Genomic DNA, 115343 nt, shown 5'->3' with positions numbered 1-115343 from the left:
TTCCCTGGACACGCTTTTCTCACAGGAGTCTCGCGCCTTACGTTCCAATCAACTTTGTAATAAAATTTAGATAGAAACCATACCTAATACAGGGCAACAGCCCTACATACCTTTTATTTACGCCTGAATTTTGAAAAAGAGTTGCTCGCGCGAGTTCGTTATAGGCGGACTTTCAAAAGCATGTTAAACATACGAAGAATGATGAGCAGGACGTACAGCTTGTATCTCTTTCGTCTTACCTTTAAAATAGGGACAGAAGCAAACAGGAGGAATTAATAAGTGAAGTCTACCCCAGTTGAACAATTATTTTATGAATTTGATGAAACAGCCCAAATATTGCAAAGTGAACTATCATGTACGTATCTGGATGCCCTGGGTGAAACGGGCGAGAATTTCTTCCAAGGCAAAGTCCTGCAGGAGGAAATCAGTGAAGTATCGAAGAAAAGGTTAACGAAGCATTATGCAGATTTTTCACCAGAGAAATATGAGAAGGAAGCAATCCGTAAAGCGTATCAGCTTGCAATTTTAAAAGGCATGCAGCAGAGCGTCCAGCCGAATCATCATATGACCCCTGATGCAGTCGGCATGTTCGTCAGCTATTTAGTCGGTAAATTCACCAAGGACCAAAAAGAGATAGTCATGCTCGATCCAGCCATTGGGACGGGGAACTTACTATTTGCGATCATGAATCAACTTACTGATAAAAACATCGCTTCATATGGTGTCGAGATTGATGAAACATTGATCAGGCTAGCTTATGCAGGTGCCAACCTGCAAGAACATCCGCTGGAATTTTTCAATCAGGACAGCTTGGAGCCGCTTTTCATCGATCCTTCAGATGTCGTGGTCAGTGATTTGCCGATTGGTTATTACCCGAATGATGTGCGTGCAGCTGAATATGAATTGAAGGCCGATAAGGGCCATTCATATGCACATCATTTGTTCATTGAACAAGGTGTTAAACACGCGAAGGATGGCGGACACCTATTCTTCATTGTCCCGAATAACCTGTTCGTCTCGGAGGAAGCTCCGAAACTCAATGATTTCCTGAAGAAGCATACACATATCCAAGGGATGGTGCAACTGCCGCTTTCCATGTTCAAGAGTGAAGCGGCTGCCAAAAGCATCCTGATCCTTCAAAAGAAAAAAGAGGGTATCGAAGCTCCGAAGAAGGCATTGCTCGTACAGCTTCCGAAGTTGTCGGATTTCGAAGCGACAAGGTCTGTCATGCAACAGATGGATGATTGGTTTAAAGAGGAAAAATAGTCAATGAAAGCTGATGCTGCAGGCATTGGCTTTCTTTTTTTTGTTGAAAAAGTGATAATTTGCAATTTTTCATTATTATTTGGTTGAAACTGCTTGCCATGATAAGATTGTACAATACACTGCACGTTTCATTGAGATGAACATTGAAGAACTAACTTAGAGTAAAGGAGCGGGATCGATGTCAAAAGTCATGGCTATTAATGCGGGCAGCTCTTCATTGAAGTTTCAGCTTTTTGAGATGCCTTGTGAAAAAGTAATTACAAAAGGTATTGTAGAAAGAATCGGCTTGAAAAATTCCGCATTCACTTTAAGCGTCGAAGGCGAACAGGTTTCTGAAACGATGGATATACCCAATCATGAAGTGGCTGTAGGGCTTTTATTGAAAAAGCTGATTGACCATCGCATCATTGACTCCTTTGAAGAGATAGATGGTGTAGGGCATCGGGTGGTGCATGGCGGTGAGGTATTCAGTGACTCGTTCTTGATCACGGAGGACGTAATAGAGCAAATCGAAAAGCTTTCCGAGTTGGCGCCCCTTCATAATCCTGCCAATATCACCGGGATCCGAGCCTTCAGGCGAATACTTGATGATGTCCCAGCGGTTGCGGTGTTCGATACTGCCTTCCATCAAACGATGGCAGCAGGTTCCTATTTGTACAGTTTACCTCTTGAATATTATGAAAATTACGGAATAAGGAAGTATGGGTTTCATGGTACTTCACATAAATATGTATCGCAGCGTGCCGCCGAAATGATTGGCCGCCCAATTGAACAGCTTCGACTGATATCCTGCCATTTAGGGAATGGTGCAAGCATTACGGCCATAAAGGGCGGCAAATCAATTGATACATCAATGGGATTTACACCATTGGCCGGTGTTACCATGGGAACGCGTTCGGGGAACATCGACCCTGCACTGATTCCTTTTATCATGGAGAAGACGGGAAAAACAGCAGATGAAGTGCTTGATGTCCTGAATAAGAAAAGCGGCATGCTAGCCCTTTCCGGATTTTCCAGCGACCTGCGCGATATTCAAGTTGAAGCGGATAAAGGAAATGAGCGGGCAGAACTCGCACTTAAAGTATTTGCAGACCGGATTCACAAGTACATAGGCTCCTATTCAGCTAAAATGGGAGGTGTGGACGGCATCATTTTTACAGCGGGCATCGGTGAAAACAGTCAAACGATTAGGGGGCGAATCTTGGAAGGACTTGAATTCATGGGGGTATATTGGGATAAGGATCTCAATCGAACCAAGGGCAAGGAAGCGTTCATCAATGCACCTTATTCCCCTGTGAAAGTCATGGTCATCCCAACTAATGAAGAAATCATGATTGTCAGGGATACCGTGAAAATAGCTTTGAACGAAACTTGGAAAACATGACTTCCTGTTTTTTGATCTCCTTATCTCTCTGGTAAGGGGTATTTCCAGTGAATGCAGTATATCAAATTTCATCATCGGAATCCGCCTGCTCATGGATTTTATGTCCGCGCAATCCATAGCTGGATCGCCATCATCTATTCTCTGAAAAGCTTCCTTCTATGGTATACTTAAGGGAGAATCCACCAATTCTGTACATAGGAGGCTTGATGCATGGAATTCACGAACCGGGAAATGAAAGTTTGGAATGAAATAAGTGAATGGCAGGAAAAACTTTATCAATATGAGCCAACGGATCTTGCTGCATTGTATGATAAATGGTTGGAGCAGGGGTTTGCCCTGCTTCCGGAAAACGTCCAACAACAGTTTTTTGAAAAGCTTGATACTTGGCTTTTTCATTTGCATGCAATGGTTCAGAGCTCACAAGTTCAAATAGATGCAAGAGAGCGGATTTTAGCATCTGCGCGCGTGTTTAATGAAGAAATCGAAACGTTGAGTGATTTGAATCACTTATCGATCGATCAGTTGAATTACATAGCCAATCAGCATATCGCTAAGCATCGCTTATATTCATTTGCACAAGGCGGGATGAGCGGATCAGGAGGCCTGCTTCTGCTGGGGAGCGATATTCCGGCCATGACGGTCATCAATGTCAGGATCGTACAGCTGATTGCAATGTCTTATGGTGTCGAGGTGAATACACCGTTTGAAATGATGCTGGCCCTTAAGGTATTCAATGCAGGAGCGATGCCAAAGAGGCTCCAAGGAATAGCCTGGGAAGAATTGATCCGCGAGGTCCAGACCGCAGAAGATGATTATTTTTATTTAGGAATCGAAGAACTGACAAACCCTACCTGGATGGAACAGCCGCTCAAGCAGCTGTTGAAAGCATTATCCATTACTGTTTTCCGGAAAAAACAGGTTCGGGGCATACCGTTCATCAGCATGGCCATCGGGGCTGGATCCAATTATCAAATGACCCGGAATGTAAGTGAATTTGCCCAGAAATTCTATCAATATCGTTATTTACTGAATAAGAAGGCTGATGGAGAATGAGTGTCAAAAATCATAAAAAAGCCGTCACGGAGGCAGTTCGCTGCATGGTGATAACCGTCAGCGATACGCGTGATGAAGAAACGGATAAAAGCGGAGCACTGATGAAGGAATTATTGAAATCGAGTGGTCATGAAGTGACGGAATATGTAATCGTTAAAGATGAGCGGAAAGCGATTCAGGATGCGATCACTTCTGGCAGCCAAAGCGGCACGGTCGATGTCATATTAACAAATGGAGGCACTGGCATCGCCAAAAGGGATGTAACGATCGAGGCGGTCAAAGAATTGATGACCAAGGAAATTCCCGGTTTTGGCGAGATTTTCCGTATGCTCAGCTATCAAGAGGATATCGGTTCGGCTGCCATCCTATCCAGGGCGATTGCCGGAGTCGTGAACAACAAAGCAGTTTTTTCCACCCCAGGTTCATCAGGGGCGGTTCGGCTTGCGATGAATAAATTGATTCTTCCGGAATTGGGACATGTCGTCGGTGAACTTCGCAAGGATTTATAAGAAGGATGCAAAAAAGCCACAGTTTTAAACTGTGGCTTTTTTTGCATGGAATAGGCCTTAATTATGCATCTTTTCCGTCACGGCTTGATTGGCACGATACCAAAGCCATAAATCATTGATGATGGAAGCAAGTTCCGCAATTTCGGAATTGAGCTGGCATGATTTGGCGAAATTACTCTCATCGGAGAGCCGAAACTGCTTACGGTTAATCGTGGATTCCAGTTCCTTGATGCGGTCCGGGATACTTCCGCGGATATTCTCCCAATGTACGAGTATTTGCTGTTGCTCGCCTTTTGTATATTCATCCCACTCCAGATTCAAATCGGGAATTGAGATGCCGAGCCTTTCATCATAGATAAATAGTTCTTTCATATGCCCTCCGTTTTTCGATTTATCATACTCCTAGTTTACTATATTCCCGCGGAACCAGCCAATGTGTAAATTCCTTGAAAATATTAGCGGATTATTTAGCAAAATCTTTAAAATACCCCTTGTATTCCATTAATAAAGATGATAAAGTACTAATCATAGATTGAATAAAAATAACAAACGATGAATTTTTATTCACACGAAAGGACGATGGAAATGGAAAATCAAAAAGTTGTTTTAGCATATTCCGGAGGTTTGGATACTTCCGTTGCAATTAAATGGTTACAAGATCAAGGGTACGAGGTTGTTGCATGCTGCCTGGATGTCGGAGAAGGAAAAGATTTGGACTTCATTAAAGAAAAAGCGATCACTGTTGGTGCGGTAAGTTCATATGTCATTGATGCGAAGGACGAATTCGCTGATGAATTCGCATTGACGGCTCTTCAGGCGCATACTTTGTATGAAGGGAAATATCCATTGGTATCGGCTTTATCACGTCCGCTGATCGCGAAGAAATTAGTGGAAGTGGCTGAAGCGGAAAACGCGGTAGCCGTTGCGCACGGTTGTACGGGAAAAGGAAATGACCAAGTGCGTTTCGAAGTATCCATCTCTGCCTTGAACCCTAATTTGCAAGTTCTAGCACCTGTTCGTGACTGGAAATGGTCTCGTGAAGAGGAGATTGAATATGCAGCGAAAAATGGCATTCCAGTTCCGATTGGCATGGCGAGCCCGTTCTCGATTGACCAAAACCTTTGGGGAAGAAGTAATGAATGCGGGATCCTGGAAGATCCTTGGGCAGCTCCGCCGGAAGAGGCATATGATTTGACTGCAAGCCTTGAATGTACGCCAGATACTGCCGATATCATCGAGATTGGTTTTGAACAAGGTGTGCCGGTTACATTGAATGATAAAAACTATAAATTGGCTGACCTGATCGTCGAGTTGAATCAAATTGCCGGCAAACACGGAGTTGGACGTATCGATCACGTTGAAAATAGATTAGTAGGAATCAAATCACGTGAAGTCTATGAAGCTCCTGGTGCGATGACATTGATAGCTGCACACAAAGAACTTGAAGATATCACGCTTGTAAAAGAACTGGCTCACTTCAAACCGGTGATCGAGAAGAAAATGACTGAATTGATTTATGAGGGACTTTGGTTCTCTCCGCTTCAAAAAGCTTTGGCTGCATTCCTGAAAGAAACACAAGTGAATGTAACGGGTACAGTCCGTGTGAAACTATTCAAAGGTCATGCGATTGTTGAAGGAAGAAAATCCGAGTACTCCCTATATGACGAAAAATTGGCTACCTATACAAAAGCAGACGAATTCGATCATGATGCAGCAGTTGGATTCATTAAGTTATGGGGACTTCCAACGAAAGTGAACAGCATGGTCAATAACAAGAAGGTGACAGTGTGAGCAGCAAGCTTTGGGGAGGAAGATTCACGAAATCTGCCGAAGAATGGGTAGATGAATTTGGAGCTTCCATTTCCTTTGACCAGGAACTTGTCCTTGAAGATATTCAAGGCAGTTTAGCTCATGTAACCATGTTAAAGCAATGCAGCATTTTACCTGAAGAAGATGCGGATCAGATCATTGCGGGGCTGAAAAGTTTACAGGAAAAAGCTGAGAAGGGTAAATTAACTTTTAAGGTTGAGATGGAAGATATCCACCTCAACCTGGAAAGTATGCTAATAAGCGAAATCGGTCCGGTTGGCGGAAAGCTTCATACAGGAAGAAGCCGTAATGACCAAGTTGCAACCGACCTTCATCTGTATATGCGGAACCAAACGAAAGTGATTCTGGAACTCATCAATGATTTGCAAAAAGCGATTTTGGGACAATCCAAGAAAAATGTGGAAACACTAATTCCGGGTTATACACATTTGCAGCGTGCACAGCCCATTTCATTTGCCCACCACTTAATGGCTTATTTTTGGATGCTTGAGCGTGATAAGCAGCGCTTCACCGAGAGTTTCAAAAGGATCAACATTTCCCCATTGGGTGCTGGGGCATTAGCTGGGACGACTTTCCCGATTGATCGTGCCCTCAGTGCGGAGCTATTGGGGTTTGAGGGAATTTACGAAAACAGCCTTGATGCGGTGAGTGATCGTGATTTTGCCATTGAATTCATGAGCAACAGTGCGACAATGATGATGCATTTATCCCGTTTCAGCGAAGAAATCATTCTCTGGTCAAGCCAGGAATTCCAATTCATTGAATTGGATGATGCGTTTTCCACGGGAAGCAGCATCATGCCGCAAAAGAAAAACCCTGACATGGCGGAATTGATCCGTGGTAAAACAGGACGGGTTTATGGGAACCTAACAGGGTTATTGACTGTTTTGAAAGGACTGCCGCTTGCTTATAACAAAGATATGCAAGAAGATAAAGAAGGCGTTTTTGATACGGTTAAGACCATTGTTGGTTCACTTAAAATATTTGCCGGCATGATTTCAACGATGAAAGTGAAAACGGAAGTAATGGAAAAAGCAACAAAAAATGACTTCTCGAATGCGACGGAATTAGCTGATTACCTGGCTTCAAAGGGTATGCCTTTCCGTGAGGCGCATGAAGTGGTCGGGAAGCTTGTATTGTTCTGTGTCCAGAATGGCTGCTATTTAGTGGACCTGAGCATTGAACAATTCCAGGAAGCTTCCGAGTTGTTTGATCAAGATATTTATGATGCATTAAATCCTTATGAGGCAGTTAAACGCCGTAACAGTGCGGGCGGTACAGGCTTTGCCCAAGTCTTGCTGGCGATTGAAAAAGCGGAAAAACTGGTAAGTGAATTATAGGAAAAAGCTCGTTCACCAATTTGGCGAACGAGCTTTTTATATATCATTTTCTTTTATCAGTTCGTACGCACGACCATTACATCACAGTTAGAATGGCGAACGATGCCTTCCGACACGCTCCCGATAAGGAAACGTTCGACTGCGTTAAGGCCCGTTGCACCGCATACAATTAAATCGATCGAATGCTTTTTCGCTAAATCCCTTGGAATTTGAACTTTGGGAGAACCATAGGCAACTTCTGTTTGGACCTTTACAATCCCGGATGCAATGGCTTCCGTTTTATACTTGTCCAATAGCTCATTGGCAAAGGTTTCAGAGTGATCACGGATAGTCATATCATAAGCTTCGACAGTAGGGAAATTCCTTGTATCCACGATATGCGTGAGCACAAGGGTAGCGTCACTGAGTTTTGCTAAATAGATTGCCTTTTTTAGAGCCCACTCTGCTTCTTCCGAACCATCCACTGCTACAAGAATATTTTTATAATCTATACTATTCAAGTGAATCTCCTCCTTCTATTTCATTCCTATTATACAATGATTTACCTAATCTAACTGATTTCAATTGTAACAAATTAGCGAATGTTTTTGCCAATGATCTGGAAATCGACAAATGAAACAATATGATTCCAACTTCATTATGATGTAATGAATCATGGCAGGAAGTAACACTTGAGTTTTTTTCTATGAGTGTTTCAAGAATCGTAAACTGCATTATCTTTATACGTGCTTTTGTATGCATTGATCTATTTCATTTATATTTTTTACATCAATTTTGTACATGCTTCAATCAGTTTAATGAGTAAATCAGCACTACTGCTTCCATTTGTTCTTTTACTATTTTTTCAATGGATTTCATGGAAATATACCGATAAGGAAAATAAAAGAAAAATCAAAAATAGATTTATGCTCATATCAAGGCTTTTCTCTTCTATATTTATTTTGCTTTTAGGTTAGGGGTAAATGAATATGAATCAAGGTTCACCACTGAAAGATGGTTAAATGATGATGAAGGAAGAGTGTACCTGGTAGATGACTTAATCAATGAACATGAATTGATAGGCAAGACAAAAGAAGAAGTGATCACGCATTTAGGGTCACCAACAGAAACGGAATATTTATGGTTTATTATCTCGGTGCCGAGAGGGAATCATAAGAATAGATAGTGAATGGCTGGTCATTTGGGTTGACGGCAGTGATCTAGCAATGAAGTATGAACTTCGAACCAATTAGTTAATATGTTGAATAAATACCCCCACCTTAAATGAAGGCTGGGGTATCCGGGTTTCGTTATATTAAATGGTTAATTCATTATCACTTTATGATTTGCAGGCTCTTCGGGAATTTGGTCAAAACCTCACAGCCGGTATCGGTGATCAGTAGATCATCTTCAATCCTGACGCCTGCAACATTCGGAACATATATGCCAGGTTCGATGGTATAAACCATTCCGGATTGAAGTTCGAGGGAATTCGTTTCAGTCAAGGATGGATACTCATGGACGCTGATTCCAAGTCCGTGGCCGAGCCTGTGCGGGAAGAATTCACCGTATCCTTTATTCCTGATGATGTTTCTGGCAGTCAAGTCTATCTCGGAACAGGATACACCAGGTTTACTGGCTGCAACGGCAGCTTCTTGTGCTTTAAGTACAGTTTCATATATTTCTGCCTGTTTATCATTGATGTCTCCGTAAGCAACCGTTCTAGTGATATCAGAGCAATACCCTTCATGAACGACGCCCAGGTCAAAGAGGACAAGGTCGCCGCGCTGAACTTTCGTATTCCCTGGTGTGCCATGCGGAGAAGCGCCATTTTTACCAGTCAGGACCATGGTGGAAAAAGACATTTGGCTGACTCCGGCCTTTTTCAATTCGTATTCTATCGCTGCAAGGATTTCCATTTCCGTTTTACCTTCATGAATTTCGCTGACACCCACTTCAATCGCAAAGTCGGCTAGGCGGCATGCTTCACGGATTTTGACCATTTCATCTTCCGACTTGATCATTCGCATCCTTTGAAGTTTTTCTTCTGCTGAAACGAGCTTCGGTGCTCCGAAGTGTTGTTGGACCTTTTCATAACGTTCCACATTCATATGCTCTTTTTCAATGGCCATTGTATGAATGGTTAAACCGCGATCCTCGACTGCTTTCTTAACTTTTTCCCAAGGATCTTGAATGTCGGTGTAACCGATGATATCTCCATCCCATCCAGCCTGTTTAGCATCCGGAACTTCCATCTGCGGGCAGACAAGGAATGGTTCGGCATTTGCAAAAATGGCAAGTGCCAGCAGTCTTTCATGAGGATCACTAAAAAACCCGCTCAAATAGAAAATGCTCTCTGTAGATGTAAGTAAAGCGGCTTCAGCCTCATTCGCCTGTAGCCAATTTTGTAGTTCTGTCAAACGTTCATTCATGACGATACCTCCATTAATAAGATATAATTACCTTAGCAATATTTAAAAGTATAGTAAATGGGAAAGGCCTAAGAAAGCTACTTAAATAAAATTAGTGGGTATGGGAAGGGAGCATCAAAAATGAAAGTATCTTTTCATGGACATGCAGTTGTAAAAGTTGAAACGAATGGTAAAACGATTTTAATCGATCCATTCATTACTGGAAACGAATTGACCGATTTGAAGGTCGAAGATGTGAAACCGGATGTGATCATCTTAACACATGGCCATAATGACCACGTCGGTGATACGGTTGAATTGGCCAAAAGGCATGATGCGCTTGTCATCGGCATTGCAGAGATTGCCGACTACCTGGGTGCCCAAGGAGTCAGGACCCATGGGATGAGCATCGGCGGAGCTTTCGAGTTCGACTTTGGAAAAGTGAAACTGACGCCAGCGTTCCATGGAACGGGATTCAATAACGGAGAGGGGCAAATCATTTATTTAGGAATGCCTGCTGGCGTATTGCTTACGATAGAAGGGAAAACGATCTATCATGCAGGGGATACAGCGGTATTTTCCGATATGAAACTGATAGGCGAACGACATCCGATTGACTTGGCATTCTTGCCAATCGGCGACAATTACACCATGGGCCCGGAAGATGCAGCACTTGCAGCGAAATTCCTTCAAGCCAAACAAGTCGTGCCGATTCATTACAATACTTTCCCTGTCATTAAACAGGATCCTGAAAAATTCATCGACTTGCTTGAAGATGGAAATGGACTGATCATGGAAGCCGGGGATGAAATAGACTTTTAAAAGGAACGGAAGCCTGCATGGCTTCCGTTTTTTATGTGGATTGAGGGGGGGGAGCCGACCGAAATGAAAGATTTCCCTGCAGTATTGCCTTTAACAAATGATTCCGGCAATAGGAAAGTAAAGTCACGTTCAGCAGCCAAGTCTTTTTTCCTTTTACAGGCATAAAATGAATAGATGAAAAAAGGGGGGATTGGATGAAACAGAGGTTATTACTGTGTTTGCTTTTATGCGGTGTGATGCTGTATTATGCCGTGCCGCGTTTGTCGTTGGAAAGTGGCGGTCTGGAGAGTCTGTTTGCCGGATCCTGGCTGTTGTTTGCATTGTTGGCGGTAGCTGGAAACTTGACGGGCATATTATATTCTCCTAAGAAACAAAAGGTAAAACGCCAGCTGGAATACAAAAGGTTGCGCCAATACTAGTAGTTGTTTGATAAACTGGGCTCTTTGACCTTATAATGGAGAATAGGAATACCGTGAAAAGGGTGAAGCGCTTGGCTACAAAGCATGAACAAATATTAAAACATATCGATGGGCTCCCTGTCGGCGAGAAGATTTCCGTCCGTCAAATTGCGAAGGCATTGAATGTTAGTGAAGGTACAGCATACCGGGCAATTAAAGAGGCGGAGAATCAGGGATACGTGAGCTCGATTGAGCGGGTAGGCACGATCCGTATAGAGAAAAAGAAAAAAGAGAATATTGAAAAGCTCACTTTCGCAGAGGTAGTCAATATTGTTGACGGACAAGTTCTTGGCGGGAAAACGGGACTTCATAAGACATTAAATAAATTCGTCATCGGGGCGATGAAGCTGGATGCCATGATGAGATATACAGGGGCAGGAAACCTGCTGATCGTCGGGAACCGTACACAGGCCCATGAGCACGCGTTAAAAGCGGGTGCAGCGGTACTGATCACCGGGGGATTCGATACCGAAGAGCCCGTTAAAAGGTTAGCCGATGAATTGGAGATGCCAGTGATCTCAACGAGTTACGATACGTTTACCGTCGCAACGATGATCAATCGGGCTATTTATGACCAATTGATCAAAAAGGAAATCTTGCTGGTGGAGGATATTTTGACACCCGTACAGGAAACGACCTTTTTGACCGTGGGTGACCGGGTTCAGACCTGGCATGAACTGAATCAGGAATCAGGGCATAGCCGTTTCCCTGTTGTCGATGACAATATGAAGGTTCAAGGAATGGTCACATCAAAAGATATCATCGGACAGGAAGAGATGACCCTCATTGATAAGGTGATGACGAAAAACCCGATGACCGTAGGCGACAAAATGAGTGTGGCATCTTCTGCACATATGATGGTTTGGGAAGGGATTGAGTTAATCCCGGTCGTGAATGACAGTCATATCCTAAAGGGAATCGTGAGCAGGCAGGATGTGCTGAAGGCATTGCAAATGAGTCAAAGGCAGCCCCAGGTCGGCGAAACGATCGACGATACGATCACCAGCCAGCTTGTGATGACTTCGAATCGTGGCAAGGGCGAGGAAGTGTATAACTATGGCGTCACCCCACAGATGACCAATTACCTTGGTACCATTTCAAGCGGTGTGTTCACGACATTGGTCACCGACTCGGCAAATCGTGCACTTCGAAGCTATAAGCGCGGTGACTTGGTCGTGGAAAACATGACGATCTACTTCATCAAGCCAGTCCAAATCGACAGTACGCTTGAAATCCATCCGCGTGTCCTTGATGTAGGACGTAAATTCGGAAAAGTCGATGTCGAGGTGTTTAACCAAGGCAAACTTGTCGGCAAGGCGATGTTGACTTGCCAATTGCTGGACCGATCATGAAAAATAAAAAGGATAATCGAAATTCGATTATCCTTTTTGATTTGCAGCTTCTTCGATTGCATGCGGCAAATAAAATTTATACATTTTATAGCCGCCCCAAATACTGAATATGCCAACGAAAATGAAAACGGCGGCAATGATATAAGTGATGGTCGTGTGGAATAGAAAAAGCTGATTGATTCCGAATAGTGCGACAAACGCACCAAGGGCAATGGAAGACTTCCCTGAAATCCACTTTTTCTCCATCGGCATTTTGGTTCGGACCGATTTGAGTTTATAAAACAGATAGACCCCTAGTGAAAGAACGATCAAGGTGACAAGAATAGGCATCGTTTGAAATTCCCCCAATTTAACATATGTACCTTTTTATTGTAGCGGGAAATGAAAGAGAATGCCACAGTAAACAAGATGAGTCTTCCTATTTCCGCAATTTTTTGATTAAATGAAATATATCATCTTTATAAGGCTCGATAATACATATGTTAAGGGGAGATCTATATGAAAGCTGAAATATTAGCAGATATAAAGCGTTATGATACTATCATTCTGCATCGTCATGTCCGTCCAGATCCGGACGCTTATGGTTCACAGGGGGGATTGGCGGAAATCCTGAAAGCATCTTTCCCCGAAAAGCGAATTTATACGGTCGGGAAAGAGGAACCGTCATTGAATTACTTAAGAAGGCTCGATGTGATTTTGGATGAAACATATCAAGGTGCTTTGGTCATCGTTTGTGATACCGCAAATACGGACCGGATTTGTGATGCACGGTACACGACGGGGGATAAGCTGATTAAGATCGATCATCACCCTAATGAAGATCCATATGGGGATATGCGTTGGGTCGATACATCGGCAAGTTCCACAAGTGAAATGATTTACGAGTTTTACCAGTTCGGTAAAGAACAGGGCTTGAAGATGAGTGATGAAGCGGCACGCCTCCTATATGCAGGCATTGTTGGCGATACAGGTCGTTTCCTATTCCAAAGCACGACTGAAAAGACATTTGCCTATGCCAGTGAATTGATTCACTATTCGTTCTCCCGCCCGCAGTTATATCAGGAGATGTATGACGTCGAGGAAAGCATAGTCCGGTTGAATGGATATGTGCTGCAGCATTTTGAAATCCTTCCATATGGAACGGGGAAAATGATCATCACGAAAGATATACTTGAAAAATTCCATGCTTCTGCATCCGAGGCATCTCAGCTCGTTTCCTCGCTCGGTTCGATTAAAAATGTTAAGTCATGGGTCTTTTTCATTGAAGAAGAACAAGAAATCAGAGTCCGTTTCCGTTCTAAAGGACCAATCATCAATACGATTGCCCGTAAATATAACGGAGGAGGCCACCCGTTTGCAGCAGGGGCTTCGATCTATTCTTGGGATGAAGTGGATAATATCCTTGCCGACATGGAAGAGTTGAATAAAGCGGAAGCTGAATGAAAAAAACTTAAAGACCAAATCGCAAATGATTTGGTCTTTAAATTTGGTGGGTATTCACACATTAAGTTCAACATTCACGAAGTAGTCCTTTTTAGTTTGATTTCTATATTCATTTTCGTATAAAACATGATTTCAACGACTTCAAGTCGATAGCGCTTTTTATTGATGGTCACGATCTTATTTTCTATGGATTTTTTCAAAAGCACCTTTCCGTCATAGACACTGGCGACATCTTTGGCGAGAAGAGAGGATAGGTCGTCCTCAATCACATCCTCCGCTTCTGCAATGCTCAGCTGGTCCAGACTGTATTTTTCATTCGTGATCGTTACTTCCACTTCCTGAATCGTCAGGATTTCCTCGTTTTTCTCGTTCAATTTTTTATAATCCTGCTCCCAAATTGCGATTTTTCCGTTTAAATCCTTGATCTCTTCTCTTTGTTCGTGAAGGGTTCGGATCTGCTTCTCCTGCTGGACACCATGCATATAAAAGAAAATCACCCAGCTGATCAATCCGCCAAGTGCGGCTCCTGCAAAAAAGCGCTGCCAGGTTGGAGACCGGTGATAGGGAGGGATCCTCATGGTGAAATATGCTCCTGCGTGAACCAGTTTATGATCAGTGCCCCTGTCTGTGCCCCTCCAAGTGCAGATAGTATCAATAGGACCTGCTTGACTATATCCTTCGTTTCCCCGTGGAAAATACCGCGTTCGAAATTATAGACCATATCAAAAGTACCCCCGATCGCAGCGACAATCGCCCAAATACGAAGGCTGTCCGACAGTCGGAATACAGTTGTCATCGGGGCTTGTCCAGTAAAAAAAGCGGCGAGGCCCCCGATTATAGAGCCGCCAAGCAATACGCCAAGCGATATGAAAAAGCTGTTGAGGAAGGCTGGAACAAAGGCTTCATTCATATATCATCATCCTTTTTTGCTTGATATTCTTCTATTCCATTTATATGGGATGTTCAGAGGTAATATGATAGTCGCAGGAAATCAGGACGTTAAATTGTATTGGTAATGAGAACATATTTTCTTTTTTTGAAATAAACACTATAATGAAAAGAAACATGCCTTACAAAGGTGGGAGAAAAAACGTGTATACTCATCTCCATATTCAGAGCGGATACAGCCTGCTGACAAGTACGGTGAAGATCACTGAACTTGTGGCCAAAGCGAAAGCGGACGGCTGTACAAGTCTTGCCTTAACCGATCGAAATGTTATGTACGGTTCGGTCTATTTTTATAAAGAATGCAAGAGACAGGGTATAAAGCCGATCATCGGCATACTTGCGGATGTCCTTGATGAACGGGAAACGCCACATGGACTTCTTTTATTGGCAAAGAGTCTGCAAGGATATCAAAACCTGCTTAAAATAAGCAGTGCCATAAAAACGAAATCCCCGTCAGGCATTCCAATGAATTGGCTTAAAGCCTATTCCCGGGGCTTGATTGCAATCACACCGGGTGCAGAGGGGCAAATAGAAACGCTATTGAGAGAAGAAAATCCTGAAGAAGCCGAACAGGCAGCCGGGCGATTTCTGCAAATTTTTGGTCATGATAACTTTTATGTGTCCATACAGAGACTTTCGATTGCGGATGAGGAAAAAGGTAACGAAGCCATAAGTCAGTTGGCGAGAGATTTAGAGATAAAGATTGTCGCGACGAATCCAGTCTATTATTTGAACGAGAGCGATGCACTCGCTCATGAAGTTTTATTGGCAATTGGAAATGGCGACAAGCTTGCGGATGAGACGCATACGGTTCTTGAATCCGATCAATTTTATTTGAAAAGCCGGGCTCAGATGGCAGAACTATTCCATGACAGACCGGATGCACTCGAAAATACACTGCATATTGCCGCGCAATGCAATCTGGAAATTCCATTTCATCGTTCACTGCTGCCTAAGTACCCTACTGAAGATGGAGCCACAGCCGAGGAAATGCTCGAGGCCATCTGTTTCCAAGGGCTGAAGAAAAGAGTGCCGGAGCCATCCATTCAATATGAAGAACGCCTGCGATATGAATTGGATATCATCACCAAGATGAAATTCAGCGATTACTTTTTAATCGTTTGGGACTTCATGAAATTCGCTAAGGACCATCAAATCCTGACTGGTCCTGGAAGGGGATCGGCCGCTGGATCGATGGTCGCTTATGTGCTGTCGATCACGGATGTCGATCCAATCGAACATTTCTTGCTGTTCGAGCGTTTCCTGAATCCGGAACGTGTCTCGATGCCGGATATCGACATTGACTTTCCGGATAACCGCCGTGAAGAAGTGATTGCCTATGTCGCGAAGAAGTACGGGGAACTTCATGTAGCACAGATCATTACTTTCGGAACATTGGCTGCCAAGGCTGCGATAAGGGACACAGGACGTGTTTTCGGCCTGAATTCAAAGGAACAGGAAGCGGTATCGAAAATGATTCCAGGCCGTCTGGGCATCACGCTTCCCGAGGCTTTCAAGGAATCGAAAAGGCTCAGGGAATTCGTTAATGAGAGTGACCTGAATCAAAAACTTTTTCAAACCGCGTTATTGCTTGAAGGGCTGCCTCGCCATGCTTCGACACATGCCGCCGGCGTCGTCATCAGTGACCAGGCACTGACCGAGCATATCCCGATTCAGGGAGGGCATGACGGCATCCATCTGACTCAATATCCAATGGACCTTCTCGAAGAACTGGGACTTCTTAAAATGGATTTTCTTGGACTCCGCAATTTAACGCTCATTGATAATATTTTAAATAACATCAAAAAGGGAACGGGGAAAAAGCTCGACTTGTCCCATATTCCGATGGATGACCCCGAGACGCTGGCCCTTTTAGGGAGAGGCGAAACAACCGGAGTGTTCCAATTTGAATCGGATGGCATACGAAAGGTATTGATCAAGCTGAAACCGAACCGATTCGAGGATATCGTCGCGGTCAATGCCCTGTATCGTCCAGGTCCGATGGAAAATATACCGCTGTTCATCGAGCGAAAACATGGACTTGCCCCGATTGATTACCTGCACGAGGATTTGAAGGATATCCTCGAGCCTACATACGGGGTCATCGTTTATCAAGAACAAATCATGCAAATCGCCTCCCGCTTAGCCGGGTTTTCATTAGGGGAGGCTGACCTGCTCCGTCGTGCCGTTTCGAAGAAGAAGAAGGATGTTCTGGATCAAGAGCGGCAGCATTTCGTGAGCGGTGCATTGAAACAAGGATACTCCGAAAAAACGGCAGATGAGATTTATTCCTTGATTGTCCGCTTCGCTAACTATGGATTCAACCGAAGCCATGCGGTGGCATATAGTTTCATCGCTTATCAGCTGGGTTACTTGAAAACCCACCATCCGGAATATTTCATGGCAGCACTTCTGACCTCGGTCGTCGGGAATGATGATAAGATTTCGCAATATATCCGTGAAGCAAAAAAGAAAGGGATAGCGGTTCTGCCTCCCTCGATTAACCGGAGCGGTTACCCGTTCTTACCGGAAAAGGAAGGGATCCGTTATAGCCTTGGAGCCATAAAAGGGATAGGCGGGACTGTATTAAAAGATATCTTCGCTGCAAGGCGTCAGAAGAAGTTCGCTGATTTATTCGATTTCTGTTTGCGTGTTTCGGGGAAAATCGTAAATAGGAAAGTGTTGGAGGCACTTGTCCATTCAGGTGCATTTGATGAATTCGGTGAAGACCGGGCAACGTTGTTGGCGAGCTTGGACGTAGCGATCGATCATACGGAATTGGTTAATCCGGATGATGACCTATTCGATATGTTTTCGGATGGCGAGTTTTCACTCAAACCGAAATACAACCGGGTCGAGCCTATCCCAATCGAGCACAAACTCTCATTGGAAAAAAGCGCATTGGGGCTTTATCTATCGAATCATCCGGTGACAAGCTACAGAGAACTTTTTCAGCACTTCGGCTGTTTGACCATAGATGAAGCTACCAATAAAAAGGAATCAAAAGTCTTACTTGGCGCATACATTACGTCGGTTAAAACCATAAGGACAAAAAAGGGCGATGTGATGGCTTTCTTGAGCGTTAGTGATGAAGAGGGGGATATTGAAGCGGTCGTTTTTCCAAATGTTTATAAAAACCACTCTGCTGACTTGAATCATGGACAACTGGTTATGCTGCAAGGGACATTGGAAGAACGGGATGGAAAAACACAGCTCCTGATCAGGAACGTATACCCTCTTGAAAAAGTGAAGCAGATGAAAGAGGAAAAAAACGGGACGATATTCCTGAAAATTGAGGCTGACAAGCAAACGAAGGATACACTGCAAAAAATAAAAAAAATTTTAATGCAGCATAGCGGTGAAACCAAGGTCATGCTTTTTTACGAGAGGGAAAACCGCTATGTACAGCTATCTTATTGGGATTGGGTCAATCCTACAGATAGATTGATGCAGGCATTATTTGACTTGGTCGGAAAAGGGAATGTGGTTTACAAGAAAGAATAACTGTTTTACAACTTTAATAGTTATGTTATATTGAAAACAGGCCGCTGTGGTCTGACCACTAGATTTCAGCATAATTTCTGCATATAAGATATGGGTTACCCAATTTGTTTTAGGAGTGAAACTATGACATTAAGAGAAGAAGCATTACATATGCACCGCTTGAATCAAGGAAAATTAGAAACAGTTTCGAAAGTACCGGTTAGGAATGCAGTAGATTTGAGCCTGGCTTATTCTCCTGGTGTCGCAGAACCGTGTAAAGATATTTATGATAAGCCGGAAACAGTTTATGACTATACAATGAAGGGGAATACTGTTGCCGTCATTTCTGATGGAACGGCTGTTTTGGGACTTGGAAACATCGGTCCGGAAGCTGCTATGCCGGTCATGGAAGGAAAAGCCGTTTTATTTAAAAGTTTCGCCGGAGTGGACGCTTTCCCAATCTGTTTAAAAACCACGGATGTGGACAAAATTGTAGAGACCGTTAAATTACTCGAACCGACTTTCGGTGGAGTGAACTTAGAGGACATAGCCGCACCAAATTGTTTTGAAATTGAAGAACGACTCAAGAAAGAAATGAATATTCCTGTTTTCCATGATGATCAGCACGGTACAGCCATTGTTACTGTTGCGGGCCTTGTGAACGCTTTACGACTTGTGAATAAATCAATGTCAGAAATTAAAGTGGTAGCGAATGGAGCAGGCGCTGCGGGCATTGCCATCATTAAATTGCTTTATAACTATGGAGTTCGCGACATCATCATGTGTGATACGAAGGGTGCCATTTATGAGGGCCGTTCGACAGGTATGAATGATACAAAAGAACAAGTGGCGAAAGTGACCAATCGAAATAAGGTTTCAGGACCTTTGGAATCTGTCATTGAAAACGCTGATGTATTTATAGGTGTTTCTGCCGCAGGTGCATTGACAAAAGAAATGGTTTCTTCGATGAACCGGGATGCGATCATTTTCGCGATGGCTAATCCAGATCCGGAAATCATGCCGGAAGATGCAAAAGCAGCGGGTGCCAAGGTTGTTGGAACTGGCCGTTCGGATTTCCCGAATCAGGTCAATAACGTCCTTGCTTTCCCAGGGATTTTCCGTGGTGCCTTGGATGTACGTGCGACTCATATCAATGAAAAAATGAAGGTTGCTGCAGTACAAGCCATTGCGGGTTTAATACAGGAAGATGAGTTGAACGAAGACTACGTTATCCCAGCTCCATTTGATGCGAGGGTAGCTCCAGCCGTAGCAGCTGCTGTTGCCAAGGCAGCGATGGAAACGGGAGTGGCTAGAATTAATGTGGATCCCGAGGGAATTAAAGAAAAAACAAGGAAATTAGCGATCATTGGAAAAAGTGAGGAATAATTAATTTGGCAGGTCGTACTTCTTCATCCAAAATTTATCTCGATGTCGTTGAGAGCCTACGTAGCATGATTGAAGCGGACAGCCTCCTGCCGGGAGATAAAATCCCATCAGAACGGGAGTTATCGGATCGTTTTAATGTTGGCCGTTCCTCTGTCCGTGAAGCATTGCGAGCCTTAGAGCTATTAGGATTAATAGAAACAAGGCGTGGTGAAGGGACGTTTATCAGGGATTTCCAGGAGCATAGGCTAGTCGAGCTTCTGGGAACCTTTTTTTTGCAAGATAAAAAAGTACAAGAAGATTTGGCTGAGACGAAAAGGCTGATTGAAATTGACTGTTTGCGGATCGTCGCCTTTTTCGCTACGGCTGAGGACATCAAAAGATTGATGGCCTGGGTCAAAGCGGATAAGTTTCATGATGATGATTTCTTCTTAAGAATTGCCATTTTGAATCGCAATCGATTGCTGGAAAGAATTTGGCGCATTGTCAACAGCTATGCTAGAACATCAGAGATGGTACAGGGTAATGTGAAAAAAGAAGATTATCTGGCACTTCTTACATATTTGCTCGAACGTGATGAAGAAAAAGCCATCGAAACGTATCTTATTAGAATTAGAAATATGTCGAAGGACGAGTGACACCTTTTTACACGACACTAATTTTATTTCTGATATAGTTTGTACCAAGTATCATAAAATAGATAATTGGTGGTAAAGGGAGGATTAAGCTTGCTTAAAGAGCTATTTGCGAAGTCTAAGAAGAAATATGCAACGGTTCCTTTAGATCGGGAGAAACAAGATGTACCAGAAGGAATCATGACAAAGTGCACCGGCTGTAAAAAAATCATGTATACAAAAGAATTGGTGAAAAACAAGAAAGTCTGTCTGCATTGCGGGTACCATCATCCGATGTCTTCCCATGAGCGCATCGAATTTTTATTCGACGCAGGCACTTTTAATGAATTTGATAAAGAAATGATTTCCGTTAACCCGCTTGATTTTCCGGATTATCTAGATAAATTGGAAAAAGATAGAAAGAAAGCCAAGATTAATGAGGCGGTTGTCACAGGAGTCGGAAGCATCAATGGGTACCAAGTTTCAACAGCCATCATGGATTCGAATTTCCGGATGGGAAGCATGGGATCCGTTGTTGGCGAAAAAATTACCCGTGCCATTGAACGTGCTGGTGAATTGAAGATTCCGTTCATCATATTTACGGCATCAGGCGGCGCCCGGATGCAGGAGGGTGTTTTAAGCTTGATGCAGATGGCAAAGACAAGTGCAGCACTCAAGATATTCAGCAATGAAGGCGGACTGATCATATCAATGATGACCCATCCTACCACAGGCGGGGTTTCGGCCAGTTTCGCGTCACTTGGCGATATTAATCTAGCCGAACCTGGAGCTCTTATTGGTTTTGCGGGACGAAGAATCATTGAGCAGACGATTCGTGAAGAGCTTCCTGAAGATTTCCAAACGGCTGAATTCTTGTTGAAGCACGGTCAATTGGATGCGGTCGTCAAGCGTACGGAAATGAAGGAAACCTTGACGACGATCCTTAAAATCCATGCCCCGGGCGGTGAGTGGTTATGATTTACGAATTAGAGTTCGAGCGTCCCATTACGGACCTGAGAAATAAAATTAAAGAGCTAAAGGCAATTTCGAAGGATGCTGATGTCGACCTTACAGCAGAAATCGAAACATTGGAAAAGCGTTTAGAGAAGCTGGAAGTGGATATCTACAACCATCTTAAACCGTGGGATCGTGTTCAGATTGCCCGGCATCCAGCCCGTCCGACGACGCTTGATTACATTCCGCTGTTATTCAATGACTTCATCGAGTTTCATGGAGATCGTTATTATGGGGATGATGAAGCGATTGTCTCTGGAATCGCAGAATTTGATGGACTTGCCGTGACAGTCATCGGTCATCAACGCGGGAAGGATACGAAGGAAAACATACGTCGTAACTTTGGCATGCCCCATCCTGAAGGCTATCGAAAAGCTTTGCGTCTGATGAAACAGGCTGAAAAGTTCAACAGGCCGATTATTTGTTTCATTGATACGAAGGGAGCTTTCCCTGGTAAAGCTGCTGAAGAGCGCGGGCAAAGTGAAGCCATTGCGAAAAACCTTTTCGAAATGGCAGGGCTGAAGGTGCCGGTCATCAGTATTGTCATTGGTGAAGGCGGAAGCGGCGGTGCATTGGCGCTTGGCGTCGGAGACCGAATTTTCATGCTTGAAAACTCAACATATTCCGTGATTTCCCCAGAAGGGGCTGCAGCCTTGCTGTGGAAGGATGCCTCTCAGGCTAAGAGGGCTGCGGAAACGATGAAAATCACGGCTCCCGACTTAAACCGCTTAGGAGTCATCGATGAGATCATTCCTGAAGTGAGGGGCGGCGCCCATCGGGATACGAATTCACAGGCAGAAGCCATCAAGGAAATCCTGAAACGTTCATTCAATGAACTGTTGCCATTGAATAGTGATGATCTTATCAACCAGCGTTATATGAAATTCAAGAAAATCGGTGAATATGAATTTGCAAAACAACAACCTGAGGGCGAACCTAAGGAAGTTGAACAGCATTCATAAACACATTTTGCAAAAGGAAAAACGTGCTGCCTGGGGCAACACGTTTTTTCATCCTTTCATGGGCGCATATGTATTCATTACCGAAACGAGAAAGAATATGGTTTGTGTGTAGAATGTAAAGTTTTACACCATTTTACTTCAATTTCTGATGAGAATCGGTTAGGCTTATAACATCAAGTATGCATAAGTGAAACAGTTACTGCTTATTGAAGCTTGAAAAAGGGTACAATGATATAAGAAGCTTAAAATTGATTAGTGCTGTAGAGAGGTGACATTTATGAAAAGAATAGGTGTATTGACAAGTGGAGGAGATTCTCCAGGCATGAATGCGGCAGTCCGAGCAGTTGTCCGGAAAGCAATTTTTCATGAAATGGAGGTCTTCGGTATTTATCATGGGTATCAGGGTCTGATAAATGGAAATATAAAGAAGCTTGAACTTGGGTCGGTCGGGGATATCATTCATAGAGGCGGCACGATGTTACATACGGCTCGCTGTCCGGAATTTAAGACGGAGGAAGGCCAGCTGAAAGCGATTGAACAATTGAATAAACATGGTATCGAGGGCATTGTCATAATTGGTGGCGATGGTTCTTACCGCGGGGCGAGAGCTTTAACGGAAAGGGGCTTCCCTTGTATCGGGGTTCCTGGCACGATTGATAATGACATACCGGGTACGGACTTTACGATAGGTTTCGATACGGCCCTGAATACAGTCATCGATGCCATCGATAAAATTCGGGATACGGCCACGTCCCATGAAAGGACTTATGTGGTTGAAGTGATGGGAAGAGATGCCGGCGATATTGCGCTTTGGGCTGGATTGGCTGGCGGAGCTGAAACGATTCTTTGTCCTGAATATGAATATGATATAGAAGATCTGATTGGGAAGCTGAACCGCGGACATGACCGTGGGAAAAAGCACAGTATCATCATTGTAGCTGAAGGTGTTGGAAGTGCCGTTGATATTTCCAGGAAAATTGAGGCCAAAGCAGGGTTTGAAACTCGTGTAACGGTCCTGGGCCATGTTCAGCGCGGCGGATCTCCCTCGGCAAATGACCGCGTATTGGCTAGCCGGCTTGGGGCAAGAGCCGTTGAATTGCTTCTTGAAGGAAAAGGAGGCAGGGCAGTCGGAATAGAACAAAATCAACTTGTTGATTATGATATCATCGAAGCCCTTGCTAAACCGCATACCATTGACAAGAAAATGTATGAATTATCCGCTGAGCTATCCATTTAATCATTATTGACCGATTGGAATCCCTTTTTATTAATGGGTATTAAAAAGAAGACTAAAACACTGCGCCCCCTGCCTTCAAAAGATGGACAGGCGGCGAGTTTCCCTTAAGGAGGATGACACTATGCGTAAAACCAAGATTGTTTGTACGATTGGCCCCGCAAGTGAAAGTATCGAAAAGCTGGTTCAATTAATAGAGGCTGGGATGAATGTAGCACGGCTTAACTTTTCTCATGGAAATCATGAAGAACATGCAGCCAGAATCCGCAATATCAGAGAAGCGAGCGAAAAAACGGGTAAACAGGTTGCCATCCTTTTGGATACAAAAGGACCTGAAATACGGACAAATAATATGGAAAATGATTCCATGGAGCTTGTAGCCGGCAATGAAGTCATCATTTCCATGAATGAAGTCCTGGGAACACCTGAAAAATTCTCCATTACCTATGAAGGGCTTCTGCACGATGTCCACCCAGGATCTAAAATCCTTTTGGATGATGGATTGATCGGGCTTGAAGTGTTGAAGATAGATGAGGTAAGAAAGGAAATCCATACGAAGATCTTGAATAGCGGTACTCTTAAGAACAAAAAAGGCGTGAATGTTCCAGGAGTTTCGGTAAACCTGCCTGGTATAACGGAGAAAGACGAACAGGATATCCTTTTTGGGATCGAACAGGGTATCGACTTCATTGCTGCTTCATTTGTACGCAGGGCTTCCGACGTGCTTGAAGTAAGTGAATTATTGCAGCAAAATGGAGCGGAACATATTCAAATCATCCCTAAAATCGAAAATCAAGAGGGCGTGGACCGTCTTGATGAGATCTTGGAAGTTTCAGATGGCTTGATGGTAGCACGTGGAGACTTGGGAGTGGAAATTCCTGCAGAAGAAGTGCCATTGGTCCAAAAACAAATGATCAAAAAATGTAATAATGCCGGGAAACCAGTCATAACGGCTACACAAATGCTCGATTCGATGCAGCGTAATCCAAGGCCGACCCGTGCAGAAGCAAGTGACGTGGCCAATGCCATATTTGATGGAACGGATGCAATCATGCTTTCTGGCGAAACGGCTGCTGGAACCTATCCTGTCGAAGCGGTGCAAACGATGCATAACATTGCTTCACGTGCTGAAACTGCCCTAGATTATCGGGATATATTATCAGTCAGAAGCAAAGTGAACCGCCATAATGTCACTGATGCTATTGGTCAATCCGTTGCCCACACCGCGCTTAATCTGAATGCCGGGGCAATCATCACCCCTACAGAAAGCGGTCATACGGCAAGGATGATTTCTAAATACCGGCCTAAAGCACCGATCATTGCTGTTACATCCAATGATCATGTTTCAAGAAGGCTTGCATTGGCATGGGGAGTCTATCCGCAGATTGGCCCAAAAGCGACGACTACCGATGAAATGCTTCAAACCGCAATAGATGAAAGCTTGCATTCTGGCTTAGTTTCCCATGGGGATTTAGTCGTCATTACAGCCGGTGTGCCTGTAGGTGAAACAGGTACGACTAACTTGATGAAAATTCATGTTTTAGGAGAGGTTCTTTTGAAGGCTCAAGGAATCGGCAGGAAATCGGCGAAAGGTGAAGTGGTAATAGCTAAGAATGCCAAGGAAGCTTTGGAAAAAGTGAAGGAAGGCTCTGTATTGGTTACGATCGGTTCGGACCGCGAAATGATGCCGGCGATTGAAAAGTGTGCGGCGTTGATTACGGAAGAAGGCGGTTTGACAAGCCATGCAGCTGTTGTAGGAGTTACATTGGGCATACCGGTCATCGTTGGGGCGGAGGACGCGACCAAGGTTTTCACGGAGGGTCAAAGAATAACGGTCGATGCAGGTCGTGGAGTCATTTATGATGGACATGCAAACGTTTTGTAAAACGAAATTTTGGCTGATTCCGTGCCAATGAGGTAAGATGGATGTACCGCACCAGAAATGGGCTGTGCAGGAGGAATGTAGATGAAATATTTTTTAATGTTTATCATTGCGATGCCGGTCGTTGAAATTATTGTCCTTTTGCTGTCAGGCAATCTGATTGGTTTTTGGCCAACGCTGTTCCTGATTGTAGCCACAGGTTTGATCGGAGCCTATTTGGCTAAACGGCAAGGGATGGAAACTTGGAAAAAGGCACAGGAACAGATTCATTACGGAATGATGCCAGGAAATGAAATCATTGATGGAATCTGTATCTTTATCGGAGCTGCACTGTTGCTGTCCCCTGGGCTCATCTCGGATATCATGGGATTGATCCTTGTGTTTCCGCCAACCCGGAATCTCCTCAAACCGATTGTTATCCGGTTTATCATGAACAGGATGAATAAAGGGAAAGTTACCATCATTCGGCATAAATAATATAAGGCTGTCTAAAGGCTCAAGCTTTTAGGCGGCCTTTTTGGTCTGGAAAAAAGGTCCGCAAGAGCATCCAATTTTTTTGGGGGGTGCTTTTTTGCTTTACATTGAAATGGGAGTTTCAATGTAAAGCGGATTTTGCCTGTTACACCATTGAATGATGATTTCCACGAGAATGAAATGTGTATGATTAACCATTGGAAACATTGGTAAATCAGGCTTTTCCATGCTAAAAAATCTTTTTTTAGATTTTTTAGAAAAAACTGGTGACAAATTTATGCAACGTGTTATATAATACAAACAGGAAATAAAACATCTGTATTATAACATAGAAGAGTTGGAAAGGATGTGGAGAGGCAACATGATTACGGAAGCAAAAGGCTTACAAATTACAGGCAACATTAAGCCAGGATATGAACAAATACTTACAACGGAAGCTCTTCAATTCATCGAAAGAATTGAACGGCATTTCAGTGGGAGAAGGGCAGAACTTCTAGAACGGCGGAAAAGCGTTCAGGAAGAACTGAATCAAGGCAAGCTTCCTGATTTCCTTGAAGAAACGAAGCATATTCGTGAAAGTGATTGGACGATTGCGCCCCTCCCGAATGATTTGCAGGACCGCAGGGTTGAAATCACTGGACCTGTTGATCGTAAAATGATCATAAATGCCCTGAACTCAGGTGCCAATGTATTCATGGCGGACTTTGAAGATGCTAATTCACCCACTTGGGAGAATTGCATTGATGGCCAATTGAATCTGCGCGATGCAATCCGCGGAACCATTTCTTTTAAAAATCCAAATGGCAAAGTGTATGAATTAAATGAAAGAACAGCTGTCCTAAAGGTAAGGCCACGAGGCTGGCATTTGGAGGAAAAACATGTCCTATTGGATGGACAGCCTATATCGGCCAGCATTTTTGACTTTGGACTGTACTTTTACCACAACGCAAAAGCATTGGTCGAAAAACAAAGCGGTCCATACTTTTACTTACCAAAAATGGAAAGCCATCTCGAAGCAAGATTATGGAATGAAATATTCGTATATGCACAGAACGATTTGAGAATTCCGCAAGGAACCATCAAGGCAACGGTCTTGATAGAAACGATTCTAGCTGCATTCGAAATGGACGAAATTCTGTACGAGCTGAAAGAGCATTCGGCAGGCCTGAACTGCGGCCGCTGGGATTATATCTTTAGTTTCCTGAAAAAATTCCGTCACTCGGATGATGTTATCTTCCCAGATCGGCAGCAGGTCACGATGACTGTCCCGAACATGAGGGCGTATTCCTTACTGGCAATCAAAACATGTCACACTCGTAATGCTCCTGCAATTGGCGGGATGGCCGCGCAAATTCCTGTTAAAAATGACCCGGTTAAGAACGATGAGGCTTTTGCGAAAGTAAAGGCAGATAAAGAACGCGAAGCAAGAGATGGTCATGATGGAACATGGGTCGCCCACCCAGGTATGGTTAGCACGGCAAAAGAGGTTTTTGACCTCCTCGTCCCAAAACCGAATCAAATTTTCCGGAAACGGGAAGATGTCCATGTAACAGCTCAAGAGTTGCTGACTGTACCGGAAGGAACGATCACAGAGGCAGGGTTAAGGACGAATATTAATGTCGGCATCCAATATATCGCCTCATGGTTAAGCGGCAGAGGTGCGGCACCTATCAATAACTTAATGGAAGATGCTGCAACCGCTGAAATTTCAAGAGCTCAAGTCTGGCAATGGATTCGTCATCCAAAAGGCATTCTCGAAGATGGCAGGAAAATAACCGAGGAATTATTCCATCAAATCAAAGAAGAAGAATTGGCGGTCATTAAATCGGAAGTAGGGGAAGAAACTTTCAAATCAGGAAAGTTTGAAGAGTCTACTAAACTATTTGAACAATTGATTGAAGCGGATGACTTTGCAGATTTCTTAACTAACGCGGCATACGGAAAATTATCTTAATATTCAAAATATATAATATGAATTAGGAGGAAAAAATGATGATGAATGAGAGAGCGCAAAAATTACAACAAAGCTGGGAAAATGACTCACGGTGGACTGGTATTAAACGTCCTTATACGGCCGAAGAAGTAATTAAACTAAGAGGTTCCATCGATATTGAACAAACATTGGCACGCCGTGGTTCCGAAAAGCTATGGAATCTATTAAATACAGAGGATTTCATCAATGCATTAGGAGCATTGACTGGTAACCAAGCAATGCAGCAGGTGAAAGCTGGTTTAAAAGCAATCTACTTAAGCGGCTGGCAAGTGGCGGCAGATGCTAACATCGCAGGGCAAATGTACCCTGACCAAAGTTTATATCCAGCCAACTCCGTGCCGCAAGTTGTTAAACGCATTAATCAGACACTTCAGCGTGCAGACCAAATCAGCTTTGCTGAAGGTAAAGATGATATCGATTGGTTCGCTCCAATCGTGGCGGATGCTGAAGCAGGTTTTGGCGGTTCCCTTAACGTCTTCGAATTAATGAAAGGCATGATCGAGGCTGGAGCGGCTGGCGTTCATTTTGAAGACCAGCTTTCTTCCGAGAAAAAGTGCGGTCACCTAGGCGGTAAAGTCCTTCTTCCAACCCAAACGGCAGTACGTAATTTAGTTTCCGCCCGATTGGCAGCCGATGTAATGGGTACACCGACCATCTTGATTGCCCGTACGGATGCTGATGCTGCAGATTTGATCACCGATAATATTGATCCGGTCGATGCACCATTCATCACTGGTGAAAGGACTCCAGAAGGATTCTACCGCACGAATGCAGGTCTTGACCAAGCCATTGCAAGAGGCCTTGCTTATGCGCCATATGCCGACCTTATCTGGTGTGAGACTTCTGAACCTAATCTAGCGGATGCTCGCCGCTTTGCCGAGGCTATCCATGCAGAGTTCCCGGGCAAATTGCTTGCTTACAATTGTTCCCCATCATTTAACTGGAAAGCGAAATTAAGTGATGAGGAGATTGCCAATTATCAAGTGGAATTGGGTAAATTGGGTTATAAATTCCAATTCGTTACACTTGCAGGCTTCCACTCATTGAATCATAGCATGTTCAACCTTGCTCTTGGTTATAAAGATCGCGGCATGGCTGCATACTCAGAACTTCAACAAGCGGAGTTCGCTAGTGAGCCGGACGGCTATACAGCAACACGTCATCAGCGTGAAGTGGGAACTGGTTACTTTGATGAAGTGGCACAAGTCGTTTCCGGTGGAACATCATCCACAACAGCACTTGCAGGTTCTACTGAAACAGAACAATTCGAGACGTCAAAATAATTTTAGCGTAAAACCAAAGATCCGCCTTGTAGCCGAGGCGGATTTTTAAATGGAAATGAGTGAATGCTAATAGATGTCTGGATTATCTTAATTGGTTTTTTTTGTATCCCCGATGATGAAAGTCCATATGGCCTTGAAGACATTGGCACGCAAAAGTGTATTGAATATGACAAGTACGACAGGTCCTGCAATCAGACCTAGGAAACCGATCAATTTGAAGCCGATGAACAAGGCGATGAGAGTGGCAAGCGGATCCAAACCAATACTGGAAGAAAGTACTTTTGGCTCAATTAGCTGACGCTGGACAACGACGATTATGTATAGGACGGACAAACCGATTGCGAGACTTGTATTCCCGGCGATGAATTCAAAGATGATCCAAGGAATGAAAATCGTACCTGTCCCTAAATAGGGAATGATATCGACAAGTCCGCATATCAGGGCAATGGTAATTGAATAATTCACCCCCAAAATGAGGAATCCGATTAAAATCGTGACAGTCGTCAATGAAACAAGAGTGAATTGTGCCCGGATAAACCCGAATAAAGCCCGTTTTAGGTCCCAGAATAAACGCTTTGCACCCGCAAATATCTTATCAGGCAACACTTTTCCGGTCATGCGGCCAAAGGTATCCCAATCCTTGCTGATGAAGAACGTGCCAAGCAGGGTAAAAAGGAGTGCCGTTGCTGTAGTTGGAAACCACCCGATGATTGTGGGGATGTTCTTCAAGAAAGCTTGAATGAAGCCGCTTACTCCCGTGGTGATGGATTCACCGATATTTTGGATATTCTTGAGGATCGTGTCTTGCTGTTCGGTATCCAAATTATTGAACATGGCAGCTATTTGATTATATAAAGGGATGACGGTGGTAGCGATGTATGTTTCTATATAATCCACGATGGTTTCAATGTGTTTCGGGATGACTCCGGCAAGGTAATTGGTCCCTGAAATGATTTCGGTAACCAGTAAGGTGATAAGACCCGCAAATAAAAGGAAAATGAGCAAAAGGGAAACGAATACAGCCAACCCCCGCGGCAGCCGCCCTTTCCTTTCGAAAAAAATGACCAGGGGATTCATCAAGAAAGCGATTATCATGGCAATGATGAATGGATATGTATATTTAGATAAATAAAACAAGGCAATTCCACCTAAAATTATCCCTCCGACGACCAGTAAAGAGCGAATGAAACGATACATATATACCGGATTCAAGTCATATCCTCCTTCAACCATTAAGTTTGTATTATAATTGTAACGATGATGGAAAAGAAAGGAAAGATTCTTTCATCTTTCGGCTTGGATTTTTTCCGCAGATGCATCGTTCCCTTAAATCATTTTTCTCCCAGGAACAAGGGAGTTTGTTATGTTAAAATAACAAAAAACAGAAGGAAGAAGGTGAAGGGATAATGATCAACGGTCCTGTCGTATTTTTAATTCTGCTTGCTGCAATCGGTTGGTTCGGGAAAAATACCTCACTGATCATGGCTGCGGGTTTTCTTTTAAGCATGAAACTGATTGGCCTTGACGCTAAAGTGTTTCCATACCTGGAAGCGAAAGGAATCAACTTGGGCGTCACGATCATCACGATCTCCGTACTCATTCCCATAGCAAACGGGGCGATAGGTTTCAAGGAACTCGGAGACGCGATAAAATCTCCTTATGCCTGGATTGCACTAGCATCTGGAATAGCTGTTGCGCTCATAGCAAAAAATGGGATTACACTCCTGTCGCACGATCCGCACATTACCACTGCCCTTGTATTTGGGACGATTCTTGCGGTCGCCTTATTCAAAGGAGTGGCTGTCGGCCCGTTAATCGGGGCGGGAATTGCTTATTTATGCATGCAGATCTTCAATTTTTTTAAATGAAGCGAGTGGCTAAGGGGAGAAAAGTCCGTCAATGCCGGGGTTGTAAATTTTCTATTTAATGTTTCGTTTATTCTGCTTTGGGTCATTTTTTTTAAAAAAAACGTTTTGAATCGCATTAAAAAAGCAAGAGAATATGTAGCTAATTTTTCTAATAAAATAATAATTTTTTCACATTTTAAGTGCTTTTCATTCCCAAAAAAGTGTTTATTGTTTATAATAATCATGTAACTGCTCTGATTTATTAAAAATGGGATTCAGAATATCATTGATATTTTTGAGGAATCTTAAAAAAAAGATGTAGTTATTGAGCAAGCGCTCACTAGGAATAGCTACAAGCATTATTTTTAGAATTTCGTATTAAAGATTATCGTACATTTTACTATTGTTGGGGTCATATTCTGTGAACGCTTCCAATACAAGATGTATGTCTTCTGCTAAAAAATAGATGGTTGTTAACAAAGCTAATTTCTTGGAAGCGCTATATTTATACGCTAATAGCAAGGGCATAGGGGAATATCTAGGAAAAGGAGAGATTTAGTATGACAGCAACAAAAGGTCTTGAAGGTGTGGTAGCAACAACTTCATCAGTAAGCTCCATTATCGATGACACATTAACGTATGTAGGTTATGACATCGATGATTTGGCTTCGAACGCAACATTCGAGGAAGTAATCTATCTTTTATGGCACGGAGCTCTTCCGAACAAAAGCCAACTAGAAGAATTAACTAAACAACTTGCTGAAAATGCTGAAATTCCAGCTGAAGTGGTTAATCACTTCAAAACATACCCAATTGATAAAGTACATCCAATGGGAGCTCTTCGCACTGCAGTATCTCTTCTTGGTCTCTATGATGAAGAAGCAGATGTAATGAGTGAAGACGCTAACTATCGTAAAGCAATCCGCATCCAAGCAAAAATCCCTACATTGGTAACAACTTTCGCTCGCATCCGTCAAGGGAAAGAAGCTGTTGCTCCACGTACAGATTTAAGCTTTGCTGCTAACTTCTTATATATGTTAAGCGGTAACGAACCAACGGCAATCGAAGAAGAAGCATTCAACAAAGCATTGGTTCTTCATGCTGACCATGAATTAAACGCTTCTACATTCACTGCACGCGTTTGTGTGGCTACATTATCTGATATCTATTCTGGCGTAACTTCTGCCATCGGTGCTTTAAAAGGGCCACTTCATGGCGGAGCCAACGAACAAGTCATGAAAATGCTTACAGATATTGGTTCAGTTGAAAACGTTGAGCCATATATCAACGAAAAATTAGCCAATAAAGAAAAAATCATGGGCTTTGGTCACCGTGTATACCGTAAAGGTGATCCTCGTGCTAAACACCTTAAAGAAATGTCACAAAAACTGACTGAACTTACTGGACAACCTCAATATTATGATATGTCCATCAAAATTCATGAAATCGTAACCGGTCAAAAAAATCTTCCGCCGAACGTGGATTTCTATTCTGCTTCCGTATACCACAGTTTAGGTATCGAGCATGACCTATTTACACCAATCTTTGCTGTAAGCCGTGCTTCAGGCTGGATCGCTCATATCCTTGAGCAATATTCAAACAACCGCCTTATCCGTCCGCGTGCAGAGTACGTTGGACCAGGTATGCAAAAATATGTACCGATTGAAAAACGCTAATTAAAAGTTTTTTCGAAAAATCATTTTTTATTTCATCGAATTTGTAGTAAATTAATAGATGTGAGTAAAAAAGGTTAGTGGTTCTGCCTCATTAAAATGGCAGGCCATCTAACCTTTGAATTTGAATCGGAGGTAAGAGACATGACACAAAGCCAAAAAATCACAGTTACTAACGGTGTTCTTAACGTACCAAACAACCCAATCGTTCCTTATATTGAGGGAGACGGAATCGGTCCTGATATCTGGGCTGCAGCATCCCGCGTTTTAGACGCAGCAGTTGAAAAAGCTTACAATGGCGAAAAGAAAATCGAATGGAAAGAAGTTTTAGCTGGACAAAAAGCATTTGACCAAACGGGCGAATGGCTTCCACAAGAAACTCTTGATGTCATTAACGAATATCTAATCGCTATTAAAGGACCTCTTACAACTCCAATCGGTGGCGGTATCCGCTCATTGAACGTTGCATTGCGTCAAGTATTGGACTTATTCGTATGTCTTCGTCCAGTACGTTACTTTGAAGGTGTACCTTCACCAGTTAAACGTCCAGAAGACACTGACATGGTCATCTTCCGTGAAAACACTGAAGACATCTATGCTGGTATCGAATATGCAAAAGGTTCTGACGAAGCCAAGAAATTAATCGAATTCCTACAAAATGAATTCGGTGTTCAAAAAATTCGTTTCCCTGAAACTTCAGGTATCGGAATTAAACCGATTTCCGAAGAAGGAACAAAACGTCTTGTTCGCTCTGCACTTAACTATGCGATCAAAGAAGGCCGTAAGTCATTAACGCTTGTTCATAAAGGTAACATCATGAAATTCACTGAAGGTGCATTCAAAACTTGGGGTTATGAAGTTGCAGAACAAGAATTCGCCGATAAAGTGTTCACATGGAACCAATATGACAAAATTAAAGATGCTGAAGGCACTGAAGCTGCTAACAAAGCACAATCTGCTGCTGAAGCTGAAGGCAAAATCATCGTTAAAGATTCCATTGCTGATATCTTCTTACAACAAATCCTGACTCGTCCTAAAGAGTTTGATGTTGTTGCAACAATGAACTTGAACGGAGATTACATTTCTGATGCATTAGCTGCACAAGTTGGCGGAATCGGTATCGCTCCAGGAGCAAACATCAACTACGAAACTGGACATGCCATCTTCGAAGCAACTCACGGAACGGCTCCTAAATATGCTGGTCTTGATAAAGTTAACCCATCTTCAGTTCTTCTTTCAGGCGTTCTTTTACTTGAGCACCTTGGTTGGAACGAAGCTGCAAACAGCATCACTAAATCAGTGGAACAAACAATCGCTTCTAAAGTTGTTACATACGACTTTGCCCGCCTAATGGAAGGTGCAACGGAAGTTAAATGTTCTGAGTTCGCAGACGAGCTTATCAAAAACCTTAAATAATTCATTATATGCTTTCTGGAAAAGTGCCTGAACGGGCTGCTTTTCCAGGAGGCTTATATATATTTTCAAGCGGATGTTAGAAGTATTCCAAAAGTATTTATATATTTTAAGGAGGAAATAACATGTCTAAACGTAAAAAAATCACAGTGGTAGGTGCTGGATTCACTGGTGCTACAGCAGCATTCCTTGCAGCTCAAAAAGAGCTTGGTGATATCGTTTTAGTTGATATTCCGCAAGCGGAAAACCCTACAAAAGGTAAAGCTCTTGATATGGCGGAAGCAGGACCTGTTCTAGGTTTCGATGCTAACATCATCGGTACATCCGACTATGCAGAAACAGCTGACTCCGACGTAGTGATCATCACTGCCGGAATTGCCCGTAAGCCCGGCATGAGCCGTGACGACTTAGTTCAAACTAACCAAAAAGTTATGAAATCAGTAACTAAAGAAGTGGTTAAACATTCCCCTAATACAACCATCATCGTTTTAACTAACCCTGTAGATGCAATGACTTACACTGTATACAAAGAATCTGGTTTCCCTAAAGAACGCGTTATCGGACAATCAGGCGTTCTTGATACAGCTCGTTTCCGCACTTTCGTAGCTCAAGAATTAAACTTATCCGTTAAAGATGTAACTGGTTTCGTACTTGGCGGACACGGAGACGATATGGTTCCTCTAGTGCGTTACTCTTATGCAGGCGGAATTCCTTTGGAAAAATTGATCCCTCAAGATCGTTTAGAAGCAATAGTGGCTCGTACCCGCACTGGCGGCGGGGAAATCGTAAACCTTCTTGGAAACGGAAGCGCCTATTATGCACCGGCTGCTTCCCTAGTGGAAATGGCTGAAGCAATCCTTAAAGATCAACGTCGCGTTCTTCCATCAATCGCTTATCTTGAAGGTGAATACGGATTTGAAGGCATCTACCTTGGAGTACCGACTGTACTTGGTGCAAACGGTATTGAACAAATCATCGAACTTGATTTGACTGAAGGCGAAAAAGCGGCACTTTCAAAATCAGTTGAATCAGTTAAAGCAGTAATGCAAGTCCTTCAATAAGAGATCATGATCAGACTGCCCGGATAATGGAAGAAAAGGCCAAGGCCTTTTTCCAACTCCGGGCAGTTTTTTAATCCGCTTCAAAAGAAGCCTTGAACTTATAATCTCCTTGCTGAAGATAGGGATAACTTTATTTCCGTTTTTTTTATGTGTAAATTTCATATAATATTCTTTATAATGGAATTGGATGAGTAGACCAAGAAATTGGTCTTTTGGGTAATACATAATTCAGGAGGATCTAATGTCAAAGAAAATTCTCGTAGTGGATGATGAGCAATCAATAGTTACCTTACTTCAGTACAATTTAGAACAATCAGGCTATACGGTGATCACAGCTTTGGATGGAGAACAAGGGCTGGAGGCTGCCGTGGATATGCGCCCCGATTTAGTGGTATTGGATTTGATGCTGCCTAAAATGGACGGGCTTGAAGTATGTAAGCAGCTTCGCCAGCAAAAAATCAATATACCGATCTTGATGCTGACAGCTAAGGACGATGAATTTGACAAGGTGCTGGGACTGGAACTAGGGGCGGATGATTACTTGACCAAGCCATTTAGTCCCAGGGAGGTAGTGGCCCGGATTAAAGCCATTTTAAGAAGATCCCAGTTGCAATCGAACGGAAGTGAGTCAAGTCAGGATCAGGAAGATGGTCTCTTGAAATTAGGGGAATTGAAAGTGTTCCCGGAACGATACGAAGCATTCTTTGATGAACAGCAATTAGAATTGACTCCAAAGGAATTTGAATTACTTTTATATTTGGCGAAGAATAAAGGAAGAGTGCTGACAAGGGATCAACTGCTCAGTGCGGTATGGAATTATGATTTCGCGGGAGACTCAAGGATCGTCGATGTCCATATTAGCCATCTTCGTGAAAAAATAGAGAAGGATACAAAAAAACCTCTTTATATTAAAACGATAAGGGGCTTGGGGTATAAGCTTGAGGAGCCTAAAAAAGAATGACGACCTATCGTAAAAAGCTCTTATATACCCTCATCACATTGGTGATGGTCGTCCTGATGGCCGTGGGCTTTTTATTAGGACACTTGTTCAAAAGTTATTATATTAAAACGTTCAATGAGCGTATACAGAACGAAACATTTTTCATTTCTACATATATTCAGGAGCATGGCGGGATCGAGTCCTTTTTGGAAAAAGGGAAGACGGCAAAACTGACACCGCTTTTAGATTCGAATTTAACCATTCTCTCCACGAGAGGGGAAATATTATACGATTCGACATCATCCAATGAAATACTTAAAAGCCATGCCAATGTCCTTCGCAAGATAACTTTGGAAAAAGGGCTTAAGCATGGGGAAGGGTATGAAGTGGTCGAAGGGGAATCGGACCTCCATTATTATTGGAAGACGGTTGAAAAGGACGGCGAGATTGAAGGATTTGTCGTCCATAGCAATGAAATAGAGGCCATCCATCAAGTGAATAAACAAATGTGGCAAATATTGATCATTTGTTTAGGGGTTGCCTTGATCATCATTCTCATGCTTGCGAGTAAAATCACCTCATATTATACCCGTCCGATCGAAGAGGCGACGACAGCAGCCATTGAACTGGCAAAAGGGAATTACGGAACCAGGACATTCGGGCGGCATTCCGATGAAACGGGAATGCTGACAACTTCTTTGAACATATTGGCGAGGAATCTTCAGGAAACAGAGGTAGCGAGGGAAATGAATCAGGATCGTTTGGAAGCACTTGTTGAAAATATCGGCAGCGGGGTCTTGCTGATAGACAGTAAAGGGTATACGACCTTAATCAACCGGGAATTCAAGAAAAGCTTTCATGTGAACGCCGCTACGTTTTTGTTTCAGGAATATTACTCGGTCATTAAAGATCAGGAAGTGATAGCCATCATCGAAGAGATCTTTCGAACGGAAAAAACGATAAAACGACAGGTGAAGATACCGCTTGCCATAGAACGTAAGCATTTTGAGATTTACGGGGCTCCCATTATCGGGAATCATGATGAATGGAAGGGGATCCTCCTCATTTTCCATGATATCACCGAATTGAAAAGGCTCGAGCAGATGCGGAAGGATTTCGTGGCTAATGTGTCCCATGAATTGAGGACTCCGATCACTTCCATTAAAGGCTTTTCTGAAACATTGTTAGATGGCGCTCTAAAAGACGAAAAGACCTTAAAGCACTTTTTATCGATTATCTTGAAAGAAAGTGACCGGCTGCAAGAACTCATTCAGGAGCTTCTGAATTTATCCAAGATGGAGCAACAGGAATTCGTTCTACACGCAGGGGTCGTGGATATTACGAAAGTACTTGGCGAAATACAAGAGATGCTTATAGGCAAGCTGAAGGAAAAAGAAGTATCCCTTGAAATTAAAACATCACCGGAACCAGTATTCATTGAGGGGGAATCTGACAGGATCAAACAGGTTTTCATCAATTTGATTACGAACGCATTGACCTATACACCAAATGGCGGCAGGGTCACCGTTGATATCATAGAAAATGAACAGACCGTCGATATTGCAGTTCAAGACAACGGGATCGGCATCGAAGAAAAAGAACTGCCAAGGATCTTTGAACGGTTTTACCGGATTGATAAGGCGAGGAGCCGTGATTCAGGAGGAACTGGCATTGGATTGGCAATCGTCAAGCACATAATTGAAGTCCATAAAGGTAAAATCAACGTGGAAAGCACACCTGGAACAGGGACGACCTTTACAGTCACTTTAAATAAAAGCTTAAAAGGGAAAATGTAGCGGGTTTCGTATTTACATGTCCTTTACAATTCCTTAAAACGGACTTCATAATGCAGGGGTACAATGGTTGTACAACCCCTCATCCAAGGAGTTAAACATTGACAGAGACATAGTCTCTGTTTGATTTTGTAGAAGTTCAATCTAAACTTTAAAGCATAGATGATTGGAACAGGTGAGCGAAACTCCCCGTAGGAATAGCCATTCCAAGGAGACCCCACAAGCACAAAGGGCGGACCGCCCGCGGAAAGCGACTACCCTGCGTTCCGTTCCGATCAACATTCAATATTGTATAAAACCCTTAAAAAACTGTAGGCAGAGACATAGTCTCTGTCTTTTAATTTTTGGCCATATTCCCCGGGAACCATTCCTCTATCCTATTTTCCTAGGAAAATATTTGATTTTCATGAAACTTTAGGCCCTTTCTTGCGTAAATAAGATATAACTGCAAAAGAAGGGGTGATACATATCGTTAGCTTAAAAAGGATATATACGATAACAGGACTTGTCTTTCTTATTTTAATTTTAGGTGTAGTTGCGATATCGACCTGGTACACGGTTGATGAATCCGATCAAGCTGTCATAATGACGTTTGGTAAAGTGGAACAAACGATAACGGAACCAGGACTTCACTTTAAACTGCCTTGGCCGATTCAATCGGTCGAGAAACTATCCAAAGAAACATTCAGTCTTAAATTTGGATATAAGGAAGAGGATGGAGAGGTGACGGATTACCCGAGTGAGACCAAAATGATCACGGGTGATGAAAATATTGTGCTGGCCGACCTAGTGGTTCAGTGGAAGATTACCGACCCTCCAAAATATCTATACAATGCAGATGATCCAGAAAAAATATTATACGATACGACTTCAGCTGCATTACGTAGCATTATCGGCAGTACGAAAATCGATGATGCCCTTACATCCGGTAAAGCGCAAATCGAAGCGGATGTACGCGATTTATTGTCGCAGCTAATGGAGAAATATGATGTCGGGATTTCCATATCTGCGGTTAAACTCCAGGATGTGGAGCTGCCGAATGAAGAAGTGCGGAAAGCATTTACAAATGTAACGGATGCCCGGGAAACGGCGAATACGAAAATCAACGAAGCGGATAAATATGAAAATAAGCGGATGAATGAAGCGGAAGGGGAAAAAGATGCCCTCATTTCACAGGCTAATGGGGATAAAGCTGCCCGTACGGAAGCTGCCCGCGGAGATGTAGCGGTCTTTGAAAAATTACTAAGTGAGTATAAAGGCAATAAGGGGATTACGAAGGACCGTCTTATTATTGAGACCCTTGAGGAAGTATTGCCGAATGCAGAGATTTATATCATGAATGATGATGGAAACACAATGAAGTACTTGCCGCTTCGCTCGCTTGAAAAGGAGGAAACGAAAAAAACTCCTGCCCCTGATGAAGCCGCTATACCTGAAGAAGAAACGAAAAAAGGGAATGCATCGGAAGAAAAAGCTACAGGGGAAGGGGGCACTAAACAATGAGCGGAAAAATAATAGATTTCTCTGAGCTGAAAAAAGGGGATTTTCATTGGCGGGGGTATGTGAGAATCGGCATTTTCCTGATTATTTTCATCGCGCTGCTGCTAATCATCTTCACCAATGTCTATATCGTCAAAGAGGGCGAATACAAAGTCGTCCGTCAATTCGGTGAGGTGGTAAGGATCGATAAGACCCCGGGATTGAAGGCGAAGGTGCCTTTCATTCAGAGTATCGAGACCTTGCCGAAGTACCAGATGACTTCTGATGTTTCCGAAGCGGAAATCAATACGAAAGATAAAAAGCGGATGCTAATCGATAACTATGCAGTTTGGAGAATAGAAGATCCGAAGAAATTGATTACAAATGCAAGGACACTTGAGAATGCCGAAACGAAAATGGAAGAGTTCATCTATTCGGCAGTTCGTTCAGAGCTGGGCCAGCTGAATTATGATGAGATCATCAATGATGAAAAGTCATCCAGGGGAAGTTTAAACGACCGCATAACCGAAAAAGTCAACGATCTGCTGCAAAAGGACAGTTATGGAATCAGCTTGACGGATGTCCGGATAAAGCGTACTGACCTGCCCGCCGAAAACGAAGCATCCGTCTTCAAGAGGATGATTTCCGAGCGGGAATCGAAAGCGCAGGAATACCTATCCAAAGGTGATGCGAAGAAAAACCGTATCATTGCGGATACTGATCGGAAAGTGAAAGAATTGCTCTCTACTGCAGAGGCTGATGCAGAAGTGATCAGGGCAGAAGGAGAAGGGGAAGCAGCGAAAATCTATAATAAATCTTTTTCCAAAGATCCCGAATTCTATAAACTATACCGGACTCTTGAATCCTACAAGAAAACGATTGGAGATCAAACGGTCATCGTTCTTCCTTCTGATTCCCCTTATGCCAGCTTGTTAATGGGAAATAATAAATAACCTTGAAGCCGTCATTTTTCTTTCCGCTTCTACTCATGGTAGAATAGAGAAAGAAAATGAACGGCTTTTTGCGTTTTTTAATAGAAGCTATAACTACATAAACATGTATGACTGGAGGAAGACGGATTTGGATAAAAAGTTAGTACTCATAGATGGAAACAGCATTGCATACCGTGCGTTTTTTGCGCTTCCGCTCTTGAATAATGATAAGGGGGTCCATACGAATTCCGTGTACGGATTCACAATGATGCTCAACCGCATTCTTGAAGAAGAAAAGCCAACACACATACTTGTGGCATTCGATGCGGGTAAAACGACGTTCAGACATGCATCATTTAAAGAATATAAGGGTGGGCGCCAAAAAACGCCGCCAGAATTATCCGAGCAATTCCCTTTCATTCGGGAGCTGCTTGATTGTTTTCAAATAAAAAGGTATGAACTGGAGAACTACGAAGCCGATGATATTATCGGTACGCTGTCTTTACAAGCGGAAAAAGATGGTTTTGAAGTGAAGGTCATTTCCGGTGATAAGGATTTAACGCAATTATCCTCCCCTAGTACGACGGTTTCCATCACGAAAAAGGGGATAACAGAAATTGAGGAATACACTCCAAAGCATATACATGAAAAATACGGTCTATCCCCTTTGCAAATCATTGATTTAAAAGGGCTGATGGGAGATGCCTCCGACAATATCCCCGGTATTCCGGGTGTTGGTGAAAAGACTGCACTTAAATTATTGCATCAATTTGAAACGGTTGAAAACCTGCTGCAGTCGATTGATGAGGTAAGCGGACAAAAATTGAAAGAGAAAATTGAAGAACATAAAGACCTGGCATTATTAAGCAAAGAGCTGGCTACGATAACGAGGGAAGCGCCGCTTGAAGTTTCAGTTAACGAGACCGAGTACACTGGAATGGATCAGGATCGAGTCATCTCATTCTATAAGGAGCTTGGCTTTTCGACTTTGCTCGATAAATTGGATGTAACGGAAAGCGCACCGCTTGAACAGGAGAAGATAGAGGTGCACACTGCTGAAATGACAGAGGAAATGTTTGCAGATGAAAGTGCCTTGTATGTTGAAATTTTAGAAGATAATTATCATCGTGCCGATATAATAGGGATCGCCATCAGTAATGAAAAAGGTCATTTTTACTTCCATGGAAATGATGCTCTGGGTTCCGATGCATTTAAATCCTGGGCTGAGGATGAAACAAAAAAGAAAACGGTTTTCGATGCGAAGCGTACGGTCGTGGCACTGCGTCATCGAGGAGTCGAAATAAAAGGCATCGATTTTGATGTGTTTTTGGCATCCTATATCCTGGATCCGGCAGAGTCAGTGGACGAAGTCGCAGAAATCACGAAAACTCAAGGTACTATCCGGCTTGAAACAGATGATGTTTTTTATGGAAAAGGTGCAAAACGCAAAATACCCGAGGAAGCGGAATTGAGGGAGCATATCGCCAGAAAATCGAAGGCGATCTTTTCTCTGAAAGAACCGATGATTGATAAGCTGCAAGAGTTCGAGCAGTTCCACCTATTTACGGAACTGGAGCTGCCACTGTCGATCATCCTGGCAAATATGGAATGGCAGGGAATCAAGGTGGATATAGGCCGACTGAAAAACATGGGACAGGAATTAGCCATTCGCTTAAGAAATATCGAAGCACGAATTTTTGAATTGGCTGGAGAGGCGTTCAATATCAATTCACCTAAACAGCTTGGGGCCATCCTGTTTGAAAAGTTGGAGCTTCCGGTCATGAAGAAAACCAAAACAGGTTATTCGACTTCAGCCGATGTGCTGGAGAAACTGGAGAGCAAGCATGATATCGTTAAGGAGATCCTGCTGTATCGCCAGCTTGGTAAATTGCAATCCACTTATATTGAAGGGTTGCTTAAAGTGGTCAATGGCAAAACGGACAAGGTGCATACCCGTTTCAACCAAGCGTTGACCCAGACCGGCCGGTTAAGTTCTACAGATCCCAATCTCCAGAATATCCCGATCAGACTGGAAGAAGGAAGGAAAATCAGGCAGGCCTTCATTCCTTCCGAAAAGGATTGGATCATTTTTGCTGCCGACTACTCCCAGATCGAGTTACGCGTCCTGGCGCATATTGCCAATGACAGCGGATTGGTGGAAGCATTCCAGGCCGGGATGGACATCCATACAAAGACAGCCATGGATGTATTCCATGTATCGGCAGATCAAGTCACTTCAAACATGAGGCGCCATGCCAAAGCGGTCAATTTCGGAATCGTTTATGGTATAAGTGATTACGGACTATCGCAAAGTCTTGGAATCACGAGAAAAGAAGCTGGAGAGTTCATCGAGAAGTATTTAAGAAGCTTTCCAGGTGTTCAGGAATATATGGAAGAAAGCATACATGAGGCACGTCAAAAAGGATATAGCACGACTTTGATGCAAAGAAGGCGATATATACCTGAGATAACAAGCAGGAATTTCAACATCAGGAGTTTTGCCGAACGGACAGCGATGAACACGCCGATTCAAGGCAGTGCCGCTGATATCATCAAGCTTGCCATGATAAACATGAATAAACGCCTGAAAAGGGAAGGGCTCAAAACGAGAATGCTTCTACAGGTGCATGATGAATTGATTTTTGAAACTCCTCCTGAGGAACTCGAAATCCTTAAAGTGATCGTTCCGGAGGAAATGGAAAATGCCATTGAATTGAACGTGCCACTTAAAGTGGATTATGCTTTCGGGCCAACATGGTTTGATGCCAAATAATAAAAGATAGGTGATTGCAATGCCAGAACTTCCAGAAGTGGAAACAGTCAGAAGAACATTAGAGCAGCTCGTACTCGGAAAAGAGATCAAGGAAGTGTCCGTCTTCTGGCCAAAGATCATTAAAGCACCTGAGCCTGTCGAACAGTTTCAGGATGCTTTAAGGGGGCAGACGATTTCTGCAATAGGCCGTCGGGGCAAGTTCCTCATTTTCACCTTGGATGATTATTCGATGGTTTCGCATTTAAGAATGGAGGGGAAATACGGCGTCCATCCAAAAGAAGAGCCGTATGATAAGCATACCCATGTGATCTTCACTTTCACGGATGGCAGTGAACTTCGGTACAGGGATGTCCGGAAATTCGGAACGATGCACCTATTTGCCAAAGGGGAAGAATTTGAACGGTTGCCTCTGTTGCATTTAGGGCCTGAACCGTTGTCTGAAGATTTTACTGTCGAGGGGCTAAGTAAGAAGTTGGCAAGAACCAACAGGAAAATCAAGCCCGTTCTCCTTGATCAAACGGTTGTCGTCGGGATTGGGAATATATATGTGGATGAGTCTTTATTCCGTTCCGGTATCCATCCGGAGAGAATGGCATCTTCACTCTCGTTGCAGGAAATCAAAACATTGCATGCTGAAATCATTGCGACATTAGGTGAAGCTGTGGAAAAAGGCGGAAGTACGATTCGTTCATACATTAATTCCCAAGGGCAAATCGGCATGTTTCAGTTGGAACTGAATGTTTATGGACGAAAAGGCGAGAACTGCAAACAATGCGGCACGCCACTTGAAAAACTGGTTGTTGCAGGACGCGGCACACATATTTGCCCGTCATGCCAGCCGCTAAAATAGGTAATGTTTTTTCAAACACATCGGATGGGCTCCTTCCATATACTAGGGTAGCAACGAGTAGGGAAGGAGTAATATTCCGATGTGGCTACAAATTATTTTTCTCGCTTTTGCAGTTAGTATTGACGGATTTGGCGTAGGTTTGACATTCGGTATGCGGAAGATGAAAATCCCCTTAAGGTCAATAGCGGTCATCTCATTTTGTTCTGCGTTGAGTTTAGGCATGGCGATGATCATCGGGCAATTCATCAGTCAGCTCATATCCATCGGGGCGGCTGAAAAAACAGGCGGCATCATCCTCATTTTTCTTGGTGCCTGGATGGTATACCAGTATTTTAAGCCTGAAAAAGATTTGAAAGATGATAGATATCATGAAAAAATCATCTTTAATTTTGAAATTAAATCACTTGGGGTAGTCATTAATATTTTACAAAAACCATTGAATGCTGATTTTGATAAATCAGGTACGATTACAGGTGTTGAAGCGCTTGTTCTGGGGTTTGCACTTTCGCTGGATGCGTTCGGGGCCGGAGTTGGAGCGGCTATGATCGGGATTTCACCGATTATCCTCGCAGGGTGCATCGCTGTTATGAGTTCGATTTTCATTTGGAGCGGAATTCAAAGCGGGAAATTGCTTTCAAATAATAAAGTTGTCCAGCATTTGACCTTTCTTCCAGGTGCACTATTGATTATTATCGGTTTATTCAAGTTATGATAAGTATAAAAGGGGGAGCTTATGGGACAAATCATCGGAATCACCGGAGGCATTGCCAGTGGGAAAAGCACCGTCAGCCTCTATTTACAGGAACTCGGATTCACGATTGTCGATGCAGATCTGGCTTCCCGTGCTGTCGTTGAGCCTGGTGAAGAAGCCTATCATCAAGTTGTGAAGGCATTTGGTGAAGATATCTTATTGACGGATGGGAATATAGATCGCGTAAAGCTCGGGTCGATTATATTTAATGATCAAGAAAAGAGATTGCTATTGAATGGCATCGTGCATCCTGCCGTCAGGAATTGGATGCGGCTGAAAACGGAAGCGGCACTATCATCAGGGGAAGAAACGGTGTTCATGGATATTCCGCTCCTATTCGAAAGCAAGCTGACATTCATGGTGGATAAGACGATTTTGATCTATGTGGATGAGCAAGTTCAATTGCAGCGATTAATGAACAGGAATGGTCTTTCGGAGACGGAGGCACTTGCCAGGATCAATTCGCAAATGCCCTTGGCCGATAAAAAGGCTTTAGCGGATGCCGTCATCGATAATAATGGTGACATTAATGAAACGAAGCGGCAAGTGAAGTCCATACTTAGCGAATGGTATGTCATATAATCATGATAAAAAGAAGAAACCACCCGGTTTCTTCTTTTTATGTTGAAAAAATAAGAACAATCCGCATTTTTATTAGCACAATTCCTCTGAATTATGTTATACTAATTACATGTGAAAGGTAATAAGTATAACACTAATATTTCTGGAGGGTCCGAACAATGAATTCAAGAATAGCGATTAACGGATTTGGGAGAATTGGAAGAATGGTTTTCCGAAAAGCCATATTAGATGAGAGTTTGGACATTGTTGCCATTAATGCAAGCTATCCAGCTGAAACTTTAGCTCACTTACTAAAATATGATACGATACATGGTAAATTCGACGGTATCATTATAGCTGAAGATGATTCACTAGTAGTGAATGGCCGCCGAGTTAAACTAATAAATAACCGCGATCCAAAGCTATTGCCTTGGAAAGAGATGAACATAGATATTGTAATTGAAGCCACTGGCAAATTCAATGAACGTTCTAAAGCGGCTCTTCATTTAGACGCAGGAGCTAAAAGAGTTATATTATCAGCCCCGGGTAAAAATGAAGACGTTACCATTGTAATGGGAGTAAATCAGGAAGTGCTGGAAATTGACAAGCATTTCGTCATATCCAATGCATCTTGTACAACGAACTGCCTTGGACCGGTTGCAAAAGTGCTTGATGAAAAATTCGGCATAAACAACGGTTTAATGACAACGATACATTCTTATACTAATGATCAAAATAACATCGATAACCCGCACAAAGACTTGAGACGTGCCCGTGCCGCTGCGGAAAGCATGATTCCTACGACTACAGGAGCTGCAAAAGCCATCTCACTAGTGTTGCCGCAATTAAAAGGCAAGCTTCATGGAATGGCGATACGCGTACCGACACCTAACGTATCTTTAGTCGATCTTGTAGTGGATTTAAACCGTGATGTCACGATTGATGAAGTGAACCAAGCCTTCATCGATGCTTCAGAAAATGAACTCAAAGGAATCATGGAATTCACGATGGAACCTTTAGTTTCCAGTGATTTCAAAACGAATCCACACTCTGCAATCATCGATGGGTTGACGACGATGATGATCGGGGACAGGAAAGTGAAAGTCCTTGCATGGTATGATAATGAGTGGGGTTACTCCAACCGTGTAGTGGACCTTGTAAAATTAGTTGGTTCCGAGTTGAAAAAAACTTCCGAAGTCGAATTATCAGTAAAATAAAATGAAAAAACCGGGCCTGCTAAAATTTTTTAGCAGGCCATTTTGGATTTGGAAGTAGTTATAGAGAATAGTGACCTAACTCATACCATACTTTTCTTTTGCATCTGCAGCAACTGCAACTTTCCCAATCGCTTGTTCAACCAGAGGCTCTAAGATATGGCCATCATGTGTATTTCAAGGTGTTACTATCGTCCCCAACACAAATCCATTGCGGTCTGATACCGCATGAAACGAACGGGCGTACTTGCTTTGTCCGTTCACATAGTAGCCACTCTCAGGGTCAGTTGAACTGTCTTTAATCGCCTTGGGTTTTTTACTTAAATAGACTGAAGGCAAAAGGAGTTTCTATCTTAATGTTAAAACAAAGTTGATTGGAGCGAGTGCCCTTCGTTCCAATCAACCTCCAAATTTTAAAATCCTAAAAAATTGTAGACAAACTCAATTACGAGATGGTCCGCATTTTAAGCCCACTAAAATTTTTTTATCGGGCTATTTTTAATGCAGTGATCAATCAGTTCCTGGCTGCTTTATGGCGCTGAATAAACCGAAGACAGAATTTGCACCACATTGGAACCTTCGCTATATCCCAATTACATATAAAGTTTATCTTTCCAAAAATTCAATTTGGAGTTGCAAAAAAAATTCAAACCATATATACTATGAATCGTGAACTTCTTCAAAAGCAGTTTGCATGATGGCTACTTAAAGGGTTAGGACCTCTTTGGACTAACTTTCCCCCGTGGTAGTTATCAGAACTTATTTTTAAATCATGGTAAGGGGGAAGCTTAATATGGAAACAGCTTACACTATGGAAACAATGGGTAGACATGTCATTTCTGAACTTTGGGGTTGTGACTTTGAAAAACTGAACAATATCGATTTAATTGAAAAGATTTTTGTTGATGCTGCTTTGAAATCAGGTGCAGAGGTACGAGAAGTTGCCTTTCACAAATTTGCTCCACAAGGAGTCAGCGGGGTTGTCATCATTTCTGAATCACACTTAACGATTCACAGTTTTCCAGAACACGGCTATGCGAGCATTGATGTCTATACATGCGGTAACTTGGATCCGAATATTGCGGCAGATTATATTGCAGAAGCTTTGAATGCGCAAACACGTGAAAACATAGAATTACCACGTGGATTAGGTCCTGTACAAATGAAAAAAGCCAATATAAGTGCCCTATAAAAAAATGTATACACAGAGATGCCATGGGTGCATCTCTTTTTTAATGCAATGAATCGGCAGTCTGCTTCACTTTATTGGAGAGGATTGCCTTGTAGCGCAATGCTCTTGACAACGGTGCCTAAACGGCAGGACAAAAAGTGCCTGCTGCCGGAAGTTACACTTTTTACTTGTACTGGCCGTTCCTTTTAATATAAGATTAAGATAGAGAAGTAATTCCTTGGGGAACATTAGATAGGGGAGTCCTACATAAAATACGGAGCTGATAATGATGAAATGCCCATCATGTCAATATAACGGAACAAGAGTGCTCGATTCCAGGCCAGTCGATGAAAGTAAATCGATTCGACGACGCCGTGAATGTGAGGCATGTGGTTTTCGATTCACGACATTTGAAAAGGTGGAGGAAACACCGCTTATTGTAGTGAAAAAGGGCGGGACACGTGAAGAGTTCAGTCGTGATAAAATCTTGCGTGGCTTAATCAGGGCTTGCGAAAAACGTCCGGTTCCCTTGAAAGAACTAGAGCAAATTACCAGTTATGTAGAAAAAGAACTACGCAACCAGGGCATATCGGAAGTGAAAAGCGACAGTGTCGGCGAAATGGTAATGGACAAGCTGGCGGAAGTCGATGAGGTTGCCTACGTAAGGTTCGCATCCGTCTATCGACAATTTAAAGATATCAATGTCTTTATCGATGAATTGAAAGATTTAATAAATAAAGAAAGAAAGTAGAGCTGAAGATTCACTTTGGCTCTTTTTTCACTACATCTTTTGAAAGGTTTGAATGGAGATGTCAATGCATTGGCAAGAATTGCTCCCAGCGGATTCATATTTGGTCTCATCTGCGGGGCTGCTTCATGATTATGATCGGAAAATACTTACCCGACTATATCAACCTCTTATTGGACCTATCTGCATTAGCCTATATATGACATTATGGAGTGAGTTGGAGGAAAACAGGCTATGGTCGGAAACCTCCTCGCATTATCAATTAATGAATACGATCGGCCTTAAGTTAGGTGATATTTACGAAGCACGGCTTTTACTTGAAGGAATCGGTCTGTTGAATGTATATAGGAAATCGAAAAATGATACGAAGGAATTCATCTATGAGTTAAACCCGCCGCTTTCACCCCAGCAGTTTTTCACGGATGGAATGCTGAATATTTACTTATACAAAAAAATCGGTAAAGCGCAATTCAACCGGTTAAAGAGATTCTTTTGTGATGACCATATCTTAAAAGATCAATATGAAGGAGTGACTAAATCTTTTGCGGAAGTATTCTCATCAGATCATTTGGACTCTTTATATGTAACGGATGAAGCGAAAAACGAATGGAAACCGCTGCCTGAACAGCAATTCATCGATCGGTCGGAAGGCGTCGAGCCATCGGGGTTTGATGACTTATTTGATTTTGACCTTTTATTTGCCGGGATGAAATCCTCTATCGTGCCGAAAAAGGCGTTTACTCCGAAAATAAAAAGTACGATTGCCAAACTTGCTTTCTTATATGGCATTGATCCGCTGGAAATGCAAAAACTAGTCATGGATGCCGTTTCATTGGATGATGAGATTGATGAGGAAATGCTTAGAAAGGCGGCAAGGGACTGGTACCAGATCGAACGGCAGGCCGATATGCCTTCCCTTGTCAATCGGGTGCAGCCAATTCGTGAACGGACACAAAAAGAAGAACCGAAAACAAAGGAACAAGAGTTAATCCGTCATTTGGAGACGATTTCTCCAAGGGAGCGGCTGATGCAATTGTCTGGCGGTGCAGAGCCGTCAAGCGGTGATTTGAAAGTGGTTGAGGGCGTGATGATCAATCAAAAGCTGAATCCGGGTGTCGTCAATGTCTTGATTGAATATGTCATGCTAAAAACGGATATGAAGTTCACGAAGGGTTATGTGGAAAAGCTGGCGGGACATTGGGCACGGCTGAAGGTGTCCACGGTCGTCGAGGCGATGGAACTGGCTAAAAATGAACATAGGAAATATCAGGACTGGGCTCAAGGAAGCAGGAATGCTGCGAAGGGCAGCCGGAAAAAGGCGATACGGGAAGAAGTGGTTCCGGAGTGGCTTGAGAAAAAAGAAGAAGCACAGCAGGAGCAGAATGCAGATCAGCCTGAATTGAATGCCCAGAAACGCGAGCTTCAGGAAATATGGAAGCAGTGGAAAGCAGGAGGTGAAATGAACGATGGAAAAGATAAATAGATCCCTTAATAAATTGGCCAATACAAACCAATTCCAACAGCGTTATGAAAAGCTGAAACAGGAGATTTTTGAAGACGAACAAGTGCGGTTATTTTTGAATGCCAACAGTTCGACGGTCACGAAGGAAATGATCGATAAAAATTTGGGGAAGCTTTATGAGTTCACTTCACAGAGCAATAAATGTGATAAATGTCCAAGCCTGAATGGCTGCATCAATATGATGCAAGGGTATTATCCTAAATTGGTGGTTCAAGGGAAGGCTTTGAACCTGCATTATGAAATATGCCCCCGGAAATTGGCAGAGGATGAAAAGCGAAAACGGGAAAAATTGATCCGCAGCCTATATGTACCGAAGGATATTTTAAAGGCGACCATTGAGGACTTTACCCAAACGGATAATGAAAACAAACGCTTGGGTGTTTTAAGTAAAGCGATGTCGTTCATTATGGAATATGAGCCAGGTAAAAGGCAAAAAGGTTTATATATTTATGGCAAATTCGGTGTTGGGAAAACGTACTTATTAGGTGCGATTGCCAATGAACTTGCAGAAAGGCAAATTTCCTCCCTTATTGTTTATGTACCTGACTACTTGAGGGAACTTAAGGGATCGATAGGTGATAATACGGTCAATGAAAAAATAGAGATGGTGAAAACGGCACCTGTCCTCATGCTGGATGATATTGGAGCGGAGTCCATGACGAGCTGGGGACGCGATGAGGTTTTTGGTCCGATTTTGCAATTTAGGATGCTGGAAAACCTGCCGACGTTTTTCACTTCGAATTTTGACTTGAATGGCTTGGAGAACCACCTGACCTTTTCACAGCGTGGTGAGAAGGAAGAAGTGAAGGCGGCCAGGGTACTGGAAAGAATTCAATATTTAGCTGAGCCGGTCAAGCTTGATGGCGTGAATCGGAGAAGATGAAGAAAAGTGGTCTCTTAATGGAGGTCACTTTTTTCTTCTTACAAGGCCCATCCTACTTCTAAACACGTCCCCATCCCCATATACATGAAAAAAGAAGCAAGGGGGAAGGGGGGATGTCGTAGTGCAAATTTCGTTTCAAAACGATTCAGAGGCATTGAAATTACTGAATTTCGTTTCTGTCCATCCATTGGGGGCAGAATTTCAAGCATATATTCGATTTCTTCCGCAACAAGGCATGCATGTGGATATGACTGAGTCTTCAGGTGATGAATGGCTAATTCTGCTTCGAGATGCATTTCATTCTTTTTTATTGGAAGAAAAGACGCTACCTGTTCTGGAGCAAATAATAGTCAGTAAATTTTTTTATAGGGAACGGGAAGAAATTGAAGCCATCATTGAAATTGCATCATCGATCATCGAGGCGGAAAGAGCCAGGAATCAAGATGAAGCATTCAGTACGGAGAAACGATTGATAGAGGAAGGACTTCAAAGCATATTGGCTGGAAAGGTATCTTTTTCATTCGATTCTTTTACGACCTTCCGGTTGAAATCGTTTCAGCACACTTTGGAGAAGTATGTCGTCAAGGCGATTGATGAATATAAGCTGGAACAGGATTATCAAAATTTCATTGCTACGCTCCGTGATTGCCTTCATGGGCAGGAGTCGAAATTAAGGAAGCTCCACCTGGTCAACCAGGATGGTTTTCACTTCTATGATCAGAAATTCAGCAAACTCGACCGTCCAAAAATCAATAGTATGATCGACAGGAGGCTTCTTGCCAAAAGTTCACTTTTTCTCGATACGGTGATACTTGCCCCACTTTTATCGATTGCTCCTGAAAACTTGTGCATCTATACCGATGACAAGGAAGAGGGGCTGATCCAGACCATTTCAAGGATTTTCGAAGAACGGGCGACTATCTTGCCACTTTCGTCATTTACTATGCATTTGAATGATCTTTCGTGGAAAAAAGAAAATTAACCTTGATTTTCACCGTATAACAAATTATAATTTCCTACATACTATTAAAAAACTAAAAGTTATGATGAGGACAAGGGTATTCTAGTCGCCGATTATCAGAGAGGGGAGCCAACAGGCTGTAAGCTTCCTATTCGCATGGAACACTTACCACCTTTAAACTTCGGCTCGGAAAGCAGGCATTCTGCGAATATGAGCTGACGGGAAGCTGCCGTTACCAAGTTACAAGTGCCATTTTGCCGTGAGAAGCAAGATGGAACGAGGGTGGAACCGCGGGTTAATGATATTTATTACTAAGCTCGTCCCTGTTTTATACAGGGGCGGGCTTTTTTGTGTTGTAATGGAATCAAAAACCTGTAATTTGTTCGAACAAATAAGAAGGAGTGAAACTGAATGTCAGAATTACTGAAAATATCTTTTCCTGACGGAGCGGTTAAGGAGTTTGCTAAAGGCACAACAACTGAAGACATCGCTGCATCCATCAGTCCTGGTTTAAGGAAAAAATCCATTGCCGGAAAATTCAATGGTGAATTATATGATTTGAAACGTCCGATTGAACAGGATGGTACAATCGAAATCGTCACACAGGACGCAGCGGATGCTCTTGAAGTATTGCGTCACAGTACAGCGCACTTGATGGCACAAGCGATCAAACGTTTGTACAAAAACGCTAAATTCGGCGTAGGGCCAGTCATCGAGGGCGGCTTTTACTATGATATGGATCTGGAGGAATCATTGACTCCCGAAGACCTTCCATTGATTGAAAAAGAAATGAAGAAAATTGTCAACGAAAACCTGGAAATTTCCCGCATCGAAGTGAGTCGTGATGAAGCGATTTCCCGTTTTAAAGAAATCGGCGACGAGTATAAATTGGAGTTGATCGATGCGATTCCTGCCGATCAGCAGGTAACGCTTTATGAGCAAGGGGAATTCTTTGACCTTTGTCGCGGAATTCATGTTCCATCAACGGGGAAAATCAAAGAATTCAAGCTATTGAGCATCGCTGGAGCATACTGGAGAGGCGATAGCAAAAATAAAATGCTTCAACGCATTTACGGTACGGCTTTCTATAAAAAAGAAGATTTAGCCGAACACCTGCGTCTCCTTGAAGAAGCCAAGGAACGTGACCATCGTAAAATCGGCAAAGAATTGGACTTGTTCATGAGCTCACAGAAAGTAGGGCAAGGGCTGCCGATGTGGTTGCCAAAAGGCGCGACAATTCGCCGTACAATCGAAAGATACATTGTGGACAAGGAAGAACGTTTGGGTTATGACCATGTCTACACACCTGTAATGGGAAGCGTGGACCTTTATAAAACATCTGGACATTGGGATCATTACCAGGACGGCATGTTCCCGGTCATGGAGATGGAAAACGAACAGCTTGTCCTGCGTCCGATGAACTGTCCGCATCACATGATGGTCTATAAAAACAGCATCCACAGCTACCGCGAACTGCCAATCCGGATTGCCGAGCTAGGCTTGATGCACCGCTATGAAATGTCAGGTGCCCTTTCAGGCCTTCAGCGTGTGCGCGGGATGACATTGAATGATGCGCATATTTTCGTCCGTCCCGACCAAATCAAAGAAGAGTTCAAGCGTGTTGTGAACCTTGTTCTGGAAGTATATAAAGATTTCGATATCAAGGATTATTCATTCCGTCTGTCTTATCGCGATCCTCAGGATACAGAAAAATACTTCGATGATGATGACATGTGGGAAAAAGCGCAAAGCATGTTAAAAGGCGCCATGGATGAACTTGGTCTGGATTACTTTGAAGCGGAAGGTGAAGCGGCATTCTACGGTCCTAAGCTTGATGTTCAGGTGCGTACTGCCTTAGGGAAAGATGAAACGCTTTCCACTGTTCAGCTTGATTTCTTGCTTCCTGAACGTTTCGATCTTAATTACGTAGGTGAGGACGGCAAGCAGCACCGTCCGGTTGTTATCCACCGCGGCGTCGTTTCCACAATGGAACGTTTTGTCGCTTACTTGATAGAAGAATACAAGGGGGCATTCCCGACTTGGCTTGCACCTATTCAAGCACAAGTGATCCCGGTCTCACCTGAAGTGCACTTGGATTATGCGAAAGAAGTACAGGAAAAACTTAAAGCGCAAGGCATTCGTGTCGACCTGGATACACGTGACGAGAAAATCGGTTACAAAATCCGTGAAGCACAAATGCAAAAAATCCCGTACATGCTGGTCGTTGGAGATAATGAAGCCAAAGAAGGCAGCGTGAATGTACGTAAATACGGTGAACAAAAATCCGAAACGATCGCTTTTGAAGATTTCGTTTCAGCGATTAAGGCGGAAGTGAGCCGTTAACAGCAAAAAGAGGGGCACATATAGTTGTGTCCCTCTTTTTAATTATGGCATGATAAAATGAAACCATCATGTGAAAATATGTACAGCGATGAAAGGGAGGGGCAGCATGAAAAAGAAATTTACTTATCTATTCGGACCGACATTCCTTGTCATCATCATCTTATTGTTATTGGATGGTTATCGACAATATGCCATCGTCCCGGTCCTGTTTTTTTGGATAGCGCTATTTTCTTGGGACGCCATTGAGAAAAAGAAAAAGGCGAAAGAAGACTCTTAAAATTTGATCGCTTCTGTCAGTATGGACTGTAACCAAAGGGGGAGTGGGATAAATGGAGATTAGAAAAGCTTCAAGGAAAGACGCGGGTAACTTGGCTTATCTGTTCAATCATGTTGAAGATTCCGGGTATATGCTGTTTAACCCTGGGGAAAGAAAAGCTACGGGGAAACAAATGGAAAAGCAATTGGAGCAAATCGAAAAAAATCCCCCTTCCATTCTCCTTGTTGCTGCTAGTGGCGATGAGTTGAATGGTTACCTAATTTTATTGGGCAATCGAATGGGCCGAACGAGGCATTCCGCTAAAATCGTCATCGGCATCAATGAACAGGATAGAGGACAAGGCATCGGTACGAAGTTATTTCTTAAAATGGAGGAGCATGCACGGACAAACGAAATTAGGCGCCTGGAATTGTCCGTGATTGCAAACAACGCCCCTGCGCTTTCCTTATATCGAAAGATGGGTTTTGAAAAGGAAGGAATAAAGCGGGAATCATTGTTTTTTGATGGAAAGTATCATGATGAATATTTTTTGTCCAAATTACTTTAAAAAACGTATTGTCAAATAACTGAATGTCTGATAATATTAATTTTGTTGTGAAAAACGAATAAATTAGCATTTGACAAGTCATCAGTGTTTATGATATATTTCTAAAGTGAATTGAATACGTGTTTGAGGAAAAGAAGAAGCACCCGCTTCTCACCTGGTTGACGCAAACAATGCAGTTAACAGGTCATGATTTGATTATTTGGATCTTTCTGAATGAGTCTATCAGTGTGGGTGCAACATGCATCCACACTTTTTTATTATGATTATATCCTGTAAGCGAGTTGTGAGCGTGACCGAATTTATTCAAATATTCGTATTCGCCAATATCTTTGGAGGTGGCTAACTATTAGTAAAGACGCGATGGTAAACGAGGGCATCCGAGCCCGTGAAGTTCGTCTTATTGACCAAAACGGAGAACAACTTGGAATTAAAACGAAATTCGAAGCATTGGAAATTGCCGCTCGTGTAAATCTTGATCTAGTTTTAGTTGCTGCAAATGCAAAGCCTCCGGTAGCCCGGATCATGGACTACGGAAAACACCGCTTCGAGCAGCAAAAGAAAGACAAGGAAGCACGTAAAAATCAAAAAGTCATCAGTCTGAAAGAGGTTCGTTTGAGCCCGACGATTGAAGAACATGATTTCAATACGAAGCTTCGCAACGGTATTAAATTCCTTGAAAAAGGCGATAAAGTAAAAGCTTCTATCCGATTCAAAGGACGTGCCATTACGCATAAGGAAATTGGTCAACGTGTACTCGTTCGTTTTTCTGAAGCATGTAAAGAAGTGGCTACAATCGAGCAACACCCAAAAATGGACGGGCGCAGCATGTTCATTATATTAGCACCGAAAAACGAAAAGTAATTGTAAAGTAATTTGTAATGAGGAGGAATACCTTATGCCTAAAATGAAAACTCACCGCGGATCTGCTAAACGTTTCAAAAAGACTGGATCCGGCAAACTTAAGCGTTCTAACGCTTACACAAGCCATTTATTTGCTAACAAATCTACTAAGCAAAAGCGTAAGCTTCGCAAAGCTAGCCTTGTAAGCAAAGGTGACTTCAAACGTATTCGTCATATGCTAGACAACATTAAATAAGTTCGATTTATCGAGTTAAATAGGAGGGAAATAACATGCCACGTGTAAAAGGCGGTACTGTTACTCGCAAACGTCGTAAAAAGGTAATAAAATTAGCTAAAGGTTACTATGGCGCGAAACATATTCTTTTCAAAGTAGCTAACCAACAAGTAATGAAGTCAGGAAACTATGCTTTCCGTGACCGTCGTCAAAAGAAACGTGATTTCCGCAAACTTTGGATCACTCGTATCAACGCTGCAGCACGCATCAACGGTCTTTCATACAGCCGTTTAATGCATGGTCTAAAGCTTGCTGGTATCGAAGTGAACCGCAAAATGCTTGCTGATCTTGCTGTTGCTGACGAACAAGCTTTTGCTCAATTAGCAACTGCTGCTAAACAACAATTAGACAAATAAGTCTTACTGATACAGCCACTCTCTTTTCAAGAGGGTGGCTTTTTACATATTTTAAGGAGGGAATGAGAATGCAAGGAGTATGGTTCATAGCTGCTTATGTGATCATCACAAACATCATCGGGTTTGCCTTGATGGGAATCGACAAAAGGAAAGCGCGTAATGGGGAGTACCGGATCAGCGAAAAGACACTTTGGTTTTGGGCAGTCATAGGCGGGGGGACCGGGTCCTTTTTGGGGATGAAGCAATTCCGCCATAAGACGAAGCATGCCGCTTTTAAGTGGGGCCTGCCTATATTGATGATTCTTCAGATAGGCTTATTGATTAAGTTATTCATTCAATTGTAATATGTAGCCCGTATAATGTATATGCTTGTAGAAGCAGCAAAGAGTAGCTGGAGGGAGAGCATGAATGATAAACTGACACTTGTGATGAGCTACGTTCAATCTGGAAGCGTGTTTGCACCGTTGATTTTTATCACTTTTCATTTATTAAGGCAATTTTTATTCATTCCTGTCATTGTGGTTTGCATGTCCGGCGGAGTATTATTCGGGGCAGCTTTTGGAACCATCTATTCGGTAATCGGTTTGACGCTGTCCAGTATGGCCTTTTATTTCGTGATAGGCAAATTTCCGAAAACAAAGGATAGGCTGCTGCGTCTTAAGAATAAGCTGTTTGGAAACCGAAAGCTAAACAGCCGGCAAATTGCAGTACTGAGGCTAATACCATTCATACACTTTTACTTACTGTCGCTTTGCTTATTGGAATCCAATAAAGGGCTGAAAAATTATTTTTACCTATCCTTCATGACCAATCTCCCTGTAGCATTCGTATACACGGTTTTTGGCCACTATATTGCAGATTTCAGTCCAACGCTTATCGTCATCATTTTATTATCCTTAACCTTATTGATCTATTTATTGAGAGAGAAGCAGACGGTCGTCCCCTGGAAGGAATTTTTTCGTTCAGATGATTAATATAGAGCCTTGAGTCCATTTTTCTCAAGGCTCTTCATTACGCATGATTTTTTTCATTTTTGTAAAAACTCCTTAACCGGGCTCTTCCAATCAATAACGGCATCCGGATATTGTTTTTTTATGGCTGCCTCGATTTTTAAGAAGTCATTTCGCTTCAAGCCTTTCAGGCCGGCCACTTTTTTAGGCCATATGAAGATGGAGATGACCTCGAAGGAGCGTTCCGTCGTCCCTAAATACTTTTCCCCTTCAAACATCACCCCGTTGTACGTCAATAAAAAATTCTTTCGTATATTGGCTGTATCGTCGAGCAGAAAGAATTTTTTCTGTTCATGTGCCAGCTCTAATTTTCTTTTCGGATTAAATAGGTATTTGATGACTGAATATATTAAGAAAATGATGAGAGCCAAAAGAATGGACCGCATGATCAATACCATGGAGCTACCTCCTTAAACAGAGTGATTCCCTTAATTTACGTATGGGTTTTTAATAAGTTTCATTTATTTGATATAATTTAGGGGAAGACGATGGAAAGAAGTGATGAAAATGAACATAGGTAAATTAATGGAAATGCAGGCAGCTTTGGACGAGCATATACAATCAAAGCATGATTTGGGTGCTGAAGACTTGGTGGAACGGAAGATACTTGCTCTTTTAGTGGAGCTTGGAGAGCTTGCCAATGAAACAAGATGTTTTAAATTCTGGAGTCTTAAAGGACCCTCTGATAAAGAAACGATTTTGGCAGAATACGTGGATGGCATTCATTTCATTTTGTCACTCGGGATCGAACGGGGATTTGTGCCGGAAGTTCCATCTGCCCTCAAGATGCATCGGGAGGATTTGACGGTTCAATTTACTGCTATTTACGGCTACATCAGTGAATTTCGCACACAGTTGACAGAGTCATCTTTCCAAAAGGTTTTTACTGCGTATTTACATTTAGGGGAGTCGCTTGGATTTTCGGCAGTGGATGTGGAAAAAGCATATGTAAGCAAAAATGAAGTGAATTACGAAAGGCAAAAGCAAGGCTACTGATTGTTTATGTAATCGATTGTCTGTATAATTATTCTTGTAATGTAAGTTATAGGGAGGTAAGGGAATGGCTCAATTGGATGAAACGTTAAGGATGCTTCGGGACTTAACTGATGCTAAAGGCATTGCAGGAAATGAAAGTGAAGTAAGAAAAGTGATGACCGAATACATAACACCATTTGCTGATGAAATATCGACAGATGGCCTGGGCAGTTTGATTGCAAAGAAAACGGGAGATGAAAACGGACCGAAAATCGTCGTTACCGGGCATATGGACGAAGTCGGTTTCATGATCACCCAAATTGATGATAAAGGATTTTTGCGTTTTCAGCCGGTTGGGGGCTGGTGGTCACAGGTAATGCTGGCCCAACGCGTGACAATCGTTACAGGTAAAGGTGATATAACTGGCGTTATTGGTTCCAAGCCGCCACATATCCTGTCAGCGGAGGCGCGGAAGAAGCCGATTGATATTAAGGATATGTTTATTGATATTGGTGCATCCAGCAAAGAAGAGGTTAAGGAATGGGGCGTAAAGCCAGGGGATATGGTTGTGCCATATTTTGAATTCACGGTCATGAATAATGAAAAGATGCTGCTCGCCAAAGCTTGGGACAATCGAATTGGCTGTGCAATCGCCATTGATGTGCTTAAACAGCTGAAAGACGGCGACCATCCTAATGTCGTTTATGGAATTGGCGCAGTGCAAGAAGAGGTCGGCCTGCGTGGCTCCAAAACATCCACATTCAAAATTCAGCCGGATATCGGTTTTGCCGTCGATGTAGGCATTGCTGGTGATACACCGGGGGTTACCGATAAAGAAGCGATGAGTAAGATGGGGGAAGGCCCGCAAATCGTCATCTATGATTCATCGATGGTGGCACATAAGGGATTACGCGATTTCGTCACCGATACGGCTGATGAAATGAATATTCCTTATCAATATGAATCGATCCCAGGCGGCGGGACGGATGCCGGCTCCATCCATTTAACGGCAAATGGTGTTCCCGCTCTGGCGATCACGATTGCCACACGCTACATTCATTCACACGCAGCAATGCTTCACAGGGATGATTATGAGAATGCAGTTAAGCTCATTGTCGAAGTGATTAAACGCCTCGATCGCGAAGCGGTTGATCGGATCATTTACGAATAATATAGTGAAAGTTAAAAATGGAGAGGCCTAATTTAGGTCCTCTCCATTTTCTTTTTCCTATTTCTACTTGTCTTCGACGATTATATAGACCGCTTTGATGGGTCCATGGACGCCGACGACAAGGTCCATTTCGATATCAGCCGAATTGCTCGGCCCTGTTATGAAATTGATGCAGGAAGGAACGACTTCGCCCCGGGTAACTTTTGAACGGATGGCCGCAGCAGCCTGCGTCATTCGCGGAACGATGGTGCTTTTTGGAATGATGGAAACATGGCAGGCAGGAAGGAAGCTGATGGAACGGCCATGGTCCTTGTCGCTGAACAAGACGACGGTCGCTGATTCTGCTAGTGTCATCTCACTGAATGTGATTCCGATGTTAGCACTTTCTGCTTTTTCGATATTTTCATTCCCGGCTTGGTGATCCCATATATGGACATCTTTTTCCTTTAAGATACCCTCTAACCCATAGGCGGAAAATCGATCGTCCTTAGGGATGATCAAGGGTCCGTTTCCAAGTTCCTCGATCACCTGTGTTAAACAATGCATCACTTGCTTGGAGTCGGTAACGTGAAATTGAGTATGCACCCGTTTACATTGCTCTTTCAATTCCGCAACAAGATCATTTGGTGTCGCATGTTTCAAAACTTCTTTTTGGGGGGCGTGCTTCCATTCCGGAACGGAGATGCCCTCCGTAATAGGAGCACGCCCCATGTTTTTGGCTATATTGTTTAAAAATGCCCCTTCATTATGGATGGTTCCATTCATGATGGTTTCCCTCCTTTTTCCCGATTTTTGAACCAGTCCCGAAAGCTCTCTTTACCTGGAGCAGGGAACTCACGGCTTTCTGTCCAAGTTTTGAGTGGTCCCGGTCCTTTCGAGATGATATCCCCCGTTTTAAAAGGTGACATCGCTGATGGGGCCATTTTGGAGCCGAACTTATAAAGCATAGGTGATGCCGCACCAATTCCGAAGGCCTTCATGGCCATCTTTTCTGAAAACGGCGCCATTTTTTCCTTTTCTACGATGACTTCACGATGCTTCCTCAATAAATCATGAAGAGGAATCTTTACCGGACAGGCATCTGTACATGCTGCACAAAGAGTGGAGGCATATGGCAGTTCCTTGAAATCATCATATCCCCCGAGTAAGGGTGAAAGCACAGCACCGATTGGTCCTGGATATATTGAACCATATGAATGACCGCCAACCTGGCGATAGACCGGGCAGACATTTATACAGGCAGCACAGCGAATGCATTGAAGAACTGATTGAAACTCAGTTCCTAAAATTGAGGAACGTCCATTATCTACAATCACAAGGTGAAACTCCTCGGGTCCGTCTACATCATCTTCATCACGCGGACCGGTAAGTGCGGTGATGTAACTGGTCAATCTTTGGCCGACAGCGCTTCTTGTCAATAAGCTGACAAGGACTTCGAATTCATCGAATGTAGGTACAAGCCGTTCCATACCCATCACGGTGATTTGCGTTTTTGGGAGGGCAGTGACCAAATCGGCATTTCCTTCATTCGTCACCAAACCGATCGAGCCCGTTTCCGCAATCGCAAAATTACAGCCGGTAATGCCCACATCGGCGCTTAAGAAATCTTTCCGCAGAATGCCCCTCACATGGGCGGTAAGTTCTTCCGGTTTTTCGGTTTGCGTATAGGCAAGCTTTTCTTTAAAAACGTCCCTAATCTGTTCTTTATTTTTATGGAGAGCAGGTGCGACGATATGGGAAGGGGGATCATGATCATCCACTTGTAAAATGTATTCACCAAGGTCCGTTTCAACGACATCGAGGCCAACTGCCTCAAGAGTTGCATTCAAATTGATCTCTTCCGTGACCATCGATTTGGATTTCACGATCTTTTTGGCATTCTTTTTTACAATGACATCCTTAATGTATCCGCTTGCTTCTTCAGCGGTTTCAGCGAAGAAGACATGACCGCCCCTTTTCGAAACGTTTTCTGCAAGCTGGTGCAAATAGAAATCAAGGTTACTGAGCACATGCTGCCGGATTTCTTCCCCAAGGGAACGCCAATCCTCCCAGCTTCCCAATTCATCAACGGCAGTCAGTCGCCGTCCGTGTAATCGTTCTTGGGCACTGGATACGGCCAATCGCATAAAGTCATTATGTATTCCTTCATCCACCCGGTCTTTAAATTTGGCAGAGCTGGTTTTCATAGCCATAAGTTTATCCCTCCTCGCTTTCTTTTAAATACTATTCAGGACTTCCGCAATGTGAAGCACTTTCACCGGTTGCCGCTTCCTTTGGATCCGTCCGCCAATATTCATCAAACATCCTGCATCCCCGCCGATTAAAAAATCTGCCCCGGTATCTTCAATATTGCATACCTTTTCCTCGACCATTTGCCCGGAAATGTCACCCATCTTAACCGAAAATGTCCCCCCGAACCCGCAGCAGTTTTGGGCATCCGGAAGTGGTGTCATTTCCAGTCCCCTGACATGGCTTAATAAAATGGCAGGTGCTTCCTTCACCTTAAGCAGCCGTGTCATATGGCATGAAGTATGATAAGTGGCCTTTCCCTTAAGGGTCGCTCCGACGTCGGTCACTTTTAAGACATCCACGATGAATTGGGACAATTCATATGTTTTAGCCGCTAATGATGCCGCTTTCTTTTCCCATTCGGCATCGCCTTTGAAAAGAACCGGATATTCCTTGAACATCGCTGCACAGGAACCGGAAGGGGTTACGATGTATTCAGCATCCGCGAATGTTTTAATCATCTTTTTCATGGCTTCCTTCGATTCCTTCGTATACCCGCTATTATATGCCGGCTGTCCGCAACATATCTGGGACTCCGGGAAATCGATCTCACAGCCTAATCTCTCGAGTAGCTCCACTGTGGCTTTGCCGACATTGGATTGAAACAAATCCACTAAACATGTTGCAAAGAGAGTAACTTTCAAACTGAACTCCTCCTTTTTAAAAATATGTTAACAGGTCATCTGATGACTAAAAAATGGAAAAAGGAAATGGCTAAGTGAATATACCAATTTCCAAGATTTTTAAATGAAGTAATCGTTTTCAAAATAATATATCAATTTAATCCTTTTTTGTATAGGGTATTTTTAAAATTTAAAGGAATGTCAATTATTCTTTTGCTGATTCTTTTGGATGACCCGGTCCAGTGATTCCTCGACGCTCTGAAGGTGAAATAGCATGGCACTGCGGGCTCCGTCTTCATCCTGTGCCACAATTGCATCATATATCCTGACATGCTGCTGGTAAAGCTGCTTAAGTGTCATCTCTTCGGAATAAAGCGCAATCCGGCGGATATCACGCATCTTTTCCGTCATTAATTCCGAAACGTGATTCATCAATGTAATCAGCAGCTCATTTTGTGATGCGTTTGCCACGGCAACATGGAAGGCGATATCCGCTTTATCACTGAGCTCTTCATCATCTGATACCTTTTCCATATCAAAGAGCCTGTCCTTGAGTTCGATAAGGTTATCTTCCGTTCTCTTCTTCGCTGCCACTTCTGCCGTACCGGACTCAAGGATTTTCCGAACTTCCAGTAAATGTTTGATATTGTCTTGATCCATCAAAAGGGCGGCAGACAAGGGGTGGTTCATGATGGTGGGGTCGAAGGTTTTGACGAATGTTCCTTCACCTTGTTTTATTTCAATAAGACCCATTGAACTCAATGCACTTAATGCTTCGCGGATGGCCGGGCGCCCGACTTGGAAATTTTCCGCAAGCTGCTGAATGGAATCCAATTGTTCACCTGGTTTCAGGCTGCCTGACCGAATCATTTCATAAAGTTCATCGCTGACTTCTTCATAAATTTTTTTCGGCTTTATTTTTTTATATACCAAGTAGTAGCACCTCTATTTTCTATGAGTTTCTCTGGTTAATATTATATAACACAAATGATCTTTGACACTTCCAGAAGGGTGAAAAATCAACAAAAAATAAAAAAAATCTTGATTTTATATTTTCAATCATTTAATTTTAATGAGTACTCATCAAGTCATCTGATGACTTTGAATATTTGAATATGTAAGGGGTTTCAATTAGCGGTTGATTTCTGATTTTTTAAAAAATTTATAGAAAATGGAGTCGAAATGAATGACATGGACACAAAACTTTACGCCGATCACCGATAATTTAGTTTTATCATCTCTTGCTGCACTCATTCCAATTCTTTACTTTTTCTGGGCGCTTACCATCAAACGTATGAAAGGTTACATTGCAGGTGTAACCACGCTGCTTGTAGCTCTTGCAGTGGCTGTATTGATATATGGAATGCCTGCAGGAAAAGCTGTGATGTCCGCTTCACAAGGAGCCGTATATGGGCTGCTCCCAATCGGATGGATAATCATCACTTCCGTATTTTTGTACAAAATGACTGTTAAAAGCGGACAATTCAATATCATTCGTTCTTCGGTGCTTTCGCTTACGGAAGACCGCCGCCTCCAGGCATTATTGGTGGCATTTTCTTTCGGGGCCTTTTTAGAAGGTGCCGCGGGATTTGGAGCACCGGTCGCCATTTCAGCCGCGCTATTGGTCGGTCTCGGATTTAACCCGCTGTATGCAGCCGGGATTTGCTTGATCGCGAATACCGCTCCGGTAGCATTCGGGGCGGTTGGAATACCGATCATCGCCATGGAAGGCCCTACTGGCATAGCCGCCATGGAGATTTCCAAAATGGTCGGCCGCCAATTGCCATTCCTTTCGGCTCTCATTCCGCTTTATCTCATTTTAATCATGACAGGGTGGAAAAGGTCGATTGAAGTCTTGCCGGCAATTTTGGTTTCCGGATTTTCCTTTGCCATCACACAGTACTTAAGTTCGAATTTTCTTGGGCCCGAATTACCGGACATCCTTTCCGCGTTAGTGTCACTGTTTGCATTGGCGATTTTTCTTAAATTCTGGAAACCTAAAACGATCTTTCGCTTTGCATCAGAGGAAACGGCAGCTGCTGTCGAACCATTATATACGGCCGAAGCGGAAACGAAATACACGAAATGGCAGATATTCCATGCTTGGTCACCATTCCTTCTGTTAACGCTTTTCATAACAATATGGGGGATGAACCCAATAAAGCCGGCACTATCCGGACATTATGAAGGCAACAATGTGCTGCTTGGCGGAATCAATGAAATCGGGAAACTATTAACCTTCCAAATCCAAGTGCCAGGTCTGCATAATGAGATAATCGGAAGTAACGGATTGCCGATTGCAGCTTTCTATAAAGTAGAACTGCTCGGAGCAGCCGGGACGGCCATTTTACTGGCCGCCATCGTAACGAAGTTCATCGCACACATGTCTGCAAAAGACTTTTATGGCACCTTTGTTGAAGCGATGAAAGAGTTGGCCAAACCAATCTTGATGATTTCTACCGTGGTCGCTTTTGCTTATGTGACGAATGCTTCAGGCATGTCGACAACATTAGGGATGACCCTGGCAAAATCGGGTGATTTATTTCCGTTCTTTGCACCGGTTCTCGGCTGGCTGGGTGTGTTCATTACCGGATCGGATACATCAGCCAACCTCTTATTTGGCAGTCTGCAGAAAGTGACTGCGCTTAAAGTGGGGATGGAACCGGTCCTGGCACTGGCGGCGAACTCTTCCGGAGGAGTCACCGGAAAGATGATTTCCCCCCAATCGATAGCGATTGCCTGTGCTGCCGTTGGATTGGCGGGCAGGGAATCGGAATTATTGAGATTCACGCTCAAACATAGCTTATTTTTATTGCTGCTTGTTTGTGTGATTACCTTCTTGCAAAATGGCGTCCTTTCCTGGATGATTCCATAATTAGAATGAGGCTCCCTTTTCATAGGGGAGCCTTGAAATATTTTTAAGTCGATTCAAAAAAGGAGGACATTTAATGCAATTGGCAGCTGTGGCAGGAAAATTGGTGCATGAGGTTCGAAAACTGATTGATGAGGAGATCATCATTATTGACCATGCTGGCACGATTATCGCCAGCACCGATGGCAGCCGTATTGGATCTTTTCATGAAGGGGCCATTCACGCTTTCAACAATCGTGAGAAATTGATCATCAATAAACAGGATGAACGAAGTTGGAAAGGAGTGAAGGCAGGGATAAACCTGCCCATTTTCTTCAATCAGGAAGCCGTTTGTGTCATTGGAATTACGGGCGACCCCAAACATGTTTCTCCCTATGCGGAACTTTTTAAAAAAATGACGGAGATGTTCATTCAGGAAAGCTATCATATCGAACAAGCAGAATCCCAATCACGTCTAATGGAATTCTTTGTGTTTGAATGGCATCAGCTGAAGACGTTCAATGATCTCTTCCTTCAGAAGGCCAAGTTGCTTGGGGTCGATGTTCATGCAGACCGGATCATCACCCTTGGTGAATTTAAGACTGAGGAGATCATTGAACCTAATGTGTGGAAAACGCTTCAGATATTCATAAGACAGCAGCATCCCAATGACATCGCAGTACGTTGGGGGAGGAACCAATTCGTCATTCTTTCAATGGCCGATTTCTTCGGTTCAAAAATCCAGCAATTAAAGAAATTAAGTAAACTGCAAAAAAGACTGGAAGAGAGCTCGGGTTATAAAGTGTGTGCAGGAGTTAGTTCGCGTGCATCAGGAGCCGCTTTCAGGTTCGCGTTTTTTAAAGCGGAACGTTCCTTGAAAATCGCGTTTCCTTCATCGGGGATCATATTTGACGAGGACTTGAAACTTGAGGTCCTGCTTGATGAAGTTACCGCTGAAACAAGACAGGAATATTTATCCCGGACGATTCAGGAGTTGCTTCCTAATGAGGATCTGCTTAAAACCCTTTCCATGTATTTTGCATGTGATCTATCTTTAAAGGAGACCGCTAGAGCCCTGCATATCTATATCAATACCCTCCATTACAGGCTCAAGCGCATAGAAGATTTGACCCGGCTGAATCCTCGGAAGCTAGCCGATTTAGTCACTATGTATCTAGCAGTATGTGTATTGGATAAACATACAAATTAATTCTATGAAAAGCTCTAAATTCTATATGTTCATACATAGAAGGCTGAGTGTTTTTTTTCTTATACTTACATCATATAAAAAAATCTCGAATTTCCTATGTTTATTTGAGGAGGATGTACATGTTAACAAAGCAGGTTAAGCAGCTACTTCTTACCATAGTCGGTCAGGAGAATTACGATGACTCGAAAGTGGAATGTCTAGTCCATTCATATGATGCAACGCCAGGGTTTCAAGCCATGCCGGATGCTGTCATTAAGCCGGGCTGCACAGCCGAAGTCGCAGCCATCGTCAAAGTTTGCAACGAATACAATGTTCCGATCGTTCCCCGCGGGTCTGGTACGAATTTAAGCGGAGGCACCTGCCCGACAGAGGGGGGGCTTGTCCTTTTATTCAATCGAATGAATTCATTACTTGAAATAGATGAAGAGAACTTAACGGCGACCGTACAGCCTGGGTTCGTCACATTGGACTTGATTTCCGCAGTTGAAGAGAAGGGATTGTTTTATCCGCCGGATCCAAGTTCGATGAAAATCTCCACGATTGGCGGCAACATTAATGAGAACTCCGGCGGACTGAGAGGGTTAAAGTATGGAGTCACCCGTGATTATGTCATCGGGCTTGAAGTGGTCCTTCCGAATGGGGACATCATTCGAACTGGGGGCAAGCTTGCCAAAGATGTAGCTGGATATGATTTAACGAAACTTTTTGTAGGATCGGAAGGGACTTTGGGCATCGTTACGGAAGCGACCTTAAAGCTGATCCCAATGCCGGAAACGACTAAGACGATGCTTGCCTTATATCAAGATCTGGATGCTGCAGCCCAGTCAGTGGCCAAGATCATTTCAAATAAGATCATTCCTGTTACATTGGAATTTCTGGATCGGCCCACATTGATCGTTGTTGAAGACTTCGCGAAAATCGGTTTGCCTACCAATGTGGAAGCCGTCCTGCTGATTGAACAGGATGGCCCGCCTGAAGTGGTGGAACGTGATATGAAAAGAATGGCCGATATCTGTCTAGAGGAAAAGGCGGTTTCCGTGGAAATTGCCGAAACGGAATCTGACGCTGTCGCCTTGAAAACGGCAAGACGGACAGCACTTTCCGCATTGGCACGGCTCAAGCCGACGACCATCTTGGAAGATGCCACCGTTCCAAGATCGGAAATTGCCAAAATGGTTAAAACGATTAATGAGATCGCTGACAAACATAACGTGGACATTTGCACTTTCGGTCATGCTGGGGATGGGAACTTGCATCCAACTTGCATTACCGACGCTCGTGATCATGAGGAAATGGAGAGGGTGGAGCTCGCTTTTGCTGACATTTTTGCCGCGGCTATCGACCTTGGCGGGACGATTACCGGTGAACATGGTGTAGGAGCGATGAAGGCTCCGTATCTTGAATGGAAGCTGAAGAAAGAAGGGATTGATGCCATGAGGGCGATTAAACAAGCTTTCGATCCCAATAACATCATGAATCCCGGCAAGGTATTTGCCAAGGAAACGAGAAAAAGGGTGGTGGTTTCTACATGACCACAGTTCAGGAAAGGGAAACCATTGCCATTCAATTCGCGGAAAGAATGAATGAAGATGAATTGTTGAATTGTATGCGCTGCGGCTTTTGCTTACCCCACTGCCCGACATACATAGAATCGGGGCTGAAGGAATCCCATTCACCAAGGGGCCGGATTGCACTTATGAAAGCGGTGGCGGAAGGTGTGATTGAGCCCGATGAGGATGTAGAACGTTCGTTGAGTCTTTGCCTCGGCTGCAGGGCTTGTGAGCCTGTGTGTCCTTCAGGTGTGAAATATGGACATCTTCTTGAAGAAGCAAGGGATATCATCCAGCAGAATAAAAAACATAGCTTCCCTGTAAAAACGATTCGCAAGGCCGTTTTTAGTGGATTATTCCCGCACCAGGAGCGAATGCAGGCCATGACAAGTTTGCTTGGCTTCTATCAGAGATCTGGCCTGCAATATGTGGCCCGGAAAACGGGAGTCCTCAATATGCTTCCGGATAATTTGGCAACCATGGAAAGAGTGCTGCCGAAAGTCCCGAAAAAATCAGAAATGAAAAATAGGCCAACCGAGCTGCCTGCAATCGGAACACCGCTCAAAAAGGTGGCTTTCTTTTCCGGATGCTTGATGGATACGATGTTTTTGGAAACGAACAAGGCCACACTAAAGCTGCTACAGCTGGCCGGATGTGAAATCGTGATTCCAAAATCCCAGGCATGTTGCGGGGCGCTGCATGGGCACAGTGGGGAAAAAGCAGGTGCAAAACAACTGGCCAAGCGTAATATTGAAGCCTTTGAAGCTGGGGAAGTTGATTATATTATTACGAATGCAGGCGGCTGTGGTGCTTTTCTCATAGATTATGACCATCTGCTCCAAGATGAACCGGAATGGCACGACCGTGCAACCGCATTTAAAAATAAATTGAAAGATATCAGCCAGATTCTTGTCGATTTGCGTTTTCAGGAAAAAGTTCGCCTTAAACTGCCAGCTCAATCCGTAACTTTCCAGGATTCCTGTCACTTACGGAATGTGATGAACACCTCCTCGGCTCCGCGAATTCTCCTACAATCGATAGAAGGAATCGATTTCAGGGAAATGAGGGATGCCGATCGATGCTGCGGCTCAGCTGGGATTTATAATATTGTTGAATCAAAGATGTCCATGAATATTCTTGACTCTAAAATGCAGCACACGAAATCGACACAGGCCGATATTGTTGTCACGGCAAACCCTGGCTGTCTGTTGCAAATGCAATTGGGGATCGAGAGGGAAAACGTGGGGGAATGTACAAAAGCGGTGCATATTGCGGACCTGCTAATAAAGGCTGTGGCTTTATAATAGAAGAAAATAGATTACAAGAAGTAAATGAAATGGCATTTATGGGTTAAACATTACATCTTTATAAATGGGGAAACCCTTGTAAAGCCTGGGTTTCAACTAAAAAAGCGTTCTGTGCTGAGAACGAATTGTAAATGATATAACAAAAATGAAATATGGATTCCTCGTTTACTTAGGAACATGGCGGGTATTGTTTATATATAGCATCCACTAAACGAAACAATAAAACCTAAGGAGGAATGTAAAATGAATAAAACAGTATATGGAGTATATGAATCAAATGCAGAAGTGATCCAAGCAATTAATGCACTTAAGGCAAAGGGTTTTGAAGGGGACGATATTACGGTTGTCGCAGACAAGGAAGAAACTTTGGATTTCACGAACCATCAACGTGAAACGGATGTTCATACAATGACGAATGTTCCTAATGACGAATCATTTATGGACAAGGTGGCACGTTTCTTCATGCCGGAAGATACGGCAGACCTTTCAACAAGATTGGCGAATGCAGGCCTTTCGAATAGCGATGCAGCTGAACATGTCTTTGATGTAGAAAATGGAAAAGTCCTGGTTCTGGTTGAAGAAGGTGAAGGCCATCTTGGAACGGCAAAGGATAAATTCACGACTGGTACAATGGACACTGCCGGTACAAGGCTTGATACAAACTCCACCAATCAACTATATAATGGTACGGAAAAGACCGATGCATTAAATAAAGAAGATGTTTATGGAGTCAACGGACGAGGCCGTGAGTTGCCAGAAGATGAAAGGACGCTTACACTTCGGGAAGAACAGCTGAACATTGACAAAGAAAGGGTTCAGACGGGAGAAGTCGTCATTAACAAAGAAGTCAATGAACAGCATAAAACGATTAATGTCCCTGTTGAACACGAAGAAGTGACAGTCGAGCATAGATCGGTTTCGGGACGTGAAGCAAATCTGGAAACCGGAAGCATTGAAGATGGGGAAACATTGCGAATCCCAGTTGTTGAAGAAAAACTGGAAGTTTCGAAAAAACCGGTTGTCACAGATGAAATTGTCATCAAGAAACATGCGGTACAAGAAACGGAACAAGTTCAGGAAACTCTTAAAAAGGAAGATATCCAGCTTGATAGTACAGATGAATCGATCGTGAATGAGAAAAAGGCAACTGAACGTAGAACCGACCGCTTCTAAGAGTGAAGGAAAAAACCTGCAGTTTTAAAAACTGCAGGTTTCTTTTTGATTTTAAAGACTGATTGTTCGATAGGAAGGCAAACCTTTTTGTTTAATTAGCACCCATCAGGGTATAAATACACTTAAGGAGAATTATCGGAAAAATAGGAGGAGGAAGAAGCATGGGAAAAACATTATATGGTGTTTTTAATACGGAAAGTGAAATGATCCAGGCTATACAATCCCTCAAGGAAAAGGGGGTCCATGAAGGGGAAATAACGGTAATGGCTGATAGGAAAGAAGATTTGGATTTCGTCAATGAAAAGCCTGTTCCCGATGTCGACGTCGTTACTAAATCTAACGAGGATTCCTTCATTGATAAGATGAGGCACTTTTTCATGAACGAGGGTTCTGAAGATATAAGGAACCGACTAGGTGAATTAGGACTATCCGATAGTGAAGCCACCGCTTATATAAATGAAGTGGAGGCCGGAAAATATCTGATTCTTTTAGATGAATCGGAAACCGTTTCAGCACGAGAGAGCATAACTTCCAATCGCATGGAGGATACGGACGAACCTGCAGAGAATCCGCTTAAAACAGGGGTGGTGAACAATCCGGACCCGAACCTTTTTCCTGAAACAACAGAGAATGCCTATCAAACAGGGGAAGTGAAAGCACAGCCAGGAAGAACCGAAGAACTTCATGGGAATTCCGCCAACATCTTTGAAAATGAAGAGCTGGATACGAAGCGGGCTCAAGAAAGGGAAATCTGGGGGAATTCTACAGAAAAATTCAAGAAGCAAAAACCAGGGAATCATGAAGGGACACTTGCAAGCGACCCACATGCAGAACCGTTTTCTGCCGATACTGACAAAGCCCTTGATGCTCAAGGTTCAATGAATAAGGCTAGCGGGCAGCAAGAGGAAGGCTTGCAGGATGAATATATCAAAAATCGAATCAATACCGACAATCTGTAATACGTAAAAAGAACAGCCTGCACAAGGCTGTTCTTCAGTTTGTAGATAAATAGGGAATGGAAAATATAGCTATCATCAAATGATGTTCCAGAACCAACTGACCCAAAGCATCATCTTCAATTCCTCAGATCTGATTTCTATCTAGTTGTTTGGGAGGAAGGGGCAAAGCCCCCTGACCGCCCGCGGAAAACGAGTGCCTGGAATGGAAATCAACGTTCAAATTGTACAAGCCCATTAAGAAACTGTAGGCAAACTCGATTTTTCATCTAGTTTGTTTCCAGGCCGTTATTTTAAAAAACCCTTTAGGCAGAGGGTTCCCTCGTTCATTTCAATAGACTATTTGCTTGTTTATTGATAAAGCCGCAAGGTATAATGACAAAGGAATTTTATTTTTAGTAGAGTAACAAGGAGAGGGAGAAACATGGAAAAAAACGTATATGGTGTTTTTGACTCTAATCCGGAACTACTTGCTGCAATTCAAGACTTAAAAGCTAAAGGCATATCTGGCACCCAAATGACAGTGGCAGCTGATATAAAAAATTATGTGCAGCTTGGAAATGAACATACGGATATACTGATCATTGCCAATCAGGATAAGGAAGACACGCTTTTTTTGAAAATTTTCCACTACTTCACAGATGAAGGATCTGGAGATTTACGCAGCTTTTTCACGAAATACGGCTACTCTTTTGCTGAGACAAAAGCGATGCTTGAAGAAGTGAGCGCAAAAAAATTCATCTTGCTGCTTGATGAAGAAGTCTCCATCGAAGGACTGAAGGCTGGCGAAGCGAGATCAAAAAAATAACAGCCGTTGAAGGCTGTTATTTTTTTAATCCTGCTTCGAGGGCAGTGATCATTTCCTGTTTTTCCTGCTCAGATGAATTTTGCCAGATTACCTCGAATAATACTCCCAATCCAGGAAGCATTTTTTCCTCGCCATTTTGTATGGCATCTACAATCGTGTCTTCCAGCTGCTCTTGCGAATTTCCAGATACATTTTGGATGATCGCATTACGTAAGTTTAAATTCATAATTATTCCTCCTCTAACACATAATGACTGACATTAATAGCATTTCACAAACTCGCATGCAATATGTATGTGAATTGCGTTATAATAGGAAAATCAGTGTGAAGTTAAAGGAGCGTTTACCCTTGAAATATATCGAATCCGTAAAAAACCCGCAAGTTAAGCAATGGAAAAAACTTTTGACGAAAAAAGAACGGGATAAAACAGGTAAATATTTAGTCGAGGGCTTTCACCTAGTTGAAGAAGCCTTAAAAGAAGAAATCGTCTTGGAAGTGATCATCAATGAAGAAACTGAAATGCCTGCCCATTTTAAGGTGGAAGGCACAGAACTCATTTATGTGAAAAATGATATTATGAAGGCGATTAGCGATACCGAAGCCCCGCAGGGAATTGCTGCGGTTTGTGAACAGAAATCAACGAGCATGGCATCCATCAATCCCGATAAGCTATTGTTGATCGATGCCGTCCAAGATCCGGGGAATATTGGAACGATGATCAGGACAGCGGATGCAGCTGGAATCGATGCGGTCATACTAGGTGAAGGGTGTGCTGACTTGTATAATCCCAAAGTGGTCCGTTCGACTCAAGGTAGCCTCTTCCATATGCCTGTCATTAAAGGGAGCCTATCCGAAATCATCGATGAGCTGAAGCAAAGCGGCACACCGGTTTATGGCACGGCATTAGAAGGGGCATCGCCATTTGAAGAAGTGGAAAAGTCTTCCCGATTTGCCCTGCTGGTCGGTAATGAAGGCCAAGGAGTATCAAAGGAATTATTGGAGAAAACGACTAAAAACCTCTATATTCCCATCTACGGAAAAAGCGAATCATTGAATGTGGGGATCGCTGCCGGGATTTTAATGTACCATTTACGAAAATCGATTTGAAACGGCCGAAGAATTATAATATAATAAAACAGAATTTTATAATGAAACGACGATGACAAAGAGTAGTAGCTTAAAGTTAACCATAACCAGGGAGAAAATGCCTTGACTGAAAGCATTTTTATGGCACTGCTTAAGTGAATTCACCTTTCGAGTTGGCATTGGGAAGACAGATTGTCTGAAAAATGTTCCGGTGAAGAGCCGTTATTTTTAATGAAGTGAGTGCAGAAGTTTATTTGTGCACTAATAAGGGTGGTACCGCGATACATAAACCTCGTCCCTTTAGGGATCGGGGTTTTTTTGTGTTCATTTTTACAAAAGGAAAATAAAGGAGGAAGACATGATGCAGGAACGTTTACTAGAACTGCAGGAAGAAGCGTTGCAAAAAGTTGCCGCCGCTTCCGAATTAAAAGAACTGAATGAAGTCCGTGTTGCTTATTTAGGGAAAAAAGGGCCAATAACTGAGGTATTGCGCGGCATGGGTAAATTATCTGCCGAAGAACGTCCGAAAATCGGGGCACTAGCCAATGATGTACGGGAAGCGATCGCAACAAAGATCGAGGAGAAACAAAAAGCGCTTGAAACTGCGGCAGTCAATGCCAAGCTAGCAACTGAAACGATTGACGTCACACTTCCAGGACGTCCGGTAAACAAGGGGAATCTACACCCATTAACACGTGTCGTGGAAGAAATCGAAGACCTATTCATCGGGATGGGTTATACCGTTGCAGAAGGTCCTGAAGTCGAAAGCGACTACTACAACTTTGAGGCACTTAACTTGCCAAAAAGCCATCCGGCACGTGATATGCAGGATTCCTTCTACATCACGGATGAAATCCTTATGCGTACTCACACTTCACCTGTTCAAGCCAGAACGATGGAAAAACATAAAGGTCAAGTTCCTGTTAAAATCATTTGCCCAGGAAAAGTATATCGCCGTGATAATGATGATGCGACACACTCCCATCAATTCCAGCAAATTGAAGGCTTGGTCATCGATGAGAACATCAGCATGAGCGACCTGAAAGGAACGCTAGACGTATTTGCGAAAAAAGTATTCGGGCAAGACCGTGAAATCCGTCTTCGTCCAAGTTTCTTCCCATTTACGGAGCCTTCCGTCGAAGTGGACATTTCTTGTAAAATCTGCGGCGGTAAAGGCTGCAGCGTTTGTAAACAAACAGGCTGGATCGAAGTGCTTGGCGGCGGGATCGTTCATCCGAACGTCCTTGAAATGGCTGGCTTCGATTCCAAGAAATATTCTGGATTCGCATTTGGAATCGGCGTGGAACGGATTGCCATGTTGAAGTACGGTGTGGACGATATCCGTCATTTCTATACAAATGATGTTCGATTCTTAAAACAATTCAACCATCACGAAGCATAAATTTTTATTTTAAAAAGGAGGACCTACCATGTTTGTTTCATATAAATGGTTACAAGATTATGTTGACCTTTCAGGCATCAATGCGACGGAGCTAGCTGACAAAATCACGAAAAGCGGCATTGAGGTTGAAGGGGTGGAAAAGAAAAGTGAAGGGCTAAAAGGGGTCGTCATCGGGCATGTCTTAGAACGTGAACAGCATCCAAATGCGGATAAATTGAATAAATGCCAAGTTGATATCGGGGCCGAAAATCCCGTTCAGATCATCTGTGGAGCACCGAATGTCGATAAAGGCCAAAAAGTCGCAGTCGCTACTGTTGGCGCAGTCCTTCCAGGTAATTTCAAAATCAAGAAAGCGAAACTTCGTGGAGAGGAATCGCACGGGATGATTTGCTCGCTTCAAGAATTGGGCTTCGAATCCAAGCTTGTTTCCAAGGATTACGCTACAGGTATCTTCGTTTTCCCTAATGATGTGGAAGTAGGGAGAGATGCATTGGAGGAACTTGGTTTAAGTGATGAAGTGCTGGAACTTGGGCTGACTCCAAACCGCTCCGACGCATTGAGCATGCTTGGTGTTGCATATGAAGTGGGAGCCATTCTAGGCCGGGAAGTGAAATGGCCGGTTGTCGAGAAAGAAGAGGCAGCTGAAAAAGCAACTGATTATATCAGTGTCAAAGTGGAAGCGAAAGAAGATAACCCGATATACATGGCTAAAATCATCAAGGATGTTAAGATCGGACCCTCACCGCTTTGGATGCAAACTAGGTTGATGTCTGCAGGCATCCGACCTCATAATAATGTGGTGGATATCACGAACTACATTTTGCTTGAATACGGACAACCGCTCCATGCCTTTGATTATGACCGCTTTGGTTCAAAGGAAATCGTCATCCGCAGAGCGAAGGATGCTGAAAAAATCGTAACATTGGATGAAGCGGAACGAACTTTGACACCTGACCATTTAGTGATCACAAATGGCAGCGAGCCTGTTGCGATTGCTGGTGTGATGGGCGGAGCGGATTCCGAAGTGAAAAATGATACGACGAACATCATTCTTGAAAGTGCATATTTTGCAGGTACAGTAGTTCGCAAAGCTTCAAAGGACCATGGATTACGCAGTGAAGCCAGTGCCCGCTTTGAAAAAGGCGTCGACCCGGCCCGTGTTCGTGAAGCTGGAGAACGTGCTGCACAATTGATTGCACAATATGCAGGCGGAACAGTCTTACAAGGAGCAGCAGAGGTTGATGGATTGACAATGGAACCTGCTGTCATTAGCATCACTCTTGAAAAAATCAACACACTTCTTGGAACAAGCATGACCGTATCAGTTGTGGAGTCAATCTTCAAACGTCTGCAATTCGGAGTGGAACTTGACAATGAAACGTTCACGATCACTGTCCCGACGCGCCGTGGCGATATTACGATTGAAGCTGATTTAGTCGAAGAGGCTGCACGTTTATATGGATATGATAATATTCCCGCTACACTGCCAATCGGTTCTGCTACCCCAGGCCAATTGACAGACTATCAAATTAAACGGCGGAAAGCACGCCGTACACTAGAAGGCGCAGGCCTTTATCAAGCGGTGACCTATTCACTAACAAGCCAGGAAAAAGCGTCCCAATTCGCATTGGAAGCTAGAGAATCCATTCGGTTAGCAATGCCAATGAGTGAAGAAAGAAGCCAGCTGCGTTTAAGCATCGTGCCTCAATTGCTCGAAGTCGTGAAATATAACAATGCCCGCCAAATTGATTCACTGGCACTGTACGAAATCGGATCGGTATTCTTTAAGCGTGACGAACAAGAACTGCCTGAAGAAAAAGAACATATTGCTGGAGCAATCACAGGCCTTTGGGAGTCGCATCTATGGCAAGGTGAAAAGAAACCAGTAGATTTCTTTGTAGCCAAAGGCGTGATCGAAGCATTATTCGATACACTTGGATTAGCTGATCAAATCAGTTACCGCCAAGCGGAAATCAACGACATGCATCCAGGACGGACAGCGGAAGTTCTATTGAATGGTGAAGTAATTGGCTTTATCGGCCAAGTGCACCCAACTGTCCAAAAAGACTTGGATATTAAAGAAACATACATTTTCGAACTTTCCTTAAAAGCATTGGCCGAAGCAGAAGTCGCGCCGATTGCTTACCAAACCATTCCGCGCTATCCATCAACCACACGCGATATCGCGCTCGTTGTGGATCAAGCTACGAAAGCCGGGGACATTCAAGATATTATTGAAGAAGCCGGTGGCAAACTGCTGAAAGAAGTGAGCATCTTCGACTTATATGAAGGTGATAGAATGGAGGAAGGCAAGAAATCCATTGCCTACTCACTGAAATACTTCGACCCGGAACGTACTCTAACGGACGAGGACATAACAAAAGCACATGATAAAGTGCTTGAAGCCGTTAAAGAAAAAGCTGGCGCAGAGCTAAGAGGATAAAACCAAAAAGACAGCTCCCTGAATCATGGGGAGCTGTCTTTTTGGATTTCACGAGTAAATGGTGGAAACTCACGAGTAAACGGCGTAAATTCACGATAAAAAACCGCGTAAACTCACAAGTACGGCGTGAATTCACGGGTAAACCGCACAAACTCACGAGAAAAAGGCGGCTGTTCAGGAAGATCAGCCGCTTTCTTCTATTTTTGATATTTCTGTTGATATAGCCGCTTCGCTTTTTCCGTGTTGGCAAAATGGGTTTTCGTGAATTCGTGTAATGAATCGATTCCTTTTTCGTGAATCAATCTTGCGGCCGCTTCATCGACTGCAAATCCGGCACCTTTAGGGATTTTGAATCCGGCTTTTTCACTCAGCAAGTCAAAGCGTTTGACGAATGCATATCGGGCCAGGATGGATGCGGCTGCTACTCCAAGGTGGATCCCTTCCGCTTTTGTGCATAGATAGGTGGCATTAGCTTGGAATAGTTCTTGGCCTTTCAGGTAATTGAAAAACACCTCTGGTTGAGCGAATTGATCAATAAGGACGGCTTCCGCTTGTTCTGGCTGGATTTTTTGCATGAGGTGCATGATTGCTTGGTTATGGAGGAGTGCCTTCATTTTTCCCTGTGACATTCCCTTAGCCTGGAGCGCATTATATTTCGGGTTGTCGCATGTGAGCAGGCTGAATGGCACTACATCCTTAATCTGTTTGGCAATGTCGATGATCTGTGGATCTTTCAGATTTTTGGAATCCTGGACACCAAGCTCCTTCAATAGAGCGAGTTGCTCCTTTTTGGCATATACGGCTACGACGGTCATCGGGCCGAAATAGTCTCCTGTTCCGACCTCGTCTGAACCAATTACTGACATGGTTCCGATATTTGCAGGCGGCGAGTATCGATGGACGTTGACCGATGCAGAGGATGCCGTTTTTTTCTTTGGAGCCGCAGCAGTGGAACCTTTTTGCCATTTTACCGCTTCTAGTTCGGCATTCTTACCTTGAAAAAGGACCTTCCCGGATTTATAGGCCGTCACTGTACAAAGCGGCGGTTTGGCGGAAAAGATGCTCCCCGGCGGCTGCTTGGCGGCCAAGGATGAAGAATAATGGGACTTCATCGCCTTTATTTGTTCAGGGCTGATAAGTAAAACTACATGGGACATAATGGGTTAGCTCCTAACTTCATTTTGTTTAATAGGTAATCTTCTTCCTGAATTCGATATCGTTTGACAAATTATTGAAATTTTAATGCAAGAAATGACGATGTACTCTCTTTCATGACGAAAAACTTCATGATATGATAGAATTAGGATTGTTTAGATTGGGGGCATCATTTTGTCAGACGATAAACGAAATAAAACAACAGTTGATATATACGGACAGCCATATACAATCGTCGGCACAGAAAGCGCAAGTCATATGCGCCTGGTCGCTTCGATGGTTGACGAAAAAATGAGAGAAATCAGGATGAAAAATCCATACTTGGATACAAGCAAGCTAGCGGTGCTAACGGCCGTGAATACCATCCATGAATATATTAAATTAAAAGATGAACTAGACCAGCTTCAACTGGAATTAAAGAGAGAGAAGGACTGAGTACATGCTTGATTTAGCAATTCTGGCCATTCTTTTAATCGGTTTATTAATCGGTTTAAAGCGTGGCTTCATTTTACAAACGGTTCATATGACAGGGTTCATTGTAGCCTTCATCGTCGCCTATGTATTTTACGGAGATCTTGCTCCCAATTTGAAATTGTGGATTCCGTTCCCAACGATGGGTGATTCCTCGACCCTTAATATGTTTTTCGATACAGTCGGGCTTGATACGGCGTATTACAATGCAATTGCCTTTGCAATCATTTTCTTTGCTGCCAAGATTCTTTGGCAAATGATAGGATCCATGCTCAATTTCATTACCCATCTACCGATATTAAAGCAGCTTAACCGCTGGGGCGGAGGGATATTGGGTTTTCTCGAAGTCTATCTTATCATGTTTATTATATTATATATAGCTGCCATGCTGCCAATGGATTCCATCCAGAAACCGTTAACTGGCTCATTTCTGGCAGAATCGATCGTGAAACATACGCCGTTCCTTTCCGAGCAAGTGAAGGAACTTTGGTTTCATGATGTAAAACAATCTTAATGTCAGTATAAGAGGGCCTGCCTCCCGTGTTCAAAGTCCTGGATTCCTATACTTTGAACACGGGGGAGGCCCCTTTTTATGCAGCAGCATGCATCTTCCTTCTATTTGATTCGAAAGTTAAGAATCTGACTGCTTGTACTTTACCTCCAAGAAAGGTATCTTTAAGAAAGTGAACATGGGACACCCTACTAATTTTTTCGGTGGTGAATTAAATGACAATTAATAAAAAAGATATCATTAAATTATTAGAAAAGATTGCAATATATATGGAACTAAAAGGAGAGAACCCGTTCAAGGTTTCAGCTTTCCGAAAGGCAGCGGGCGCCTTGGAAACGGATGACCGGAGCCTGTCGGAGATCGAAGATTTCACCGCTTTGAATGGAATCGGGAAAGGAACGGCATCCGTCATCGAAGAGTATATAAATGAGGGGAAATCGACTGTGCTTGAAGAGCTTCAGGAGCAGGTGCCAAAAGGATTGATTCCGCTTCTGCAGCTACAAGGTTTGGGCGGGAAGAAAATTGCCAAGCTTCATAAAGAACTGCATGTCAATGATGTGAATGATCTTAAAATCGCCTGTGAAGAAGGCAGGGTCGCGGCACTTGCCGGTTTCGGCAAAAAAACGGAAGAGAAGATCTTGTCTGCAATTGCCGAGGCGGGTTCAAGGCCGGATCGGCTGCCTCTTGCCTTCATGAGGCCGATTGCGGCTGATATTGAAACGGCACTTGCTAACATGGAATACATCATCCGTTCTTCCAGGGCGGGCAGTATCCGGCGTATGAGGGAAACGATCAAGGACCTCGATTTCATCATCTCGACAGATCATCCCGAAGAGGTTAAGAATCAACTGCTTGCATTAAAAGGGATAAAACAGGTGATTGCGGCCGGTGATACAAAAGTATCGGTCGTGCTTGATTATGAATATGATATTTCTGTTGATTTCCGAATCGTTAAGGATAAGGAATTCATCACGACACTCCATCATTTTACAGGTTCGAAGGATCACAATGTGCGGATGCGCCAGCTTGCTAAAGATCGCGGAGAGAAAATCAGCGAATATGGGGTGGAAGTGACTGAAACCGGTGATGTATTGACGTTTGAAACGGAAGAACAATTTTATAATCATTTTGACCTTCCATTCATTCCGCCAGAAATACGTGAAGACGGAACGGAAGTGGAGCATTATGATGCTAATGAACCTCTCATATCTTTAGAGGCCATTAAAGGTGATCTGCATATGCATACCACATGGAGTGATGGGGCTCATACGATAGAAGAAATGATTGAAGCATGCCGTGCAAAAGGGTATCGATATATGGCCATCACCGATCATTCGCAATATCTGAAAGTGGCGAACGGCTTGACCGCGGAGCGTTTACGTGAACAAAAACGGATCATCCATGAACTTAATGAAAAATACACTGATTTTACCGTTCTTTCTGGGATAGAGATGGATATACTTCCTGATGGGACACTTGATTATGACGATGAGCTGCTTGCAGAGATGGACTTGGTGATCGCGTCGATTCACTCAAGCTTTTCACAGCCTCGGCAAACGATCATGGAGCGCTTAAAAACGGCTCTGAATAATCCGAATGTAGATATCATCGCCCATCCAACGGGAAGGATCATCGGCAGACGCGCCGGTTATGATGTGGATATAGAGATGCTGATCGAACTGGCCCGTGAAACGAATACTGCCTTGGAATTGAATGCGAATCCGAACCGATTGGATTTGGCACCTCCGCATCTGCGCAAGGCGCAGGAAGCAGGCGTTCCGATCGTGATCAATACGGATGCCCACAGCATCGACATGCTTGAACATATGCCTGTTGGGGTCTCGTCAGCCAAAAAGGGCTGGATTAAAGAATCCACGGTTCTTAATGCAAGGGATACGGATGGATTATTGGCGTTTTTAAAGAGAAATGATTAACTATTTGCCCATAAATAAGGAGGAGCTTTAACTCCATGCATAATAAAGCTTTAAAGACATTGGAATTTCATAAAATAAAAGAACAATTAATTTCACACGCATCCTCATCCATAGGAAAAGAGAAGGCAGAGCAATTGATGCCCTCCACGGATTTTGAAGAAGTGTCGAGATGGCAGGAAGAAACAGATGAGGCAGCCAAAATCGTAAGGTTGAAAGGTAACTTGCCATTGGGCGGAATTTTCGATATCCGTCCACATGCGAAAAGGGCACAGATTGGCGGAATGCTCTCGCCGATGGAACTTATGGAACTTGCGAGTACGATTCGTGCCGGCAGGATCCTCAGCCGTTTCTTCGAAGAACTCGCAGAGCAGGAAATTGATGTTCCGCTTTTAGCCGATTATATCGATTCCCTGCATCCATTGATTGATTTGCAGCAGGAAATTACGTTTGCAGTAAGCGAACATGGCGAAGTGATGGATTCTGCCAGCGACAAGCTTCGTACCCTAAGAAACCAAATTCGGACGAACGAAAGTCGTGTTAGGGAAAAACTGGAAAGTATGATCCGTTCTTCCAATGCATCAACAATGTTATCCGATGCCATCATCACCATCCGGAATGACCGATTCGTCATCCCGGTGAAACAGGAATACCGCAGTGTATATGGCGGGATCATTCATGATCAATCATCATCAGGGCAGACGTTGTTCATTGAACCGCAAGCAATCGTTCAGCTAAATAATGTCCTGCAGGAAACCCGAGTGAAGGAAACTCAGGAAATAGAACGGATATTGGTCGAACTATCGGAAAAAGTCGGTGCGTTCACCCCTGAATTGCTTCATAATGTCAAAGTGCTTGCACAAATCGATTTCCTTGTCGCCAAGGCAAAGTATGCAAAAGCGATAAAAGGATCCAAGCCGATTCTGAATAATGAGGGTCGCGTAAAATTATTCAAAGCGAAACACCCGCTCATTCCGAGTGATGTTGTCGTGGCCAATGATATTTTTCTTGGTGATGAATTTACGACAATCGTCATCACCGGTCCGAATACAGGTGGTAAGACGGTTACCCTGAAAACGATTGGCCTTTGTACGTTAATGGCCCAGTCCGGTCTGCAAATCCCTGCGCTGGATGGTTCCGAAACGGCTGTGTTTTCCTCTGTTTATGCAGATATTGGCGATGAACAGTCGATTGAACAAAGCTTAAGTACATTCTCTTCGCATATGGTCAATATTGTCGATATCCTTAAGCATGTCGATTATGACAGTCTTGTTTTATTCGATGAGCTTGGAGCGGGAACTGATCCACAGGAAGGTGCAGCTTTGGCCATTTCCATTTTGGATGAAGTGTATAAGCGCGGAGCACGTGTGATTGCAACGACACATTACCCGGAATTAAAAGCGTATGGATATGATCGGGAAGGCGTCATAAATGCAAGCGTGGAATTTAATGTGGAAACCTTGAGTCCCACCTATAAACTTTTGATCGGTGTACCAGGGCGGAGTAATGCGTTTGAAATTTCCAAGCGCCTTGGTTTGGAAGAAAACGTGATAAGCAACGCCCGCAGTCATATTGGTGAGGATACGAATAAAGTTGAAAATATGATAGCGTCCCTTGAAGACAGCCGCAAGAAGGCCGAAGAAGAGGAGATGGAAGCCAAGAATCACCTCAAGCAGGCGGAAATTCTTCATAAAGACCTTCAAAAGCAAATTGATGAGTACCATGAAGAACGGGATGCGATGGTTGAAAAGGCAGCAAAAGAGGCAGCGGCAATCGTTGAAAATGCACAAAAGGAAGCGGAAGCGATTATTGCCGACTTACGTAAACTGCGTCTTGAAAAGCATGCCGATGTTAAAGAGCATGAACTGATCGATGCCAAAAAGCGGCTTGAAGAAGCAGCGCCTAAAGTGAAAAAAACATCAAATAAAGCTGCGAGGCCGCTTGATAAAAGCTTGAAACCTGGAGATGAAGTAAAGGTCGTAAGCTTTGGTCAAAAAGGTCACTTGATTGAGAAGGTCTCAAATAATGAATGGCAGGTTCAGATCGGCATCATGAAAATGAAGGTGAAGGAGTCTGACCTAGAATTCATCAAGAGCACAAAAGTAAAAGAAACAAAGCCGCTTACCACAATCAAAGGCCGCGATTATCACGTTAGCGTCGAACTTGACCTTCGTGGAGAACGCTTTGAAAATGCAATATCAAGAGTGGAAAAGTATGTTGATGATGCTCTTTTGGCCGGTTATTCGAGTGTCTCCATCATTCATGGTAAAGGAACGGGGGCTCTTCGGTCCGGGGTCCAGGAATACTTGAAAAATCACCGCTCTGTCAAAAGGATTCGCTTCGGCGAAGCTGGTGAAGGCGGAACAGGTGTTACGGTGGTGGAATTTAAATAAAGGAAAGCGGTCACTCCGGCAATTCAGCCAAGCCGGGTGGCTAGTTACCATTCGGGAGTTGGACCATGGAGAACATGTGGGAAAATGAATATGTATATATAGCTGCTCGTTACAGTGTCGTTATTCTGTGCATGATTGTTTTTTTAGCCATTTTTGAACTTGTCACAAAGTACAAGAACTGGGAGGAAATCAAACAGGGAAACCTTTCTGTCGCGTTGGCAACAGGTGGTAAAATTTTTGGGATCGCCTATGTATTCCAACAGTCCATTCTCCATCAGAATTCGCTTCTTACCATGATTGGCTGGGGCGTATACGGTTTTGTCCTGCTGTTGATCGGTTATTTCATTTTTGAATTTATGACTCCTGGATTTAAAATAGATGAAGAGATACAAAAAGATAATCGGGCAGTTGGATTCCTATCGATGATCATATCAATCGCATTATCTTTTGTCATCGGCGCCGGAATTTCTTAATGCCCTTCATGAGAGGGAGTAAGCTGTGGAGAAACTTGCAAAAGCCTTAATAGTTTGTTGCGGAATCTTTTTTCTGTTTGGAATCATTTATATGACATTGTTTAATTGAAGCGGCCATTGTGCCGCTTCTTTTATTTGAACTCTATTAAAAGATATAATAATAATGGTCAATTAGACTTTTGGAGAGGAGGAGGAATATGGATCAGTCCAAATTGATACAGAAGATTGAAGAATTATCGCTGAATGCTTTGCCGGCCTTGCAAACGCAAATCTATGACGGATGGGTTATCCGGTTTGCGGATGGATATACGAAACGGGCGAATTCTATCACCCCCATCTATACATCGAATGAAAATGTGAAAAAGAAAATTATGAATTGTGAACAATTATGTTTTGCAAGGAATGATAAGGCCGTGTACAAAATGACTCCACAGGCAATGCCTATCAACTTGGATCGTGTACTGGAAGAGTCTGGGTATGCCCTTGAGGGAACAACAAGTGTCCAGGTATTGAATTTGGCAGAAACGGAATCACCGAATGAATCCAATGTCATAAAGCATGATCATTTACATGATGAATGGTTTCAAGAATTCTGCCTGCTAAGTAATCTTAATGATGATGATCAAACCATCCTGAAAAAGATGTTAAGGAATATCATCCCAAAAACATGCTTTATGTTGTTGACTGATGAGGGTGGATCCGTGACAGCAAGTGGACTGGGTGTTTTGGAAGACGAATACATAGGCCTGTACAATATCATTACCCATGAAAACTTTCGAAACCAAGGCAATGGTGCAATACTCATTAGTAATCTATTGCATTGGGGGAAAGAAAACGGAGCAAAAAATGCATATCTTCAGGTGATAGAAACGAACGAACCTGCTCTAAGCTTGTACGGAAAATTGGGGTTTGAAGAAAAATATAAGTATTGGTACAGAATTAAAACTAAGGAGTAGAACCTCTCCTTTCAGTAGACGAAAAGGAGGATCGGAATGCCCCCACCCCGATCCGTGAACAAATTAGAGAAGGACGATTTACCTTCATTTTTATTCCAAAAAGCTCCATCTGGTTTCGAAAATCCGCTCCCTTTCCGCCGACTGTCTGCCAAGCCTCCTCGACGCAAGCGTCTGTGGGGTCTCGGCTAGCCAGTTATTCGGCAGGAGTGTCGCAAATTTCTTCAATCTAAAGAGGGTATTCGTATAATCAAGTAAAAAACATAAAAGATGATCAAATTTTCTTCTGCATTCTGAAAGGGGTAGAAACACTCCTTTTTTTGTTTTTCATCCAATCACCCCTGTGGTAGGCATAGGACATATAAGCTGGCCTGCTTCTCATCATAAGGTCTTTAGACTCTGAAATTCGCCAATTGTAAGAAAATCCCGATTGTATTATAATGATAAAGAGTATTGAGAATATTCAGAAGGAGGGGGCAAATGAGCAATAAGCCTTGGCAAGCTATTTATCCTGAACAGATACCAGCTGTATTGTCGTACGAAGATAAACCTCTTTATTCTTTTTTGAAGGAATCGGCCGAAGAATTCCCTGATAAAGTATCGATTCATTTCCAGGGAAAAGAATTAACTTTCCGGGAAGTGCATGAATCTGCTTTAAAGTTTGCAGCCTATTTAAAAAGTATCGGTCTTCAAAAAGGTGAACGCGTTGCCGTCATGCTTCCTAACTGCCCACAGGGTGTCATAAGCTTTTTTGGGATATTGATAGCCGGCGGAGTCGTCGTTCAAACGAACCCAACCTATACTGAACGTGAATTAGAATATCAAATGAAAGATTCCGGAGCGAAAATAATCTTAGCGATGGATATTTTGTTTCCCCGTGTCTCAGCAGTCGCTTCAAGAACTGATATAGAACATATAATTGTAACCGCTATCAAGGAATATTTGCCTTTTCCGAAAAATCTTATCTATCCTTTTATTCAAAAAAAGCAATACGGCATTGTCATCAATGTGGAGCATGAAGGGAATCATCATTTATTTTCCGAAATCATGAAACGAAAGATCACTGAAGAAGTCGTCACTGTGCCGATCGATGTGGATAATGACCTTGCACTTTTGCAATATACAGGCGGGACAACAGGCTTTCCCAAAGGGGTCATGCTTACGCATAAGAACTTGCTGGCAAATACGAAAATGTGCAATGCATGGCTTTATAAAAATAAGCGCGGTGAGGAAAGGATCCTTGCGATTCTACCTTTCTTCCATGTGTACGGTATGACTACAGTCTTGGTTCTTTCCGTCATGGAAGGGAACACGATGATCATCATGCCAAAGTTCGATGTCGAAGCGACGCTTAAAACGATCCAAAAACAGAAACCGACCATGTTTCCAGGAGCGCCCACCATGTATATCGGTCTCTTGAACCATCCGGATATCGCTAAATATGATCTTTCTTCCATCAATGCCTGTATAAGCGGTTCTGCATCATTGCCCTTAGAGGTTCAAGAGCAGTTTGAGAAAATTACCGGCGGGAAGCTTGTTGAAGGCTATGGACTTTCAGAAACCTCACCGGTGACCCATGCTAATTTCATTTGGGATCAGCCGCGTGTAAAAGGGAGCGTTGGACTTCCGTGGCCAGACACTGACTCGGCGATTCTGTCGCTGGAATCCTATGAAGAGCTTCCTCCGAATGAAATAGGCGAAATTGCCATAAAAGGACCACAGGTAATGAAAGGTTATTGGAACCGTCCGGATGAAACGGAAAATACCTTTAAAAATGGCTGGCTGCTAACTGGCGATCTGGGTTATATGGATGAGCAGGGGTTCTTTTATGTGGTAGAGAGGAAAAAGGATACAATCATTGCGGGCGGTTTCAATATATATCCACGTGAGGTGGAAGAGGTGCTATACGAGCATGAGGCCATACAGGAAGTAGTTGTGGCTGGCATCCCTGACCCTTATCGAGGTGAGACCGTCAAGGCCTATGTCGTACTGAAAAAAAATGCCAGGGTCACTGAAGAGGAATTGAATGAATTTGCCAGAAAGAACCTGGCTTCCTATAAGGTGCCGCGAAGCTATGAATTCAGGGATGAACTTCCTAAAACGACGATAGGAAAGATCCTGAGAAGAGTCCTTATCGAGGAAGAAAAGAAAAAAATGTCCGAGGAAAGAAAAGAAGCTTAAACAAGCACCCCCCTTTTAACGGAGCAGTGGAAGAGGGCTCCGTTTTGCAAAACAGCTGGACAAGCTATGGATGGGGGCTGTACAATGAACAGAAGTGGAATGGCAGGACCTAGAAGTTTTTGCTTGACAGTAAAGGGCCGTCATTTTATGATAGAAATATGAATGATGGTTCATTCATTTTTCTGAAAGGGGACATCCAGTGAAAAGCAACAGACCAAAGTATAATCAAATTATTGATGCGGCCGTTATTGTCATTGCCCAAAACGGTTACTATCAAGCCCAAGTATCCAAAATCGCCAAGCAGGCAGGCGTAGCGGATGGCACCATATATCTTTATTTTAAAAATAAAGAAGATATCTTAATATCATTATTCCATGAAAAGATGGGCTATTTTGTGGAACAGATCGAAGAAGAACTAAAAGGAAAGACCACTGCTTCGGAAAAACTGCATGTGCTCATCCAAAAACATTTTCAAAACCTTTCAGAAGACGTGAATTTAGCAATTGTCACCCAGTTGGAATTAAGACAGTCGAATAAAGAATTGCGCCTTAGAATCAATGATGTGTTAAGAGGGTATTTAAATTTAATCGATCAGATCATTATAGAAGGAAAAGAGAACGGCGAATTCTTGCCTGATTTAAATAATTTACTTGCCAGGCAGATGATTTTTGGAACGATTGATGAAACTGTGACGACTTGGGTCATGAATGAGCAAAAGTATTCGCTTCCTGACCTTGCACCAGACGTTCACCGCCTGCTAATTGGCGGCTGTGGCCTGAAAAGTTAACGATTTTAATAGAGGATGGCTAGCCATCCTCGAAAGAATCGGTTAATTCTGCTTCTAGCTTTAACTGGAAGTGATACATATGGAATTTTCAAAAAAGTTTGACTAGCATGCCTGGAGGGATTGATATGGAATATCTTAAGCTTTCTGTCGAAAATCATGTCGCTTTTATAACGATTGATCATGCACCAGCAAATGCACTTTCTTCGGCTATCATCGGAGAGCTTTCGCAGGCCTTCAATCAACTTGAGAAAGACGAAGCCGTACGGGTTGTCCTTCTTCATGGAGAAGGAAGATTCTTCTCTGCAGGAGCAGACATTAAAGAGTTTACGGAAGTGAAAAACGGGAAAGCTTTCGAGAAGCTGACCAAGAATGGTCAATCTGTATTTGAGAAAATCGAATCCTTTCAAAAGCCAGTCATTGCAGCCATCCATGGAGCTGCGCTTGGCGGGGGATTGGAGCTGGCTATGGCCTGTCACATCCGTTTAGTCACCGAAAGGGCTAAACTTGGTTTGCCTGAACTGCAGTTGGGCTTAATCCCCGGGTTTGCCGGGACGCAACGTCTTCCTCGTTATGTAGGCATGGCAAAGGCGGCTGAAATGCTGTTTACAAGTGAACCGATTTCAGGTACCCAAGCTGTGCAATGCGGATTGGCGAATCATGCCTTCACGGATGAAGAACTGATTCCGAAAGCTAAGGAACTAGCCAATAAAATTGCCAAGAAAAGCCCGCTGGCATTAAAGTCGGCCATTGAGTTATTGAATTATTCCAAGCATGATTCCTACCATAAAGGTGTGGAAAGGGAAGCCGCCCTCTTTGGCCAGGCTTTCGATACTGCTGATGCACAGGAAGGAATCGCCGCTTTCATTGAAAAAAGGGAAGCTGTATTCAAAGGGAAATGATCATTCGGCATAAATAACTATTTTTATATATCATGCAGGATTTTGATGAAATCTGTAGAACATTACTATATATCAATAAAATTCATAATCTTCAAAACTCAAATCATTCGGGAGGTATTATCGTGAACATTTATGTACTGCTGAAAAGAACATTTGATACAGAAGAAAAAATCACACTATCCAACGGGAAAATTAATGAGGATGGAGCAGAATTCATCATTAATCCATACGATGAGTACGCAGTTGAAGAAGCAATCCAGGTACGTGATGCACAAGGCGGAGAAGTTACGGTTATTTCTGTCGGAACGGAAGAGGCTGAAAAGCAATTACGCACAGCGCTGGCAATGGGTGCTGACAAAGCCGTATTGATAAATATAGAAGACGACATAGAAAATGGCGACCAGTTCACGACTGCCAAAATTATAGGCGAATACTTAAAAGATAAAAATGCCGATCTAATCATTGCAGGAAATGTTGCAATCGATGGCGGTTCTGGGCAAGTGGGACCACGCGTTGCCGAAATTTTGGGAATTCCTTATATTACAACCATTACTAAACTGGACATAGAAAATGGAAATGTAAGCGTTATCCGTGATGTCGAAGGGGACTCCGAAACGATCGAAGCATCTCTTCCATTGTTGGTGACAGCTCAACAAGGGCTAAATGAGCCACGTTATCCTTCATTGCCAGGAATCATGAAAGCGAAGAAAAAACCGCTTGAAGAATTGGAATTGGATGACCTGGATTTGGAAGAAGAAGATGTTGAGGCAAAAACAAAAACGATTGAAATTTACCTTCCTGCTAAAAAAGAAGCTGGAAAAGTTTTGGACGGTGAAATCAGTGCTCAAGTTAGCGAGCTTGTTCAATTATTACGCAGTGAAGCAAAAGTGATTTAATCGATACGGTACTTTTCAAAACAACAACACACGACAAAAAGAAAAAAAGCACAGGAGGTTTTTATAAATGGCTAGAAAGTTTCTTGTATTGGGCGAAGTTCGTGATGGTTCACTAAGAAATGTATCATTTGAAGCTATCGGTGCGGCTAAGCTTGCTGCGGATGGCGGGGAAATCGTTGGTGTTTTAGTTGGTGACAATGTTCAAAATTTCGGTAATGAATTGATCCAGTATGGTGCAGACCGGGTTATTGCAGTCGAAAATGATCAATTGAAACAATATACTTCAGATGGATATGCGCAAAGCTTGCTTGCCGTCATCGAGCAGGAAAAGCCGGAAGGGATTTTCTTTGGACATACTGCGCTAGGAAAAGACCTTGCACCTAAATTGGCTGGAAAGCTTGAATCAGGATTGATCTCCGACGTTACATCCATTGAAGAAGAAGGCGGAAATATCGTTTTCACCCGTCCGATATATTCTGGTAAAGCATTTGAAAAGAAAATTGTTACAGATGGCGTGATTTTCGCGACAATCCGTCCGAACAATATCGAACCATTAGCGAAAGATGAGTCCCGCTCTGGTGATGTTTCTACATTAAGTGTGGATATTAAGGACTTACGGACAATCATTAAAGACGTTGTTAGAAAAGCCAGTGAAGGGGTCGACCTTTCAGAAGCGAAAGTAGTCATCGCGGGTGGCCGTGGCGTGAAAAGTGAAGATGGTTTTGAACCATTAAAGGAACTGGCTCAGGTTCTTGGCGGAGCGGTAGGAGCTTCCCGCGGAGCATGTGATGCGGACTATTGCGATTACTCATTGCAAATCGGGCAAACGGGTAAAGTCGTAACACCTGACCTTTATATCGCTTGCGGAATTTCCGGTGCGATCCAGCATTTAGCGGGAATGTCCAACTCCAAGGTTATCGTTGCCATCAATAAAGACCCGGAAGCTAACATATTCAATGTGGCTGATTATGGAATTGTCGGAGACCTTTTCGAAGTCGTTCCATTACTTACGGAAGAATTCAAAAAACTTAAAGTTAACGCGTAATAGAAATAATACAGATGAGGGGCAAGACATTCGGCATAAACCGATACATGTCTTGCCCCTTTATTTAGGCAGATAGGCAAGGATTTTGGCCTGCATATTTACTCTTTTTTTGGACATCCTACCACTGAAGCAAAATATTAGCATCGATTCGAGCAACAATGTTATACTGTTTTTAGTTATTTGAGTAAATTTGAGGAGGAATTATATATGGCTATTGTAAATGCAACTGACCAAACTTTCACAACAGATACTAGCGAAGGTGTCGTTCTTGTAGATTTTTGGGCTCCATGGTGTGGACCTTGTAAAATGATTGCTCCTGTTCTTCAAGAGCTTGATACTGAAATTGGCGATACAGCAAAAATCGTAAAAGTGGATGTAGATGAAAACCAAGAAACAGCTGGAAAATTCGGTGTGATGAGCATCCCGACATTAATCGTCCTTAAAGACGGTGAAGTGGTTGATAAGGTTGTTGGTTTCCAACCTAAAGAAGCACTTGCTGAACTTATTGCAAAACACGCGTAATAGTAAGTTAGCTAAAAGCTTCAAGTCTGCGGACTTGAAGCTTTTTTCGCTATCTTGATATATAATGATTGTAAAAATGGGAGAACAGGAGGCTGAATGCATGAATCAACAAATAAAGAATAAACTTGCCCTTCTTCCCGATCAACCTGGTTGTTATTTAATGAAAGATCGTCAGGGAACGATCATATATGTAGGCAAAGCGAAGGTGTTGAAAAATCGTGTCCGTTCTTATTTTACGGGATCTCATGATGGGAAAACATTTCGGCTCGTGAATGAGATTGAGGATTTCGAATACATCGTCACCTCTTCCAATATCGAGGCTCTTATTTTAGAGTTGAACTTAATCAAAAAACATGACCCAAAATATAATGTCATGCTAAAGGATGATAAGACGTATCCTTTCATCAAGCTGACTGCGGAACGCCACCCGCGTCTCATCATTACGCGAAAAGTCAAAAAAGACAAAGGGAAATATTTCGGTCCTTATCCGAATGCATTTGCAGCCAACGAAACGAAAAAATTGCTCGACCGCATCTATCCCTTAAGGAAATGCAATACTTTACCTGATCGCGTTTGTCTCTACTATCACCTAGGCCAGTGCCTGGCCCCATGTGTATATGATGTAGAGGAACGGGAATATAAAAAAATGGTCGATGATATCAACCGGTTCTTGAACGGCGGGCATACTGAAATAAAAAAAGAACTGACTGAAAAAATGCTAGAGGCATCGGAAGAGCTCGATTTCGAGAGGGCCAAGGAGTTCCGTGACAAGATTGCCCACATCGATATTACGATGGAGAAGCAGAAAATGATGACGACCGATTTCATCGACAGGGATGTATTTGGCTTTGCCTATGATAAAGGCTGGATGTGCGTTCAGGTATTTTTTGTCCGTCAGGGTAAATTGATAGAAAGGGATGTTTCACTTTTTCCGGTCTACGATGAACCCGAACAGGAACTTCTTACATTCCTCGGTCAGTTTTATGAGATTACGAACCACTTTAAACCAAAGGAAATCTTGCTGCCTGAATCAGTGGATGCCGAAATGGCCGAAGGGCTGCTTGGTGTCAAAACGATTCATCCGAAACGGGGAGCGAAAAAAGACATGCTTAAATTGGCGAATAAAAATGCCTCCATCGCCCTTCAGGAAAAATTCTCTTTGATTGAAAGAGATGAAGAAAGAACGATCAATGCGGTGGAAAACCTCGGGAAACAACTGGGTATCTACACCCCGCATCGAATTGAAGCTTTCGATAACTCCAATATCCAGGGAAGTGACCCCGTTTCCGCTTTAGTCGTGTTCATTGATGGGAAGCCGGAAAAAAGAGAGTACCGAAAATATAAAATCAAGACGGTCCAGGGACCTGATGATTATGAATCGATGCGTGAAGTAGTCAGAAGAAGATATTCACGAGTATTGAAAGAAGGGCTGCCGCTTCCGGATTTGATCATCATTGATGGCGGAAAGGGACATGTCGAAGCAGTGCGGGATATTCTCGAAAATGAATTGGGCCTTGATATTCCACTTTCAGGCCTCATTAAGGATGAAAAGCATAGGACCTCGCAATTGATGATCGGAAATCCGCTTGAACTCGTACCTCTTGATTCACGGAGCCAGGAATTTTACCTATTGCAAAGAATTCAGGATGAAGTGCACCGGTTCGCGATTACGTTTCATCGTCAGCTTCGCGGGAAAAATGCGGTTCACTCCCAGCTTGATGATATTCCAGGAGTCGGGGAGAAGCGAAGGAAGCAATTATTAAGGCATTTTGGATCATTGAAGAAAATCAAAGAGGCCACGGCCGAGGAAATCATGGAAGCTGGCATGCCAAAAGGGGTAGCCGAGGGAATCGTTAGAAAACTACAAGAATAATCTTGCTACCGATGAATCTCTATGCTATGATTAAAAGGAATTTTTAACTAGACAACTTAAAAGTGCTGATAGAGGTGCGGAATTCAAGAGTAAAAACCTGGAGAAGTATGAGCTTCCATGAAAGGTTTTGAAAGGGGACGACGCCGAAGGAAGACAAGACTCATACCTTGTTCTCCTGGTCCGACATTTAATAAATGGCGGATTGTCAGGGTTTATACCCTGGAGAGCTATCTCACTGTGTTTACAGTATTAGGGTATGTGACCACAGCAATGAGATATTTCTCATTGCTTTTTTTATTGCCTAAAAAGTAGAGAGGGTGCATGAGGATGGCATTAATCGTTCAAAAATTCGGCGGAACATCCGTCGGTAGCGTAGAAAAAATCAAAAAGGTTGCCAATCGGGTAATCGAGGAAGCGGAGAATGGAAATGAGGTTGTCGTCGTTGTTTCAGCTATGGGGAAAACAACGGACCAATTGGTTTCCATGGCCCGTGATATTTCCGGATCCCCTAGCAAGAGGGAAATGGATATGCTATTGACCACTGGGGAACAGGTAACGATTTCCCTGTTAACGATGGCATTGATTGAAGAAGGACATGAAGCCATTTCGTATACTGGCTGGCAGGCTGGCATGCAAACGGAATCCGTTCATGGGAATGCCCGGATTTTAAACATCGATGCCACGAGGATCCAAGCTCAGCTTCAGGAGAAGAAAATAGTGGTCGTAGCCGGTTTCCAGGGTAACGATGCAAATGGGGAAATCACTACCTTAGGGCGAGGCGGTTCCGATACGACGGCGGTTGCCATCGCTGCAGCGCTGAATGCGGATAGATGCGATATTTATACGGATGTAACGGGTGTTTTCACAACGGACCCACGCTACATAAAAGGCGCGCGAAAACTCCAATCCATTTCTTACGATGAAATGCTGGAACTTGCCAACCTGGGGGCGGGCGTCCTTCATCCAAGGGCTGTCGAATATGCAAAAAATTATCAAATTCCGCTTGAAGTCCGTTCAAGCATGGAGAGAGAATCAGGAACGATCATTGAGGAGGAAGCAACTATGGAAGAAAACTTAATTGTACGCGGCATTGCTTTTGAAGACAGCATTACGAGGGTCACTATATATGGTTTGCCCCAATCACTTGGTGCATTATCCACTATCTTCACGACACTTGCGAAAAACCGGATCAATGTGGACATCATCATTCAAAGCATGACTGCCGAGGATACGACCAATCTATCTTTTTCCACAAAAAGTGAAGATACGGAAGCGGCCTTGATTGTGCTGGAAAATAATAAAGAACACTTGGGATTCGACCGGGTCGAAACGGAGAGCGGGTTGGCCAAAGTGTCCATCGTCGGTTCTGGTATGGTATCCAATCCGGGAGTGGCTGCCGAGATGTTTGAAGTGATGGCCAATACAGGCATCCAAGTGAAAATGGTCAGCACATCGGAAATTAAAGTTTCGACTGTCATCAATGAAAAGGAAATGGTGAAGGCGGTTGAATCCCTTCATGAAGCATTTAAACTTGGTCAGCATGCAAATGTGCTAGCTTAAGTGTCATGAGTCCAATAAAAAACAGACTTCCGGTAAAAAGGGTAAGTCTGTTTTAAGGGCTCATTAGATTGGATCTCTGGGATCCCATTGGATGGTGAATATCACTTTTTTTGCGCGGCGTTTGATTTCTTCCGTTGATTCGCTGAGGAATTTCTTTTGCAGTGTAAACTGCTCGGCAAGGAAACCGGCTTCAAGCTGGAAGTGACAATCAGGGTGTAAATCCAGGCGGCGGCTGATTATTTCACCCGTCAGGGATAATTCCATTTCGTGTTTCGTATACTTCAAGATTTCCAGATTGCCCCACCCAGCGCTTTGGAAAAATTCAATCACTTCCTGATCGCCATTCAATGGGAATTTTCTTGCTAATTGTTTACCTGCCCAATAGAGGATTTGATTAGAGTCTTTTCCGAGAATATCGTTCAATAGAACTTCTCTGATTAATTCGTATCCGAAAGCTGGAACCAGGAATTCTTCAGTTTGAATTTCTTCAGTTTGAATCTCTTCTTCTATCGCAGCAGCAATATTTTTTTTCATAATTTATCGCCTCTTTCTGTAAATCTATTATAAACGTATTTCTTTTGCAAATTATACTGTTTTTTATTTATTTAAATAACAATTGGAAAAAAATGAGAAATTATACCGAGATATTAATAGGTAAATTAGAAATTTATTCAAAATATCACCTTGACAAACAAAAAATAGCCAATTTAATCCAAAAAAATCTATTCTGAAAAAGAGATTTCTTGTATCCGTTTTCTTGACGCACATAGAAGTCAGGAGTAAAATGGACATGTCACATAATTGTAAAGGAAGTATAGAGGATTTTTTTTTGACTCTATACTGTATTTTCACGCGGAGATAAAAGGTAGCCACCAGATTATCTTTGCATGATTTTTCACAAATTAAGGGGGGGCACTTAGTGGCAAAGAATCGTGAGTTTGGGAATCGCAGGCTTCATTCACTTCTAGGAGTAATTCCAATTGGTCTATTCCTAATTTTTCATTTATCGGTAAACTTTATGGCAACAAAAGGAGAAGAAACATTTAATGGGGCAGTTCATTTAATTGAGTTTACACCCGTGAAGATTTTGGTGGAATGGGTCGTCATCTATCTACCGCTCATTTTCCATGCTGTGTACGGAATTTATATTGCCTTTACAGCAAAAAACAATTTAGGCAGATTTAGTTTCTTCCGTAACTGGATGTTCATGCTGCAACGCTTAACTGGAATCATAACATTGATTTTCCTTGTTTGGCATATATGGGCAACTAGAATTCAAGCAGCTATGGGTGCTGAAGTTAACTTTGACATGATGGCGGATATTTTCTCTAGTCCATTCATGCTTGTGTTCTATATTGTTGGTGTTATCTCGGCAATCTTCCACTTTGCTAATGGATTATGGTCATTTGCTGTGAGCTGGGGTCTGACAGTTTCACCAAGATCGCAAAGAATCATGACTTACTTTACATTGATCGTTTTCGTTCTTCTTTCTTATATCGGAATCAGCGCAATTTTCGCTTTTGTATAAGAAGATAGAGTTCATTTATAAGTATTAGGAAAAACATAGCTTGGCTAATGGAAATAAGGGAGTGACAGAATTGGGTAAAGGTAAAATAGTTATCGTTGGTGGAGGTCTAGCTGGATTAATGGCTACGATCAAAGCAGCAGAGCTGGGACAACAGGTTGATTTATTTTCTTTAGTGCCTGTTAAACGCTCTCACTCAGTTTGTGCCCAAGGCGGAATCAACGGGGCAGTAAATACAAAAGGTGAAGGGGATTCTCCATATATCCACTTCGACGATACAGTTTATGGCGGAGATTTCTTGGCTAACCAACCGCCGGTTAAAGCGATGTGCGAAGCAGCACCATCGATCATCCATATGTTTGACCGTATGGGTGTAATGTTCAACCGTACTCCGGAAGGTCTTCTTGATTTCCGTCGTTTCGGTGGTACTCAACATAGCCGTACAGCATTCGCTGGTGCAACAACTGGTCAGCAATTACTTTACGCATTGGACGAGCAGGTTCGCCGTTATGAAGTGGAAGGCCTTGTAACGAAATATGAAGGCTGGGAATTCCTTGGAGCTGTCATCGATGATGAGCAAACAGCACGCGGTATCGTAGCTCAAAACCTGACTTCAATGGAAATCAAATCATTCCCTGGCGACGCAGTCATCATGGCAAGCGGCGGCCCTGGAATCATTTTCGGTAAATCAACCAACTCAATGATCAATACAGGATCAGCAGCTTCCATCGTGTATCAACAAGGTGTAAATTATGCAAATGGTGAGTTCATTCAAATTCACCCGACAGCAATCCCTGGCGATGACAAACTTCGTCTAATGAGTGAATCCGCTCGTGGTGAAGGTGGACGTATCTGGACATATAAAGACGGAAAACCTTGGTATTTCCTTGAAGAAAAATACCCTGCTTATGGTAATCTAGTACCTCGTGATATCGCGACTCGTGAAATTTTCGACGTATGCATGAACATGAAGCTTGGCATTAATGGTGAAAACATGGTTTACCTGGATCTATCACATAAAGATCCTAAATTACTTGATATTAAACTTGGCGGAATCATTGAAATCTACGAGAAATTCATGGGTGAAGATCCTCGTAAAGTTCCAATGAAAATTTTCCCTGCCGTTCACTATTCTATGGGCGGACTTTGGGTTGATTATGACCAAATGACTAACATCAAAGGTTTATTCGCTGCAGGTGAGTGTGATTACTCACAACATGGCGGTAACCGTCTTGGTGCTAACTCACTTCTTTCTGCAATCTATGGTGGTTCAGTCGCTGGACCGAATGCCGTTAAATATATTGAAGGCCTTGATAAAACTTCAGAATCCATTCCTTCTTCATTGTATGAAGGGTACGAAAAACAAGAACAAGAGAAATGGAATGAAGTCATGTCTCTTGATGGTAACGAAAATGCGTACGTCCTTCACAAAGAACTTGGTGAGTGGATGACACAGCATGTTACTGTAGTTCGTTACAATGACAAGCTGAAAGAAACGGATAACAAGATTCTTGAGCTGATGGAACGTTACAAGAAAATTAACATCAATGACACGGCAAAATGGAGTAACCAAGGGGCTGCATTCACTAGACAGCTGCAAAACATGATGCAATTGGCTCGTGTTATCACTATTGGTGCGTTAAACCGTGATGAAAGCCGCGGAGCACATTACAAACCTGATTTCCCAGAACGTAATGATGAGGAATTCATGAAAACTACTATGGCAACATTCAAAGGCTTGGATCAAGCACCTGAATTCCATTATGAAGATATTGATGTATCACTGATCGCACCGCGTAAACGTGACTACACTACGAAACACTAAAGAGGGGGAGCAAAAAAATGGTTGAAACTAAATCTGAGACTAAAACAGTCCGTTTTATAATCACTCGTCAAGATACACCGGATTCAGCTCCTTATGATGAGGAATTCGAATTAGCGTACCGTCCGAATATGAACGTAATTTCCGCTCTAATGGAAATTCGTCGTAATCCAGTAACTGTACAAGGAAAGCACACTACAGCAATCGCATGGGACATGAACTGTCTTGAAGAGGTGTGTGGTGCTTGTTCAATGGTTATCAATGGTAAACCAAGACAATCATGTACAGCTCTTATCGATCAATTGGAGCAGCCGGTTCGTCTAGCTCCAATGCGTACATTCCCTGTTGTTCGTGACCTGCAAGTCGATCGCAGCCGTATGTTCGACTCATTGAAAAAGGTAAAAGCATGGATTCCAATCGATGGAACGTACAATCTTGGACCAGGACCGCGTATGCCAGAAAAGAAACGTCAATGGGCTTACGAGTTATCTAAATGTATGACTTGCGGTGTTTGTTTGGAAGCTTGTCCGAACGTAAACAGCAATTCAGACTTCATGGGGCCACAACCATTATCACAAGTTCGTTTATTCAACGCACATCCAACTGGTGCAATGAACAAAGCTGAACGTTTAAATACGATCATGGGTGATGGGGGACTTGCAAACTGCGGTAACTCACAAAACTGTGTGCAGTCTTGCCCTAAAGGCATTCCGTTAACGACTTCGATTGCAGCGTTGAACCGTGATACTACGATCCAACAATTCCGTAACTTCTTCGGAAGCGATGAAGTTTAATAAAGAACATGAAAGAACCTATATCTTATGATATGGGTTCTTTTTTTTCTCTTTGTTTTGAACCTTGGGGTCCCATGGCAGTAAGAACGATTGATAACTAGGATCGAAGTGTAAATGGTTTGCGGCAATGGCTCCAGCAAAGGCTGAAGGATTTGATTAATGAAGTGAGCAATAAGCAATTTAAACGGTTTTAAGTATAAAATACTTTTCAATATCGTTGTTTTCTTATAAAATGAGTGAATAGTCATTCAATTCAGAAAGGGTGTGCCAAGATGGGCAAAATATCATATATCGATAATATAACGGAGTGGATCAATGATTTTTCTTTTAAACATGAGATTAAGGTCCGTTTTTCAGAAACTGATATGTTTGGGCACTTGAATAACACGATTCCTTTTACTTATTTTGAGGAAGCTCGGATTGAGTATTTCAACAGTATGGGGTTCATGAAGGAGTGGACCTCGGCTGAATGCGGTGAGATGCCGGTTGTTGCCAATTTACAGTGTGATTACCTTAAGCAGGTGTTTTTCAATGATCAATTGACGATCCATGTGAAAGCTGACCATATCGGAAATTCTTCAGTGGACATACATTATATGGGGACCAAACAAGATGGTTCAATTTGTTTAACGGGCAGGGGGACGATTGTGCAAGTTTCCAAGGCCACCGGGAAGCCGGTGCCTTGGACGGAAGACATGAAGCGATCGATGCTGCATACTGTGCTGGAACATTCCTGAAAATATTTCCAATTAGACAAGTAAAAGAGTCACTCCATTGCCCCAGCCGACATACTATATCTTGACTAAATAGACACCCACTCCGGGTTTTATGCTGGTGAAGGCAAGGAGGGTAACATTACTTGAAGGAGAACGAATTCACTCATAAGCCATTACTCACCAAAAGAGAAAAAGAAGTATTTGAGTTACTAGTACAAGACAAAACAACAAAAGAAATCGCAGGTGAATTGTTTATTAGCGAAAAAACAGTTCGAAACCATATTTCGAATGCGATGCAGAAGCTTGGAGTTAAAGGACGTTCGCAGGCAGTCATAGAACTCCTTCGTATGGGAGAACTTAAGCTTTAATGTGTTAACTCTTAATGCGTAAGCCTTATAAATAATTTTTCTCCCGTTCATTGGCAGCATATAAGGAAGGGCAAAACGACTTGGTTGTTTTGACTTCTTTGGATGCTGCTTATTTTAATGAAGGGGGTTTCATTATGATTCCAGTCAATCAATCTTGAAAATCATTTCACTTTCATCCAAAATGGTAGTATGATAAGTTTCATGAAGTGGGGAGCTGTGTTTATGGATGAAGAGAAGCAAGCGGCATATGTAGCCGATATCGAGAAGGAATTGCGCTATGTATCGTCATGGCTTAAGCAAAGGGGAAGAGAAATTCTCCATGATTATAAAATTACCATTCCTCAATTCGTTGCTTTGCAATGGCTTTTTGAATCAGGCGACATGACGATTGGCGAATTGTCCACGAAGATGTTTCTCGCCTTCAGTACAACGACGGACTTGATTGACCGCATGGAGAAACATCAACTTGTCCAGCGTGTCAGGGATGAAAAGGACCGGCGTGTGGTTCGAATTCACCTTCTTGAAGAAGGTGAACGGATAATCGAAGAAGTGATTAATAAACGGAAGCAGTACTTGAGTGGTGTGTTAGTCAATTTTAGCGAATCTGACATCATGTCCCTCAAAGGGATTCTAGTAAAACTACATCAAGAAATGAAAGAAAAATGAGGCGAGTTTTTTGAAACAACCGATAGGCATCATTGATTCAGGGGTAGGCGGTTTGACAGTAGCTAAAGAAGTCATGCGTCAGCTTCCAAATGAAAATATAATTTACTTAGGTGATACAGCAAGATGCCCTTATGGGCCGAGGACAAAAAAAGATGTCCAAACCTTCACATGGCAAATGACGAGGTTTTTGATGAAGAAGGATATAAAAATGCTGATCATCGCTTGCAATACAGCGACTGCAGCTGTACTGGATGAAATCAGGGCTATACTTCCGATTCCTGTGTTGGGTGTCATTCATCCAGGGGCAAGGGCGGCATTGAAAGTTTCTGATTCCTTGCATATTGGAGTTATTGGTACGGAAGGTACGGTAAAAAGCAAAGCTTATGACGATGCACTTGCCTCCATCAATTCCGATGTGAAAGTAGATAGTTTAGCATGCCCGAAATTTGTCCCAATCGTAGAAAGCGGGGAGTTTCAAGGGGGAATCGTCAATAGGGTCGTGGCACAAACCTTGAACCCGTTGAAGAAAACGAAGATCGATACACTGATCCTTGGCTGTACCCATTATCCACTGCTGGGGCCTGTAATCTCTTCCTATATGGGGGATGAAGTACAAGTCATTTCCTCTGGGGAGGAGACGGCCCGTGAGGCAAGTGTCATTTTGGATTACTATAAATTAATCAACAAAAGCAAGCTCCGTCCAGTTCATCATTTTTATACAACCGGTTCAAGAGATATGTTTGGTTCCATCGCGTCGAGCTGGCTCGGTATTCATGTCGATGACATCGAAACAATTAAAATCGATCACTTATAAGGCTTCCATTTGGAAGTCTTTTTTTATGAGGGGAAAAAATGAAAAAGCATATTGTTATGCATATAGCTACAAGCCTGATGGATATATTGCTAGAGAGGATGGAAGCATTGATTGGCTTGAAGAGACAGAAGGGGAAGGGACATTGGATACGGTCTATAATAGTATCGATACGGTAATCATGGGAAATAAGACATATCAATAGATTCATACTTTGGCAGAAGAACTTCCCTATCAAGATAAAGCCTGCTATGTCTTTTCAAGAAGCGGGAAAGGGAAAGAAGGATATGTGGAGTTTGTGAACGAATCTGGCTTGTCGGTGGTGCAGAATTTGTGAGTGATTTCATGAGGGGAATGCAGGTGTATGAAATGATCCTGTCCATCCCTTCCGATTATACTGGGGGACGGAATTCGATTGTTCCAATCAGGAAGTCCCGATATCCCAATGAAGCTAAGATGCAGCAGTACGGGCAAATTGCTCAGCTCCATTATCAGAGAGAAAAAAATAATTGGTCTATTTTCCCCTAGGGCTCGTATAAATAGGAGTACAAACTGTCCTAGGAGTGATTTTATGTCCAATAAATCAAAAGTAACAATGGCTGTGACCATTCTGGCATCTTCTTTTTGGCTTTCGGGCTGCGGATTATTTGGCGGTGAAGAGAAAAAGGAAATTGATCCGCCAAAGGATGTTTCATTAGTCGAGGATGAATCTTCATTAAAAGAAACAGAAACGAATGGTGAAGAAAAGCCAGCGACTGATGGAGAAGAAGGCGCTGTAGAATCGAAAACAGTGAAGACGGAGTTATATTTAATTGATAAAAGCGGGTATGTGGTTCCACAGACATTGGAACTTCCTAAATCGGAAGCTGTCGCTAAACAGGCCCTTGATTACCTTGTCAATAACGGACCAGTCACGGATAAACTTCCAAATGGATTCAGGGCGGTCATTCCTGCCGATACCCAAATAAGCGTGAACATTAAAGACGGAGTGGCTGTGGCGGACTTTTCGCCGGAGTTCAAAAACTATCAGAAAGAGGATGAACTTAAAATCCTTCAAGCCATTACATGGACTCTGACACAATTCGACTCGGTCGAAAAAATTCAAATGAGAATCAATGGGGAAGATATTTCCGAAATGCCGGTCAATGGCACACCGATAGATGAAAATATCTCAAGGTCGTCAGGAATCAATATCGATACGAGTGACGTAGTCGACATTTCCAATACCAAAGCACTGACCGTTTATTATGTAGGCGGTGACGAGGAGTACACCTATTATGTTCCGGTGACGCGCAGGATCAGCGAAACGGTGTCTGATAATGTTACAGCCGTCATTCAGGAATTAACGAAGAGTCCTTCGGGTTCCAACTTGCAAACAGGGTTCATGAGTGATGTAGCTTTACTTGACGAGCCTAAAGTGGCAGAAGGTAAGGTCAGCCTGAATTTTAACGAAAATATCCTTGGAAGCTTTAAAGAGAAAAAGGTATCACAAGAAGTCCTTGATGCCTTGGTCCTTTCCTTAACGGAACAGAAGGGAATTGAAAGCGTTGAAGTGCAAGTGCAGGGCAGCGCAGATGTTCTTAATGAAGAAGGCAAGAAATTATCCGAACCAGTGGTCCGCCCAGAGAAAGTCAACACAGGCAGTTTTTAAATATATATAGGAATAGCACAATGAGGCAGCCTGCAGCTGCCTCTTATTTTTTTTAATACCCATACTATAAATCGAAAATAAATTCAAACAAATGAGAAAGTTAATTGCAGTTATAGTTATTGGATGTCAACTCTTTTTGACGACTGGATGCTGGGGAATGAAGGAAATTCAAGCACAAACATATGAATCTGCCTTGGGGATTGATTATAAAAAGGGTGAATTTATCTTATACTTTCAAGCGTTGAATTTTACGGATATAGCAAAACAAGAATGGGCCCCTTCCTTACAACAAAAAGCTTCTGCTCTTATTGGAGAAGCTAAAGGGGAAAGTATAGAAGAAGCATATAGTGAATTAGAACAAAATGCAGCATTACCTCTTTATATCGGACATGTTAACTCCTTCATTTTAAGTAAGGATGTAATCAATAAGAAAATGAAGGAGTTCATTGAGTATGTAGGAAAAGAGCCTTTATTGCGGTACAATTCATGGTTATTTGTTACAAACGAGGATATTAAAAAGGTTTTTGACAGTGAAAGTTTCTATAATCTTCCTAACCTATTCTCGATTCTTCAAAGGCCAGAGACCGTTACAAATGAAAACTATTTCATTCCCCCATTAAAATTCAGTGAACTTGTTTCGAAATTTTATCAACCGGTGGGTTCCATATTAATTCCTTCAATAGTCATAAATGAGCATCATTACTCAGAGGCCGGGAAAGAAAAAAAGATACCATCGTTAAATGGTGGGTATGTTTTATCAAAGCAACAGTACAAAGGGTTCGTAAGTAAACAAGATTTAATAGGTTTAAAATGGGTTGAAAAAAAGGCGACAATGATTTTTTTTCCCCTGAAAAAACAAAAAATAAGTATTGAAATATTGAAACCTAAAACAAAAATCATTGTATTGGAACAAGATAAGAGACCCTTATATGATTTAGAAGTTAGTGCAAATGGTATATTGAAACTAAATATAGATAACTTGGACATGAATAAAATTGAAAAAAATAGAAATGAAAATTAAGGTAGATATTTTGAAGACATTGGAGACATTGGAGAAAATCAATACAGACCTTTTTAACATAAGTGAAAAGGCATACAGATACCATGTCAATAAGTGGGATAATGAAATGATTAATTCCTTTGATAAAACTTCAATAAATGACATAAAGATATTCACATTGAACATAGTGAAAATTACAAACGTCAGACTACAATTTTCGGGGTTATTGCAAAAGCGGGAGTTGTGTTAGACTTAAACTAACTGGAAAATTCAGCGGCCGTTGTTTATCATGAATGGCAGAGCTGAATTCGTCCGTTTGGCACTGGAGAAGAAGCGGCTTTTACAAATAACGAGTTACAGCAAATTCTTTCTTAGCCCAAAAAAGAGCTCTCACGCCGATAAAATAAAAAAGGGTGAAATCAAAAATGAAGACAGTAATCATTGCAACGAAAAATAAAGGGAAAGCCAAGGAGTTTGAAAGCTTATTCTCTGCTAAAGGATATGAAGTCAAAACACTTCTCGATGTACCGGATGCTCCGGATGTTGAGGAAACAGGCACAACTTTTGAAGAAAATGCGATCCTGAAGGCAGAGGCCATTGCCCATCAGCTAGGCCACTTTGTCATTGCAGATGATTCCGGATTGATTGTAGATGCATTGGAGGGCCGTCCGGGCGTATATTCTGCGCGCTATGCTGGAGAGTCAAAGAGTGATGAAGCGAACACGGAAAAAGTCCTCCGGGAACTGGAAGGCGTGCCAAAAGAGGATAGGACGGCGAGATTTTATTGCGCCTTGGCACTCGCGTCACCTAACCAGGAAACGATTACGGTATCGGGAACGATGGAAGGCTTGATTACGGAACAGCCTTCAGGAACGAATGGATTTGGATATGATCCCATCTTTTATGTTGAGGAACAGGGCAAAACAAACGCCGAATTAACAAAAGAGGAAAAAAACAAAATCAGCCACCGTGCCAACGCATTGAGGGCTCTAGATGAAAAACTTGATCTATTTCTAAAAAGGGAAGAAGGTATGTGACGATGAAAGTGCTAATAATGAGTGACAGTCATGGCTTAACTCATGAAATCAGCATGATAACCGACCGTCATAAACAAGAAGTGGCAGCCATGATCCATTGCGGTGATTCAGAGTTGGAAAGAAATGACCCTTACATGTCGGAGTTCTTAGCCGTTCGCGGGAATTGTGACTATGATTCGGCATATCCGAATGACATTGTGGAGAACATCGCAGGCAAGCGTTTCTTCCTTACACATGGACACCTCTATAACATAAATATGACCTTGATGAACCTGGCTTATAAAAGTGAAGAGACAGGGGCGGATATTATTTGCTTTGGTCACTCTCACGCTGCAGGCTCCGAATTGATTGACGGCAAGCTCTTCATCAACCCGGGAAGCATACGTCAGCCGCGTGGACGAAATGAGAAAACCTATGCCATTTTGGATATCGGAAATGACGAACTTGAAATCATCTATTATGACCTTGAAGGAAAAATCGTTGAGGAGCTAAGAAATGCTTATCAAATGGAATGACTTCATGTATAATGAACAGGAAGCGTTTTTCCCCGCTTCCTGGGTCATAAAAAAAGAAAAAAACTTTTTATGAAAAACCGTTGACTTTCTTTTGATATCCTACTATAATAAGAAGTGTCCTAAGGGAACAGTTAAGGTAATACATAAGTTTTACCGCAACTTATATCATAAACGTCTCAGTAGCTCAGCTGGATAGAGCAACGCCCTTCTAAGGCGTCGGTCGGGAGTTCGAATCTCTCCTGGGACACTAACTTAAAAAAGCCAAAACCTTCTAAGGTTTTGGCTTTTTTTCTTTTTGAACTGTTTAAGTTAACGAAAGTAATTTGGAATGGAATGAAGAAAGGTGCCTTTTGATTTGCATCGTTTAAACGTTAATATTCGTATAACGATAAGAAGTTTATTTCATATTTGTCGCAGGTGGATGATCTTTTATGTCGAACTTGTTATAAATAAGGAGATGTTTAAATGAATAAAGATAGACTATTCAAGTTCATTCAAACTTCCACTCGGGGCAATTTCTTCTCAGTCGAAATATCCGAAGATGGAACTGAAGTGGTCCGATTGGCCAAGGAATTAGAAAAAGAAGGAAGAATCAAGTTGAGGGAATGCAAACGAAAAGAACAAATTGTTTATCTGGAAGGAATACTTAAGTTTGTTCCTAGCTAATACTTAATGAGCTCTAACGAAGGATTTATATTAGGAATCTCATTCGCTCCGCAGAAAAAAGGCATCCATAATCGGATGCCTTTTTTTATATCAAATTCTATTTAATGTTTGGAGATTTTTTTTAATGGTTTCACGGTTTTTGATTATAGCCGTCTTTAATTCTTCGACGGGTGAACTTTTATCATCTTCTTCACTAAGCTGCATCGTATTTTGTATAAGTAATTCAATCGTATCGCGTAATTCTGGCAGTGATACCTTGAATTGTTCAGATAAATGTTGTAATGCCTGGTGTAAATCGGTGTTATGGATTGGTGGAACAATCGCATCGTTTTCATCTTTCAATAATATATCCTCCTCTATGGCTTCTTCACGCTTATATAGCATATTATTGGGGGAATTACGCTTATTATTCATTATACTATATCGCCATAGTCCCTTGGGAATCAGTTAATTGATGTCGAATTCGCCTGACAGCTGTATGATATGAAGCCCCTTCTGACTATCAAGATCAAATGCTTTGCCGGAATTATAAATAAATCAGAAAAATATTGACATAATACAAACAAATTAATATTATGTTTATTATATCGTAAACTTTATAGGGAAGTGTTTGTTTTATGAAGGACGCTGAAATGTTTTGGGGCGCATCTCAGGATGAGCTTAAACAAGGGTACATCGAAGGTGAGAATCAATATGTTTGTTTGTTGTGTGGTAATGCAATTGAAAAGGGGATCGTATACCCGAAAGATGGTGTTCTTTATGAAGCAAAGAGGTATATGCGAATTCATATTGAACATGCGCACAGCTCCGTTTTTGAATACTTGATTGATCTCGATAAAAAACTTACAGGTCTCACGGACCATCAAAATCGCCTTCTTCGCCTTTTTTACCAAGGGAAGAATGATGCTGAGGTTCAGGAGGAAATGGGGATTGGCAGTCCGTCCACCATTCGGAACCATCGTTTTGTTTTGAAAGAGAAAGAGCGTCAAGCTAAGTTGTTTTTAGCTCTGATGGAACTTCTGAAAGGTAAAGATGAACATGCTCCGGCATTTATCCCGCTTCATCAAAAAGCAAGGATGGTCGATGATCGTTATAACGTTACCGAGGATGAAAAGGTGAATGTGCTGAAAAAATACTTCCCTAAAGGCAGTCAGGATGAATTAAAGTCTTTCCCGCCAAAGGAAAAACAAAGGCTGATCATTCTCCAAGAAATTATGAACCGTTTTGAAAATGAGCGGAGATACGAAGAAAAAGAAATCAATCAAATATTGGGTGCCGTTTATCATGATCATGTCCTATTGAGAAGGTATTTAATAGAATATGGATTCTTGGATAGAAAGCCTGATGGGAGCCAATATTGGCTGAAGAAATGATGACTGGAGGCAAGAAAGATGGATCGTAAAAAAGAACTGAAGCAATTATATAAAGAAACGAAAGTTGAAGCAGGTGTATACCAAATCAGAAATACGGTAAATGATAAAGTCTTTATCGGAAGCACCAGGAATTTAAAGACGTTGAAGGGGAAACAATTTGAATTGGAAAATGGAACAAACACCAATAAAGTGCTGCAAGGTGAGTGGAACCAATATGGGAAAGATGCTTTTTCTTTTGAGGTACTGGAGGTATTGGAGCCAAAAGAAACAGGATTTTTTGATGCTAAACGGGAATTGAAAAAACTTGAAGAAATGTGGCTGGAAAAAATACAGCCATACGAAGAACGGGGATACAATAGAATGAAATCGAACTGACTTGTACGTAGCCTTTAGAGATTCTCCTTGATTCCCAGCTGCCGATTTACCTTTGATGCATTTCTTTCTTATTTCTTTATGAAAAGTAAGGTATTATGGAAGCGGATGGTAATATATTTTAGTGTTAATGATTAGGAGGTGCTGGGATGGAAAATGGCGATGGATATCTACGGGCGAAAAAAAGGGTTGAAAACCTTAAGGCATTCTACATTCATCTAATGGTGTATGTATTGGTGAATGTCATGTTGATTGCGATTAACCTATTGACGGATCCTGGTTATTGGTGGTTCCTTTATCCCCTTGGAGGGTGGGGGATTGGTGTTCTGATACATGGAATTACCATTCTTGCGCAAGGGAACTTCGGGTCTGAGTGGGAAGAAAGAAAAATAAAAGAATATATGGAAAAGGATAAAAAGAACGGCTGAATTTTGGCGTGTTCAAAACAGGGAGTCATTTGTGGCTCTTTTTTTGTGGAAAAATAATCGGTGGATCTCACTTGTTGTAAGTTTTTAAATGGTTTAAGCTAGTAATGGGGGACCTATCTATGAAAAAGGGGGAAACCCGTGGAGGACCTTCACTAAATAATAATTAATCTTAGGAGTTGCGAATGAAAAAAATAGGATGGACCATAACGGGAATAGGGGCAATCATGGCGCTGGGGGCCTTGCTTTATCCTTTGAATGTTATTGATAAAACTCTATGTATATATTTATTGCTCGGCGGTGCAGGGCTAATGTTTGTCGGGTCAATGTTCAGGGCCTTTTCGCTCCTGAAAAGATGACTGATTTTACGTTTGATAAAAACGCTCGATTAAGGTGATGACATGGAGAAAAACCAATTGAAATATGCCCAGCAGCATCTGGCTAATGAACGCACCTTCTTGGCGTGGATAAGGACGGTGATTGCAATAGTTGGAGTTGGTTTTCTTGCGACAAGCCTCCACTTTACGATTGGTGTGCATCGGGATGCCCGGATTGACTTGATCAGCATCGTGCTGGGGATGTTTGCTTGTGCATTGGGACTTGTGATTACCGTTCTGGCGACAATCGGTTATCTTCAGAAGAAACGGCAAATCAATGAAGGGACGTTTGAGCCTTCAAGTGCGCACGTAATTCTAATCGCTGTTTTTATGGTCATATTGTTATCGATGATCATTTTATATTTTGTTTTCATTTAAAACTGTCCTAACCTAAATAGGGCAGTTTTTTTAGTTTCTGCTATTATATGCTTATTCTTACATCATTACGGAAAGATTTCTTCCATTAACTTAATGCCAACAAAAAACGAAAGCTTGAAAAACACTGTATTTCAGGTTATGAAAGAATCATCCAGACTGTATATAAATTCGAAGAAAACGAGTTTGCCTGTAATTTTATGGCGGTTACAATTTGGACGTTGATTTCCGGTCCAGGCACTCGCTTCCCGCAGGAGTCTCGCGCCTTCCTCTACAATCAACTTCGTTACTTAAGGAGTTGAAGGTATTGCTACTTTGGGTCCGTTGGTTCGGGAGCATCATTTAATGAAAGATACGTTTTCCGGACCCCTTTTGTCGACTAAATGGAATAATTAAAACCTTTTTATTATATTAAATACAGTGTTGAGCACGTTAGCCATGGTGAAAGGGTATATAAGCGGCAAAATTGATCAAGTTTTGTCTTTTGACTTCCTTGAAAAAATATCATAAACCATCATGAGATTGTGAATAAACTTCACATGGGTAATGCTAATTTTATAACCCTTGGAGTACTTTACTTTATTCAATTTCAATCACGTTTTAAATATTTGTTTATTTTTCCATTTTGTGAGATATGATAAAGAGGAACTAAAAGGAGGTCATCGAGATGGTGGATATCAAAAAAGGCGAAAGTTCTTTTTTTGTCGAAGAATCTGGTGAGAAACTAGCGGAAATTACATTCTTTAAATCAGGTGATGAAGAGATCACGGTCGATCATACCGTCGTTTCTGACAAGCTTCGCGGGCAAAAGGTAGGGAATTCCCTTGTTGAAAAGGTAATAGGATTCGCAAGGGAGGAAAACCTGAAAATTGTTCCGGTATGTTCGTTCGTTCAAAAACAATTTGAAAAAAATGCAGAATACGAGGATGTATTGGCAAAATGAACCAGAGGGCTGACTTAGGGGATGATTAATATCGCCTGTGTTCAGCCCTTTACCATTTTTTTAGATAATCTTCACACCTCCAATAAAATAATAGTAAAGCCTTTCCGCCTACGTATGCACGCATTTAATATAGGGGAGGTGCCAGGATGGCCATCAAATTACAAACCCTATTGAATCGTGCAAAGGGAAATATGGGAAGCGGTATGAATCCAGTCGTGAACGAGACGATACTTGAAGTGTTGAAATTAGCTTATGAAGTGGGGATATTTGTTCAAATAACGGCTGGTTATCGAAGTTTCCGAGAACAAAATGAATTGTATGAACGAGGCAGAACGAATAAATCAAAGCAATCGTGACTTATGCCAGAGGAGGCCAATCCTTGCATAACTATGGCCTTGCTGTTGATTTTGTCATTGTCATTGTTAGTGATGGCGGCAAGCGGGCATTATGGACAGAGGGCGAAAAGTGGACAAGTGTAGCAGCCATAGCAAAATCCCTGGGATTTGTTTGGGGAGGGGATTTTGAATGGTTCCGTGATTTTGTGCATCTTGGAATGTCAGGCGGTTTATCCACGAGAGACCTTCAAAAGGGATGGAGGCCGAATCTTGTATCAAGAGTGGCGTCAGCGAACAGTGAAAATGAAGCTGAAAGGGAAAATGGATGATCCGCTATTTGAGAAATCCGATACTGGTGACTGGCATCATGTGGATAGTTTACGAATATTTCAGTGGAGAAGTTTGTTATCACATGAATGATTTTAATGGGATATCTGATGTTTTTAAAAATTAAAAATTGAAAAAACTTTTTTTGCAGAATGTGGCCATGATAGGTATGTAAGCGGATACAACAAATCTTTCAATTTAGAATTATCAAAAAATTTAAAAAAACCTGTTGACTACTACCTGAAATACACGTAAGATAATCACAAATACAAGACATCAAACATAAGCGTTTCGAAAAATATGAATAATGCGAAAAGCATTGAAGAGGATAAGTAGTCTTTTAAAAAGGCAGTCACAGAGAGCCGGGTAGCTGAGAGCCGGTATTGTCCCGAAAGATGAACTCACCTTGGAGTTTCAGCTTGAACGTCAGACTAGTAGAGCTGAACGGGTGCGTACCAGTACCCGTTACCAAAACAGAGAATAGTGTAGTCTATTCAAAGTGCGCATGGAGTTTCATGCGAAAAAGGGTGGTACCGTGGAGTGGCTCATCAAGCCTTTTCACCCCTTTAACTTGCCGAGTGCAAGTACATTTGGGGTGAAAAGGCTTTTTTGTATGCATAAAAAGCTGAAAATTCTGAATGTTAAGAAAACATTCAGTGGAAAAGCGAAGGAGGTTTTTTACGAAATGACACAAAAGTCAGTTGTTGCTGATCGGAAAAGTGGAAAGACACATTATAGTGGTGCCGAATTTCTGCTGGATGCATTGAAAAAGGAAAATGTTGAAGTCATCTTTGGTTATCCGGGAGGTTCTGTATTGCCGATTTATGACAAGCTTTACAGTTCAGAACTTTTTCATATTTTGACAAGGCACGAACAGGGTGCCATTCATGCAGCGGAAGGATACGCCAGGATTACCGGCAAGCCGGGGGTGGTCATAGTCACATCCGGTCCAGGGGCAACGAACATCGTCACCGGTTTGGCCGATGCGATGATCGACTCTTTACCGCTAGTGGTAATTTCGGGTCAGGTAGCTACCAGTGTAATTGGCTCGGATGCTTTCCAGGAAGCCGATGTACTGGGGATTACTACACCGATCACAAAACATAACTATCAGGTAAGGAAGCCGGAAGACCTTCCGCGCATTATAAAAGAAGCTTTTTATATCGCTTCCAGCGGCCGGCCCGGTCCAGTATTAATCGATATACCTAAGGATATGGCCATTATAAAAGGTGTAGCGACGGATGAGGAGCCAGAAATGAATCTCCCGGGCTATCAGCCGACGACCAAGCCGAATTACTTACAGATCAGAAAGCTAGTTGAGGCCGTAAGCGGGGCGAAAAGACCGGTCATTCTTGCAGGGGCAGGTGTCCTGCATGCAAAGGCCTCCCATCTATTAAAGGAATATGTCGAGCAGCAAGGCATTCCCGTCGTCCACACTTTATTGGGTCTTGGGGGCTTTCCGGCGGAACATCCTCTCTTTATCGGAATGGGTGGTATGCATGGCTGCTATGCAGCAAACATGGCGTTAGCGAAATGTGATCTATTAATCAATATCGGTGCAAGGTTCGATGATCGTTTGACTGGGAATCTAGCGAAATTCGCACAGCACGCAACGGTTGCCCATATCGATATTGATCCAGCGGAAATCGGTAAAAATGTGCCGACAAAAATTCCAGTCGTCGGAAGTGCCAAGGAAGCACTCTCGGAGTTGATTGCGCAAAATGGCAAGAAACCGGAAATTGATGAATGGACTACACAGCTGACTGCATGGAATGAAAAGTTCCCATTGCGTTATACCCATGAAGAAGGCGTTCTGAAACCTCAGCGGGTCATCCAGATGCTTCATGAAAAAACGAATGGGGAGGCCATTGTTACGACGGATGTTGGACAGCATCAAATGTGGGCAGCTCAATACTATCCATTTAACAAACCGGATTCATGGGTCACTTCCGGCGGATTGGGGACGATGGGCTTTGGCTTACCATCGGCTCTCGGAGCGCAACTGGCGAATCCGAAAGCGACGGTGCTTTCCATATCGGGGGATGGCGGATTCCAGATGTGCCTGCAGGAACTTTCAGTCATTGCCGAAATGAATCTGCCAATCAAAATCATCATCGTCAACAACGGTGCGCTAGGGATGGTAAGGCAGTGGCAGGAACTCTTTCATGAAAACCGTTTCTCACACAGTATTTTTCAATCGCATCCGGATTTCGTGAAATTGGCCGATGCTTATGGAATTCCGGGATACAAGGTGACGACGGAGGAAGAAGCAAGCAACTGCCTGGATGTAGCGTTAAAGACCGATGGTCCAGTGCTGATTGATTTCCGCGTAAAACAAAATGAAAATGTCTTTCCGATGGTAGCACAAGGAAAAGGGCTAGATGAAATGGAAGGAGTTTAATCAATGAAGGGAATTCTTAGCCTCACCGTGAACAACCGGCCAGGCGTCCTGAATCGGATTACGAACCTGTTCACGAAAAGAAATTATAACATTGAAGGCATGACTGTCGGACCTTCCGAACAGGATGGCATTTCAAGGATGACCTTCGTGGTCGATGTTGATGACGAAGCTGTCATTGAACAGATCACCAAGCAATTGAATAAGCAGATCGATGTTTTGAAAGTATATGATATTACGAATCAATCGATTGTGGCGAGGGAACTTGCACTCATTAAAATAATGGTGACTACGCAAACCCGAGCCGAGATTTATTCAGTCATCGAACCCTTCCGAGCTTCAGTTATTGATGTCAGCAAAGATAGCCTGACAGTTCAAATCACAGGGGAATCGGATAAAATCGAAGCCTTCATTGAACTGATCAAGCCATATGGCATCAAGGAATTGGCAAGGACAGGGACTGCCGCCATCCCGCGTGGAATGCAAATTGCACACGCTAAGAGTGCGACAATCGTATAAAAAAACCAAAACAAAAAAACAATGATGAAAAGGGAGATGTAATTATTATGGCAAAAGTATATTATAACGCAGAAGCAAACGAGAATTTCTTCAACAATAAAAAGGTAGCGGTAATCGGATATGGTTCACAAGGACACGCACACGCACAAAACCTACGTGACAGCGGTGTAGATGTAATCATCGGAATCAGGAAAGGTAAATCCTTCGATAAAGCGGTGGAAGACGGCTTTAATGTTTACACAGTGAAAGAAGCAGCTGAACAGGCAGACGTGATCATGAACCTATTACCGGATGAAACTCAGCCGAAAGTATACCAAGAAGAAATCAAACCGGTATTGCGTGCAGGTCAAGCGTTAATGTTCGCACACGGATTCAACGTCCATTTCAATCAAATCGTTCCGCCGGCAGACGTGGATGTATTATTAGTCGCTCCAAAAGGTCCGGGACATCTTGTACGCCGTACATATGAACAAGGTGCAGGGGTGCCGGCATTGTTCGCCATCTACCAAAATGTTACGGGTGAAGCAAGAGAATTGGCACTTGCGTACGCTCGGGGAATCGGTTCTTTAAGAGCTGGCGGTTTGGAAACTACTTTCCAGGAAGAAACGGAAACGGATCTATTTGGAGAGCAAGCTGTACTTTGTGGCGGATTGACTGCCCTTGTGAAAGCTGGATTCGAAACCTTGACAGAAGCTGGATATCAACCGGAAGTAGCATATTTCGAGTGTTTGCATGAACTTAAATTAATCATCGACCTTATGTATGAAGGCGGTATGGAAAACATGCGCTATTCCATTTCTGACACGGCTCAATGGGGAGATTTCGTTTCTGGACCACGCGTCGTGACGGAAACTACGAAAGAGGCAATGAAAGCGATCTTGAAAGACATCCAAGACGGTGAGTTCGCTAAAGGATGGATCTTGGAAAATCAAGCGAATCGTCCGGTCTTCAATGCTATCAATAATCGTGAAAACCAACATCAAATCGAAGTGGTTGGCCGTGAATTAAGAAAAATGATGCCATTCGTAAAACCTCAACAAAAAGAGAAAGAAGTGGTAGCCGTTGCGAAAAATTAATATATTTGAAACTACACTTCGAGATGGGGAGCAATCCGCCGGTGTAAATTTGAATTTTACCGAAAAACTTGAAATTGCTTATCAGCTTGAAAGATTGGGTGTTGATATAATCGAAGCCGGTTTTCCGGCAGCATCCAAAGGGGATTTCAACTCCGTACAGGAAATCGCGCGCAAAATCAAAAACAGCTCTGTCACAGGGCTGGCGCGTGCTGTAAAAGGGGATATCGATGCAGCTTGGGATTCATTAAGGGGCGGTGCAGAACCAAGATTGCATACGTTCATTGCCACTTCGCCCATTCATCGTGAATATAAGTTGAAAATGTCGAAGCAGCAAGTGATTGAAAGGTCGGTTGAAATGGTTAAGTACGGAGCAGCGCGTTTTCCGATCGTACAATGGTCTG

Annotated in this window: 113 protein-coding genes, 1 tRNA gene, 1 pseudogene, 1 riboswitch and 3 other annotated features (1 of these 119 running past the window's edge); of the genes and pseudogenes, 99 read left to right on the top strand and 16 right to left on the bottom strand. The window is 42.7% G+C overall.

The features are described from left to right. The first annotated feature begins 279 nt into the window (after positions 1–279). From ACIQYG_RS02445 to ACIQYG_RS02430, 4 genes are all read left to right on the top strand, one after another. The gene (locus ACIQYG_RS02445) at positions 280–1266 is read left to right on the top strand and encodes a class I SAM-dependent methyltransferase (RefSeq protein ID WP_402835318.1); all 987 of its coding nucleotides are present in this window, start codon (positions 280–282) and stop codon (positions 1264–1266) included. 178 nt (positions 1267–1444) lie between these two features. After that, positions 1445–2650, top strand: coding sequence for an acetate kinase (locus ACIQYG_RS02440; protein WP_402835317.1), 1206 nt, complete (start codon positions 1445–1447; stop codon positions 2648–2650). 210 nt (positions 2651–2860) lie between these two features. After that, positions 2861–3703 carry an EcsC family protein gene (locus ACIQYG_RS02435; protein ID WP_402835316.1) on the top strand — a complete coding sequence of 281 codons (843 nt, stop codon included), beginning with the start codon at positions 2861–2863 and terminating at the stop codon, positions 3701–3703. Continuing rightward, positions 3700–4212, top strand: coding sequence for a MogA/MoaB family molybdenum cofactor biosynthesis protein (locus ACIQYG_RS02430; protein WP_402835315.1), 513 nt, complete (start codon positions 3700–3702; stop codon positions 4210–4212). Before ACIQYG_RS02435 ends, ACIQYG_RS02430 begins: the two co-directional genes overlap by 4 nt. 57 nt (positions 4213–4269) lie before the next feature. Here ACIQYG_RS02430 and ACIQYG_RS02425 read toward each other — a convergent pair whose 3' ends face one another. Beyond that, positions 4270–4584 carry a hypothetical protein gene (locus ACIQYG_RS02425; protein WP_402835314.1) on the bottom strand — a complete coding sequence of 105 codons (315 nt, stop codon included), beginning with the start codon at positions 4582–4584 and terminating at the stop codon, positions 4270–4272. Between the two features lie 213 nt (positions 4585–4797). Here ACIQYG_RS02425 and ACIQYG_RS02420 point away from each other — a divergent pair, with 213 nt between their 5' ends. Then, positions 4798–6003 (top strand): argininosuccinate synthase, encoded by a 1206-nt coding sequence (locus tag ACIQYG_RS02420; protein ID WP_402835313.1) that lies wholly within the window; start codon positions 4798–4800, stop codon positions 6001–6003. Next, positions 6000–7382, top strand: coding sequence for an argininosuccinate lyase (argH, locus tag ACIQYG_RS02415; RefSeq protein ID WP_402835312.1), 1383 nt, complete (start codon positions 6000–6002; stop codon positions 7380–7382). The genes ACIQYG_RS02420 and argH overlap by 4 nt, the downstream gene beginning before the upstream one ends. Positions 7383–7438: 56 nt before the next feature. On the opposite strand, the gene ACIQYG_RS02410 is transcribed toward argH, so the two are convergent. Continuing rightward, entirely contained in the window at positions 7439–7873 is a 435-nt protein-coding gene (locus ACIQYG_RS02410; protein ID WP_076366253.1) for a universal stress protein, read from the bottom strand. A gap of 527 nt (positions 7874–8400) precedes the next feature. Between ACIQYG_RS02410 and ACIQYG_RS02405 the strand changes: the two genes are divergently transcribed. Next, the gene (locus tag ACIQYG_RS02405) at positions 8401–8547 is read left to right on the top strand and encodes a hypothetical protein (protein WP_402835311.1); all 147 of its coding nucleotides are present in this window, start codon (positions 8401–8403) and stop codon (positions 8545–8547) included. Positions 8548–8695: 148 nt separating this feature from the next. Here ACIQYG_RS02405 and ACIQYG_RS02400 read toward each other — a convergent pair whose 3' ends face one another. Next, positions 8696–9793 (bottom strand): M24 family metallopeptidase, encoded by a 1098-nt coding sequence (locus ACIQYG_RS02400; RefSeq protein WP_402835310.1) that lies wholly within the window; start codon positions 9791–9793, stop codon positions 8696–8698. Between the two features lie 120 nt (positions 9794–9913). Here ACIQYG_RS02400 and ACIQYG_RS02395 point away from each other — a divergent pair, with 120 nt between their 5' ends. The 3 genes from ACIQYG_RS02395 to ACIQYG_RS02385 all read left to right on the top strand — a co-directional run bounded on the left by ACIQYG_RS02395 (position 9914) and on the right by ACIQYG_RS02385 (position 12404). Further along, positions 9914–10594 (top strand): metal-dependent hydrolase, encoded by a 681-nt coding sequence (locus ACIQYG_RS02395; protein WP_402835309.1) that lies wholly within the window; start codon positions 9914–9916, stop codon positions 10592–10594. Positions 10595–10788: 194 nt separating this feature from the next. Beyond that, entirely contained in the window at positions 10789–11013 is a 225-nt protein-coding gene (locus tag ACIQYG_RS02390; protein WP_133349657.1) for a hypothetical protein, read from the top strand. A gap of 71 nt (positions 11014–11084) precedes the next feature. After that, positions 11085–12404, top strand: a complete 1320-nt coding sequence (locus tag ACIQYG_RS02385; protein WP_034311452.1) for a DRTGG domain-containing protein — start codon at positions 11085–11087, stop codon at positions 12402–12404. A gap of 27 nt (positions 12405–12431) precedes the next feature. Here ACIQYG_RS02385 and ACIQYG_RS02380 read toward each other — a convergent pair whose 3' ends face one another. Then, a complete protein-coding gene (locus ACIQYG_RS02380) occupies positions 12432–12734 on the bottom strand; it encodes a YtpI family protein (protein WP_402835308.1) in 303 nt (100 codons plus the stop codon). A gap of 168 nt (positions 12735–12902) precedes the next feature. Between ACIQYG_RS02380 and ACIQYG_RS02375 the strand changes: the two genes are divergently transcribed. Continuing rightward, positions 12903–13847, top strand: a complete 945-nt coding sequence (locus ACIQYG_RS02375; RefSeq protein ID WP_402835307.1) for a DHH family phosphoesterase — start codon at positions 12903–12905, stop codon at positions 13845–13847. 74 nt (positions 13848–13921) lie between these two features. On the opposite strand, the gene ytrI is transcribed toward ACIQYG_RS02375, so the two are convergent. Further along, the gene (gene ytrI / locus ACIQYG_RS02370; protein ID WP_402835306.1) at positions 13922–14425 is read right to left on the bottom strand and encodes a sporulation membrane protein YtrI; all 504 of its coding nucleotides are present in this window, start codon (positions 14423–14425) and stop codon (positions 13922–13924) included. Then, the gene (ytrH, locus tag ACIQYG_RS02365; RefSeq protein WP_034309135.1) at positions 14422–14757 is read right to left on the bottom strand and encodes a sporulation membrane protein YtrH; all 336 of its coding nucleotides are present in this window, start codon (positions 14755–14757) and stop codon (positions 14422–14424) included. Before ytrH ends, ytrI begins: the two co-directional genes overlap by 4 nt. Before the next feature lie 182 nt (positions 14758–14939). On the opposite strand from ytrH, the gene dnaE reads away from it, so the two are divergent. From dnaE to aceA, 10 genes are all read left to right on the top strand, one after another. After that, positions 14940–18299 (top strand): DNA polymerase III subunit alpha, encoded by a 3360-nt coding sequence (gene dnaE, locus ACIQYG_RS02360; protein ID WP_402835305.1) that lies wholly within the window; start codon positions 14940–14942, stop codon positions 18297–18299. A 123-nt stretch (positions 18300–18422) separates the two neighbouring features. Next, positions 18423–19664 carry an NADP-dependent malic enzyme gene (ystJ, locus tag ACIQYG_RS02355; protein ID WP_402835304.1) on the top strand — a complete coding sequence of 414 codons (1242 nt, stop codon included), beginning with the start codon at positions 18423–18425 and terminating at the stop codon, positions 19662–19664. Positions 19665–19669: 5 nt separating this feature from the next. After that, positions 19670–20299: a FadR/GntR family transcriptional regulator gene (locus ACIQYG_RS02350; RefSeq protein ID WP_402835303.1), complete on the top strand. Its 630-nt coding sequence runs from the start codon at positions 19670–19672 to the stop codon at positions 20297–20299. 90 nt (positions 20300–20389) lie between these two features. After that, positions 20390–21253: an acetyl-CoA carboxylase, carboxyltransferase subunit beta gene (accD, locus tag ACIQYG_RS02345; RefSeq protein ID WP_402835302.1), complete on the top strand. Its 864-nt coding sequence runs from the start codon at positions 20390–20392 to the stop codon at positions 21251–21253. Further along, positions 21250–22251 (top strand): acetyl-CoA carboxylase carboxyl transferase subunit alpha, encoded by a 1002-nt coding sequence (gene accA / locus ACIQYG_RS02340; RefSeq protein ID WP_402835301.1) that lies wholly within the window; start codon positions 21250–21252, stop codon positions 22249–22251. Before accD ends, accA begins: the two co-directional genes overlap by 4 nt. A gap of 277 nt (positions 22252–22528) precedes the next feature. Continuing rightward, complete coding sequence (pfkA, locus tag ACIQYG_RS02335) at positions 22529–23488, top strand: 6-phosphofructokinase (RefSeq protein ID WP_252296238.1); 960 nt, start codon at positions 22529–22531, stop codon at positions 23486–23488. A gap of 121 nt (positions 23489–23609) precedes the next feature. Continuing rightward, positions 23610–25370 (top strand): pyruvate kinase, encoded by a 1761-nt coding sequence (pyk, locus tag ACIQYG_RS02330; RefSeq protein ID WP_402835300.1) that lies wholly within the window; start codon positions 23610–23612, stop codon positions 25368–25370. A gap of 81 nt (positions 25371–25451) precedes the next feature. Beyond that, complete coding sequence (locus tag ACIQYG_RS02325; protein WP_402835299.1) at positions 25452–25844, top strand: FxsA family protein; 393 nt, start codon at positions 25452–25454, stop codon at positions 25842–25844. A 358-nt stretch (positions 25845–26202) separates the two neighbouring features. Then, positions 26203–27795 carry a malate synthase A gene (gene aceB, locus ACIQYG_RS02320; RefSeq protein WP_402835298.1) on the top strand — a complete coding sequence of 531 codons (1593 nt, stop codon included), beginning with the start codon at positions 26203–26205 and terminating at the stop codon, positions 27793–27795. 38 nt (positions 27796–27833) lie between these two features. Continuing rightward, positions 27834–29117 (top strand): isocitrate lyase, encoded by a 1284-nt coding sequence (gene aceA, locus ACIQYG_RS02315; RefSeq protein ID WP_402835489.1) that lies wholly within the window; start codon positions 27834–27836, stop codon positions 29115–29117. Between the two features lie 87 nt (positions 29118–29204). Here the strand turns inward: aceA and ytvI are convergent, their stop codons facing one another. Then, a complete protein-coding gene (gene ytvI / locus ACIQYG_RS02310; protein ID WP_402835297.1) occupies positions 29205–30329 on the bottom strand; it encodes a sporulation integral membrane protein YtvI in 1125 nt (374 codons plus the stop codon). Positions 30330–30523: 194 nt separating this feature from the next. Here ytvI and ACIQYG_RS02305 point away from each other — a divergent pair, with 194 nt between their 5' ends. The 26 genes from ACIQYG_RS02305 (at position 30524) to ACIQYG_RS02180 (ending at position 57321) form a co-directional block, all read left to right on the top strand. Next, on the top strand, positions 30524–30985 hold the full coding sequence (locus ACIQYG_RS02305) for a DUF441 domain-containing protein (protein WP_034309113.1): 462 nt from the start codon (positions 30524–30526) through the stop codon (positions 30983–30985). Positions 30986–31524: 539 nt separating this feature from the next. Continuing rightward, complete coding sequence (citZ, locus tag ACIQYG_RS02300) at positions 31525–32640, top strand: citrate synthase (RefSeq protein WP_076364762.1); 1116 nt, start codon at positions 31525–31527, stop codon at positions 32638–32640. A 96-nt stretch (positions 32641–32736) separates the two neighbouring features. Next, positions 32737–34053, top strand: a complete 1317-nt coding sequence (icd, locus tag ACIQYG_RS02295) for an NADP-dependent isocitrate dehydrogenase (protein WP_402835296.1) — start codon at positions 32737–32739, stop codon at positions 34051–34053. 122 nt (positions 34054–34175) lie between these two features. Next, positions 34176–35111, top strand: coding sequence for a malate dehydrogenase (gene mdh, locus ACIQYG_RS02290; RefSeq protein WP_402835295.1), 936 nt, complete (start codon positions 34176–34178; stop codon positions 35109–35111). A 241-nt stretch (positions 35112–35352) separates the two neighbouring features. Further along, on the top strand, positions 35353–36072 hold the full coding sequence (locus tag ACIQYG_RS02285; RefSeq protein WP_402835294.1) for a response regulator transcription factor: 720 nt from the start codon (positions 35353–35355) through the stop codon (positions 36070–36072). Continuing rightward, the gene (gene pnpS, locus ACIQYG_RS02280) at positions 36069–37847 is read left to right on the top strand and encodes a two-component system histidine kinase PnpS (protein WP_402835293.1); all 1779 of its coding nucleotides are present in this window, start codon (positions 36069–36071) and stop codon (positions 37845–37847) included. Before ACIQYG_RS02285 ends, pnpS begins: the two co-directional genes overlap by 4 nt. A gap of 465 nt (positions 37848–38312) precedes the next feature. After that, complete coding sequence (gene hflK, locus ACIQYG_RS02275) at positions 38313–39347, top strand: FtsH protease activity modulator HflK (RefSeq protein WP_402835488.1); 1035 nt, start codon at positions 38313–38315, stop codon at positions 39345–39347. After that, the gene (hflC, locus tag ACIQYG_RS02270) at positions 39344–40276 is read left to right on the top strand and encodes a protease modulator HflC (RefSeq protein WP_402835292.1); all 933 of its coding nucleotides are present in this window, start codon (positions 39344–39346) and stop codon (positions 40274–40276) included. The genes hflK and hflC overlap by 4 nt, the downstream gene beginning before the upstream one ends. Before the next feature lie 127 nt (positions 40277–40403). Next, a complete protein-coding gene (gene polA / locus ACIQYG_RS02265; protein ID WP_402835291.1) occupies positions 40404–43028 on the top strand; it encodes a DNA polymerase I in 2625 nt (874 codons plus the stop codon). A gap of 19 nt (positions 43029–43047) precedes the next feature. Then, on the top strand, positions 43048–43878 hold the full coding sequence (gene mutM, locus ACIQYG_RS02260) for a DNA-formamidopyrimidine glycosylase (protein WP_402835290.1): 831 nt from the start codon (positions 43048–43050) through the stop codon (positions 43876–43878). 79 nt (positions 43879–43957) lie between these two features. Then, a complete protein-coding gene (ytaF, locus tag ACIQYG_RS02255) occupies positions 43958–44590 on the top strand; it encodes a sporulation membrane protein YtaF (protein ID WP_402835289.1) in 633 nt (210 codons plus the stop codon). Between the two features lie 21 nt (positions 44591–44611). Next, positions 44612–45211, top strand: a complete 600-nt coding sequence (gene coaE, locus ACIQYG_RS02250; RefSeq protein ID WP_402835288.1) for a dephospho-CoA kinase — start codon at positions 44612–44614, stop codon at positions 45209–45211. Between the two features lie 158 nt (positions 45212–45369). After that, positions 45370–46407 (top strand): glyceraldehyde-3-phosphate dehydrogenase, encoded by a 1038-nt coding sequence (locus ACIQYG_RS02245; RefSeq protein WP_402835287.1) that lies wholly within the window; start codon positions 45370–45372, stop codon positions 46405–46407. Positions 46408–47215: 808 nt separating this feature from the next. Continuing rightward, positions 47216–47596 (top strand): adenosylmethionine decarboxylase, encoded by a 381-nt coding sequence (gene speD / locus ACIQYG_RS02240; protein WP_034311443.1) that lies wholly within the window; start codon positions 47216–47218, stop codon positions 47594–47596. Between the two features lie 268 nt (positions 47597–47864). Then, positions 47865–48326: a transcriptional regulator NrdR gene (gene nrdR / locus ACIQYG_RS02235; protein ID WP_034309080.1), complete on the top strand. Its 462-nt coding sequence runs from the start codon at positions 47865–47867 to the stop codon at positions 48324–48326. Between the two features lie 64 nt (positions 48327–48390). Beyond that, positions 48391–49806, top strand: coding sequence for a replication initiation and membrane attachment family protein (locus ACIQYG_RS02230; RefSeq protein ID WP_402835286.1), 1416 nt, complete (start codon positions 48391–48393; stop codon positions 49804–49806). Then, positions 49790–50728: a primosomal protein DnaI gene (gene dnaI, locus ACIQYG_RS02225; protein ID WP_305158807.1), complete on the top strand. Its 939-nt coding sequence runs from the start codon at positions 49790–49792 to the stop codon at positions 50726–50728. The genes ACIQYG_RS02230 and dnaI overlap by 17 nt, the downstream gene beginning before the upstream one ends. A gap of 121 nt (positions 50729–50849) precedes the next feature. Continuing rightward, on the top strand, positions 50850–51710 hold the full coding sequence (ytxC, locus tag ACIQYG_RS02220; RefSeq protein ID WP_402835285.1) for a sporulation protein YtxC: 861 nt from the start codon (positions 50850–50852) through the stop codon (positions 51708–51710). Positions 51711–52100: 390 nt separating this feature from the next. Beyond that, positions 52101–54032 (top strand): threonine--tRNA ligase, encoded by a 1932-nt coding sequence (gene thrS, locus ACIQYG_RS02215; protein ID WP_402835284.1) that lies wholly within the window; start codon positions 52101–52103, stop codon positions 54030–54032. 106 nt (positions 54033–54138) lie between these two features. Then, a complete protein-coding gene (locus ACIQYG_RS02210; RefSeq protein ID WP_153246102.1) occupies positions 54139–54309 on the top strand; it encodes a hypothetical protein in 171 nt (56 codons plus the stop codon). 52 nt (positions 54310–54361) lie between these two features. Then, on the top strand, positions 54362–54856 hold the full coding sequence (locus tag ACIQYG_RS02205) for a GNAT family N-acetyltransferase (RefSeq protein WP_402835283.1): 495 nt from the start codon (positions 54362–54364) through the stop codon (positions 54854–54856). 125 nt (positions 54857–54981) lie between these two features. Then, positions 54982–55118, top strand: a sequence feature (ribosomal protein L20 leader region). Between the two features lie 98 nt (positions 55119–55216). Beyond that, complete coding sequence (infC, locus tag ACIQYG_RS02200) at positions 55217–55717, top strand: translation initiation factor IF-3 (RefSeq protein WP_034309072.1); 501 nt, start codon at positions 55217–55219, stop codon at positions 55715–55717. 34 nt (positions 55718–55751) lie between these two features. Further along, complete coding sequence (gene rpmI / locus ACIQYG_RS02195; RefSeq protein ID WP_034309070.1) at positions 55752–55952, top strand: 50S ribosomal protein L35; 201 nt, start codon at positions 55752–55754, stop codon at positions 55950–55952. Between the two features lie 35 nt (positions 55953–55987). Continuing rightward, positions 55988–56347: a 50S ribosomal protein L20 gene (gene rplT / locus ACIQYG_RS02190; RefSeq protein ID WP_034309067.1), complete on the top strand. Its 360-nt coding sequence runs from the start codon at positions 55988–55990 to the stop codon at positions 56345–56347. A gap of 68 nt (positions 56348–56415) precedes the next feature. Then, a complete protein-coding gene (locus tag ACIQYG_RS02185; RefSeq protein ID WP_402835282.1) occupies positions 56416–56691 on the top strand; it encodes a DUF1294 domain-containing protein in 276 nt (91 codons plus the stop codon). Positions 56692–56751: 60 nt separating this feature from the next. Then, a complete protein-coding gene (locus tag ACIQYG_RS02180; RefSeq protein WP_034309063.1) occupies positions 56752–57321 on the top strand; it encodes a TVP38/TMEM64 family protein in 570 nt (189 codons plus the stop codon). Between the two features lie 53 nt (positions 57322–57374). On the opposite strand, the gene ACIQYG_RS02175 is transcribed toward ACIQYG_RS02180, so the two are convergent. After that, positions 57375–57755, bottom strand: a complete 381-nt coding sequence (locus ACIQYG_RS02175) for a sigma-w pathway protein ysdB (protein WP_402835281.1) — start codon at positions 57753–57755, stop codon at positions 57375–57377. A gap of 109 nt (positions 57756–57864) precedes the next feature. Between ACIQYG_RS02175 and ACIQYG_RS02170 the strand changes: the two genes are divergently transcribed. Together ACIQYG_RS02170 and ACIQYG_RS02165 are read left to right on the top strand one after the other, a co-directional pair. Further along, positions 57865–58353 carry a dUTP diphosphatase gene (locus tag ACIQYG_RS02170; protein WP_402835280.1) on the top strand — a complete coding sequence of 163 codons (489 nt, stop codon included), beginning with the start codon at positions 57865–57867 and terminating at the stop codon, positions 58351–58353. Positions 58354–58417: 64 nt separating this feature from the next. Beyond that, positions 58418–59503 (top strand): M42 family metallopeptidase, encoded by a 1086-nt coding sequence (locus tag ACIQYG_RS02165; protein ID WP_402835279.1) that lies wholly within the window; start codon positions 58418–58420, stop codon positions 59501–59503. Positions 59504–59566: 63 nt separating this feature from the next. Here the strand turns inward: ACIQYG_RS02165 and ACIQYG_RS02160 are convergent, their stop codons facing one another. From ACIQYG_RS02160 to ACIQYG_RS02145, 4 genes are all read right to left on the bottom strand, one after another. Further along, positions 59567–60271 (bottom strand): LutC/YkgG family protein, encoded by a 705-nt coding sequence (locus ACIQYG_RS02160; protein WP_402835487.1) that lies wholly within the window; start codon positions 60269–60271, stop codon positions 59567–59569. Next, positions 60265–61695, bottom strand: coding sequence for a LutB/LldF family L-lactate oxidation iron-sulfur protein (locus tag ACIQYG_RS02155; RefSeq protein ID WP_402835278.1), 1431 nt, complete (start codon positions 61693–61695; stop codon positions 60265–60267). The genes ACIQYG_RS02160 and ACIQYG_RS02155 overlap by 7 nt, the downstream gene beginning before the upstream one ends. A 24-nt stretch (positions 61696–61719) precedes the next feature. After that, on the bottom strand, positions 61720–62436 hold the full coding sequence (locus ACIQYG_RS02150; RefSeq protein ID WP_402835277.1) for a (Fe-S)-binding protein: 717 nt from the start codon (positions 62434–62436) through the stop codon (positions 61720–61722). A 180-nt stretch (positions 62437–62616) separates the two neighbouring features. Further along, positions 62617–63348 carry a FadR/GntR family transcriptional regulator gene (locus ACIQYG_RS02145; protein ID WP_402835276.1) on the bottom strand — a complete coding sequence of 244 codons (732 nt, stop codon included), beginning with the start codon at positions 63346–63348 and terminating at the stop codon, positions 62617–62619. A 253-nt stretch (positions 63349–63601) separates the two neighbouring features. Here ACIQYG_RS02145 and ACIQYG_RS02140 point away from each other — a divergent pair, with 253 nt between their 5' ends. The 7 genes from ACIQYG_RS02140 (at position 63602) to ACIQYG_RS02110 (ending at position 72270) form a co-directional block, all read left to right on the top strand. Further along, the gene (locus ACIQYG_RS02140) at positions 63602–65290 is read left to right on the top strand and encodes an L-lactate permease (RefSeq protein WP_402835275.1); all 1689 of its coding nucleotides are present in this window, start codon (positions 63602–63604) and stop codon (positions 65288–65290) included. Between the two features lie 73 nt (positions 65291–65363). Beyond that, positions 65364–66476, top strand: a complete 1113-nt coding sequence (locus tag ACIQYG_RS02135) for a PucR family transcriptional regulator (RefSeq protein WP_402835274.1) — start codon at positions 65364–65366, stop codon at positions 66474–66476. A 119-nt stretch (positions 66477–66595) separates the two neighbouring features. Beyond that, positions 66596–68008, top strand: a complete 1413-nt coding sequence (gene glcD / locus ACIQYG_RS02130) for a glycolate oxidase subunit GlcD (RefSeq protein ID WP_402835273.1) — start codon at positions 66596–66598, stop codon at positions 68006–68008. After that, positions 68005–69330, top strand: a complete 1326-nt coding sequence (locus ACIQYG_RS02125) for a (Fe-S)-binding protein (protein WP_402835272.1) — start codon at positions 68005–68007, stop codon at positions 69328–69330. The genes glcD and ACIQYG_RS02125 overlap by 4 nt, the downstream gene beginning before the upstream one ends. A 246-nt stretch (positions 69331–69576) precedes the next feature. Continuing rightward, positions 69577–70506 carry a YsnF/AvaK domain-containing protein gene (locus ACIQYG_RS02120; protein WP_402835271.1) on the top strand — a complete coding sequence of 310 codons (930 nt, stop codon included), beginning with the start codon at positions 69577–69579 and terminating at the stop codon, positions 70504–70506. Between the two features lie 161 nt (positions 70507–70667). Next, on the top strand, positions 70668–71465 hold the full coding sequence (locus ACIQYG_RS02115; protein WP_402835270.1) for a general stress protein: 798 nt from the start codon (positions 70668–70670) through the stop codon (positions 71463–71465). A gap of 421 nt (positions 71466–71886) precedes the next feature. Continuing rightward, positions 71887–72270 (top strand): hypothetical protein, encoded by a 384-nt coding sequence (locus ACIQYG_RS02110; protein WP_402835269.1) that lies wholly within the window; start codon positions 71887–71889, stop codon positions 72268–72270. A gap of 16 nt (positions 72271–72286) precedes the next feature. Here the strand turns inward: ACIQYG_RS02110 and sspI are convergent, their stop codons facing one another. Beyond that, positions 72287–72496: a small acid-soluble spore protein SspI gene (gene sspI / locus ACIQYG_RS02105; RefSeq protein ID WP_057911488.1), complete on the bottom strand. Its 210-nt coding sequence runs from the start codon at positions 72494–72496 to the stop codon at positions 72287–72289. A 122-nt stretch (positions 72497–72618) separates the two neighbouring features. On the opposite strand from sspI, the gene ACIQYG_RS02100 reads away from it, so the two are divergent. The 3 genes from ACIQYG_RS02100 (at position 72619) to pheT (ending at position 77201) form a co-directional block, all read left to right on the top strand. Then, on the top strand, positions 72619–73377 hold the full coding sequence (locus tag ACIQYG_RS02100; RefSeq protein ID WP_402835268.1) for a TrmH family RNA methyltransferase: 759 nt from the start codon (positions 72619–72621) through the stop codon (positions 73375–73377). A 43-nt stretch (positions 73378–73420) separates the two neighbouring features. After that, positions 73421–73659: a binding site (T-box leader), on the top strand. 58 nt (positions 73660–73717) lie between these two features. Beyond that, a complete protein-coding gene (pheS, locus tag ACIQYG_RS02095; protein WP_402835486.1) occupies positions 73718–74758 on the top strand; it encodes a phenylalanine--tRNA ligase subunit alpha in 1041 nt (346 codons plus the stop codon). Positions 74759–74786: 28 nt separating this feature from the next. Beyond that, complete coding sequence (pheT, locus tag ACIQYG_RS02090; protein WP_402835267.1) at positions 74787–77201, top strand: phenylalanine--tRNA ligase subunit beta; 2415 nt, start codon at positions 74787–74789, stop codon at positions 77199–77201. Positions 77202–77398: 197 nt separating this feature from the next. Here the strand turns inward: pheT and rnhC are convergent, their stop codons facing one another. After that, positions 77399–78358 carry a ribonuclease HIII gene (gene rnhC / locus ACIQYG_RS02085; protein ID WP_402835266.1) on the bottom strand — a complete coding sequence of 320 codons (960 nt, stop codon included), beginning with the start codon at positions 78356–78358 and terminating at the stop codon, positions 77399–77401. 172 nt (positions 78359–78530) lie between these two features. Between rnhC and zapA the strand changes: the two genes are divergently transcribed. The 14 genes from zapA (at position 78531) to ACIQYG_RS02015 (ending at position 94851) form a co-directional block, all read left to right on the top strand. Continuing rightward, positions 78531–78791 carry a cell division protein ZapA gene (gene zapA, locus ACIQYG_RS02080; RefSeq protein WP_048678967.1) on the top strand — a complete coding sequence of 87 codons (261 nt, stop codon included), beginning with the start codon at positions 78531–78533 and terminating at the stop codon, positions 78789–78791. A 4-nt stretch (positions 78792–78795) separates the two neighbouring features. Next, positions 78796–79341 carry a CvpA family protein gene (locus ACIQYG_RS02075; protein ID WP_048678970.1) on the top strand — a complete coding sequence of 182 codons (546 nt, stop codon included), beginning with the start codon at positions 78796–78798 and terminating at the stop codon, positions 79339–79341. A gap of 212 nt (positions 79342–79553) precedes the next feature. Next, positions 79554–81272, top strand: a complete 1719-nt coding sequence (gene polX, locus ACIQYG_RS02070; protein WP_402835265.1) for a DNA polymerase/3'-5' exonuclease PolX — start codon at positions 79554–79556, stop codon at positions 81270–81272. Between the two features lie 35 nt (positions 81273–81307). Continuing rightward, positions 81308–83662, top strand: a complete 2355-nt coding sequence (locus ACIQYG_RS02065; protein WP_402835264.1) for an endonuclease MutS2 — start codon at positions 81308–81310, stop codon at positions 83660–83662. A 65-nt stretch (positions 83663–83727) separates the two neighbouring features. Further along, positions 83728–84135 (top strand): DUF350 domain-containing protein, encoded by a 408-nt coding sequence (locus ACIQYG_RS02060; RefSeq protein ID WP_034309012.1) that lies wholly within the window; start codon positions 83728–83730, stop codon positions 84133–84135. Between the two features lie 197 nt (positions 84136–84332). Beyond that, positions 84333–85091 (top strand): GNAT family N-acetyltransferase, encoded by a 759-nt coding sequence (locus ACIQYG_RS02055; protein WP_402835263.1) that lies wholly within the window; start codon positions 84333–84335, stop codon positions 85089–85091. 477 nt (positions 85092–85568) lie between these two features. Next, positions 85569–87269, top strand: coding sequence for an AMP-binding protein (locus ACIQYG_RS02050; RefSeq protein WP_402835262.1), 1701 nt, complete (start codon positions 85569–85571; stop codon positions 87267–87269). 199 nt (positions 87270–87468) lie between these two features. Beyond that, entirely contained in the window at positions 87469–88056 is a 588-nt protein-coding gene (locus ACIQYG_RS02045; protein WP_402835261.1) for a fatty acid metabolism transcriptional regulator FadR, read from the top strand. A 125-nt stretch (positions 88057–88181) separates the two neighbouring features. After that, complete coding sequence (locus ACIQYG_RS02040; RefSeq protein ID WP_402835260.1) at positions 88182–88955, top strand: enoyl-CoA hydratase; 774 nt, start codon at positions 88182–88184, stop codon at positions 88953–88955. Positions 88956–89077: 122 nt separating this feature from the next. After that, complete coding sequence (locus tag ACIQYG_RS02035; RefSeq protein ID WP_402835259.1) at positions 89078–89851, top strand: electron transfer flavoprotein subunit beta/FixA family protein; 774 nt, start codon at positions 89078–89080, stop codon at positions 89849–89851. A 67-nt stretch (positions 89852–89918) separates the two neighbouring features. Next, positions 89919–90896, top strand: coding sequence for an electron transfer flavoprotein subunit alpha/FixB family protein (locus tag ACIQYG_RS02030; protein WP_402835258.1), 978 nt, complete (start codon positions 89919–89921; stop codon positions 90894–90896). A 180-nt stretch (positions 90897–91076) separates the two neighbouring features. Further along, on the top strand, positions 91077–91418 hold the full coding sequence (trxA, locus tag ACIQYG_RS02025) for a thioredoxin (RefSeq protein ID WP_483878355.1): 342 nt from the start codon (positions 91077–91079) through the stop codon (positions 91416–91418). 100 nt (positions 91419–91518) lie between these two features. Continuing rightward, on the top strand, positions 91519–93291 hold the full coding sequence (uvrC, locus tag ACIQYG_RS02020; RefSeq protein ID WP_402835257.1) for an excinuclease ABC subunit UvrC: 1773 nt from the start codon (positions 91519–91521) through the stop codon (positions 93289–93291). Between the two features lie 61 nt (positions 93292–93352). Continuing rightward, positions 93353–93529, top strand: a riboswitch (Lysine riboswitch). 89 nt (positions 93530–93618) lie between these two features. After that, positions 93619–94851 carry an aspartate kinase gene (locus ACIQYG_RS02015; protein WP_402835256.1) on the top strand — a complete coding sequence of 411 codons (1233 nt, stop codon included), beginning with the start codon at positions 93619–93621 and terminating at the stop codon, positions 94849–94851. Between the two features lie 63 nt (positions 94852–94914). On the opposite strand, the gene ACIQYG_RS02010 is transcribed toward ACIQYG_RS02015, so the two are convergent. Then, positions 94915–95385 (bottom strand): YslB family protein, encoded by a 471-nt coding sequence (locus tag ACIQYG_RS02010; protein WP_101222837.1) that lies wholly within the window; start codon positions 95383–95385, stop codon positions 94915–94917. Between the two features lie 385 nt (positions 95386–95770). On the opposite strand from ACIQYG_RS02010, the gene ACIQYG_RS02005 reads away from it, so the two are divergent. The 14 genes and pseudogenes from ACIQYG_RS02005 (at position 95771) to ACIQYG_RS01940 (ending at position 106422) form a co-directional block, all read left to right on the top strand. Next, positions 95771–96379, top strand: coding sequence for a succinate dehydrogenase cytochrome b558 subunit (locus tag ACIQYG_RS02005; RefSeq protein WP_402835255.1), 609 nt, complete (start codon positions 95771–95773; stop codon positions 96377–96379). A 70-nt stretch (positions 96380–96449) separates the two neighbouring features. Further along, entirely contained in the window at positions 96450–98201 is a 1752-nt protein-coding gene (gene sdhA / locus ACIQYG_RS02000; RefSeq protein ID WP_095390769.1) for a succinate dehydrogenase flavoprotein subunit, read from the top strand. 17 nt (positions 98202–98218) lie between these two features. Then, on the top strand, positions 98219–98992 hold the full coding sequence (gene sdhB, locus ACIQYG_RS01995) for a succinate dehydrogenase iron-sulfur subunit (protein ID WP_048689018.1): 774 nt from the start codon (positions 98219–98221) through the stop codon (positions 98990–98992). A 272-nt stretch (positions 98993–99264) separates the two neighbouring features. Beyond that, positions 99265–99729, top strand: a complete 465-nt coding sequence (locus tag ACIQYG_RS01990) for an acyl-CoA thioesterase (protein ID WP_402835254.1) — start codon at positions 99265–99267, stop codon at positions 99727–99729. 122 nt (positions 99730–99851) lie between these two features. After that, positions 99852–100076, top strand: a complete 225-nt coding sequence (locus tag ACIQYG_RS01985; protein ID WP_028392149.1) for a helix-turn-helix domain-containing protein — start codon at positions 99852–99854, stop codon at positions 100074–100076. A gap of 222 nt (positions 100077–100298) precedes the next feature. After that, positions 100299–100742: a MarR family winged helix-turn-helix transcriptional regulator gene (locus ACIQYG_RS01980; protein ID WP_402835253.1), complete on the top strand. Its 444-nt coding sequence runs from the start codon at positions 100299–100301 to the stop codon at positions 100740–100742. A gap of 10 nt (positions 100743–100752) precedes the next feature. Next, positions 100753–101556 carry a glutamate racemase gene (racE, locus tag ACIQYG_RS01975; protein WP_402835252.1) on the top strand — a complete coding sequence of 268 codons (804 nt, stop codon included), beginning with the start codon at positions 100753–100755 and terminating at the stop codon, positions 101554–101556. A 25-nt stretch (positions 101557–101581) separates the two neighbouring features. Continuing rightward, positions 101582–101758 carry a dihydrofolate reductase family protein gene (locus tag ACIQYG_RS01970; RefSeq protein ID WP_402835251.1) on the top strand — a complete coding sequence of 59 codons (177 nt, stop codon included), beginning with the start codon at positions 101582–101584 and terminating at the stop codon, positions 101756–101758. 366 nt (positions 101759–102124) lie between these two features. Further along, a complete protein-coding gene (locus tag ACIQYG_RS01965) occupies positions 102125–103204 on the top strand; it encodes a GerMN domain-containing protein (RefSeq protein WP_402835250.1) in 1080 nt (359 codons plus the stop codon). Positions 103205–103295: 91 nt separating this feature from the next. Continuing rightward, positions 103296–104454: pseudogene (locus tag ACIQYG_RS01960) on the top strand (Ger(x)C family spore germination protein). A 175-nt stretch (positions 104455–104629) separates the two neighbouring features. Next, positions 104630–105241 carry an XTP/dITP diphosphatase gene (locus tag ACIQYG_RS01955; RefSeq protein ID WP_402835249.1) on the top strand — a complete coding sequence of 204 codons (612 nt, stop codon included), beginning with the start codon at positions 104630–104632 and terminating at the stop codon, positions 105239–105241. Positions 105242–105243: 2 nt separating this feature from the next. After that, entirely contained in the window at positions 105244–105756 is a 513-nt protein-coding gene (locus tag ACIQYG_RS01950) for a metallophosphoesterase (RefSeq protein ID WP_402835248.1), read from the top strand. A 173-nt stretch (positions 105757–105929) separates the two neighbouring features. Further along, positions 105930–106003: transfer RNA gene (locus ACIQYG_RS01945), tRNA-Arg, on the top strand. A 218-nt stretch (positions 106004–106221) separates the two neighbouring features. Next, positions 106222–106422 carry a hypothetical protein gene (locus tag ACIQYG_RS01940; RefSeq protein ID WP_402835247.1) on the top strand — a complete coding sequence of 67 codons (201 nt, stop codon included), beginning with the start codon at positions 106222–106224 and terminating at the stop codon, positions 106420–106422. Between the two features lie 90 nt (positions 106423–106512). On the opposite strand, the gene ACIQYG_RS01935 is transcribed toward ACIQYG_RS01940, so the two are convergent. After that, positions 106513–106836, bottom strand: coding sequence for a hypothetical protein (locus tag ACIQYG_RS01935; RefSeq protein WP_402835246.1), 324 nt, complete (start codon positions 106834–106836; stop codon positions 106513–106515). Between the two features lie 203 nt (positions 106837–107039). Here ACIQYG_RS01935 and ACIQYG_RS01930 point away from each other — a divergent pair, with 203 nt between their 5' ends. The 12 genes from ACIQYG_RS01930 to ACIQYG_RS01875 form a co-directional block, all read left to right on the top strand. Then, positions 107040–107795, top strand: coding sequence for a DUF2087 domain-containing protein (locus ACIQYG_RS01930; RefSeq protein ID WP_402835245.1), 756 nt, complete (start codon positions 107040–107042; stop codon positions 107793–107795). A gap of 18 nt (positions 107796–107813) precedes the next feature. Beyond that, a complete protein-coding gene (locus tag ACIQYG_RS01925; RefSeq protein ID WP_402835244.1) occupies positions 107814–108170 on the top strand; it encodes a GIY-YIG nuclease family protein in 357 nt (118 codons plus the stop codon). A 146-nt stretch (positions 108171–108316) separates the two neighbouring features. Continuing rightward, a complete protein-coding gene (locus ACIQYG_RS01920) occupies positions 108317–108595 on the top strand; it encodes a 2TM domain-containing protein (protein WP_034308952.1) in 279 nt (92 codons plus the stop codon). Positions 108596–108777: 182 nt separating this feature from the next. Beyond that, positions 108778–108951, top strand: a complete 174-nt coding sequence (locus tag ACIQYG_RS01915; RefSeq protein WP_164855104.1) for a hypothetical protein — start codon at positions 108778–108780, stop codon at positions 108949–108951. A gap of 42 nt (positions 108952–108993) precedes the next feature. Beyond that, a complete protein-coding gene (locus ACIQYG_RS01910) occupies positions 108994–109347 on the top strand; it encodes a YidH family protein (protein ID WP_402835243.1) in 354 nt (117 codons plus the stop codon). Between the two features lie 664 nt (positions 109348–110011). Next, a complete protein-coding gene (locus tag ACIQYG_RS01905; protein ID WP_402835242.1) occupies positions 110012–110287 on the top strand; it encodes a GNAT family N-acetyltransferase in 276 nt (91 codons plus the stop codon). Between the two features lie 146 nt (positions 110288–110433). Then, positions 110434–110643 carry a M15 family metallopeptidase domain-containing protein gene (locus ACIQYG_RS01900; RefSeq protein WP_402835241.1) on the top strand — a complete coding sequence of 70 codons (210 nt, stop codon included), beginning with the start codon at positions 110434–110436 and terminating at the stop codon, positions 110641–110643. Positions 110644–110666: 23 nt separating this feature from the next. Further along, complete coding sequence (locus ACIQYG_RS01895) at positions 110667–110951, top strand: M15 family metallopeptidase (RefSeq protein ID WP_402835240.1); 285 nt, start codon at positions 110667–110669, stop codon at positions 110949–110951. A gap of 308 nt (positions 110952–111259) precedes the next feature. After that, positions 111260–111518 (top strand) — a binding site (T-box leader). A gap of 116 nt (positions 111519–111634) precedes the next feature. Further along, positions 111635–113350, top strand: a complete 1716-nt coding sequence (gene ilvB / locus ACIQYG_RS01890; RefSeq protein ID WP_402835239.1) for an acetolactate synthase large subunit — start codon at positions 111635–111637, stop codon at positions 113348–113350. Between the two features lie 3 nt (positions 113351–113353). Further along, positions 113354–113866: an acetolactate synthase small subunit gene (gene ilvN / locus ACIQYG_RS01885; protein ID WP_402835238.1), complete on the top strand. Its 513-nt coding sequence runs from the start codon at positions 113354–113356 to the stop codon at positions 113864–113866. Between the two features lie 47 nt (positions 113867–113913). Then, positions 113914–114942 carry a ketol-acid reductoisomerase gene (gene ilvC / locus ACIQYG_RS01880; protein ID WP_048688871.1) on the top strand — a complete coding sequence of 343 codons (1029 nt, stop codon included), beginning with the start codon at positions 113914–113916 and terminating at the stop codon, positions 114940–114942. After that, positions 114929–115343 carry the start of a 2-isopropylmalate synthase gene (locus tag ACIQYG_RS01875; RefSeq protein WP_402835237.1) on the top strand. It continues 1121 nt past the right edge of the window, so the window shows 415 of its 1536 coding nt (coding positions 1–415); the start codon lies at positions 114929–114931; its stop codon lies beyond the right edge, outside the window. The genes ilvC and ACIQYG_RS01875 overlap by 14 nt, the downstream gene beginning before the upstream one ends.

Source organism: Peribacillus sp. NPDC096622 (genome assembly GCF_044762665.1).
Classification (GTDB): domain Bacteria; phylum Bacillota; class Bacilli; order Bacillales; family DSM-1321; genus Peribacillus; species Peribacillus frigoritolerans_B.
Note: the sequence above shows the minus strand (reverse complement) of the source record. Positions and strands in the feature narration are given on the sequence as shown.

Coding starts and splice junctions, on each gene's coding strand:
- icd (WP_402835296.1), top strand. CDS start 32,737: ATGGCAGGCCATCTAACCTTTGAATTTGAATCGGAGGTAAGAGACATG.
- ilvN (WP_402835238.1), top strand. CDS start 113,354: ATGAAGGGAATTCTTAGCCTCACCGTGAACAACCGGCCAGGCGTCCTG.
- ACIQYG_RS02285 (WP_402835294.1), top strand. CDS start 35,353: ATGTCAAAGAAAATTCTCGTAGTGGATGATGAGCAATCAATAGTTACC.
- hflC (WP_402835292.1), top strand. CDS start 39,344: ATGAGCGGAAAAATAATAGATTTCTCTGAGCTGAAAAAAGGGGATTTT.
- ACIQYG_RS02050 (WP_402835262.1), top strand. CDS start 85,569: ATGAGCAATAAGCCTTGGCAAGCTATTTATCCTGAACAGATACCAGCT.
- coaE (WP_402835288.1), top strand. CDS start 44,612: ATGGGACAAATCATCGGAATCACCGGAGGCATTGCCAGTGGGAAAAGC.
- ACIQYG_RS02180 (WP_034309063.1), top strand. CDS start 56,752: ATGAATGATAAACTGACACTTGTGATGAGCTACGTTCAATCTGGAAGC.
- ACIQYG_RS02390 (WP_133349657.1), top strand. CDS start 10,789: ATGAAACAGAGGTTATTACTGTGTTTGCTTTTATGCGGTGTGATGCTG.
- ACIQYG_RS02155 (WP_402835278.1), bottom strand. CDS start 61,695: ATGGCTATGAAAACCAGCTCTGCCAAATTTAAAGACCGGGTGGATGAA.
- ACIQYG_RS01900 (WP_402835241.1), top strand. CDS start 110,434: ATGGCCATCAAATTACAAACCCTATTGAATCGTGCAAAGGGAAATATG.
- aceB (WP_402835298.1), top strand. CDS start 26,203: ATGATTACGGAAGCAAAAGGCTTACAAATTACAGGCAACATTAAGCCA.
- ACIQYG_RS02170 (WP_402835280.1), top strand. CDS start 57,865: ATGAACATAGGTAAATTAATGGAAATGCAGGCAGCTTTGGACGAGCAT.
- ACIQYG_RS02125 (WP_402835272.1), top strand. CDS start 68,005: ATGACCACAGTTCAGGAAAGGGAAACCATTGCCATTCAATTCGCGGAA.
- pheT (WP_402835267.1), top strand. CDS start 74,787: ATGTTTGTTTCATATAAATGGTTACAAGATTATGTTGACCTTTCAGGC.
- rnhC (WP_402835266.1), bottom strand. CDS start 78,358: ATGTCCCATGTAGTTTTACTTATCAGCCCTGAACAAATAAAGGCGATG.
- ACIQYG_RS01915 (WP_164855104.1), top strand. CDS start 108,778: ATGAAAAAAATAGGATGGACCATAACGGGAATAGGGGCAATCATGGCG.
- ACIQYG_RS02205 (WP_402835283.1), top strand. CDS start 54,362: ATGGAGATTAGAAAAGCTTCAAGGAAAGACGCGGGTAACTTGGCTTAT.
- mutM (WP_402835290.1), top strand. CDS start 43,048: ATGCCAGAACTTCCAGAAGTGGAAACAGTCAGAAGAACATTAGAGCAG.
- aceA (WP_402835489.1), top strand. CDS start 27,834: ATGATGAATGAGAGAGCGCAAAAATTACAACAAAGCTGGGAAAATGAC.
- nrdR (WP_034309080.1), top strand. CDS start 47,865: ATGAAATGCCCATCATGTCAATATAACGGAACAAGAGTGCTCGATTCC.
- ACIQYG_RS02030 (WP_402835258.1), top strand. CDS start 89,919: ATGGCTAGAAAGTTTCTTGTATTGGGCGAAGTTCGTGATGGTTCACTA.
- ACIQYG_RS02425 (WP_402835314.1), bottom strand. CDS start 4,584: ATGAAAGAACTATTTATCTATGATGAAAGGCTCGGCATCTCAATTCCC.
- polX (WP_402835265.1), top strand. CDS start 79,554: ATGACAATTAATAAAAAAGATATCATTAAATTATTAGAAAAGATTGCA.
- ACIQYG_RS02060 (WP_034309012.1), top strand. CDS start 83,728: ATGGAGAACATGTGGGAAAATGAATATGTATATATAGCTGCTCGTTAC.
- ACIQYG_RS02305 (WP_034309113.1), top strand. CDS start 30,524: ATGATCAACGGTCCTGTCGTATTTTTAATTCTGCTTGCTGCAATCGGT.
- ACIQYG_RS01990 (WP_402835254.1), top strand. CDS start 99,265: ATGGGCAAAATATCATATATCGATAATATAACGGAGTGGATCAATGAT.
- ACIQYG_RS02420 (WP_402835313.1), top strand. CDS start 4,798: ATGGAAAATCAAAAAGTTGTTTTAGCATATTCCGGAGGTTTGGATACT.
- ACIQYG_RS01905 (WP_402835242.1), top strand. CDS start 110,012: ATGGTGGATATCAAAAAAGGCGAAAGTTCTTTTTTTGTCGAAGAATCT.
- rplT (WP_034309067.1), top strand. CDS start 55,988: ATGCCACGTGTAAAAGGCGGTACTGTTACTCGCAAACGTCGTAAAAAG.
- ACIQYG_RS02015 (WP_402835256.1), top strand. CDS start 93,619: ATGGCATTAATCGTTCAAAAATTCGGCGGAACATCCGTCGGTAGCGTA.
- rpmI (WP_034309070.1), top strand. CDS start 55,752: ATGCCTAAAATGAAAACTCACCGCGGATCTGCTAAACGTTTCAAAAAG.
- ACIQYG_RS02175 (WP_402835281.1), bottom strand. CDS start 57,755: ATGGTATTGATCATGCGGTCCATTCTTTTGGCTCTCATCATTTTCTTA.
- ACIQYG_RS02115 (WP_402835270.1), top strand. CDS start 70,668: ATGGGAAAAACATTATATGGTGTTTTTAATACGGAAAGTGAAATGATC.
- ilvB (WP_402835239.1), top strand. CDS start 111,635: ATGACACAAAAGTCAGTTGTTGCTGATCGGAAAAGTGGAAAGACACAT.
- ACIQYG_RS02440 (WP_402835317.1), top strand. CDS start 1,445: ATGTCAAAAGTCATGGCTATTAATGCGGGCAGCTCTTCATTGAAGTTT.
- ACIQYG_RS02210 (WP_153246102.1), top strand. CDS start 54,139: ATGAAAAAGAAATTTACTTATCTATTCGGACCGACATTCCTTGTCATC.
- ACIQYG_RS02380 (WP_402835308.1), bottom strand. CDS start 12,734: ATGCCTATTCTTGTCACCTTGATCGTTCTTTCACTAGGGGTCTATCTG.
- mdh (WP_402835295.1), top strand. CDS start 34,176: ATGTCTAAACGTAAAAAAATCACAGTGGTAGGTGCTGGATTCACTGGT.
- ACIQYG_RS01920 (WP_034308952.1), top strand. CDS start 108,317: ATGGAAAATGGCGATGGATATCTACGGGCGAAAAAAAGGGTTGAAAAC.
- sdhB (WP_048689018.1), top strand. CDS start 98,219: ATGGTTGAAACTAAATCTGAGACTAAAACAGTCCGTTTTATAATCACT.
- ACIQYG_RS02120 (WP_402835271.1), top strand. CDS start 69,577: ATGAATAAAACAGTATATGGAGTATATGAATCAAATGCAGAAGTGATC.
- sspI (WP_057911488.1), bottom strand. CDS start 72,496: ATGAATTTAAACTTACGTAATGCGATCATCCAAAATGTATCTGGAAAT.
- ACIQYG_RS02400 (WP_402835310.1), bottom strand. CDS start 9,793: ATGAATGAACGTTTGACAGAACTACAAAATTGGCTACAGGCGAATGAG.
- ytrI (WP_402835306.1), bottom strand. CDS start 14,425: ATGAGGATCCCTCCCTATCACCGGTCTCCAACCTGGCAGCGCTTTTTT.
- ACIQYG_RS02075 (WP_048678970.1), top strand. CDS start 78,796: ATGCTTGATTTAGCAATTCTGGCCATTCTTTTAATCGGTTTATTAATC.
- pheS (WP_402835486.1), top strand. CDS start 73,718: ATGCAGGAACGTTTACTAGAACTGCAGGAAGAAGCGTTGCAAAAAGTT.
- uvrC (WP_402835257.1), top strand. CDS start 91,519: ATGAATCAACAAATAAAGAATAAACTTGCCCTTCTTCCCGATCAACCT.
- ACIQYG_RS01980 (WP_402835253.1), top strand. CDS start 100,299: ATGGATGAAGAGAAGCAAGCGGCATATGTAGCCGATATCGAGAAGGAA.
- pfkA (WP_252296238.1), top strand. CDS start 22,529: ATGAAAAGAATAGGTGTATTGACAAGTGGAGGAGATTCTCCAGGCATG.
- ACIQYG_RS02230 (WP_402835286.1), top strand. CDS start 48,391: ATGCATTGGCAAGAATTGCTCCCAGCGGATTCATATTTGGTCTCATCT.
- ACIQYG_RS02430 (WP_402835315.1), top strand. CDS start 3,700: ATGAGTGTCAAAAATCATAAAAAAGCCGTCACGGAGGCAGTTCGCTGC.
- ACIQYG_RS02110 (WP_402835269.1), top strand. CDS start 71,887: ATGGAAAAAAACGTATATGGTGTTTTTGACTCTAATCCGGAACTACTT.
- ytrH (WP_034309135.1), bottom strand. CDS start 14,757: ATGAATGAAGCCTTTGTTCCAGCCTTCCTCAACAGCTTTTTCATATCG.
- ACIQYG_RS01940 (WP_402835247.1), top strand. CDS start 106,222: ATGAATAAAGATAGACTATTCAAGTTCATTCAAACTTCCACTCGGGGC.
- dnaI (WP_305158807.1), top strand. CDS start 49,790: ATGGAAAAGATAAATAGATCCCTTAATAAATTGGCCAATACAAACCAA.
- ACIQYG_RS02325 (WP_402835299.1), top strand. CDS start 25,452: ATGAAATATTTTTTAATGTTTATCATTGCGATGCCGGTCGTTGAAATT.
- ACIQYG_RS02185 (WP_402835282.1), top strand. CDS start 56,416: ATGCAAGGAGTATGGTTCATAGCTGCTTATGTGATCATCACAAACATC.
- ACIQYG_RS02055 (WP_402835263.1), top strand. CDS start 84,333: ATGGATCAGTCCAAATTGATACAGAAGATTGAAGAATTATCGCTGAAT.
- ACIQYG_RS02165 (WP_402835279.1), top strand. CDS start 58,418: ATGGCTCAATTGGATGAAACGTTAAGGATGCTTCGGGACTTAACTGAT.
- citZ (WP_076364762.1), top strand. CDS start 31,525: ATGACAGCAACAAAAGGTCTTGAAGGTGTGGTAGCAACAACTTCATCA.
- ACIQYG_RS02375 (WP_402835307.1), top strand. CDS start 12,903: ATGAAAGCTGAAATATTAGCAGATATAAAGCGTTATGATACTATCATT.
- ACIQYG_RS02395 (WP_402835309.1), top strand. CDS start 9,914: ATGAAAGTATCTTTTCATGGACATGCAGTTGTAAAAGTTGAAACGAAT.
- ACIQYG_RS01930 (WP_402835245.1), top strand. CDS start 107,040: ATGAAGGACGCTGAAATGTTTTGGGGCGCATCTCAGGATGAGCTTAAA.
- ACIQYG_RS02140 (WP_402835275.1), top strand. CDS start 63,602: ATGACATGGACACAAAACTTTACGCCGATCACCGATAATTTAGTTTTA.
- ACIQYG_RS01965 (WP_402835250.1), top strand. CDS start 102,125: ATGTCCAATAAATCAAAAGTAACAATGGCTGTGACCATTCTGGCATCT.
- accA (WP_402835301.1), top strand. CDS start 21,250: ATGATTTACGAATTAGAGTTCGAGCGTCCCATTACGGACCTGAGAAAT.
- ilvC (WP_048688871.1), top strand. CDS start 113,914: ATGGCAAAAGTATATTATAACGCAGAAGCAAACGAGAATTTCTTCAAC.
- ACIQYG_RS02135 (WP_402835274.1), top strand. CDS start 65,364: ATGCAATTGGCAGCTGTGGCAGGAAAATTGGTGCATGAGGTTCGAAAA.
- ACIQYG_RS01970 (WP_402835251.1), top strand. CDS start 101,582: ATGAGGGGAAAAAATGAAAAAGCATATTGTTATGCATATAGCTACAAG.
- thrS (WP_402835284.1), top strand. CDS start 52,101: ATGTCAGAATTACTGAAAATATCTTTTCCTGACGGAGCGGTTAAGGAG.
- ACIQYG_RS02245 (WP_402835287.1), top strand. CDS start 45,370: ATGAATTCAAGAATAGCGATTAACGGATTTGGGAGAATTGGAAGAATG.
- speD (WP_034311443.1), top strand. CDS start 47,216: ATGGAAACAATGGGTAGACATGTCATTTCTGAACTTTGGGGTTGTGAC.
- ACIQYG_RS01910 (WP_402835243.1), top strand. CDS start 108,994: ATGGAGAAAAACCAATTGAAATATGCCCAGCAGCATCTGGCTAATGAA.
- ACIQYG_RS02435 (WP_402835316.1), top strand. CDS start 2,861: ATGGAATTCACGAACCGGGAAATGAAAGTTTGGAATGAAATAAGTGAA.
- ACIQYG_RS01950 (WP_402835248.1), top strand. CDS start 105,244: ATGAAAGTGCTAATAATGAGTGACAGTCATGGCTTAACTCATGAAATC.
- ACIQYG_RS01955 (WP_402835249.1), top strand. CDS start 104,630: ATGAAGACAGTAATCATTGCAACGAAAAATAAAGGGAAAGCCAAGGAG.
- pyk (WP_402835300.1), top strand. CDS start 23,610: ATGCGTAAAACCAAGATTGTTTGTACGATTGGCCCCGCAAGTGAAAGT.
- pnpS (WP_402835293.1), top strand. CDS start 36,069: ATGACGACCTATCGTAAAAAGCTCTTATATACCCTCATCACATTGGTG.
- ystJ (WP_402835304.1), top strand. CDS start 18,423: ATGACATTAAGAGAAGAAGCATTACATATGCACCGCTTGAATCAAGGA.
- ACIQYG_RS02040 (WP_402835260.1), top strand. CDS start 88,182: ATGGAATATCTTAAGCTTTCTGTCGAAAATCATGTCGCTTTTATAACG.
- ACIQYG_RS01925 (WP_402835244.1), top strand. CDS start 107,814: ATGGATCGTAAAAAAGAACTGAAGCAATTATATAAAGAAACGAAAGTT.
- glcD (WP_402835273.1), top strand. CDS start 66,596: ATGTTAACAAAGCAGGTTAAGCAGCTACTTCTTACCATAGTCGGTCAG.
- ACIQYG_RS02010 (WP_101222837.1), bottom strand. CDS start 95,385: ATGAAAAAAAATATTGCTGCTGCGATAGAAGAAGAGATTCAAACTGAA.
- ACIQYG_RS01935 (WP_402835246.1), bottom strand. CDS start 106,836: ATGAATAATAAGCGTAATTCCCCCAATAATATGCTATATAAGCGTGAA.
- infC (WP_034309072.1), top strand. CDS start 55,217: ATGGTAAACGAGGGCATCCGAGCCCGTGAAGTTCGTCTTATTGACCAA.
- ytaF (WP_402835289.1), top strand. CDS start 43,958: ATGTGGCTACAAATTATTTTTCTCGCTTTTGCAGTTAGTATTGACGGA.
- ACIQYG_RS02065 (WP_402835264.1), top strand. CDS start 81,308: ATGCATAATAAAGCTTTAAAGACATTGGAATTTCATAAAATAAAAGAA.